Here is a 115,343-nt window from a genome sequence, read left to right as displayed (position 1 = left end):
TAGAGCGCGACGCCTTGACGCGTGGCAAAGCTGTGACGCGCAAGCGCGGCCCAGCGCACGCGGAATCGCTCGCGGATTTGCGCGAGCACGTTGCACCAGGCGTCGTCGGAATCGCCTGCCGCATGAACACGATAAACAAGGTCGTCGCTGGCGACAGGTGCCACGGCGCTCGCAAAAAGCGGCGTCATGTCTGCTCCAAGGCGAAAGATGAGGCGTCGGGAAAAGATGCGCAACGAAGTCCGCTTGCCAGTGTTCGCAGATGCGCACGCACGGTCAATCGGCACAAACCCGCTGCGCGCCGTGCGCGAAGCACTCGCCACAATATTGCGGCAATGCAGCTTTGAGCGAATAATCGGATCGTCCAATCGAATGCTGGCAGACTCGCGGCCACCGTCATGCGAATCAAACGCGACTATCAATCCTGGGTGGCCAACGAAACACTCGAAGATTACGCGTTGCGTTACGCGGCCAGTTCTTATCGGCGCTGGTCGCCCGCGACGCTCGCCAACACCGCCATCGGCGGCATCTCGTTTCTTGCGCTCGAAGCCATCGGCGCGAGCATCACGTTGAGCTTCGGCTTTCATAACGCGTTTCCCGCGATTCTCGTCGTGTGCGCGCTGATCTTTCTCGTGAGCGTGCCGATCGCGTATTACTCGAGCGAGGCCAATGTCGATATCGATCTGCTCACGCGCGGCGCGGGCTTCGGCTATGTCGGCTCGACGATCACTTCGCTGATTTACGCATCGTTCACGTTCATCTTCTTCGCGCTCGAAGCCGCGATACTCGCGCAGGCTCTGGAGCTTGCGGCGGGCATCAATATCGTCATCGGTTATCTGCTGTCGTCGCTGCTGATCATTCCGCTCGTGTTCTTCGGCGTCACGCTCATCAACAAGCTGCAGCGCTGGACCCAGCCCTTGTGGGCCGTTTTGCTCGTCGCGCCGTTCTTCTTCATTCTTTGGCAGGATCCGGACGTGCTGCGGCGCTGGGCCGCGTTTCCCGGTCTCGGCGCAACCGCCGAAGCGCGCGGCGGCGGCATCGACGTCCTGCTGTTCGGCGCGGCGGCGGGCGTGCTGTTTTCGCTGATGGGGCAAATCGGCGAGCAGGTCGATTATCTGCGCTTCCTGCCGGACCGCACCGCGCGCAATCGCGTCTCATGGTGGACCGCGATGCTCGCGGCCGGCCCCGGATGGATCGTCGTGGGCGGCCTCAAGCTGCTCGCGGGGAGTTTGCTCGCCGTGCTCGCCTTGCAGGATGGCCTGCCCGCCGTCGATGCCGTCGTGCCCGTGCACATGTACGTCACCGCCTATCGCCATGTGTTCGAAAGCCCCGCGCTGGCGCTCGCGGTCGCGACCGTGTTCGTCGTCATCTCGCAGGTGAAGATCAACGTGACCAATGCCTATGCGGGCTCGCTCGCGTGGTCGAACGTGTTCGCGCGGCTCACGCACTATCATCCGGGGCGGGTCGTGTGGCTCGTGTTCAACGTGATGATCGCGCTTCTGCTCACGCTGCTCGGCATCTTCAAGACGCTCGAAACCGTGCTGTCGGTGTATTCGAATCTCGTCATCGCATGGCTCGGCGCGCTGGTCGCGGATCTCGTGGTGCTCAAGCCGCTCGGCGTCAGTCCGAAGCGCATCGAATTCAAGCGCGCGCATCTGTATCAGGTGAATCCGGTCGGTTGCGGCGCGATGCTGATCGCATCGGTCGTCTCGACGTGCGCGTTCGCGGGATTGTTCGGCGATGTCGCGCGCGCCTATTCCGCGTTCATCGCACTGTTTCTCGCGTTCGTGAGCGCGATCGCGATCGCTTACGCGACAGGCGGCCGCTACTACATCGCGCGCGCCGACGAGCATCATGCGACGGTGCCGCGCACGCAGCTCGTGCGCTGCTGCATCTGCGAACGCGACTACGAAGCCGCCGACATGGCGTGGTGCCCGTTCAATCAAGGTTCGATCTGCTCGCTATGCTGCGGTCTCGACAATCATTGCCGCGACCGCTGCAAGATGCCGGCCGCATCGCATGCGGACGAGTTCGCGCAGCCGCCCGGGCCCAGCACGCTCGCGCCGCATTTCGGGCGGCGCATCGGGCGTTTCTTCGGCTTGTTCGTCATCGCATCGACGGCGACGGGCGCGGTGTTTCTGCTGTCGTACCGCCTGATCGAAATCGCGGACGTGATGGCGCGCGCCCAGATCGGCGACGTGCTGCTGCACACGTACGCGGCCACCCTGCCCTTGCTCGCGTTCGGCGCATGGTGGATCGTGCTCTCGCAGGAAAGCCGCGAACTGACGCAAGCGGACCTGCTCCAGTCGCTGCACAACCTCGAAGCGACGCGCAAGGAACTCGTCGAATCGGAGCGCATGGCCTCGCTCGGCGGACTTGTCGCGGGCGTCGCGCACGAGATCAACACGCCGGTGGGCATTGTCGTGAGCGCGGCGTCGTATCTGCGCGACCGGACCGAATCCATCAGCGAGAGTCTGAAACGCCAGGATCTCACCGAAGACGCGCTCGGCAGCTATCTGCGCGATGCGGGTCAATCGACGCGGCTCATGCTGTCCAACGCCGATCGCGCCGCGCGTCTCGTGCAGAGTTTCAAGCAGGTCGCCGTCGATCAGGTCAGCGAGGCGCGGCGTCAGTTCGATCTCGGCGAATATATCCGCGAGACGGTGCTGAGCGTCGAGCCCAGGCTGCGCGGCACGCGTGTCGCGCTGCGCATCGACTGTCCGCCCGGCATTCTGATGGACTCCTTCCCCGGACCGCTCGCGCAAGTGCTGACCAATCTGATCCTCAACTCGCTCGTGCACGCGTTCGCGCCGGGCGAGGTCGGGCATATCGTGATATCGGCGCGGCGCTCGGGCGAGGCGCATGTCGTGCTCGAACACGAAGACGACGGCTGCGGCATTCCCGATGCACTGCACGAGCGCATTTTCGAGCCTTTCTTCACGACGCGGCGCGGCTCGGGCGGCAGCGGCCTCGGTCTGCATCTCGCCTATGCGCTCGCCACGCGCGCGCTTGACGGCACACTGGCGGTACGCAACGGCGCACGGGCCGGCAGCGTGTTCGTGCTCACGCTGCCGCGCGTCGCGCGCGCCCGCGACGGCGCGATCCCTGGCGTGCCGCGCGTTCAGGGAGAACGACCATGACCGCGCCTTCCTGGCTGCGCGCCGAACCGCCGCGCACGCTCACGGGGCCGCAGGCGCCGCCGTGGCACGTGCTGCTCGTCGACGACGCGCCCGAGATCCACGAAGTCACACGGCTCGTGCTCGCCGACGCCGCGTTCGCCGGCAGGCCGATCGAGCTTTCGAGCGCGCTGTCCGCCGCCGAAGCGCGCGCGTATCTGGCGGCGCATCCGGGCACCGCGCTGATCCTGCTCGATGTGGTGATGGAAGCCGACGATGCCGGTCTCGAACTCGTGCGCCATATCCGCGACACGCTAGGCGACCACGACGTGCAGATCATCCTGCGCACCGGTCAGCCCGGCATGGCGCCCGAGCGCGAGGTCATCACGCGCTACGAGATCAACGGCTACTTCCTGAAGACCGAACTGACCGCGCAGAAACTCACGTCGATCGTCGTGACCGGCTTGCGCACGTACGAGACGATCATGGCGTTGCGCCGCGCCCGCACGCTCGCGACCCTGCCCGCGATCAACGACACGGACGGGCCGATCGACCGCGAGCGCGAACGCAACCTGCGCGCCGATCTCGAAGCGGCGCTTCGCGCGGATACGTGGATCGTGCACGCGCTGCCGCAGATCGATCTCGCATCGAGTGCGCTGAAAGGCGTCGAGATGAAGCCCGTGTGGCCGACGAAAGAAGGCGCGTTGCCGCCCGAACGCATCGCCGCGCTCACCGACGATCCCGCCTTGCTGCTCTCGCTCGACGAAGCGATGCTGCGCCGCGCCTGCACGATTGCGCGCGCGTGCCGCGACAGCGGCGAAACGCCCGCGCCGCGCGTGTCGATGCCGCTTCTGTCGAAGCATTCCAGCGATGCGCAGTTGATCGCGATGGTGACGGCAGCGCTCGCCGAAGCGAAGCTGCACGGCGACGCGCTCGACCTGCAGTTCAGCGGCGTGCTGCTCGACGCGCGCCGCGAGGCCGCGCGCGCGCTGCAGGCGCTCGGCGTATCGATCACGCTCGTGGACTTCGGCCTCGAACGCATCTCGCTGCTCGATCTTCAGGCGCTGCGGCCGAATCGCATCAAGATCCATTCGAAGTTCGTGAGCGACGTCACGCATCAGCACGAGCGCGCGGTCGTCGCGCGCGCGATCGTCGCGCTTGCGCATACGCTCGGCGTCAGCGCGATCGCCGATGGCGTCTCGGATAGCGAAGACCTGCAGTTCTTCCGCTGGGAAGGCTGCGATCTCGGTCAGGGTGACGCGCTCGCGGCCGCGCGGCGCGTGTGATCTATTGATGCACGCTCTGCGCCAGCGCGCGCAAGAGGCCCGCGCCGTCGCCGCTCCACGCGCTGCCGTGCATGCAGGCGAGCGTCACCGGTTCGAGCCGGGCGAGGCGCTCGAACATCGCGTCGGCGTTGCGCGTGTGCGAGAAGTAATCCATGCTGCGCCGGAACGATTCGCTCGGCCCCAGAATGTCGGATGTCGTGAGCGGCGGCAGGCTCGCGCCGCCCTGCGTGAAGAGATCGCCGCAGAGCAGCGTGCCGGTGCGCTCTTCCATCAGAAAGCCGCATTCCCACGCGTGCGGAAGATGCGGCGTATCGAACCAGCGCACGGTATGACGGCCCAGGCTTACGGCTTGTTCGTCGGCAAGCGCGACGGGCGCGCGATCCGCGAGGTCCGTGATCGACACCATCGCCGCGATCGTGCCGCACAGCGGCGCGGCTTCGGGCGCGATGGCGAGCCACTCGTTGAGCGAGCCGCATTCGTCCGCCTCGACATGCGAAAAAGCGATATAGCGTAGCGTCGCCGGGTCCATGATGCTCGCGACCGCTTCACGCACGAGCGGAAACATCTTGCGCGGCCCGGTGTGAAATAAAAGCGGCGCGTCGTCGACGATCAGGTATTGATTGAAGGAAAAGCCGCCCGCGTCGCCGGGCAGCACGACGGGCGTACTGATGCGATACACGCTATCGGCGATTTCGGCGACGTTCGTGCCGGATTGCGAGTTCGTGGTGATCATGTGCGTGCTCCGATGGCATCAAGCCTTTGCGCGAACGCCGGATCTTCAAAACATAGTCGGAACCCCCGCGAAGAATCAAGCTTCGGGGTGCGCTCATCTCACGCTAATTCTTATCTTCGATCATGCAGGCAGCGGGACAGCCAAGCTATAAGCATCGCGTCCCGATTGGTATGAAAAAACAACCCTGGAGACATCCCGATGAGCGCTGCCGCTGAAACCCCTGTCCTCGCCCAGACGAAAGCCCGGCGTTTTGGACTCTTCGTGTGCTTCATGGCAGCGCTCGCCGGGCTGCTCTTCGGTCTCGACATCGGCGTGATTTCGGGCGCGCTGCCCTTCATCGCGAAGCACTTCGTGCTGAACGACCGCGCGCAGGAATGGATCGTCAGTTCGATGATGGTCGGCGCGGCCATCGGCGCGCTCGGCGCGGGCGCGCTCTCGTGGCGGCTCGGACGCCGCTATGCCCTCGCGCTGGCGGCGGTGCTGTTCATCGTCGGGTCGCTGTGGTCGGGATTCGCAGGCAGCCCGGAACAGTTGATCGGCGCGCGCCTGCTGCTCGGTCTCGCAGTCGGCATGGCGTCGTTCACCGCGCCGCTCTACCTTTCGGAAGTCGCGCCGCGGCAGGTGCGCGGGGCCATGATCTCCACGTATCAACTGATGATTACCGTCGGCATTCTGGCTGCCTTCTTGTCGAACATCGGGCTTTCGTATATCGCCGACTGGCGGTGGATGCTCGGCGTCATCGCCATTCCCGCCGCGTTCTTTCTCGCTGGCGTCCTCGCGCTTCCCGACAGTCCGCGCTGGTTGCTGCAACGCAACCGCGCCGCCGAAGCGCGCGCCGTGCTGCAGCGTCTCTATGGCAATCCCGCCGACGTTCAGGCCGAGCTCGATCAGGTCAATGAAGACAGCACGCGTCCCCAGCGCGGCTGGAGCCTGCTGCGCGCGAATTCGAACTTCCGCCGCTCGGTGCTGCTCGGCGTCGTGCTGCAAGTGTTTCAGCAACTGACCGGCATCAACGTCGTCATGTATTACGCGCCGCGCATCTTCGAAATGGCCGGCTTTGGCACGCATGAACAGCAGCTCTGGGCGACGGTCATCGTCGGCCTCGTCAACGTGATCGCCACCTTCGGCGCGATCGCTTTCGTCGATCGCTGGGGCCGCAAGCCGATTCTCTATGCGGGATGCGCCGTCATGGCGTTCGGCATGTGCGCCCTCGGCTTTCTCATGCATGCCGGCGTGGTGGGTCTCACGGCGCAGGTTCTGGCTGTTGCATCGCTGCTGCTCTTCATCGCGGGCTTTGCGATGTCCGCCGGGCCGCTCGTCTGGATTCTCTGCTCGGAGATTCAGCCTCAGCAGGGCCGCGACTTCGGCATCGCCGTCTCGACGCTGGTGAACTGGGTGGCGAACATGGCGGTCGCGGCCACGTTCCTGAGCCTGCTCTCGACGGTCGGCGAAGCCAATACGTTCGTGCTCTATGCGGTCCTCAACGTGGTCTTCGCCGTGGTCGTGTTCTTCTACGTGCCCGAAACGCGCGGTGTCTCGCTCGAAAAGCTCGGGCGCAATCTGATGGCCGGCAAGCGCCTGCGCGATCTCGGCAAGGACGATCTGGCGCTTTCCGCGCGCGGTCAGGCGGTCGTGAAAACGAACGAAGCGCTGTAATCAGAAACCCAATCAAGCCGCGGAAATTGTCGCGGCTTTTACGCTGTCTGCACTATGCTCAATGATGGCCGCGCAGGCGATCGAAGGGAGACGACAGGTGCACACGCTATCGGATTTCATGACCTTGCTCGGGCTGTCCAAAGCGACGCCGCGCAAGGGTCCGATGCCCGGAGGCAGCCGGCACGTCATGGTGCACGTGACCATCGACGCACAGCATGCGACACCGCTGCGCAGATCGCTCGTGCGCGACTGCGCCGGCGAGCCCTGGACGATGCGCGTGACGCCGCTGCGCGACGCGCACCGCGTCCGGCTCACGCTGATCGTGCCGAAGGCGGCCATCGGCGGGGCCATTGCGCGTCTGGCGGACCTCGTGCCTTCCGCTCAGGTCAGCAGTCCGCTCGACGTGCCCGACGCGCCTTCCGATGCGTGGCGCAATCTGATGGACCGCAGCGTTCATCGCGGCGGCGAGACGCACGAACACCCGCACGAACACCCGCATGACATCGCAACGCCGCAAGGCACGCTCGCCACGCTGTTGAGCGCGGATCACGTCCTGCTCGGCGCGGACGCCGCCAGTCGCGACGCGCTCTTCGATCTGATCGGCGGTTTTCTCGAACGGCGGCACGGTCTGTCCGCGCAGGCGGTTTCAGCGTGTCTCGCCGCGCGCGAGGCGCTCGGTTCGACGGCGTTGGGCGAAGGCGTGGCCGTGCCGCACGGACAACTCGACGAGGCCCACGAGCCGTTGGCGCTGTACGTTCGGCCGCGCACGCCGATCGCATTCTCCGCGCCCGATGGCAAGCCCGTCAGCGATGTGATCGCGCTCTTCGTGCCCGAGCGCGTAACGATGACGCATCTGCATCTGCTCGGGGAAATCGCCGAGCATTTCTGCGACCAGCGCTTTCGCGGCCTGCTTCGCGAATGCAGCGACGCCGATGCGGTATGCCGTCTCTTCGCCGCGTCTTCCGCGCATCACCTCGCGCACTGATCGACGCGCCATTCAAAACGGACTGATGCCCGACATGCCGCCGTCCACCGCGAGATCGGCGCCGGTCATGTAGCGGGACGCATCCGAGGCGAGAAAGAGAATGGCCCAGGCGATTTCCGCGGGCTCGGCCGGACGCTTCATCGGAATCACATTCGACCATTGCAGCAGTTCCGCTTCGGACATGCCGAGGCCGTCGAAGATCGGCGTTTTCGCCACGCCCGGCGAGATGCTGTTGACGCGTATGCCGGACTCGACGAACTCCGCCGCGAAGCTCTTCGCGAGCGACACCACGGCCGCTTTCGACGCGCAATACGCGGAAAAATGCTTCGTGCCCTGATTGGCCGCCAGCGACGCAACCAGAATGACCGATGCAGGCCGGGCGAGAAACGCCAGCGCCTCGCGCACGGTCACGTACACGCCGCCGACGTTGATGTCGAACACCTGAGCGAACTGCGCGAGCGATGTGTCGCGCACCGGCGTCTGCCGCGAAACGCCCGCATTGGCGACGATCACATCGACCGCGCGGCCGAAATGCGCGACCGCGGTTTCGTAGAGCCGCCGCATGTCGGCTGCGTTCGCGGCGTCCGCGACGATGGGCAGCGCGTTCGCGCCGAGCGTGTCCGCGGCGCGTTGCAGTTTCTCCGCGTCGCGCCCGCTGATGACCACACGCGCGCCCTCGGACACGAATCGTTCGGCGGTGGCGAAGCCTATGCCGCTGCCGCCGCCCGTCACGACCGCCAATGCATCCTGCAATAGCATCGCTTCACCCCCGCAAGTTGACGACCAATGCGCGGCCCGCGCGAATCGCCCGCGTCGTGTGGCCCGAGCCCTGAAGATCGCCGGCCAGGAAAACCGCGCCCGCCGCGAAACGCCGCGCGGCATCGCCGCCCTGCACGGCGACTTCGAGTTCGCCTTCGAGCATCACGACATATTGTCTCGATGGCGGGTTATGCCAGCCGAGGAAATAGTCCGCGTCGAACTCGTGCACGAGGACGCTCTCGCATGGCTGCGGCGACGACAACGACACGGCGATGCCGTTGAACGTCACGGGCGCGACGTCGAACGCCTGAATGGCCCGGAACGCCGAATGTCCGTCGCGAGTGGTGTAAGTCTCGATGCATTCCATCGTCTCTCCTTCGATGTCGGGGCGAGCGGGAAACCGGCGCGATTCAGCGTTCGTGATAGATCGCGAGCCAGACGGACGGCTCGTCGGCCTGCGTGCGCGCGACGCGATGCCGGCAGTGCGGCTCGATCAGCACGTAATCGCCGGGGCGCATCTCGTGCAGCGCCGGGCCGTCTTCGAATTCGAGCGCGGCCGCGCCCGACAGCAGCACGACCCATTCGGCGCGCGAGTCGTCGTACCAGAAGCCTTCGGGGCTCGCGTGTCCCATCGACACGATGCGCTCCACGTTCAGCCGTTGCCCCGTGACGAGCACGTCGATCCGCTCCTGCGCCTCGCGCTTCGCCTCGACGCTGAAGAGATTACCTGTCTGAAGTTGCATGATCGACAACCCTCCAGGGCCGCAAAGGCGCGCGGAACGAACCCGCCTGTTTCACTTTAGTTCATATTCGACGCCACGAAGCCACGTCCTGCATCCCTCACTCCGCCTTCGCGCCCGCCACGGACAAGCGCAGCGCATGCCGCGCGCTCGCCGCCAGCAGGGCGCACGACAGCGCGTTGAACAGGAACAGCCCGCTCGGGCCGATCAGCGTCATCAGCCCCGAAGCCAAGGTCGGGCCGGTCATGCCGCCAAGCGAAAAGAGCACCAGCAACATGGTCGATACCGCGACGCGCAAATGCGACTCCGTGCGATCCTGCACGTGCGACACGATGAGCCCGTATTGCGTGAACGTGACCGCGACATACGCCAGCGTCGCGCACCACGTGACGATGCGAAAGTCGAAGCACAACAGCACGAGGCTCAGCACCGCCGAGACCGAGGCCGTCCAGAAAACGAGACGCCGCCGGTCGATGCGGTCCGAGAGACGCCCCATCGGATACTGCGGCAAGAGTGCGCCGATGAGCGCGACGCCCATGAAGGTCGCGATGTCATGTGTCGAAAAGCCTGTGCGCTGAAGATACACCGGCATCAGCGCATAGAAGTTGCTATAGATGAAGCCGGCGAGAATGCAGCCCGGCACGCCGAGCGGGGCCAGCACCAGCATTTCCTTGAAGCTCGCGCTCCAGGATCGCGCGGGGACGCGGTCGAGGTTCGCGTCATCGACCTTGGCGGGCCAGCCTTCCATCAGCGTGACCGGAAGCACGGCCGCCGCAAAAAACGCCGCGGCGATCGAGAACTGCTGCGCCCCGGACCCCGCGCCCACATTCAGCAGAAACTGGCCGCCGCCCACCGCGAGGTAGTTGATGCCCGCGTACAGGCCAAAGACCTGGCCGCGCTTTTCGTTCTGGACCGTGCCGTTGAGCCAGCTTTCGACGGACGTGTACAACGCCATGAAAGCGACGCCCGTCAGCAGACGCACGAAGCCGAGCAGCCACGGAGACTGCACCGCGCCGAACGCGAGCGCCAGAATCGACGCGGCCGCCGAGAACGCCACGAACGTCCGGTGCTGGCCGATGCGGTCGATGAGCCGCCGGTTGACCACCGCGCCCAGAATAAAGCCCGCGTAGTAGCTCGACTGGATCAGGCCGGTGACGAAGGTCGAATAGCCCGATTCGATGATCCGGAGCGGGATCAGCGTCTGGAACAGGCCGTTGCCGGCGACAAGCAGCGCGAGGCCGAGCAGCAGCCCGGCGAGCGCGCGCATCGTGTCCGGCTCGCCCGCGCGCGCCCGATGGCCCGGATTGGCCGCCGCCGAATCCGGCCACGGCGGCGTCTTGCGCCCGAGCAGCGCCGCCTCGTTGAGCGGCCCGGTGCGCCCGACCGCCGACGGGTCGTGCTCCGCGTTCGTTCCCTCGCCTTCTTCCGCACGATGGTTCGCGCTCGTATTCGATTTCTCGTCTTCGAGATATGACATGGCACCTGTGCGTTGACTGAAGCCACCTCATGATGACAGATGCGCTGGGGGTCTGTCCGCCAGCGTGACAATCGTGGATGGTTCGGCGCGCAGAACAATGTTTCGCATGCCTTATCTTTTTGATGACGACATCGCACCGCCGATACGCCGAAAGCTGGAAAGCAAAGCATAAAAAACCGTTTGTCACCGCGATGCCCGGCAGCCTCTAATAGCTAGCTCGCCTTCGATACAGCCCATTCCTCTCATGACACATCCGGTAACGACATGGCCGACCTGACTTCTCCCGGCAAGCGCTACGTCGCTTCGAAGCGAACCGCCTCCGGCATCCCCAAGGCCGCGCTCTATCTCTGGCTTTCATGGATCGTGCCGGTTCTGATTCTGCTCGTCTGGGAAGGCGCCGCCCGTGCCGGGCTGATCGCGCCGCAAGTGCTTCCCGCGCCGAGCAAGGTCATCGGCACCGCGTTCGACATGGCGAAAGACGGCGAGCTTTTCATTCACCTCGGCGTATCGCTGCTGCGCGCGTCGGCGGGCTTTGTCATTGGCGGCGCGCTCGGGCTTGCCCTCGGCATTCTGGTCGGCTTTTCGCCGCTTGCGCAGGCGTTTCTCGACCGCTCGATTCAGATGGTGCGCGCCATTCCCTTCCTCGCGATGCTGCCGCTCGTGATCGTCTGGTTCGGCGTGGGCGAGGTCGCGAAGATTTTCCTCGTCTCGCTGGCCGTGCTCTTCCCGGTCTACATCAATACGATGCTCGGCATCCGGCTGATCGATCCCAAGCTGATGGAGCTCGCGAAGGTCGTCGGCCTCGACCGCACGGCGATCGTGCGCCGGATCGTTCTGCCGGGCGCGATGCCCTCGATCCTCACGGGCGTGCGCTATGCCCTGGCGCATGCGTGGCTCGCGCTCGTGATCGCGGAAACGCTCGCGACGACCCGCGGCATCGGCTTTCTCGCGATGGATGCGCGCGAGTTCCTCAACACGAACGTCATTCTGCTCACGATCATCATCTACGCGCTCATCGGCGTCGCGGCGGACGCGCTCGTGCGCCGGCTCGAAGCGCGCTTTCTTTCGTGGCACGCGAATTACGACAAGGGAGCGCAAAAGTGACGCAAGGCCTCGCCGTTTCTTCTGTTTCGCCACCGCAGCCGCACGCGCACGATGAAGCCGCGACGCGAGCGCCGCTTGCCGTGTCCGTGCGCGGGCTCGTGCGGCGTTACGGCAGCCGCGTCGTCATCGACGCGCTGGACCTCGATATCCGCAAGGGCGAATTCGTCGCGCTGCTGGGCGAAAGCGGCTGCGGCAAGACCACGCTGCTGCGCGCGCTCGCCGGACTCGATGTGCCCGACGCCGGCAAGATTCGCGCGCCGGAGCGGCCGTCCGTGGTGTTCCAGGAGCACCGGCTGCTGCCCTGGGCGACGCTGTGGGAGAACGTCGCGCTGGGACACGAGGCCACGATCGGCCGCGCGGGCGCGTCGCGCGCGCTGGCCGAGGTCGGACTCGCGGGCCGCGAAGCGGACTGGCCGCGCAATCTCTCGGGCGGACAGGCGCAACGCGTCGCGCTCGCGCGGGCCCTCGTGCGCGATCCCGCGCTGCTGCTGCTCGACGAACCGTTCGCGGCGCTCGACGCGCTCACGCGCATCAAGATGCACGGGCTCGTCAAAGAGCTGGTTGCCCTGCATCAGCCGGGCGTGCTGATCGTCACGCATGACGTCGATGAGGCGCTCACGCTCGCCGACAGGATTCTCGTCATGCGCGCCGGACGCATCGCCGCTTCCTTCGCGCCGAAAGACGAGGCGCATGACACGCTGCGCCCCACGCTGCTCGCGGCGCTCGGCGTGCACGCTCACTAATCACTTTTCCGCTTCACATCAAGGACTCGACAGGAATGAACGATTCATCGCTGAGCCGCCGCCAGCTTCTGCGCGCGGCGGGTGGACTGCTGGCCGGAGCAGCAGCCGGCAGTCTGTTCCCGGCGCGCGCCGCCGAACCGCGCAAGCTCACGCGCAATACCGACACGGTACGCATCGGCTGGGGCTACGGCAGCCTGCCGGATATCGCCCGGCAACGCGGCGTGTTCGAGAAGACGCTTGCCGCGAAGGGCATCAAGGTCGAATGGATCGGCCCGTTTCCCAATCACGCGCCATCGATTCAGGCAGTGGTCGGCGGCAGCGCGGACTTCGGCTTCTGGGGCTCCACCACGCCCGCGCTCGCCGCGATGCTCGCCGGTTCGCCCATCGTCTTCACCGCCTTCGATATCTACTCGCCGCGCTCGACGGCCATCATCGTGAAGAAATCGAGCGGCATCGATTCGATCGCGGGTCTCGCGGGCCGCAAGGTCGCGGTCAATCGCTCGGGGCTCGGCGAATTTTTGCTGATCGCGGCGCTGGAGAAGCATCGCATCGACCGGGACAAGGTTCAGTTCGTCTATCTGAATCCGCCGGATGCCGCGCCCGCGTTCGCGCAAGGCAAGGTCGACGCATGGTCGATGTGGTCGCCGGGCGTGGACATCGCGCGCTTCTCGAACGAGGCGAAAGACATTTTCAACGAAGGCCGCGACCTCGATTTTCTGATCGACTACAGCTCGCTCGTCTCGCGCCGCAAGTTCACCGAAGAGAACTCGGAACTCGTGCGCGCCGTGATCGATGCGTACTACGTCGAAGGCGCGTGGCAATCCACGCATTCCGCCGAAGCCGAACTGCTCGTGCAGCGCGAGGGGAAGTATCCGGATCAGGTGCGCGAGTACCTCACGAGCCTCAAGCGCGTGAACCAGTTCCACGAAGCCGATGACGCCGCCTTCCTCGCGCAATTCCAGCGCGCCGCGGACTGGCTCGCCGAACGCAAGATCATCAACTCGCGCATCAAGGTCGCGGATTACAGCGTCAGGGTTTGACGACGGGGCACTCGAATGACTGACAGAACAAACACGGCAGAACTCGCGTTCGGCGGACCGCGTCTGGTTTCGCCGCTCGCAGCGAAGCTCGGATTCGCGCAAAGCCTCGCGGATATCGCGGCGACGGCGGCGGCGCGCGAGCGTGAGCACCGGCTGCCGCACGAGGAGATCGCGCAACTCAAGGCGCTCGGCTTCGGCGCGCTGCGGCTGCCCGCCGACGCCGGCGGGCATGGCGTATCGCTACGCGAACTGCTCGTCGTCGCGCGCGATCTCGCGGCGGCGGATTCGAACATCGCGCATGCGTTTCGCAATCATCTGTGGCAGGTCGAAGCGGCGTTGCGGCAGCGCGATCATCCGTTCCATGCGCATGTGCTCGGGCTGACGGGGCGCAACAAGACCATCGGACTCAGCTTCGCCGAAACCGATGTGATCGCGGCGGGCGCGCGGCCGACACGCGTTCTGAGCCGGCTCGAATGGGACGAGATCCGTCAGGCGTATGTCGGCTCGGGCGACAAGATCTACGCGACGGGCAATCTGTACAACGACGCGTTCATCGGCATGGCGGTCGAAAGCCGCGCGGGACGCACGGTGCAGTATGTGCTCGAACGCGGCGAAGGCGTCGGGACCGGCGACGACTGGCAGGGCTTCGGACAACGCCTGACCGGCTCGGGCACGGCGACGTTCCGCGACGTGCTCGTGCAGCCCGCGCATGTGTATCCGCCCGACCCGCCGAAGTCCGGCGATGCCGCGCCGTGGGGCTACACCTTTCATCAGGTGTATCTGACTAACTGCATCGCGGGCATCGCGCGGCGCGTCGCGCTCGATGCGGTGGAGGTGCTTCGCGCGCGTGGCCGGAACTTCTATCACGGCGAAGCGGAGCATCCCGTCGACGAACCGGTGTTGCAGGCGCTCGTGGGGCGCATTCGCGGCTATGCGGCGGGCGTGGAAGCGAGCGCGGACCGCGCGGCCGATGCGCTGCAACGCGCATGGGACAGCCACGGCACACCCGGCGAGCACGACGCCACGCTCGCCGCGACGCTCGCGGCCATGGAAGCGAAGATCGTGATCGACGATCTCGCGCCGCAGATCGCGAGCTGGCTGATCGATCTCGGCTCGGGCTCGGTCGTGTCGCGCGTGGGCGCGCTCGACCGGCACTGGCGCAACATCAAGGTGATCGCGTCGCACAATCCGCGGCTCTACAAGGAGCGCCTGCTCGGACAGAACGCGCTCACCGGCCAGCTTCCGCCGACCGGCGCGTTTTTCTGAACGACTGGCAAGCGCGCCGCCGGCCTCACGCGCCGAGCAGGCGGCGCACGCGCGGCGCGACTTCTTCGGCGAAGACGCGCATGTCGGCTTCGAACGGCTGAAACTGCAGCATGAACAGTTCGATGCCCGCCCGATGAAACGCCGCGATGCGGCGCGCAACCGTGTCGTAATCGCCGACGAGTCCGGCCGCGGTGCCGCCGTTGGACCCGACTCGCGCCGAGCGCGCGAAAGTCTGATGCATCACCGCGTGCGGATCGGTATTGGCCTTTTGCCGCTCGCGCAGCGGCTTGTCCAGTTCGGCCAACTCGAAGAGATGCTGCAGATGTTCGTCGGCCTGCGCCTGCGTCTCGCGCGCGATGACGAAGGCCGAGAGCCCAAAGCGCAAGGGCTCATGGCCGGACGGGCGCACCCGCGCGGATACATCGGCGATCAGGCCCGCCACGTCGTCGTGCGGCTGGCCGTTGATGAACCACACGTCGCCGTGCGCGGCCACCAGCGAGCGCGCCGGTTCAGACTCGCCGCCGACATAGATGCGCGGCCGCGCGCGATACGGATCGGCGGGCAGCAGCCGATAACCGTCGATGCGAAAGTTGTCGCCGCGATGCGTCACCGTCTCGCCGCGCAAGAGCCTTTCGACGACCGAGATCCATTCGCGGCCATACGCGTAGCGTTCGTCATGCTCCGCGAAACCGATGCCGGCGCGTTCGAGCTCGGGACGATTCCATGCGTTCACGAGGTTGATCGCGAACCGCCCGCCGCTGATGTGCTCGATCTGCTGCGCCATCTTGGCCAGCACGACCGGATGATAGAGATACGGCTTGATCGCGGCGATGATCTCGATACGCGAGGTCAGCGCCGCCAATGCCGCGGATGCCGTCCACGCTTCGAGCTGATCGAGCGAAGGATCGTGCGGATTGGCCGTATGCTGCGCGACGAGCACCGAGTCGAAGCCGAGACGCTCGGCTTCGAGCACGAGCGCCTTGTTGCGGGCCCAGGACGCGTCGTAGGGTTCTGCGGGATCCTGCAGGGCGGCACGGCTGCCATGCACGAGCGCCCAGATGCCAAAGCGTGGAAGTTTCACTGACATACGTCGATACGGGGAAGATGGAGAAAGAAAGCCATCCTAACGCCGCGCGCGCGTGCAGCCTTCCAATATCTGACGCTTTGCTATTGCCGGAAAATGCTTTAAGAGAAGGCGCGCAAGCTCACAAGCTCTCACGCATTTCCCGGATGAACGCGCCGATCACGTCCTCGTTGCGCGACAAGACGACGAACTGACCCACGGGCGTCGCCACGAGCAAACCGGCCTTGATCATCGCGGCGACATGCGCGGACACGGTCGACTGCGACAGACCGCTGCGCGCCTGAATCGCATTGATCGGCAAGCCAGGGCTGTCCGTTCGCTTGAGCCATGCCAGAATGTCGCGCCGCAAGGGGTTGGCGAGCGCCTTGTGTATCAGGTCCGTATTCATGATGTCAGAACATGTCGCTCGCGGCGCCGTCGCTCGCTGTCTGCGGATCGGAACGCGACGCAATGAACGGACCCGTGATCATGTTCGCGTAGCTCTGTCCGGGACCGACCATCGGAAACACATCGGCATCCGGGTCGATCATCACTTCGAGGAACGCGGGGCCGTCGAAGGCCACGAATGCCCTGAGCTTATCGTCGAGTTCATCGTGCTGCTCGACGCGGCAGGCGAATTCGAAACCGTCCGCCTGCGCCGCCATCACGAAATCCTTGCGATGCAATGCCTTGTCGCTCACGACCATGCGTCCGTCGTAAAACAATCGTTGCCATTGACGGATCATGCCGTCGCCGCGATTGTTGAGCAGCAGGATCTTCACCGGCACGCCATAGGTGCTCGCCGTTTCCAGTTCGCCCATGTTCATGCGGATGCTGCCGTCGCCATCGATATCGATCACGAGCGCATCGGGCCGCGCAAACTGGGCGCCGATCGCGGCGGGCAGGCCGAAGCCCATCGTCCCCATGCTGCCCGAGGTGAGAAAGCTGCGCGGCGCGACGAAATCGAAGAACTGAGCCGCCCACATCTGATGCTGGCCGACGCCCGTGCTGACGATCGCGCGCCCGCCGGTGATCTCGCCGAGCATCTCGACGACACGCTGCGGCTGGATCGCCGCATTGTCCCGGTCGTAGTTCATGCCGTGATCGCGCTTGAGCGCGCTTACGTGCGCCGCCCAGCCGGACGCGGGACGCTCGATGGGGTCGTGCGCCATGAGCGCCAGCAGTGCGTCCTTCGCATCGCCCACGTGGCTCCATTCGACGCGCCTGACCTTGTTGATCTCCGCTTCGTCGATATCGATATGTGCGACCGCGCGCGCCTTCGACGCGAACGCTTCCGGACGGCCGCCCGCGACGCGATCGTCGAAGCGCGCGCCCACGGCGATGAGGAAGTCGCAGTCCTCGACCGCATAGTTCGCGCAGGCCGCGCCATGCATGCCGAGCATGCCGAGGTTCAGTTCGTGCCGCGCGGGCAGGCTCCCCAGGCCCATCAGCGTGGTGACGACGGGAATCCGGTAACGCTCGGCGAACGCGCGCAACTCCGCGCTCGCGCCCGACGCGATGACGCCGCCGCCCGCATACAGCAGCGGCCGCTCGCTGCGCGCGAGGAAATCGAAGAAAGCGGCGCGCTTCGCCTCGTCGAGCCGCGCGCCCTTCGCCACCAGACGAAGACGATCCGAATAGCCTCGAAACTGCAAGACGCCCTGTCCGCGATACACGCCCTTCCAGTTCTGAATGTCCTTCGGCACATCGACGACGACCGGTCCGGGCCGCCCCGTGCGCGCAATCTCGAAGGCCGTGCGCAACGTCTCTTCGAGCTTCGCCGGATCGGTCACGAGAAAGACCTGCTTCGCGCACGCCGACATGATATTGAACACCGGCGCTTCCTGAAACGCGTCGGTGCCGATGGCGGCGCGCGGCACCTGTCCGCAGATCAGCACGACGGGCACGGAGTCGCCGTTGCAGTCGGCGATCGGCGTCACGGCGTTCGTCGCGCCCGGCCCCGACGTCACCATGAATACGCCGACCTTGCCGCTCGCCCGCGCGTAGCCCGCGGCCATGAAACCGGCCGCCTGCTCGTTGGCGGGCACGACGAGCCTGATCTGCCGTTCGGGCTGTTCCGCGTGCATTTCGTTGAAGCGAAACACGGCGTCGTAGGTCGGGAGGATCGCGCCGCCGCTGTAGCCGAACAAGGTATCGACGCCCTGCTCCGCAAGCACGCGCAGGATGATGTCGGCGCCTGAAACGGCTTCGTCGTCGCCATGAAGATTCGCGGTCAGGCGCTGTGCAGTCATATCTGGATTACGGGTCATGTCGGGCTCACTTCGCGAATGCGCGGGTCAGAACATCGGTTTGCCGGGTCACGTGCTCGGCGTGATGACCCGGCGCGGTCGAAGCGGATGCAGCCGGCCCCGCATACGACAGACTGGCTCCCGCAGGCAGAAGCTCGCGCAGATGCGGCTCGGCGAAGCGCCACGCGCCCTGATTGAGCGCTTCTTCATGACACCAGATCACGCGCTTCGCATTCGGATAACGCGCGAGCTCCGCAGCGATATGCGCCGCCGGAAACGGATACAACTGCTCGACGCGAATCACGCGTGCATCGTCGATGCCGTGCTTGCGGCGATAGTCGATCAGCTCGTAATAGAACTTGCCCGACGTGACGATGACCCGCTCGACCGTTTCGTCATGCGACGCATCGGCGTGAGCGTCGGGCAGCACCGCTTGAAATGCGCCTTGCGTCAGTTCGTCCAATGTATTGACGGCTTCCGCGTGCCTGAGCAGCGACTTGGGCGTCATCACGATCAGCGGGCGGCCGTCGAAAGCCAGCACCTGCATGCGCAGCAGATGGAACAGTTGCGCGGGCGTCGTCGGCTGAACCACGCGCATGTTGTCTTGCGCGCCCAGTTGCAGGTAGCGTTCGAGCCGCGCCGATGCATGCTCCGGACCCGCGCCTTCCTGGCCATGCGGCAGGAACAGCGTCAGGCCGCTGCGTTGCCCCCACTTCGCCGCGCCCGCCGCGATGAACTGATCGATCACGACCTGCGCGCCATTCGCGAAATCGCCGAACTGGGCTTCCCAGATGACGAGGGCATGGCGATTCACCGTCGAGTAGCCGTATTCGAAGGCGAGCACGGCCGCTTCCGAGAGGATGCTGTTCGTCACCGTGAAACGGCCCTGCACGTCGTGCACGTGATCGAGCGGAATGAACACGCCATCGGCGCGCTGCGTGCGCGTCTGGTTATGCAGCACGGCGTGCCGATGATTGAACGTGCCGCGCGCGCTGTCCTGCCCGCTCAGGCGCACATCGATACCTGCGCCGAGCAGCGACGCGAACGCGAGATGTTCCGCCATGCCCCAGTCGATGCGCTTCTTGCCGCTCGCCATGTCGCGCCGCGCCGCCATCATCTTGCCGACGAGCGGATGAAGCGCGTAGCCTTCGGGCACGCTCGATATGCGCCGCGCCCACGCGCTCAACTGCTCGGGCGCGGGCGCTTCGTAGCGATCGATCTCGCTCGTGTGCGCTTCGGCCGCAAGAGGAAGAGAAGGAGGAACAGCGTCGCCGCCGTGCGCGTCATCGAACGACGCGCGTTGGGCGTCGGCAGACGCCGCGACCTGTTCGGGCGTCGCGATGCCTTGCCGGATCAGCGCCTGCGCATAGAGCGTCCTCACGCCCGGATGCGCGGCGATCGCGCGATACATCAACGGCTGGGTGATGGCGGGCGTGTCCTGCTCCTGATGACCGTGCTTGCGAAAGCACACGAGATCGATCACGACGCTGCGCCTGAACTCGGTGCGATAGTCGAGCGCGAGATGCACGGCCATCGCCACCGCTTCGGGATCGTCGCCGTTGACGTGAAGCACGGGCGCCTCGATCATCTTGACCACATCCGTCGCATAGAACGACGAACGCGTGTCGCGCGGGTCCGACGTCGTGAAGCCGATCTGATTGTTCACGACGACATGCACCGTCCCGCCCGTGCCGTGTCCGCGCGTGTAGGAGAGGCTCAAGGTTTCCATCACCACGCCCTGCCCCGACATCGCCGCATCGCCGTGGATTTCCACCGGCAGCACGCTACCCGAATCGTTCGGGTCCAGTGCGTCGGCCTTCGCGCGCGCCATGCCCTGCACGACCGGATTGACGATCTCCAGATGCGACGGATTGAACGCGAGCGCGACTTCGACCGGACCGTGCGCCGTCTGCGCGATCGTGCTGAAGCCCTTGTGATACTTGACGTCGCCTTCGGGAAGCGGGTCCGCGTGCTTGCCGTCGAACTCGTCGAACAACGCATGCAAGGGCTTGCCCACGATGTTCACCAGCACGTTCAGACGTCCGCGATGCGCCATGCCCATGACCACCGAGCGCACGTCTTTCGCCGCGCCGTAACGCACGAGTTCGTCGAGCAACACGATGAGCGATTCGCCGCCTTCGAGCGAGAAGCGCTTTTGCCCGACGAAGCGCGTGTGCAGATACTTTTCGAGCCCTTCCGCGGCGGTCAGGCGGTCGAGAAAGCGGCGCTTCTCGTCGTTGGAAAACGACGGCGCGGCGCGCGACGATTCGAGCCGCATCTGCCACCAGCGCCGCTCGTTCGCATCGGAGAGATGCATGAATTCCGCGCCCGGCGTGCCCGTATAGGTGTGTTCGAGCGCCGCGACGATCTCCGCGAGCGTCGCGTCTTCGTCGAAGAAATAGGTGTCGGCGGTGCTGAAGCGCGTGGCCATGTCGGACGCCGTAAGGCCGTAGTAGGCGGGCGTGAGTTCCGGCAGCGCGCGCTGCGGCGCCCATTGCAGCGGGTCCAGACGCGCGCGGCGCGTACCGACGGTCCGGAACGCGGCGACGAGCGACTGCACGGCCACCTGCTTTCTTGCGAGTGCGAGCGCGCCGTCGCGTTGAGCAGAGACGGGATGCGGCTGTCTGGCGAGTTCGACGAAGCCGGAGACAACGGGCGCATGCGGCTCGTCATCGCGGTCGCTGCCGTCGAGGGCGGGCGTTTCGCGCAACGCGTCGAAATAACCGCGCCATTCGTCCGTCACCGATGCGGGCTCGGCAAGATAGCGTTCGTATTGTTCCTCCACATAAGGCGCGTTGGCGCCGAACAGGAACGAGTTCTGGCGTTTCTCGATCAACATGATGAATGTCCTTCGTGTCGCATGCGGCTTCTGATGCTTCCGCCGCTCCATGCCGTGGTTCATTGGAGACAGACTTGTCTACCTTCATGAAACGAAGTCTAGTCAGCCGCATCGCGGATGGGGCGTGCATCTGGGGCGCTGGCGGGCCATTCGGCATCGAATTCGGGCCACGCGCGAGCGAGCGTGTCGCGCAAGGCGAGGAGGCGCGTTTGTTACACGGACGCAAAAGTCATTTACCGGCCAGGGTGACACTCGCGCGCGAGGCCTGGGATAGACTGGCTCATCGGTCCTAGTCGATCTTTTCCCCCCACGAAGGTCACGGCATGAAAGTCGCCATAATTCTGTTCGACGGTGTGCAGGCGCTCGACGTTGCGGGCCCGCTCGACGTATTCGCGGAAGCCAACACGCATCTGCCCGCGGATCAGCGCTATGAAGTCTCGCTGGTCGGGCGCGAGGCGGGCCTCGTCACCTGTTCCAACGGAATGCAACTGGTCGTGCCGGTCGGCTATCTCGACTCCGATATCCAGTACGACCTGCTGCTCGTGGCCGGCGGCCCGCAGTTGCCCGACTGGGATCCGCCGGTCGAATTCCTCGCGTGGCTGCGCAAGCAGGCGCTTGGCGCGGCGCGCTTCGGCGCGGTGTGTAACGGCGCTTTCGTGCTCGGCCATGCCGGTCTGCTCGATGGCAAGCAGGTCACGACGCACTGGGCCGACGCCGGACGCCTCGCGAAGACGTTTCCGCGTGCGCGCGTGCAGCCGGACAAGATCTTCATGCGCGATGACAACCTCTTCACCTCGGCGGGCGTTTCGGCGGGCATCGATCTGTGTCTGTCGCTGGTGGCCGAAGACTGGGGTCATGAACACGCCATGCGCGTGGCCCGGCGCCTCATCGTCTACATTCAGCGCGAAGGCGGGCAGTCGCAGTACAGCCCCTATCTCGCCGAGGTCACGGAAGAAGCGCCGATCATCTCCAGGGTGCATCGCTATGTGACCGAGCATATCGGCGATGCGCTCTCCATCGAGCAACTCGCGAACGCGGTGTCGGTGAGCCGCCGGACCTTTTCCCGCGTGTTCGCGAAGTATGCGCAGGTCACGCCATCGGCGTTCGTCGAGCAGGTTCGCGTCGATACCGCGAGAAAGCGGCTCGAATCCAGCGACGCGCCGCTCAAGACCATCGCCTTCGAATGCGGCTTTCACAGCGCGACGCATATGCGCACCACCTTTTCGCGGCGTCTGAATGTCACGCCGAAGCAGTACCGCGCGCGCTTCCGTGGCGCGGCGCAGACTCGGCCCGTGCATCATGTCGAGACGATCGAGACGATCGAAACTGTCGCGCCGATGGAACTGGAAGCGCTGGCCGAGGCCGCATAATCGTGTCTGTGCAAGCGCTTCCCGACATTCTCGAACCCGGCTTGCGTGTCGTGTTTTGCGGCATCAATCCGGGCATGCTCGCCGCATCGACGGGACAACACTTCGCGGGCCGAGGCAATCGTTTCTGGCGCACGGTTCATCTCGCGGGCTTCACGCCCGGGTTGCTGCGCCCCGAAGACGGCCACGCATTCCTTCGATACGGATGCGGACTCACCACGGCCGTCGCGCGCCCCACGGCGCGGGCGGATCATCTTTCGCGCATCGAGATCGAAGCGGCGGCCGCGTCGTTCGAATCAAAGATGCGCAGTTTCGCGCCGCACTACATCGCGTTTCTCGGCAAGATGGCGCTCTCCGCGATGACCGGCCAACGCGATATCGCATGGGGACTGCAGGAAGACACATTCGGCGGCGCGCGCGCCTGGGTCCTGCCGAATCCGAGCGGCCTGAACCGCTCCTTCAGCCTCGATGCGCTCGTGCTTGCCTATCGCGAGTTGCATGTTGCCGCTTTCTCGACCGAAGCGGCTTCAGCGTCGCGAGACCTTGCCTGAAGGCGCGAGCATCGAGCTCGCCGCGCATTGCAGATGCACGTTGTTGCGCAAGGCCTCGGTCACGAATTCGAGGAATGCGCGAATCTTTCCGCTCGCGCCACGGCGCTCCACATGCAGCAGATTCACCGGCACCGCCTCGGGCTCGAACGCGGTGAGCACCGGCCGAAGCCTGCGGTCCAGCACTTCCGGCGTCGCCTGATAAGAAAACAGTTGCGTGATGCCCACGCCATCGCTGGCGGCGGCGATGGCGGCGGGCGCGAGATCCACGATCATGCGTGGCTGAATCCGCACCGGCAAACGCGCGCCGCGCTCCGCGAACACCCATTCCATCGGCTGCGTCAGGCCCGTGTACGACACGCAAGCGTGCCGTGTCAGCTCGCGCGGATGCATCGGTTCTCCGTGCGCCGCCAGATAGGCCGGCGACGCGTAAGTCTTGCGCCGCACGAAACCCAGCGGCACCGCGAACGTCGTCGAATCGCCGAGATGGCCGATGCGAATCGCGACATCGACGCCTTCTTCCAGCAAGCGCGGGGTGCGGTCGATATACACCGCGTTGATGTTGACATCCGGATAGCGCATGGCGAAGGCGTTGACGAGCGGCGCGACGAAGCGCTGGCCGAATAGAACGGGCGCCGACAGCGTCAGCGTTCCCACGGGTTTGACGTGCCACGCGCCGAGATTCGCTTCGGCGTCCGCGACGGCATCGAGCACCTGCCTGCACGCGTCGAGATAGGCGATGCCCGCATCGGTGGGGCGCACGGAGCGTGTCGTGCGCGCGAGCAATTGCGCGCCGGTGCGCGCTTCGAGCGAATTGAGCGCCCGCGATACCGCCGCTGTCGACAATCCAAGCCGCTCCGATGCGCTCGTGAAGCCACCGCTATCCACGATGGCGACGAAGACTTCCATTTCACGCAATCTGTCCATTCCCAATCCCGAGCCGCGAACATCCGTATCGGCATTCTAGGCAGCCACGCGCAAGGCGCGGCGATGCACGCGTCGAATTGGCCCGATGCCGAAACGAATTGGCCCATGACGAATGCGCGCTGCGCGCGAGCGCTTCATGCCGCCTGCCGTGGCCCAAGCAGAACACTCATTGTCCCGATTCCGGCGTGACTCGAACTTCAACAAGCACGCCGCGTCGCCGACAATTCATCCAACGCGACGAACGACATAAAACGTCTTCATGTCGCATCGCATAACGAACCAGTCTGGAGGCTGCACATGTTCTCTGCAATGCTCGAAGTCAACCCCATGCCCGAACAGTTCGACGCGTATCTCGGCATGGCGAAGGTGCTGCGTCCCGAACTGGACAAGATCGACGGCTTCGTCGACAACACGCGATACGGCAGCCTCACGCGCGAGGGCTGGCTGCTGTCGCTGTCGAGCTGGCGCGATGAGAAGTCGCTGGTGCGCTGGCGCACGACGAGCAAGCATCACACGATCCAGCAGGCGGCGCGCGACCGCGTGTTCGCCGATTATCGGCTGCGCATCGGACAGATCGTCGCGGATACGCACATTCCGGAAGGACAGGTCTTGCAGGAACAACGTCTGGATGTCACCGAGACCGGCGCGGGCAAGGCGGTCACGTTGCACGAAGCCACGCGCAAGCCGGCGTGGCTCGGAGAGGTCGATCCGCAGACGGTCGCAAAGTCGCTGGGTCTCGATATCGCCGCGCCCGGTCTCGTCGCGTGGGACGTGTTCGATGCGCTGCTCTCGCCGGGCGACGTCATCGCGGTGGCGACATGGCGCGATCAAGCCGCCGCCGATTCCTATGTGCGCGAAGCGGCGCAACCCGGCGACGTGCGCTTGCGCCACATCCGCGTGATCCGCGAATACGGCATGTTCGACCGCCGCGAAGCGCCGCAATACTTCGAAGAAGCGCGGCGAACAAAATGAGCACCATCGACCGCCCAATCGACGCGGTGCACGCGCCGGCGCCCGTGAAGCACAGCGCCGCGCCGCAAGCCGCGTTTTCGCCTCGTCTCGCCACGGGGCTGATCGGCATGCTGCTCGCTTCGCTGCTGGCGATCCTGAACGAGCAGGTCACGGCGATCGCGATGACCGACGTTCAGGGCGCGCTGTCGATCGGCCATGATGAAGGCACCTGGCTCACCACGCTTTTCGAAGCGGCCAACGTCTCCACGATGGTCTTCGCGCCGTGGTTCGGCATCACCTTCACGCTCAAGCGGTTTACGATCGGCGCGACGCTCGCCACCATGGGCCTCGGCTTGCTGTGCCCGTTCGCGCCGAACCTCGCGTCGCTCTATGGATTGCGCGTGTTGCAGGGCATCGCGGGCGGTTGTCTTCCGCCGATGCTGATCATCGTCGCGCTGCGTTATCTGCCGCCGAAGATCAAGCTGTACGGCCTCGCCGGCTACGCGCTGACGGCGACCTTCGGACCGGCGCTCGGCACGCCGCTCGCCGCGCTGTGGACGGAATACGTGAGCTGGAAGATGGCGTTCTGGCAGATCGTGCCGCTGGGCGCGCTCGCTTGCGTGGCGATTCAGCAAGGCCTGCCCGCCGATGCGCCGAAACTCGAACGCCTGCGCGCCTTCAACTGGACCGGCTTCCTCACGGGCGGCCCCGCCATCGCGATGCTCGTAACGGGTCTCCTGCAAGGCGAGCGCCTGGACTGGTTCGAATCGGATTTCATTCGCGCGATGTTCCTCGGCGGCGGCGCGCTCATCGCCGTGTTTCTGGCGAACGAATGGTTTCATCCGATGCCGTTTTTCAAGCTTCAGCTTCTGTCGCGCCGCAACTTCGCGCACGGTCTCACGACGCTCGCCGGCGCGGTGATCCTGCTGGTGGGCGTCGCCGCGATACCCGGACAGCACCTCGCGCGCATCCATGCGTACCGGCCGCTGCAAAGCGCGCCGCTGTCGCTGCTGGTCGCCGTGCCGCTGCTCGTCGCGCTGCCGCTGACAGCCGCACTCCTGAACACGAAGCGCATCGATTCCCGCTGGGTGATGGCGACGGGACTCTCGCTGATGATCGCGACCTGCCTGATGGGCAGTTACATGACGTCCGAGTGGATCCGCGACAACTTCTACTGGCTGCAGTCCTTGCAGATCGCCGCGCAGCCGATGGTGATTCTCGCGATCCTGATGGGCGTCACCACCGGCCTGCCGCCGACGGAAGGCCCGTTCGCATCGGCGATGTTCAACTCGCTCAAGACGTTCTCGGCCGCCGTGGCCACCGCGCTCATCGAAGGGCTCGGCACGGCGCGCGAGCGCTTTCATTCGAACGTGCTGGTGGATCAGCTCGGCAATCGCGCGCTCATCGCCGATCAGCGCCTCGATACGGCCGGCGCGCTGGCCGGGCTCGCGCATCGCGTGCACGAACAGGCGCTGGTGCTGATGTCCGCCGATCTTTATCGCGTGATGGGCTGTATCGCCATTGCGCTGCTGTTACTCGTTCCGGTGTTGCCCGTGCGTATCTATCCGCCGTGGAGCACGACACCGCCCTCTTCTCATTAAGGGACGCCTGTCATGTCATCCTCCACACCTTCCCGCTCCGGTTCCCGCATCGTTCGTATCGCCGTGCCGGCGGTCGCGCTCGCCATCGCGGCCGCGCTCGCCTTCAGATTCTCGTCCGATCCGAACACCGAATCCACCAACGACGCCTATGTGCAGGCCGATTTCACGCTCGTCGCGCCGCGCGTCGCCGGCCAGATCGCCGATGTCATGGCCGAGGACAATCAGTCGGTCAAGGCGGGGCAACTGCTCGTGCGCATCGACGACCGCGACTTTCGCGCCGCGTTGATGAGCGCGCAGGCGGACGTGGTCGCGGCGACCGCCGCCGTCGCCAACTTCGAGGCGGAGATCGCGCGGCATCCGTCGCTGGTCGATCAGGCGCGCGCCACGCTGCGCGCCGACGACGCCGCGATCGAGTTCGCGCGCGCGAATGCCTCGCGCTATCAGAATCTCTCGGAGGCGGGCGCGGGCACCGCGCAGGAGCAGCAGCGCGCGTCGAGCACGCTCGCGCAACAGCTCGCGCAGCAGGCCCGCGACCGCGCCGCGCTCACCACGACCGAGCAGAATCTCGACGTGCTGCGCTCGCAGCGCGACAAGGCGGCCGGCGCGCTCGCGCGTGCCGAGGCGGCGCTGGAGCAGGCGAAGCTGAATCTGTCGTACACGGAGATTCGTGCGCCCGTCGATGGCAAGGTCGGGCGGCGCTCGGCGCGCGTCGGCGCGTTCGTCACGCCCGGCGCGCCGGTGCTCGCCATCGTGCCGCTGCGCGATGCTTACGTCGTCGCCAATTTCCAGGAGAACCAGATCGCGCGGATGCGGCCCGGCGAAAGCGTGCGCATCAAGGTGGACAGCTTTCCGGGCGTGGTCATCGCGGGACATGTGGACAGTCTCGAGCCCGCGACCGGCGTGAGCTTCGCACCCATCGCGCCCGACAACGCGACCGGCAACTTCACCAAGGTCGTGCAGCGCGTGCCGGTCAGGATCACGATCGATCGCCCGCAGGAAGCCGCCGCTGCGTTGAGCGTGGGGCTGTCGGTGGAAGCGGAAGTGGCTGTCGGCGGCCAGCGCGACACGCTCGCCCAGGGAGGTCACGCAAAATGAACCCGAACGACATGCCGCTGCGCACCCTGGCGCTCACCCTCCTCGCGTGCTTCGTGATCGCCGGATGCACGGTCGGCCCCGACTTCGTCCCGCCGAAGAGCGCCACGCCCGACGTGCTCGAACGGACGCACAACGCGCAGGCGGAAAGCAAGCCCGTGCAGGCCGAATTCGATCCCGACTGGTGGACGCTTTTCGACGACCCCGTGCTGAACGCGCTGCAAAAGCGCCTCGCCGATGCCAACCTCGACGTGGCCGCGGCGTCCGCGCGCTTGCGGCAAAGCCGGGCCGAACAGCGCGTCGCGGGTGCGGCCGGGCTGCCGACGCTCGGTGCCGCGGCGTCCTACAACCGCGAGCGCGGCAGCGAGAACGGCGTGCTGTCGCTGCTCGGCGTCACCCCGGCGTCGAGCCAGCCGCAATCGGCCTCGGGCAACGCGCCGCTCGGGGTATCGGGCATGCCGGGGTCCAAGGGGTCGCCCGCTTACGACCTGTATCAGGCGGGCTTCGACGCATCGTGGGAACTCGACATCTGGGGCCGCGTGCGGCGCGGCGTCGAGGCCGCGGGCGCGTTATCGGACGCTTCGTACGAGGACCGCAACGCCATTCTGCTGTCGGCCCGCGCGGAACTGGCGCGCGACTACATCGACTTGCGCGATACGCAATCGCTGCTCGATATCGCGCGGCAGAACCTCGATATCGCCCGCGATGCGGTGAGGCTCACGAAGATTCGCGTGCACGAAGGCGTCACGACGGACCTCGACGTCGCCAATGCATCGGCGCAAATGGAGACCATCGAGAGCCTGATTCCGACGCTCGAATCGCGGCGCGATACCACCATGAACGCGATCGGCGTGTTGCTCGGCGAGCAGCCGGGCGCGCTGCGCGACATGCTCGCCGACGCGCGCGACGTACCGGCGCTGCCGAAACAGGTGCCGGTGGGCTTTCCGTCGGAACTTGCGCGGCGGCGTCCGGATATCAGAAAGGCCGAGGCGCAACTGCATGCGGCGACCGCGTCGATCGGCATGGCGAAGGCGGACTTCTATCCGCGCATTTCGCTGAACGGCAGCGCGGGTTTTCAGAGTCTGCAATTGTCCAGTCTCGCTGACTGGGCGTCGGGACAGTTCGTCGTCGGGCCGTCGATCACGTTTCCGATCTTCGAGGGCGGACGGCTCAAGGGCACCTTGCAACTGCGCGAGGCGCAACAGGAGGAAGCTGCGATCGTCTTCAAACGCACCGTGCTCGAAGCCTGGCGCGAAGTGGACGATGCACTGCTCGTCTACGATGCCGAGCAGCGGCGACGCGAACGGCTTGCGTCCGTGGTGAGCCTGAATCAGCGCGCGCTCGCCGTCGCGGAGCAGCGTTACAAGGCCGGGGCGCTCGACTATCTCGACGTGCTCAACGTGCAGAAGCAATTGCTCGAAGCACAGAGCAATCTGGAACGGAGCAAGGCGACGGCTGCGGAGAATCTGATCACGTTGTGCAAGTCGCTGGGCGGGGGATGGGAGACGACGTATGACGGGCGTTATGCGGGGCGGTGAGGGTTTGCTGCTCGCGCCAACGCTCATACAGCGCTTCGATATCCGTCGCGCACAGCAGTTTCATCGACTGGCCGATCTCCTCGATAGACCAGTCCCACCAGCGCATCTCGAGCAGCATGCCGACCTCCCTGTCCGGGAATCGCTTTCGAATGGGCCTCGCCGGGCTGCCGGCAACGACCGTGTACGGCTCGACATGCTTCGTCACGAGCGCGCGACTCCCGATCACCGCGCCATCACCGATGCGCACGCCCGGCATGATCATCGCCTCGGTGCCGATCCAGACATCGCTGCCGACGATCGTATCGCCGGCGCGTTCGAATCCATCGAGCGCATCGGCAAAAGCCTGTTCTTCCTGCATGTAGAAGAACGGAAACGTGCTGATCCAGTCGCTGCGGTGCCCTTGATTGCCCGCCATGATGAACGTCGCCCCGCTTCCGATCGAACAAAAACTGCCGATGAACAGCCGGTCCCCGCCCGTGTCATCCGGACCCAGGTAGCGAGCACAGTGATCGAAGGAGTGCCCGTGATAGTAACCGGCGTAATAGCTGTAACGTCCCACGATGATATTTGGATTGGTCACCTGTTCCGAGAGCGGTTTAATGTCGAAAGGACCGTCGAAGTAATTTTCCATGGCGTGCCGAGTCGAAAGGGCGAGATCAGGGACCTCGTTCACTCACGACTCTAGGCGGTCTGAATTAGACAAGCATGAGGGCCTTGCCGGCTCTTTCCTCCCGTCAGTCTCAGCCCGCGGTCTCACGCAACCGCGCGGGAGGAACGACGGTCTCGACGAGGCCCGTTTTGACGTCGTACACCAGTCCCGACACGATCAAGTTATCGGGAAGGTCCTTGTTCGCCCGGAGTGCTGCGACGTCGAGGGCCACCGCCTCGTACGGTTCGGTGATAGCGAGTTCATCGAGCGCGTCCGCCTCGACACCGAGATGCTTCGCGAGCAACGCGGGCGCATGCCTGTGGCAGCCGATGATCCCGCAATCCGTGTGCTGAAGCAGGACGAGATTGCGCGCACCATCGGGGCGTCCCGCTGCTTTCGCCACGACGCTCAACACCGCCAGCGTTTCCAGCAACGGCTTGTTGATCCGGCCACCGACATTGCGAATGACCGCCGCCTCACCCTGCTTCAAGCCGAGCACGTTAGCGGGATCGACGCGAGGATCGACACATCCGACGACGACCGTTCCCGTCGACGGCATCATCTTCAGTTCAGGGGCGAACGCGTTGTTTGCGAAGTCGGCGTTGCGATCCAGCATGACATTGTTGAAGTCCATTTTGCTTACTCCCTCAAGCGAGTTCTTCCAGATCGTTCGCCGGTTCTTCACTCGGCGCGCGCACCGATCGCTCGATGACATGCAACCTCGGCGTGCGGTCGATGACAAGCCCGAGCACATCGGGGCGGCTGTAATGGCCACGCGAGTCCATCATGCGTTTGCGCTTGTCGATCTGCCAGAAGTCCAGATCGGCGATGATCTCGCCCTCCCCCTCACGCAGCGGCGCGCCACCCATGTACTCGCCCTCCGGCGAAACGATCGCGGTGAAACAGCCACTGGAAATCGGGCCGATCTGGGTCGTGTTGGTATCCTGCAGAATCTGCTGTTGCTGCTCTGGGGTCAGCCAGGCGGTCGCGTTGACCACGAAGGCGCCCGCCTCCAGCGCGTGCTGGCGGATGTTCACGGAAATCTGCTCGGAGAAGCGATCCCCGGCGAACGAACCTGGATACATGGCCGAATGGATTTCCTCGCCATCGGCCATCAGCGCGTAACGCGCGAGCGGGTTGTAGTGCTCCCAGCAGGCCAGTTGGCCGACCCGTCCCACGGCGGTATCGATCGCACGCAGGCCGGAGCCGTCGCCCATTCCCCAGACCATTCGCTCGTGATAAGTCGGCGAGAGCTTCCGGCGCCGCTGCACGAGCGTGCCATCGGCATCGAATAGCAGTTGCGTGTTGTACAGCGTTCCGCCGTCGCGTTCATCGACGCCGATCGACACCACCATCGAAGCCTGGCGCGCCGCGTCGCCGATTGCACGCGTCGTGTCCGACGGCACGACCACCGCCTGCTCGAGCAGCTTGTAATGCTCGGCGCCCATCGCAAATGGCGATTCGATAAACGAGAAGTACGGATAATAGGGAACGACAGTCTCGGGGAACGTCGCGAACTGGACGCCCTGCTTGCCGAGCTCCAGAATTTTTCTGACGACTTTATCTACAGTGCCTTCCCGGCTATAGAGAACCGGCGCGATCTGAACGGCTGCGGCCCGGATGATTTTCGACATGATGGTGTTCCTTTCGTTGCTGCGAAGCGGTGAGAGAAGTGCTTGTACCTTAACGTCGCAGGCCATTACGATCCATGTCGTTGTTGCCACTTTTCATGACATCCATCGCTCGACGGCAGGATCAGATATGCACCGGATTGGCTTCATAGTGCCGAGAAGATTTCAGATGATGAGCCTCGCGGCCCTGACGGTGTTCGAGCTTGCCAAGATGCCTCGTGGAGGCCAGGGCTACGACGTCCATCTGTTGTCCGAACACGGTGGTCCTGTCGAGTCTTCGAGCGGCATGAAGCTGGAGACAGAGGCATTCGGTGACACCGCATTCGACACGGTCATCGTCGGCTCGATCACGGAAATGAAGATCCCGGCTCCCGACTCCGCGGTGCTGGCTTTCGTGAAAGAGGCAGCCAGGACATCGAGACGCATGACGTCGATATGCAGCGGCGCATTCGTGCTGGCCGAGGCCGGGCTGCTGGAGGGCAGGCGTGCGACGATGCATTGGGCGCATGCGGCGGAATTCAGGGCGCGGTTCCCGAACGTCATCACGCAGGAAGACCGGATCTTCGTCAACGACGGTCCGATCTGGACGTCGGCTGGAATGACGGCCGGTATCGACCTTGCGTTGGCATTGCTCGACAACGACCTCGGCGCCGACGTCGCGAAGATGGTCGCGCGGCTGCTTGTCATGAATCAGCGTCGTCTCGGTGGGCAGATGCAACACTCCGCGCTGCTCGATATGACGCCCAAGTCCGACCGCATCGAACTGGTCCTCACGCACATTCGCCGCAACCTGCGCAATCCCCTCACCATCGAGGAGCTTGCCGATGTGGCCAGCCTCAGTCCTCGTCAGTTCAGCCGTGCCTTCGTTGCCGAGACCGGCCAGTCGCCCGCCAAAGCGGTGGAACAGCTTCGTCTGGAAGCAGCCCGGTTCATGATCGAGCAAGGCCGCCACACCATTAACGTGGTGGCGCAGGAAACGGGTTTTGCGGACCGGGAACGGATGCGCCGCGCGTTCGTCCGAACGTTTGGTGTGCCCGCCGATGTCCTGCGCAGGAGCGCCCGCCGGGAACCTGTCACTGATAACTGAAGCCGCGCTGTGCAGCGAACGTGGCTCACGCAAAGATGACCCAAAAAGCGCCGCCGAGCCACGAAACGCGATGCTATATTGCGCGACATACCCAGTCCAAAGCGCACGCCGGCTCATGCCTTCCATGAAGGACGATTCCTCAGGCAGTATCGGACACTTTGACGACGCCGATCGTCTGCGACGCGAGCGCGCGAATCAGATGCTCGCGAACGTCGCGAACGGCGACGAGCACGCATTCGCCGAACTGTATCGCGCGACATCGCCGCGCGTTTTCGGCGTCATCGTACGCATGATCCACGATCGCGGCGAAGCCGAAGACCTGCTGCAGGAAGTCTTCGTCACCACATGGCGTCGCGCGGACACGTTCGATCCGGCCCGCGGCAGCGCCATCACGTGGCTCACCACACTCGCGCGCAATCGCACGATCGACCGCATGCGGCAGCACCGCGACGAACTGCTCGGCGAGAAAGCCGCGCCCGACATAACCGACGAATCGCCCACGCCCGCCGTCGCCGCCGAATCGAATGAGGAAAGGCGGCGGCTCGAACAGTGTCTCGACCGGCTCGAGCCGCAACACAAGCGCGTGGTGCGCGAGGCGTTCTTCACCGGCGCGACATACGGCGAACTGGCTCAACGGCTTGCCGTGCCGCTCGGCACGATGAAAAGCTGGATTCGCCGCAGCCTGATGCAACTCAAGACCTGCCTGGAAGAATGAACACGCCCGCCGCCGACGACGACGATCTGCGCTGCGCCGAATATGCGCTCGGCGTGCTGGATGCCGAGGCGCGCGCGACGCTCGAAGCGGACCTGTCGCGCGATCCCGGCTTGCAGCGCACGCTCGATGCATGGCAAAACCGGCTTGCGCCGCTCGCGGAAGACATTCGCGCAATGGAACCGCCCGAGCGCGTGTGGACGCGCATCCGCGCGGATCTCGGCTTCGCGACGCCGCCCGTGCGCACGCCCGCACGCACGCGCTGGCAGGACAGCCTGCGTCTCTGGCGCTGGCTCGCGGTCGGCGCAAGCGTCGCCGCACTCGTGCTGCTCGGCGTGAATCTCGTCCGGATGCAGCCCACACCGCCGGCGCCGACGACAGCGGCTGTTCCAGGCGACTACATCGTCGCATCGATTGCGCGCAAGGACGGCCTGGTGCACTGGACCGCAACCGTCGATGTGCGGCGTGGGCACATCGTCGTCACGCCTACGGCGCGCGTCGCTCTGCCGGCGAACCGTGTGACGGAGCTATGGCTCATCCCGCCGAACGCCAAGCCGATCGCGCTCGGCGTGTTCCCGTCCGATCAACCCGTGACCATCACGCTGCCGCCCGAACTCATCGCGCAGATGAATACGCAGGGCGTGCTCGCGGTATCGGATGAGCCGCCGGGCGGATCGCCGACCGGCGCGCCGACCGGGGCCGTTCTCGCAACGGGTCAGTTGCATTCCACCTGACGATTCCTCGAAGCCGCTCTTTTTATGAGGCCGCGCGCATCCGCGTGTGCGTCGCGCTCGTATATATCGAAAAAATGGTCACGTGCCGCGAGGAGACCTGGGCGCGAGGAGGCCATCCATCGAAAAACGAAGCGAAGAACAGCGTATCGCGATGATCGGCGCGGGGTCGCCGGTCTCGCGAGCGCGTGTTGCCAATGACTCGAGCTTCGTGCGTGTTGTCATAAGAAACGCATCCGTGACGTGCATCAGCGGGTCCGCAGCGGCAACGAATTCGATACGCTGCGCGCCCGCTCTTTTCTTTTCTCCCGGACTTCTATCGATGCGCAATTTTCTGTTCAAAGAGGCCGCGCTAATGAACACCCGGCGCAGCTATCGCAAGCAACGCGCGCCTGCGTTCAGGTTTTCCGATCGGCCTATCGTGGCCGGTCTCGGTGCCGCCGTGTCGATCTTCGTCGCCTGTCTGTGGATCGGACACAGCGCGTACCTCGATGGCGAACGGATCTGGCCGTCGCGACAACGCGGGGCAGTGTCGCTGGGAACGGTACGCGAGCAGGCGGTGCAAGCGGAACGCGCAGCGCCCGCCGAGCCGATCGATACGCCATCCGACACGCCAATCGATATCCCTGCTCCGCAATCGACGGCGCCTGTGGTCATGCGTCCGCGCAGCACAATCGCGCATCCTCCCGCGAAAAAGCCCCCGCGGCTCGTCGACGCGACAAGGACAGCCCCGAAGCAGGCGGCATCCACGCTTCCCGCTGCAACGCCCGAGATACCGCAAAGCGAGCCGCATTCGATCGAGATGATTGCGCCCGAGGTTCCGAGCGCACGCACATCGGCCGTGAACATCGATGCGGACAGCGTTCCACCCGTCGTGGATATCACGCCACGCCCCAAGACCCGCAAGGAAGTTCAGGACGAACTGCGCAAGGCGAGAGCCAATGGTTCCCTGCCGCGTTTCGGCAATCCCGATCCGTATGGTCCCGGCGGCTCGCCGAGCTTGTCGAACGACTGATGCGACCTAACATTTCGCAGGCGTCGTCTTCTCCGTCGCGTGCTTGTGCAACGTTGGCGGCGTAGCCGTTCCGCCGTGCGCATCGAGATAGTCGCAAGCCCCGACGATATCGCGCGCCAGATTCATCGCGACGTTGTGGTTGATGTGCGGGCGCACCACCACGCGCAGGCTGCGCACTTCCTCGGCGTCGGGCGGCATCGAATAGGCCGAGAGCACCCAGCCTTTCTCGCGCACCTTGTTCGACACGTCGAACTCGTTGAACTTCTTCACTTTCGGATCGAGTGTCACGGCCACCACCGGAATGCGCTGTGTCTCGTTCATGATGGTGAAGTAACCGCTCTTGACCAGTTCGTCGCGCAGCCTGACGGCGTTGGCGAGCGTGTGCGTCATGATCCGCTTATAGCCGTCGAAGCCGAGACGCAGGAACTGGTAATACTGCACGGCGATAGGCGCAGCGTTGCGGCTGAAGTTGAGCGTCGCGGTGGGCATCTCGCCGCCCAGATAGTTCACATAGAAGATCAGATCTTCGTTGAAGATCCTGCGCTCGCGAAACACCACCCAGCCGAGACCCGGCGGCGTCAGACCGAACTTGTGCCCCGACGCGTTGATCGACTGCACGCGCGGCAGACGGAAATCCCACTTGTAGTCGGGATAGAGAAAGGGATTGACGAAGCCGCCGGACGCACCATCGATATGCATCGGAATCGAGATGCCCGTCCTCTTCTCGTATGCATCGAGCCAGTCGTGAATCTCCTGAATGTCGTCGTCCTCGCCGGTGAAGGTCTGGCCTGCAATCGCCACCACCGCGATGGTGTTCTCGTCGACATACTGGTCCAGTTGCTCCGCCGTCAGCCGACAGTTGCCCGGCTTGAGCGGCACGATGCGCGGCTCGACGTCGAAGTAGCGCAGAAATTTCTTCCAGACGATCTGCACGTTGCCGCCCGTGACCATGTTCGGCCGCGACGTGTCACGGCCGGCCTTCTCGCGCGCCTGCCGCCAGTTCCACTTGTGCGCGAGCCCCGCGAGCATGCACGCCTCCGATGAGCCGATGGTCGCGGCGCCATAAGGCTCGGCCTCCTTCGGCCCGTTCCACAGCTCGTGCAGCCAGCGGATCATGCGCATTTCCATCGCGAAGAGCTGCGGGTACATGTCGTGGTCGATGTAGTTCTTGTACATGTTGCGCCGCGCCGTCTCGACCGCCTCGGGCTCGGCGAAGGTCGTGACGAACGACGACATGTTCAGCATCGGATTGGTGTCGGTCCACTCGTCGCTCCAGACGAGTGCGCTCGCCGCGCGCCCCGAGATGCCGTGACGCGGGAACGCATCCTCCGGCACTTCGAGATTGAACTCGTCGTACATGGTGACTTTCTCGGGCGGCGTGCTGTCCGGACTGGCTGGTGCGTTCATGTCGATACCTCTCGGGTGACGGATGCAAATACCGGATTACTTCGCTTTCTTGCCGGTCGCCTCGTGGTAGCGCTTCACATAGCGGTCCATCAGCTTGCGGATCGCGCGGCCGATCTGCATGTAATCGCTCTCGTTGAGATTCGCGAGCGACACGCGTCCTGACGGATGCGGCGTGCCGAAGCCGCGCCCCGGCAAGAGCACGACGCGCGCTTCCTTCGCGAGCTCGAATAGCAGTTCCGACGGCTGCGTGTTGTTGATGATCCAGTCGACGAATTCGCGGCCATGCTCGCGCCCGCCCAGATACTCCATGTCGAGAATCGTGTAGTAGTCCACCTGATTCTCGTCTTCCTTCTCGGGCGCGATGCCCATCTCGCGATACAGCGCCGCCTTGCGATTGCGGATCAGGCGCTTGAGCGCGTTCTTGTAAGCGTCGGGCGTATCCATCAGCGAGAACAGCGAGAAGAGCACCATCTGCACCTGCTGCGGCGTGGACAGCCCCGCCGTGTGATTGAGCGCGACGGTGCGGCTGTCCGCCACCAGACGGTCGATGAACTTCAGCTTGTCGGGCTCCGTCGTGATCGACTCGTAACGCTTGTGCAGGATCGCGCGCTTGTCCTTCGACAGCGCGGCGATCTGCGCATCGAACACGTTGTCGCGGTGCGTCGCGATGGTGCCGAGACGCCAGCCCGTCGCGCCGAAATACTTCGAATACGAATAGACGAGGATCGTGTTCTTCGGGCACAGCGCGAACAGCGACACGAAGTCGTCGGCAAAGGTGCCGTAGACATCGTCGGTCAACAGGATGAGATCCGGGCGCTCCTTCACGATCTCCGCGATGTACTGCAGGCTCTCGTCGTCCATCTTCACCGATGGCGGATTGCTCGGATTGACGAGGAAGAACGCCTTCACCTTCTTGTCGCGCAGCTTGTCGAGTTCCTTCTTCGAGTACTGCCAGCGGTTCGCGACATCCGCGTCGAGATTCACGACTTCGAGCTGGTAGTCGTTGAGTTGCGGAATTTCGATGTACGGCGTGAAGATCGGCCTGCCGAGGGCAATCGTGTCGCCGGGGCTGATCAGGAAGTTCTCCCGCATCGTGTTGAAGATGTAGGTCATCGCGGCCGTTCCGCCTTCGACCGCGAAGATGTCGAACTCGCCGACGAACGGATGCTTGCCGATCATCTCGCGCCGCAGATATTGCCCGACGATGACTTCGGAGAGCTTCAGCATCCGGTCCGGCACCGGATAGTTGCACGCGAGAATCCCCTCGCACATTTCGTAGAGGAAATCGCCGGCGTTCAGACCGAGCTGGTCGCGAACGTACGACACCGCGCCCGCCAGAAAGCCGGTCCCGGGCGTGTCCTTGAACTCGCGCGCGAAGATCTCGAAGCGCTCCTCGATGCCCTCGCGCTTCGGAAAGCCGCCCACGCCCTCGGGCATGTAGGCGAACGCGCGCTCGGACTCGCGCATCGCGAACAGTCCCAGTTGCCAGAAGCCGTGACGCGGAATCGTCGCGAGGAAGTTCGGGTTGCCGCGTCCCGCGTTGAGCATCGCGAGATTGGCCGGGCGCTCCACCGCGCCGCCGCCCGCCGCCTTGATGAGTTCATCCTTCAGTTCGAACGGACTGAGCGACGCCATGGCGGCGCGAGCGTCGGGAACGGACTTCGATGACTTGGCCATTCAACACCCCCAGAAATTGACAATGAGCTTCGGGAACGATTCGAGGCGCGCTACGAAAGCATCATGACGATCACCATCCCCCAGATCGTCAGGAGCGTGTTGCCGACTGCATAGGTGACCGTGTAGCCGAGACCGGGCACCTGACTCTTCGCCGCGTCGCAGATCATGCCGAGCGCGGCGGTCGTGGTGCGCGCGCCCGCGCAGATGCCGAGCAGGATCGCCGGATGAAACTTGAAGACGTACTTCGCGATGTACATGCCGATGATGAGCGGCACCGAGGATGCGAAGATGCCCCACAGGAACAGGCTCACGCCGAGCTTCTGCAGACCGGCGACGAAGCCGGGGCCTGCCGTGATCCCGACTACCGCGATGAATACGTTCAGGCCGACGGAATTCATGAACCACAGCGTGGGCGAAGGGATGCGCCCGAAGGTCGGATGGATCGCGCGCAGCCAGCCGAACACGATGCCCGCGATCAGCGCGCCGCCGGCGGTCGAGAGCGTGATGGGAATGCCGCCCGCGCGGATCACGATCGCGCCGACCAGCGCCCCGAGCGTGATGGCGAGGCCCGTGAAAGCCATGTCGGCGACGTCGCTTGGCCGGTCGATCACGCCGACTTTCTTCGCGACCGCCGTGGTGTCCTGCGTGCGGCCGACGACCGTGACGGTATCGCCCCGATGCAGCGTGGTGTTCGGCAGGATCGGAATCGGCGTTTCGGTGACGCCGCGCTTGATCCGGCGAATGAACACGCCGCGCGCTCCAGGCATGTGCGCGAGTTCGGCGAGCGTCTTGCCCTCCACGTCCTTGTTCGTGATGTAGATGTCCACACCCTCGACCGGCACCGAGAGCAGTTCCGCGTCGTCGACCTCGATCGCCCCGCCGCCGCCGAGAATCTCGACGAGCTGCTCACGCTTGCCCGCGATCGCGACCACGTCGCCGGGTTGCAGCACGTCGTCGATCTTCGCATCGTGAATCTGGCCGCCGCGCCGGATGCGCTCGATGAAGAGCCGCGCGCCGGCGGGCTCCAGCGCCTCGGCCTGCGCCACGGTCAGGCCGGCCGCCCGGCCGCCCTCGCGCACGCGATACGCGCGCAGCGAGAACTGATGCCAGCCCGAGCCATCCCCGCCGCCTTCCGCCGAGCCGCCGAGTTGTGCCTCGTAGTCCTTGCACGCCGCGACCAGGTCGATATTCAGCAGTTTGGGGCCGAGCATCGCGAGAATCAGCGCCGAACCGATCGTGCCGTAGATGTAGGTGACCGCGTAGGCGGTGGGCATCGCGTCGAGCAGCGCCTTGGCCTGGTCGGGCGGCAGGCCGATGCGGTTGATCGCGTCGGTCGCAAGCCCCATCGACGCCGAAATGGTCTGCGAGCCGGCCAATAGCCCGGCCGCCGAGCCGATGTCATAGCCGGCAATCTTCGCGGCCAGCCACGGCGCGACCAGGCAAAGCAGACACTGTATGACTGAAAAGAGCGCCTGCGGCAGTCCGTCCTTGGCAATGCCCCGCACGAACTGCGGACCCACGCCGTATCCGACGGCAAACAGGAACATCAGGAAGAAGACCGATTTGACGTTGGCCGAAATGGTGATGCCGAGCTGCCCGACCGCGATGGCCGCGAGCAGGGTCGCCGTCACCGCGCCAAGGCTGAAGCCCTTGAAGCTTTTGCCGCCGACCCAATAGCCGATGCCAAGCGACAGAAAGACGGCAATCTCCGGATAACTGCGTAGCGTTGCTGCAAGCCATGCCATACGCCCTCCTGACCTGGTTGGATTCAGATTGCCTTGCACCCGCGAAGCCCGCCGCTTGTGTCATGCGCACCGACGCCTGCCCGCGAGGCCGCTACACGAGCCCGACGATGAGTGGCCCCAGCAACGTCAGCAGCACGTTCGCGAGCGCATAGGTGACGGCGAAGGCCGCCGTCGGCACCGCGCTCTCGGCCTTGTCCAGCACGCCGCCAAACGCGGGATTCGCGCTGCGCGATCCCGACAGCGCTCCCGCGAAAATCGCCGCGTTGCGGTAGCCCAGCACGTAGCGGCCGAAGATCATCGTGAGAAGCAGCGGAAACAGCGTGACGAACACGCCGAGCAGAAAGATCGTGACGCCGCTCTGCTTGACGGTCACGACCGCCTGCAAACCCGAATTCAGCCCGACGACCGCGACGAACGCCGCGAGTCCGAAGTCCTTGAGCAACTGCGACGCGGCGGGCGGCATGACGCCGTACATCGGATGCTTGCCCCGCATCCAGCCGAACACGAGCCCCGCGAGCAGGCAGCCGCCACCCGAGCCGAGCGTGATCGGAATGCCGCCGATGCGCACGACGATCAGCCCGATCAGCAGGCCGATCACGATGCCCGTGCCCATGTAGATGAAGTCCGTCTTGTTGGAGTACGGCAGTTCGTAGCCGGCGGCATCGACCGCGCGCTTCGTGTCCTGCGGCGAGCCATAGAACGTGATGACGTCGCCGTGCTCCAGTTGCGTGTCGGGCAGCACGGGCAGCGGCATGCCGACGCGCGTGATCGCCTTCAGATAGACACCGTGCCGCATGGCCCGGTCTACCGTCGCCCGCACCGTGGCGATCGTCGCGTGATTCATGCCTCGCCGCGTGAACACGCCCTCGCGCGTCTGCATGACGAGGGCCGAGTCGCCGGTGTCCGCGACCTCCTCGCCGAGCATCGCCGCCGCGCCAAGCATCACCTCGCGCCGTCCGACGACCAGCACGATGTCCCCCGCCTCGAGCTTCAGGTCGGGTTGGGGATCGAGCGTCCTGTCGCCGCGCCGGATGCGCTCGATCGTGACCATGTCCGCTTCGGCGATCTCGATGTCCGATACGGTGCGCCCGAGCGCGCCCGCTCCGACGCGGTAGGCCCGTCCGACCAGCTCCGGCAGCGCGGAAATCTGTCCCGGCTGCGGTCCCGCCGCGCCGCTCGCGAGCGCCTGCTCCGCCTCGATCGATGCCTCGCGCAAGCCCTGCCCCATGAACTTCGGCAGAATGTTCACGCACACGATGATCGCGCCGAGCGAGCCGAACACATAGGTGACCGCGTAGGCGATCGCCACATCCGCCTGCAGCGCTTTGGTTTCTTCCGGAGCGAGGCCGAGCCGCGCGATCGCATCGCCTGCCGTGCCGATGATCGCCGACTGCGTCAGCGCACCGCCCGCGAGACCGGCGGCGAGCCCTTTGTTCAGGCCAAAGAGCTTCGCGCAGACGATCACGGTGACGAGCGCCGTCACCGCGAGAAAGAGCGCCATCGCGATCTCGCGCAAGGTCTTTCGGTTGAGCGAGTTGAAGAACTGCGGCCCGGAGTCGTAGCCGACCGCATAGATGAAAACGGCGAACATCACCGACTTCACGCCATTGTCGATCTGCACGCCGACCTGGCTCACGACGACCGCCGCGAGCAGCGAGCCGCCCACGCCGCCCAACTGGAATTTGCCGAAGTTGATCTGGCCGATCAGGTAGCCGGCCGCGAGCGACAGAAAGAGCGCCGCCTCGGGTATTTTCTGGAAGATCGCGTGGAGCCAGTCCATTGCGTCAGCCCATCTTGCTGGCGAGCCCGACCACCAGCGGCCCGAGCAACGGCAGCAACACGTTGGACAACGCATACGTGATCGTGTAGCCGATCACCGGCGTCGCATTGCCCGTCACCCCGACGAGCGCGCTGATGGCGGGCGTGCTGCATTGCTGACCGGCGATCGCGCCAAGCAGCATCGGTACGTCGAGCTTCAGGAGCCAGCGCCCGATGACCAGCGAGGCGAGCGCCGGTCCGAGCGTGATGACGATGCCCGCGAGCGGCAGCGCAATGCCGAACTCGCGAATCAGCCGCAGCGCGTCCGCGCCCGCCGACAGGCCGACCGCCGCGATGAAGGTGCACAGTCCGAAGTCCTTCAGGATCTGCGCCGCCGCCGACGGCAGCGAGCCGATTAGCGGATAGCGCGAGCGGATCCAGCCGAACAGCAGCCCGGCAAGCAGGCAGCCGCCCCCCGTGCCGAGCGTGAGATCGATGCCGCCCGCGCGCACGGACAGGCGTCCCACCGCAATGCCCAGCAGCACGCCGAGGCCGAGAAAGACGAAATCGGTCTTCTGCGTCGCGCGAATGATGTAGCCGAGCTTCGACGCCCCGCGCGCGACGTCCTCCTTGTTGCCGACGAGCGTCAGCACATCGCCGCGATGCACCTGCGTGCCGGGCAGCGCGGGGATCGTGCTGTCGAGCCGCGTCACCGCCGCGACGAACACGCCGCGTCCCTCTTGCGGCGCGACGCGGGCGCGCGCCTGCGCGAGCGTCAGGCCATGCAGCTCGGGACGCGTGAGCATGACGTCGACGCGTTCGACGTAGACATCCGGCAGGCCGCCGCCCCCGACCTCCTCGCCGATGACCGGAATCGCCGCCACCAGCGCCTCGCGCCGTCCACCGACCAGGACGCGGTCCCCCGCTTTCAGCACCAGCGACGGCTGCGCCTTGATCACCGACCGGTCGCGCAGCACGCGTTGCACGCTGATGTTCTGCCCGAACTGTTTCTCCAGCTCGCCGAGACTGCGCCCCGCAGCGGCCGTCACCTTCAGCTCGCGGCTGACGAGCGGCGGCATGGCGAGCGTCTGCCCTTCGGCGAGTGCGCCGTCGCCGCCGAGCTTGCGCCAGACGCGCTCGGACTCCTCGCGCAGGTTCACGCGCAGGATGAGCGGCGCGAACTGGCTGGCAAACAGCACGATCGTGACCAGCCCGAACAGATAGCTCACGCTGTACGCCGTGACGATGTTCGCCTGCAGGCGCGCGGTCTCGGCGGCGTCCAGACCGAGCCGGCCGATGGCCTCGGAGGCCGTGCCGATCACGGCGGATTCGGTCGCGCCGCCGGCGAGCAGCCCCGCCGCCGTCCCCGCATCGAGTCTGAGCAGCTTCACGGCGCACAGCACGAGCGTGACGACCACGACGACCTCGACGACCGACAAGGCGCCATAGCGCCAGCCCTTGCCGATATTGGCGAAGAATTGCGGCCCGCCGGTGAAGCCCAGCGCGAAAATAAAAAGCGCAAATGCGATGTTCTTCAGATCGGGCGAAATGCGCGCGCCGCTTTGTCCGAGAATCAACGCGACGATGAGCGTGCCGCACACGCCGCCGAGTTGAATCGGCCCGAGTTTGAAGGAACCGATAAGAAAACCGATCGCCAGACTCGCGAACAGGGCGATTTCGGGTTGCGCCGCAAGCAGATGCCACAGCATGGTCCGGGACCATCCTTTTCAGGTGAATCACATATTGGGCAATATCGGTAAAAAGCTCGCAAACGCCGGCGGCCAACAACCTATTTACTCGCCGTAATCGATTTCCATTTCATTGCGTCGAGCGGTTCCAACTCTGATATTGCAGTGAATCGAGGCTGTCAACACCTTTGACGCAAGCATGATTCTTCTTACACCGTTCGAACCCATTGCAGCGCGAATTGAAAGGCTCGATCCCGCCGCGCGTGTGCGTGCGATAGGCTCATTTCACGAACAGTAAGGCGCGAGTGATGAATCTCGACCAGGAAGAGAACGCGCTGCGCGTCGCGAATCAGGACGTCAACGACGCAGAAGCGCGCATTCGCTTACTCGACGCAACATCGGGTTAAGTCAACTCAAACCAAAGTTTAATCCGCGCATTCACGACGCGATTCGTGCAAGCCCTCGTGCGATTTCGCAAAGAAGCATCGCGCTTGCATGCAACACTGCGCCCGACCTTCTCGATTGCGTGCACGGTTTCATCCACACGCTCCCCACTCTTTCACAGACAAGCGCCATGTGGATCGTCAACCTGGCCCTGCGACGGCCCTATACGTTCGTCGTGCTCGCCGTTCTCCTCTTCATTCTCGGACCGATCGCGATCCTGCGCACACCCACCGATATTTTTCCGAACATCGACATTCCGGTCGTCAGCATCGTCTGGACGTACAACGGTTTTTCCGCGGAAGACATGGCGCATCGCATCACGTCGAACTACGAGCGCGCGCTCACGACGGATGTGGACGACATCGAGCACATCGAGTCGCAGTCGCTCAACGGCGTCTCGGTCGTGAAGATTTTTTTTCATCCGGGCGCGGATATCAACCGGGCAATCGCGCAGGCAGCGTCGAACTCCGCCTCGATTCTTCGCGTGCTGCCGCCGGGCACGCTTCCGCCGAACATCATCACCTACAACGCTTCGACCGTTCCGGTGCTGCAACTCGGGCTCTCCAGCAAGACGCTGCCCGAACAGACGCTCTACGATCTCGGCAACAGCTTCATCCGGACCCAGCTCGCAACGGTCCAGGGCGCAGCCGTGCCTTTGCCTTATGGCGGCAAGATCCGTCAGATCATGGTCGAGCTGGATCCGGCACGGCTGCAGGCGAAAGGGCTCGCGCCCGTCGACGTGGTCAATGCCGTCAACGCACAGAATCTCATCCTGCCGGGCGGGACGGCCAAGATCGGCACGCGCGAATACAACGTCGAGATGAACGGAAGCACGCAGACCGTCGCCGCCTTGAACGGCCTGCCGATCAAGACCGCGAACGGCGACGTCATCTACGTGCGCGACGTCGCGCACGTGATCGACGGATTCGCGCCGCAGACCAACATCGTGCGGTCCGACGGCAAGCGCGCGGCGCTGCTTCAGGTCGAGAAGACCGGCAGCGCATCGACGCTGACGATCATCGGTCAGGTCAAGGCCATGCTCCCCAAAATCGAAGCCGGCTTGCCGAAGGCGCTCAAGATCACGCCGCTCTCCGACCAGTCGGTTTTCGTGAAGTCCGCCATCTCGGGCGTCGTGCGCGAAGCGCTGATCGCGGCCTGTCTCACCGCCGTGATGATCCTGCTCTTTCTCGGAAGCTGGCGCGCGACGCTCATCATCGCGGTGTCGATTCCGCTCGCGGTGCTCACGTCGCTGATCGCGCTGAGTGCGCTCGGCCAGACGCTGAACATCATGACGCTCGGCGGTCTTGCGCTCGCGGTCGGCATTCTCGTCGACGATGCGACCGTGGCCATCGAGAACATCACGCATCATCTGGAGAACGGCGAACCGCTGCACGATGCGATCCTCAACGGCTCCGGCGAAATCGCCGCGCCGACCTTCGTCTCGACGCTGTCCATCTGCATCGTGTTCGTGCCGATGTTTCTGCTCTCGGGCGTCGCACGCTACCTCTTCGTGCCGCTCGCCGAGGCCGTGATCTTCGCGATGTGCGCGTCGTACTTCTTCTCGCGCACGCTCATTCCGACGCTGGCGATGTATCTGATGCGTGCGCCATCGAAAGCGAACAAGGCCACGCGTGGCATCGCCGGCGCACTGACGCGCTTTCAGTCGGCGTTCGAGCAACGCTTCGAAGCCTTGCGCGCGTGCTATCGAAACGTGCTGCACCGAGCCATCGACAACCGGCGCCGCTTCGTGCCGATGTGGCTCGCGCTGTGCCTCGCATCGCTCGTGCTGGTCCCGTTCGAGGGCCGCGACTTTTTCCCGTCAGTCGATACCGGCGAGATTCGCCTCCATCTGCGCGCGCCAACCGGAACGCGTATCGAAGAGACGGCGCGCATCACCGACGAGGTCGAAGCGAAGATCCGCAGCGTGATTCCCGCCAACGAACAGGCTGCGGTGCTCGACAACATCGGCGTGCCGGTAAGCGGCATCAACCTGACCTACGATTCATCGGACCCGATCGGTCCCGAAGACGCGGACATCCTCATCACGCTCGCACCGAAGCACCGGCCGACCGCGCAGTACGTCGCCAAACTGCGCAACGTGCTGAACGCCGCGTTTCCCGGCGTGAGCTTCGCGTTCCTGCCCGCGGACATCGTCAGCCAGATTCTCAACTTCGGCCTGCCCGCGCCGATCGACGTGCAGATCGTCGGCAACAAGCTCGAACAGAATCGCGCGGTCGCGAATCGTTTGCTCGATGCAATGCGCGGCGTGCGCGGTCTCGTCGACGCACGCATCCAGCAGCCCGGCGACGAACCGACCATCGACGTGAACGTCGATCGGACGAAGGCCATGCAGGCGGGACTCACACAGCGCGACGTCGCGCAGAACCTGCTGATCGCGTTGAGCGGCAGCTCGCAGACCACGCCGAATTTCTGGCTCGATCCGAAGAACGGCGTGAGCTATCCCTTGATGGCGGAAGTGCCGCAATGGGACATTCATTCGTTGCAGACGCTCGCGAACATACCGGTTACGACGAAGAACGTGCCGCTCGATCCGCAGAACCAGCTCGGCACGCTCGGCACCACCTCGCGCAGCGAGCAACAGGCCGTGGTCTCGCATTACAACGTGCAGCCCGTGCTGGATATCTTCGCGTCGACGCAGTATCGCGATCTCGGCGGCGTCGCCTCGGACGTGACGAAGCTCGTCGATGCCGAACGCGCGCACCTGCCGCCCGGCTCGTCGATCGTGATTCGCGGTCAGGTGCAGTCGATGAGCGAGTCGTTCACCGGCCTGGGCCTCGGGCTCGTGTTCGCGATCGCCCTCGTCTATCTGCTGATGGTCGTGAATTTCCAGTCGTGGATCGATCCGCTCATCATCATCAGCGGCCTGCCGGGCTCGATGGCGGGCATCGCGTGGATGCTCTTCGTCACACAGACGACGCTCTCCGTGCCCGCGCTCACGGGCGCGATCCTGTGTATCGGCATCGCGACGGCGAACAGCATTCTCGTCATCAATACCGCGCGCGATGCGTTGCTGGGCGGCGCACCCCCGCTCGCCGCCGCGCTCGATGCCGGTTTCAACCGCTTCCGCCCCGTGCTGATGACCGCGCTCGCCATGCTGATCGGCATGATGCCAATGGCCCTCGGCCTCGGCGACGGCGGCGAGCAGAACGCGCCGCTCGGCCGCGCGGTGATCGGCGGCCTCGCCATCGGCACGCTGTCCACGCTCGTGTTCGTGCCGGTCGTGTTCGGCATGGTGCATGGCTGGCTGGCGAAGCGCCGCGCGAACCGGCTCGAATCTGTCGAACCCGCCGCAAGCATTTAATTAGGATTTCAAATGAAATCGACAACTCCCATGCGCATGCGCCTGATCCCTGTTGCGGTCTCCGGACTCGTCGCGGTCATGCTCGTCGCCGGTATCGTGCCGCGGCTGCATGCGCGCGCCGCGCAGACACATCAGGTGGACGAACAGCGCGAGCCGCTCGTCTCGACGATCTCGCCGAAGCAGGCGCCCGCCACGCAGGAACTGCTTCTGCCCGCCTCCGTGATGCCGTGGGCCGATGCTTCGATCTATGCGCGCACGAGCGGCTATGTGCAGCAGTGGTATGCGGACATCGGCACGCACGTGAAAGCCGGACAGCTCCTTGCGAGCATCGAGACGCCCGAGCTCGACGCGCAGCTTCGGCAAGCCCGCGCCGATGCCGCGATGGCGCAAGCCGATTATCGCTTCGCGAACAGCACGGCCTCGCGCTGGCAGACGATGCTGCAGACGCAGTCCGTCTCGCAGCAGGACGCCGACGCAAAGACCAGCGACAGCGATGCGAAGCGCGCCGCGCTGCAATCGAAGCAGGCGGATGTCACGCGGCTTCAGGAGATGGCGTCGTATCAGAAGGTGACTGCGCCATTCGATGGCGTGATCACCGTGCGCAACGTGGACATCGGCTCGCTCGTCACGGCGGGCGGCGCGCCGGGGCTGGCAGGCATGCCCGGAGAGTTGATGCATATCGAGCAGACGGACCGCCTGCGCGTCTTCGCCGACGTGCCTCAGGACGATGCGGCGAGCGTGAAACCGGGTTCTGCGGTCTATCTCACGTCGCAGCAGTATCCGGGACGCCGTTTCCCCGCGACGCTCGCACGCAGCGCCGGCGCGATCGATCCGGTGAGCCGCACGCTGCACGTCGAGGCCGATATCGACAACCGGGATGGCGCATTGATGCCGGGCGCGTATGCCGAGCTTCATCTGGCGCTTGTCAGTCCCGCGCCCGAACTCCAGTTGCCCGCGAGCGCATTGCTGTTTCGACCCGACGGCGTGACCGTCGCCGTGCTGGGCCGCGATGGCAAGGCGAAGCTGAAGAAGGTCACCATCGGCCGCGACTTCGGCATCTATGTCGAGATCGCGACGGGACTGGACGCGACCGATCGGGTGATCGACAACCCGAGCGATTCGATCCACGACGGCGAAGCCCTTCGCACCAGCACGCATGCGTAAATGGACTCACATCATGTTCGAACCTTCTGCGGTCCACGCCCGCGCGCTGCTTGCCGCGTGCCTCGCCGGCGCCCTCTCCGCCTGCTCGACGCTGCCGCATTACAGCAGGCCCGGCGTCGACGTTCCCGCGCACTATGCGGCCGCGCAGCCTTCGGGCTGGACCGTCGCCACGCCCGCCGATGACGCTCCCCGCGGCGCATGGTGGACCGTGTTCGGCGATAGCGGGCTCGACCAGCTCGAAGCGCGTGTGAACGTCTCGAACCAGACCGTGAAGAAGGCGGTCGCGCAGTTGCAGGCGGCGCGCGCGCTCGTGGACTATCAGCGCGCGGGCTATGCGCCCGTGGTGCGCGCGGGCGCCGCGCAGGAACGCTTTCGCACGTCGCAGAATCTCCAGCATCGTTCGCTGGCGGGCAAGACCGTGCCGGACTATTCGGCGGGCCTCGCGGCAAGCTGGGAGCCGGATCTGTTCGGGCGCGTGAAGGACGCCACCGTGCAGGCAAGCGACAGCGCGCAAGCGAGCCAGGCCGATCTCGAAGCCGTGCGTCTTTCCGTGACGAGCGAACTCGCTGCCGATTACTTCGATCTGCGTTCGCTCGATCGTCAGAAGAAGCTTCTCGACGATACGGTGAGCGCGTATTCGTCCGCGCTGCGCATCCTCCAGCAGCAACTCGCCGATGGCGCGATCGATGCATCGGCCGTCGCGCAGGCTCGGACGCAGCTCGAAAGCGCGCGCACGCAGGACAGCGACATCGACGTCAGGCGCACGCAATTGCAGGACGCGATTGCAACGCTGTGCGGCGTGCCGGCATCTTCGTTCACGCTGCCGCGCAAGAGCGATCCGGTCACGTTGCCCGACATTCCGGCAGGCGTTCCCTCCGAACTGCTCGAACGCCGCCCCGACATCGCGGCGGCGGAGCGGCGCGTCGCCGCCGCCAATGCGCAGATCGGCGTCGCGCATGCGGCCTTCTATCCGGATCTCACGCTCTCGGCATCGGCGGGACTGGAGAGCACGTTCTTCGCGCCCTGGCTCACGGCATCGAGTCTCTTCTGGTCGCTCGGCACGCAGTTGACGGGCACGCTCTTCGACGGCGGACGCCGCGACGCCGCGCTCGCCAGCGCCAAGGCGCAGTATCGGGGCGCGGTCGCCGATTACCGGCAGACGGTGCTCACGGCCTTTCAGGAAGTGGAGGACAACCTCGGCGCCTTGAACACGCTCGCACAGGAAGCACAGAGCCAGCAGCGCGCGACGGCCGCCGCCGAACTCTCGCTCAGGCTCGCAACGAATCGATATCAGGCGGGCGCGGTCGACTATCTCGACGTCGCCAGTGCGCAAACCATCGCGCTCGACAACGAACGCAACGGCGAGACCCTCGACGCCCGCCGTCTCGACGCCAGCGTTCAGTTGCTCAAAGCGCTTGGCGGAGGCTGGAATCGCGCAGCATTGGGTGGGGTGCTTCGGTAAGCGCCGGCCATTGATGCGCAACGAATGGACCGTCCAAAGTGGTCGCTGGTAGCCGGTAAAACCTCTATGAATCCGGGGCTGGCAGCCGTCGCCTTGACGAGCCTGACGGGGACGGCGCAGTCGCCTTTGTTCTGCTCGCTTCATCGGTGCAGGCAATCACTGTCACGCCGCACTGGCTTGTACAAAAGCACGGTCCCCGCGTGTCGCCTCCCCAGCGACACAGGCCGCGATATGTTGGTCCTGACCCATCACTTGGCACCCTGACGGTCCACCTCGCGATTTCCCCTCATCGGCCCGCATGCCGCGCGCCCCTTGCTCTCCGGCTTCCCGCGCCTCCGCGCTCGCGACTGGCATGTCATGTGCACTGTTCGGCGCAACGTCCGGCGCTGGCCACAGTTGGCAGCCCGGGCAACCTTGAAGTCCGAAGCGTGGGGATCGTATGTCCGGGCGATTGCATCATCGATTACTGTGCAGCATCGTTGCGATCGCGTTGATCGACAGCGTCGGCGTCTCGCGCGGCGAGCCGTCTCCGCTGACGGTCCAAAGCGGCGCGATCGCTCGCCCCGTCGCAGTGGCCGTCGAGTCCGCGCCATCCGCGGCAGCCGCGATTCCCATTGCCGCACAACCCGAACCCGACCCGGACAACGCCGGCGACGCGGCGCAGGACGCATTCGACCTCGGCATCGAACGGCTGCGCGGCGCGACGTGGTGGGAAGCGAACCGAAAGCTGCGGCCACAACTCGCGCAGGTCGGCAATCTGATGTTCGCCGCCCGACTGCTCGACGACGACATGGGCCCGTCCGCAGAAGGCGCGTCGCGCGTGCAACGTCTGCGCGAGGCGATGCGCGCGCATCGGCAATCCAGGCCCGCGGGCTGGAACCGGCTCGTGACACAGGTACGCGACGCGCGCGCGAAGGCGGGCGATGACGCCGCACTGACATTGGCCAACGCGTTGATCAATGATGTCCGTTATCGCGACGGCACCGACGGCAGCTACTATCCGCCCGCGCGCCTCTTCGCCGAGAGCGGCGTCTGCAAGGACTTCGCGGTGGCCAAGTACCTGCTGCTGCGCGAAGCGGGCTTCGACGCGTCGCAACTGCGCTTCGTCTTGCTCGCGCCGCGCTACAACAACACGCCCGACGACTGGCACGTGATGCTCGTCGTGCAGGCCGACGGCATGGCCGAACCGGCCGCGCTCGACTCGCCCGCGCCGCGCGTGCGCAAACGCCTCGGCGATGCGCCCGGCGAACCCGATGCGCAAGCCGATACACAAGCCGACCCCGTCGGCCCGTCCGCGCGGCTATCGGCGATCCTCAACGGCCGCAAGCCCGCCGACGTGGTGCTGCGCGCGCCCTCGGGGCCGGCGGTCGTCACGCTCGGCGCATCCGGGCAGGCGGAGCGGCCGCTTGCCGTCGTGTTCAATGAGCAAGGCAGCCTGTCGTTCGAGCGCGATGCACCCGTCGGCACGCGCAAGCCGTCCGCCTTCAAACGGCGCGGCGCCCGCGCGATCGTCGCGGACGGCGCAGGTCAGTCGTGGAGCGTGGATTCATCGGGCGTATTCCGGAAATGGCAACTGACCCATGCGGATGGCGCCGCGCCGCTGCAGGACGCGCTCAAGCCGGACCTGCGCCAGATCGACGTGCGCGGCAGTACCGCCGGTTGAGCGGCGGCATCCGATCTTCGTCCGGAATGGGTCCAGTTGTTGCTGCGCAGTTCGTGCACCGGAGAACGATCATGTTCCGACTTTTTCGCCTCATCGCGCTGGCGCTCGCAGTCTCGGGATGCGTTGCCGCGCCACCCTATGGATATAGCGACCCGGCGTACGGCCCGGGCTATTACCCGCCCGGGCCCAGCATCGGCGTGGGTGTTGGCGGGGGCGGCGGCTTCGGCGGTGGAGTGGGTGTGGGGGTCGGTGTCGGGTTCTGAACGCGGCGAGAATGCGATCGTCGTCGATGGCAATCCGCCGATAAACGCGAGGCAGTGAGGACCGGCGCGCGTTCAACGCCCTAGAAAGTCCAGCGCATTGCCGCCGCGCCAGTCCTCGCGGACCGCATCGGGCATCGGCAGCGCATCGAATTCCGCGAGCGCCTTGTCGACGGGCATCATCGGAAAGGCGGAACCGAAGATCATGCGTTTCTTCAGCACCGTGCGGCCGTATTGCAGCAAGGACTCGTAGCCGGAGTGCGCGGTCGCGAGCAGCTTTGGCCGCACGGCGAGCGTGCCGATCCAAACATTCGGATGCCGCCACGCCACCGCGAGCAGTTCCTGCACCCACGGCCAGCCCGGCGGCGACGCGCACACGCGCAGATCGGGCAGCGCCATCATCACGCGGTCGAGCGCGGCGGGATGGCCGTAGCTCATCGCGGTGTGCGTCGAGAAGTTGGTGCCGCAATGGATATTCACCGGCACATCCAGCTCCACGCATTTCGCATACAGCGGAAAGAGCAAGGGATCGTCGATGCACAGCTTGTGCTCGAAGCCCTGCACGTTCAGCCCGCGCATACCCAGTTCGCGCACGGCGGTTTCGAATTCGGCGACGGCCGCATCGCCCTTATGCGGATCGACGCCCGCGAAGCCGATATATCGTTCGCCATGCGCGCGGCAGAACGCGGCGACATCCTCGTTGGCGATCTTCACGCCGAACGTGCTCGTCAGATCGCGCGCCTTCAGCACGACATGACGCGCGTCCAGGCGCGCGTAGGTCGCGAGATAATCCGCGAGCGGATCGACGTCCTTCGATACGGCGGCCTCGCGTTCGGTACCTTCGTACACGCGGCGATAGTTCGCCAGATGCGTCGCGGGCCCGTCGAACTGAAGCGAGGGCGGACGGCTCGAAAAATCCACGAACATGTTCGACTCCGTAAAGCGTCAGCGCCAGCGCGATTCCTGACGATCGTAGGTATGCGCGAACGGATCGGCGGTCTCGGCGATCAGCCGCTTCTTCGCGATCTTGCGCGACGGCGTGCGCGGGAAATCGCCGTCCACGTATTGCAGAAAGCGCGGCACCTTGAACGCCGCGAGATGCTGCGCGCAATGCTCGAACACGGCGGCGGGCGGCACATCGGCATGAGAGAGACCGTCGCGCAGCTTGAGATACGCCTTCACCTCTTCGCGCCGCAACGGATCGGGCACGGGCACGACGGCGGCTTCGTCGATCGCATCCATGCTGCGCAGCACGGTCTCGACTTCCGTCGCCGAGACGTTCTCGCCCGAGCGCTTGATCATCTCCTTGATGCGGCCAACGATCGAATAGAAGCCGTCCGCATCGCGCCGGAACAGGTCGCCCGTGCGGAACCATTCGCCGTCGAAGCTCTCGGCGTTCGCTTCGGGCCGCTTGTAGTACCCCCACAGAATGCCGCGTCCGCGTATCCACAGTTCGCCGGTTTCATCGGCATCGGCTACGCTGCCGTCCTCGCGGCGAATCTGCAGTTCGCGAAACGGCGCGGGCAGGCCGCAGGTGCGTTCGAGCGCCTTGTCGTGCGCCCACGCGGGCACGAGCGCGCCGGTGCCCACTTCCGTCATGCCGAAACCCTCGCGCGCGATCACGTTGAAGCGCGCCTGCACTTCCTCGCGCGCGGGGCGCGTCCAGCCGTAGATGCTGATGTACTTGAGGCACACGTCGGCATCGCGCGCGCTTGCCGGATGCTGGCTTAGCGCGGGCTCGGGAAAGATGCAGTAGTGAATGCGATAGTCGATGAGCCACGACATGAAGCGCGTCAGACTCATGCGTTCCGCGATATACGCGGTGCCGCCGAGCTTGAGCGTCATGAGGAACTGCCACATCGGGTCCATGTAGAAGAACGGCGCCCAGATCAGCACGTTCTCGATGCCCGCGTCCGGTCCGCGCCGATGCCGCGCCGCGCCGTGGCAATGGATCATCCAGTAGTCGTGGCTCAGCATGCAGCCTTTCGGAAAGCCCGTCGTGCCCGACGTGTATTGCAGATTCAGCAGATCGTTGCGCGAAACCGCGGAGGGCGCGACGAACGCGGCATCGCCCGCATCGACGAGCGTCTGCCATTGCAGCGGATGCTCGCCGCCGCCCGCGACGATCACGCGCTCCCACGCGAGTAGTCCGGGCAGCGCGGACGCATCCGCGAGACGCGGCAGAAACTCCGCGTCGATCACGAGATATTGCGCGTCGGCATCGGTGAGCACGAAGTTCATTTCATCGTGCGTATAGGCCGTGTTGACCGGCACCATCACCGCGCCGATGCGGCCGAGCGCGATCCACGTCAACGGAAATTCGGGCGTGTTTTTCAGCATCAGCGCGACGTGACAGCCCTTGCGCACGCCGAGGCGCACGAGCGAATCCGCGAGCTTCGAGGCCGCCTGGTCGATCTCCGCATACGTCATGCCGATGCCGCGCTCGAACCACACGGCGGCGGTCTTGTCGCCGTGAAGCGCGGCCTGTTCGCGCACGAACTCGCCGAGCGATTCGGGCAGCGCGAGCCGCTCCTGACGCTTTCGACGGACGAGTTCGTCCTCCACGGTCGACGACAGTGTCTTCATCTTGTTCTCCGGAAACTTTGAGCGCGCATCGTCGCGACGCGCGCGCGATGCGTTCAGTCCTGCAGGATCATCTGGCAATCCTCCGGCGCCCAGTCGATGACTACGGGCGCGCCGCGCGCATGCGTCGCGGGCCGCCGGCTGCCCTGCTGCTGCACGACGATCTGCATGTCGCCGGGCAGGCGCACGTGATGACGCACGACGCTGCCGAGCGTGATCGAATCGACGAGCGTGCCCGCATGCCGCCGCCCGTCCGCGATGGCCGTATCGAACGTGAGATCGGAGTTGGCGGGCGTAGGCATCATGCGCACGCTTTCGGGCCGCACCAGCAGCTTGACCGCCGCGCCGCGCGCGACCTGCGAAGGCATCGCGGCGCGCAGCATGCCGAGCGGCGTCGAGACGAGCGCGTGCTCGCCGGTGTTGTCGTGCACCGTGCCCGCAATCAGATTCGCCGTGCCGATGAAGCTCGCCGCGAAGGCCGTGCGCGGCGCGCGATACAACTCGTCGGGCGTCGCGATCTGTTCGACGCGGCCATCGTTCATCAGCACGATGCGGTCGGACATCGACAGCGCTTCGTCCTGATCGTGCGTGACGTTGAGCATGGTGATGCCGAGTTCCGCGTGCAGCCGGCGAATCTCGAACTGCATCTGTTCGCGCAGCTTTTTATCGAGCGCGCCGAGCGGTTCGTCGAGCAGAATCAGCGCCGGGTTATAGACGATGCAGCGCGCGAGCGACACGCGCTGCTGCTGTCCGCCCGACAGTTCCTTCGGCTTGCGTTGCGCGATATCCGGCAGGCGCACGAGATCGAGCACGTCCTTCACCTTGCGCCGAATCTCGTCTTTCGGCAGCTTGCGCACGCGCAACGGAAACGCGATGTTGTCGAACACGGTCATGTGCGGCATCAGCGCGTAGTTCTGGAACACCATGCCGAGGCCGCGCGAATTCGGCGGCGCATCGGTGATGTCCGTGCCGCGCACGAAGATGCGTCCCGACGAAGGCCGCACCATGCCCGCGATCAGATTCAGCAGCGTAGTCTTGCCCGAACCGCTCGGCCCGAGCAGCGTGACGAATTCGCCCTGCTTCACGCTGAAATCGAGCGGCGCAAGCGCCTGGACCGCGCCGTAACGCCGCGAGACCTGTTTCAGTTCGATCATGTTCATCGTCAGGCTCCGCTCAATGTTTCTCCGCGCGCATCACTACCTGCGCCGCGTTGTGTCCCGGCACGCCCGTCACGCCGCCGCCCGGATGCACCGACGCGCCGCACTGATACAGGCCCTTCACCGGCGTCCGGTAATCCGCCGCGCCCTGCACCGGACGCCGGAAGAAAATCTGGTCCGCGCTCAGTTCGCCGTGATGCACGTGCCCGCCCGGCAGCGCGAAAATGCGTTCGAGATCGAACGGCGAGAGCACCTGCGCGTCGTCGATGCATTCGCGGATATCCGGCGCATACGCGGCGAGCGTATCGATCACGATGTCGTAAAGATGCGCGCGCTGCGTCTCCCACGTTCCCTCGCGCAGCGCATACGGCGCGTGCTGTCCGAAGATGCTGATGAGATGCTTGCCCGCCGGCGCGACGCTCGGATCGACCGCGCTCGGCGTCATCACGACGAGCGCCGGATGCGGCGAGATTTCGCCGTACTTCGCGGCATCCCAGGCGCGTTCGAGATACTCGACCGACGGCCCGATGCGCACTTGCGCCGGATACGCGAAGCCCGCCGCCGCGGCGTCGAAATCGGTGAAGGTCGGCAGGCGGTTGAGCGCGAGATGCACCTTGAACGCCGTCGAGCGATCCCTAATCTGGCCGACGCGCGTAAGAAATTGCGGCGCGACGTGCCGCGCGTTGACGAGCCGCTGAAACAGCACCTTCGTCGCAACGTTCGAGATCACGCAACCCGCCGCGATGTGTTCGCCCGATTCGAGCCGCACGCCCACCGCGCGCGCGCCTTCGATCAGCACTTCGGCCACCGGCGCATCGCAGCGCACCTCCATGCCGTGCGCCTTGCCCGATGCCGCGATCGCATCGGAGATCGTGCCCATGCCGCCGCGCACGAAACCCGCCGGGCCTGCGCTCGTCGTGTGGTCGCGAATGAAGCCGCGCAGCAGCACATACGCCGATCCGGGCGAGCAGATGCTGGTCGCCGCGCCGCCGCACGACGCGTAGAAACCGAGCGCCGCGATCATCTCGTCGGAGCGGAACCAGCGCGCGAGGAAATCGCGCGCGGACAGCGTGAGCACGTCGTAAAGCTCGTAGAACTGCTCGCCCATGTCGCGAAAGCGCCATGCGAAACCGAGCAGCTTGCCGCGCGCGGACAACGCGTGATCGGCAGGATCGGGTGGGATCTCCCACAGCATGTCGGAGACTACTTTGCCGAGCTTCGTCATATGCGCACGATAAGCGCCGTAGGCATCGGCGTCCTCGCGGCTGAAGCGCGCGATGTCCGCACGCAACTGCTCGCCATCCGCGCGGAACACGAGACTGCGCCCGTTACCGTAGAGATGCAGCATCGGCGGCGGCGCAACGATCTCGTAGCCGTACTTCGCAAGCTCCAGTTCCTCGATGATGCGCGGCTGCAGGAGCGCCTGCGTGTAGGAGGCCGTCGAGACGCGATAGCCCGGCCACACGGCCTCGCTCACCGCCGCGCCGCCCGCGATTTCGCGCCGCTCCAGCAGGCACACGGCAAAGCCCTTGCGCGCGAGATACGCGCCGCACACGAGCCCGTTGTGCCCCGCACCGATGATCACCGCGTCGTATCGTTTGGCCATGTTGTCGGGTCCGGATTATTGTTCGGCGGACGCGTCGCGCCGCTGCAAGGCCATGATGCCGAGACACACGAAAAGCGAGATCAGCGTGAGCAGCGTGGATACCGCGGCGAGCACCGGCGACACCTCCCAGCGGATCGCGCTGTACATCTTGACCGGCAGCGTGGTCGTTTGCGGGCCGGAGATGAAGTACGCGACCACGACTTCATCGAACGAAAGCAGGAACGCGAACAGCATGCTCACGGCCACCGACGCGCGAATCTGCGGCAGCACGACCTGAAAGAAAATGCGCACGCGGCTCGCGCCCATCACCAGCGCGACCGCTTCGAGCGATGCATCCGCGTGACGCAGGCCCGAGCCCACCGCGATCACGACGAACGGCACCACCAGCACCGCATGCGCGAGCGCGAGGCCCCACACGGTATTGACGAGCGCGAACATCGAAAACTGCTTGTAGATGCCGAGGCCGAGCACGACGACCGGCACGAGCATCGGCGTGATGGCGAAGGTTTCGAGCACGCGCTTGCCGGGAAAGCGGCCGCGCGCCAGTGCATACGCGCCAGGCACGCCCACGCCGATCGATATCGCCGACGCGATGAGCGCGACCGATACGCTCGTCACGCATGCGCCCCACCACGCGGGATCGGCGAAGAACTGCTTGAAGAGCGCGAGCGAAAACGTCTTCGGCGGGAACGTGAGTTCGGTGCCGCCGCCGAACGAGATCGGCACGATGACGAGGCTCGGCAGCAACAGGAACAGATAGCCGCACCATCCGCCGAGCGCGCCGAGCACGCGCAACGTCCTGCGCCAGTCGCGGCGCGCGGGTTCGGGGCGGGCAACCATGTCTCGACCGTCGGAGCCATCGGTCACGCGGGTTGCGGTATCCATCATGCGAGCGCCTCCCTGCCCTGCTGCACGCGGCCGAGCATGCCGATCAAGATGCCGGAGAGCACGAGCAGCATCATCGCGATGGATGCGGCGAGCGTCCAGTCGAGCGTCGTGCGCGTATAGAAGTCGATCAGGTTCGCGAGCATCATGTCGCGCGGCCCGCCGAGCAATGCGGGCGTGATGTACATGCCCATCGACAGCGTGAGGCACATCAGCACGCCCGCGATCACGCCGGGCATCGAGAGCGGCAGCGTGATGCGCGCGAAGATCATCCATGCACCCGCGCCCATCATCTCGGCGGCGAACTTGAGATTGCGATTCTGCGTGGTGAGGCTCGTGAGAATCGGCAGCACCATGAATGGCAGAAGATAGTTAGTCATGCCGATGACTACACCGGCGCGATTGAACATCAGTTCCGGATGCCACGCGTCGCCGGACAGCCAGCCCGCGAGTCTCGCGACGATGCCCGCGCTGCCGAGCACCACGGTGAACGCATAGCTCTTCACGAGAATGCTGGTCCAGAACGGCAGCATCACCATGACGAGATACGGCGCGCGTTTCGATGCGGGCAAGCGCGCGAGATGCAGCGCGACGATATAGCCGAGCACGAGGCTCGCGAGCGTGGCGAGCGCGCTGATCGTGAGCGTATTGACGAGCACGCGATGAATCAGCGGATTGGTCAGCACCTGCTCGTAGCCGCGCAGCGTGAAGCGCTGGTCCCAGATGCTCGACCATCCGACCACGCCCAGCGGCCACAGAAAGAACACCGCGAGCAGCGCATAGAGCGGCAGCAGCATCACGACGACGGTCTTCACGTTCAGCGTGTAGTTCATCGCGCGTCTCTATCGGATTACGTGAGCATCCAGGTCGTGAAGCGGTTCTGCAGCGCGTCGTAGTGATCGCCCCACCAGGCATCGTTGACGATGACGCTGTTCCTGTCGTGCATGTCCGGCATGCGCGCCTTCGCGGCGGCGGACATCAGCGGCATCGCGGCGGCGACGTTCGGCGCGAACTCGACCATCTCGCAGAACGCAGCCTGACGGTCCGGGCGCAGACAGAACGCGACGTACTGCATGGCGGCCTGCGTGTTCTTGCCGTACTTCGGCACCGCGAGATATTCGAGGCTGTTGAGCGTCTGCTTCATCGACATCTGGATGGAGGTGCCCGCGCGCTGCGCCGGCAAGACGCGGCTCAGATACGTGTACGTGTAGTCGAGCTCGTTGCTCGCGATGAGCGTGACCGTTTCCGGCGTCGTTTCGATCCACTTGCGCACGGCGGGCTTGATGCGGTCCATCGCCTTGAAGGCGCGTTCGACATCGAGCGGATAGAGCTTGTCGGGCGCGACGCCGTCCGCGAGCAAGGCCATCTCCAGATTCTCGCTCACGCGCGGACGCAAGCCGCGCCGCCCCGGAAACGCCTTCACGTCCCAGAACTCGGCGTAGGTCGTCGGCGGCTTCGCGGTGCGCTTCGGATCGAAGCCGATGCCGCCCGCGAACGAATACGTGCCGACGAAATCCGCGGCGGTCTTCGTGACGAGCCCGTCCGTCTTGACGATGGCCGGATCGAGCTTCTCCCACATGCCCGCGCGCGAACCCGCGACGATCTGCGGCCCGACGCTGTCGAACACGTCCCACGACACGTTCTTCGATTCGACCTGCACCTTCATGCGCGCAAGGTCCGCGCTGTTGACAAGCGTCACCGCGATGCCCGTCTCCTTCGTGAACGGCTCGGCGAACGCGCCGCGAATCGCCGCTTCGTACGCGCCGCCCCAACATGTCACGCTGATGTTCTTCGACTGCGCGCGCACGATGGCCGGCGCGCCGAGCAGCGCCGCGCCGGCGAGCGCGCCCGCCTGTTGCAGGAACGCGCGTCTCGTTCGGGACGCGCGCGGTGAAGCATCGGAAATCGTATCGGGCTTGACGGCGGGCGTTTTCATGATGGTCTCCACGCTTGCGCGAAAGGGAAAAAATGACGCGTCGTTGCAGGCTTATCCGGCGATCCAGATGGCTTTCCAGTCCATATATTTATCGAAGGCGTGCATCGACTTGTCGCGGCCGAAGCCCGACTGTTTGAATCCGCCGAACGGCGACGACATCGTGCCGCGATCGAAACAGTTGACCCACACGACGCCCGCCTTCAGTTGCCGCGAGACCTGCTGCGCGCGTGCGACGTTCGACGTCCAGACGGCGGCGGCAAGGCCGTAGATCGTGTCGTTGGCGACGCGCACCGCTTCTTCCGGCGACTCCACCGTGATCGCCGACAGCACCGGCCCGAAGATTTCCTCGCGCGCAATGCGCATGTCGTTGCTCACGCGATCGAACACGGTCGGCTCGATGAAGTAGCCGCCCGTGTCCGCCCGTGCCGCACGCCCGCCCGCGATCACGCGCGCGCCGTCCGCGCGGCCCGCGTCGATGTACGACATGACCGTTTCGTGCTGCGACTGGCTGACGATCGCGCCCATCTTCGTCGCGGGATCGAGCGGATCGCCGGGCACGAGTTCGCGGGCGATCCGCGCGACCTTGTCGAGCAGTTCGTCGCGCACGGCGGCCTGCACGATGAGACGCGAGCCCGCATTGCAGACCTGCCCGCTGTTGGCGAAGATGCCGGACGCGACGGCGCGCGCGGCGGCGTCGAGATCGGGGCAATCGTCGAGCACGATATGCGGGCTCTTGCCGCCGCATTCGAGACCCACGCGCTTGATGTTCGACTGGCCCGAGTACTGCATGAAAAGCTTGCCGACGGCGGTCGAACCGGTGAAGCCGACCGCATCCACGTCCATGTGCAGGCCGAGCGCGCGGCCCGCCGTTTCGCCGTAGCCGGGCAACACGTTGAGCACGCCCGGCGGCAGGCCCGCTTCCATCGCCAGCGCGGCGATGCGGATCGCGGTGAGCGGCGACTGTTCCGCGGGCTTGAGCACGACCGAGTTGCCCGCCGCGAGCGCGGGGCCGAGCTTCCAGCTCGCCATCGACAGCGGATAGTTCCACGGCACGACCGCCGCGACCACACCGAGCGGTTCGCGCACGATCATCGTCGTCATGTCGGGGGCGGCGGGCGCGGTTTCGCCGTACAGCTTGTCGATAGCCTCGCCGTACCACTGGATGCAGGTCGCCGAGCTGACGATGTCGCCGTTGTAGGCGTTGGCGATGGGCTTGCCGACATCGAGCGATTCGAGCAGCGCCAGTTCTTCGCGGTGTTCCATGATGAGCTGCGCGAACTTCAGCATGACGGCCTTGCGTTCGGCGGGCGCGCGGCGCGACCACACGCCGGATTCGAATGCGCGGCGCGCACTCGCCACCGCGGCATCGACGTCTTCCGCGCCGCATTCCGCGATCTCGGCGATGACGCGGCCCGTCGCCGGATTCAGCGTCTCGAAGGTCTTGCCCGAGAGCGCGGCAACGTATTGTCCGTCGATGAACGCGCGGCCTTCGGGCCGGATTTCCTGGGCGCGAGCGCGCCACGCCGATGCGTCGGGAATGCTCACAGCAAAGCTCCTTTTTGACGAGTGTTGTTGCGTGTTCCACCTGCGATGACAATCAGTGTACGGTGTCAAAACCATGAAAACCAATACATTCTGCTAAGCTTGTTCCTGCCAGAAAGTTATACCCTCACGACAGGCCTCGTCATGCTCAAAGTGCGTCATCTGGAGATTTTTCGCGCCGTCGTGAAGGCGGGCAGCGTGTCGGCGGCGGCGCGTCTTTTGTATGTGTCGCAGCCCGCCGTCACCAAGACGCTGCGCATGCTCGAAGAGGAAATCGGCCTGACGCTGTTCTTGCGCGTGAAGGGGCGGCTCGTCTGCACGCCCGAAGCCGAAGCCATCCTGCCGGATATCGAACGCCTTTTCGGCAGCGTGCAATCGATCGCCGAAACCGCGCGCGAAATTCAGCAAGGGCAGCGCGGGTCGATCCGCGTATCGACCGTATCGATGCTCGCGACGACCATCGTTGCGCGCGCGGTCGGCGAGTTCCGCAAGACGCATCCGTATGTCGAGTTCGATATCCGCGCGCTGCCCACGCGCCATGTGGTCGAGTACGTGAACAACAATCAGGCGGACTTCGGCATTCTGGACGTGGCCGCGCCTTCGGGCACGCTGGAAGTCGAGGAATTCTGCAGCGCCGAATTGCACTGCGTGATGCGCGCCGAACATCCGCTCGCCGCGCGCAAAAGCGTCACGCCGAAGATGCTCGATAAGGAGACCATCGCGACATTCGGCGAAGACACGCTGACCGGCTGGCGTCTGCGCGAGGCGTTCCGTTCGCAAGGAAGAGTGTTCACGAGCGCGTTCGTGTCCAACAGCACGCCGGTGCTGTGCGCGCTGGTGCGCGAAGCGAATGCGGTGGCGCTCGTCGATCCGTTTGCGCTGATGGGCCGCTCGTTCCCCGATCTCGCCGCGCGGCGCTTTTCGCCCGCCGTGCCGGTCGAACCGCGCTTTCTGTTCGCGCCGGGGCGGCCGCGTTCGGTGATCGTCGATCAGTTCGTCGCGCAGCTCAAGCGGACGGCGGAACAACTGACGGTTTGATCGACGCGCGGCGGCGTGCTTCGTCAGTAAGTCGGCGGGGAAATGACCCAGACGACGACCGCGTCCGTCTCGCCGCGATTCGCCCATCGGAACGGCTCGCGCACGATGCGAAAACTGTCGCCGGGCGAGAGATGGAACAGGTGATCGCCGATCCACATATCGAGTTCGCCCGACACCAGATAGCCTTCTTCCTCCGTGTCGCGCAGCGTCGCTTCGGCGAGCGCCGCGCCGGGCGCGAACGTGCTGAGAAAGGTCTCGAAGGCCCCGCCGATATCCGGCGACAGCAATTCCTCGACAAGCCCGTCCGTCGCGGAACCGAGCCGCCGCCGCGCGCCCGCGCGCACCACGCGCCCGACTTCCGCCGCCGGCTTTTTCTCCGACATGAAGAACCAGCCGAGCGGCACGCCGAGCGTATGCGCGACGCGTCGCAGATCGGAAATCGAAATCTCCGCGCGGCCGCGTTCGAGCTGGCTGATGAAGCTGACCGAACGCCCCGTTGCGAGCGCGATTTCCGCGAGCGTCTTCGATCGCGCCTTGCGCAGCTTGCGAATCTCCTGCCCGAGCGCGACCTGATCCATGCCCGGATCGTCGATGAAATCCGCCTCGTTCCTGTGTACCGCACCGCGCGCCATTGACGCCTCCACGCCTGCCGATGTTTGCATCGCCGAAAAATTTCCGGCCTGAATTTCTTCTGCAAGAAAATGCATTGTACCGTCGCTCGTTCACGGCGCGCTCCGCGGTGTCGTCAGCTTTTGATCCGCGCGTTCTCCGGATCGTAGAAAGGCGCGAGGCTCGCCTGCGCCGGCACGCGCTCCCATGCGACTTCGATCTCGAACGCGTTGTCCGCAAGCCACTGCGCGGTGACGCCCGCGTCGTGCGTCACGTAGCCCATGCCCAGCGATGCGCCCAGCCGATGCCCGAACATGCCCGACGTGATCGACCCGACGATCTCGCCGCCGCACCAGATCGGCTCCTCGTGATACAGCAGCTTCGACGGATCGCTGAGCCTGAACTGGACCATGCGCCGCGTTTGCGGCGTGCGCGTGCGCGCCTCGCGCAGGGCATCGAGGCCGATGAAGCCGCCCGCCTTCTCCCACGCGACGCAGAAGCCGAGCCCCGCGTCGAGCGGGTTGTCCGCGATGCCGATATCGTGCCCCCAATGGCGATAGCCCTTCTCGGTGCGGCAACTGTTCATCGCGTGATAACCGGCGAGGCGCAGGCCGAACGGCGCGCCTTCGTCCATCAGCCGGTCGTAGACATGGACGGCGAACTCCATCGGCACATAGAGTTCCCAGCCCAGTTCGCCGACGAAGGTAATCCGGCTCGCCCGAACGCGCGCGTAGCCGATCTCGATCTCGCGCGATGTCGCGAACGGAAAGCGCGCATCGGACAGATCTTCGCCGGACAGCTTTTCCAGCAACGCGCGCGATTGCGGACCCATGACGCCTAGCACGGCATAGCTCGATGTCACATCGGTGGCAATGCAGCGCGCATCGGCGGGCAGATTGCGTTCGAGCCACGAGAAATCGCGCGTCTGCGTGGCGCCCGCCGTGACCACCATGTACGCCTGCGGACCGGTGCGCGTGATCGTGAGATCGGCCTCGATGCCGCCGCGCGCGTTCAGCCATTGCGTGTAGACCATCTTGCCGACGGGCACATCCACATTCGATGTCGACAGCCAGTTCAGCGCGCGCGTCGCGTCCGGGCCCTGCACCATGAACTTCGCGAACGAGGTCTGATCGAACAGCGCGACCGCATCGCGCACGGCGCGGCATTCGTCGGCGCAGCGGTCGAACCAGTTCTGCGGGCCCCAGCTATAGACGTATTTCGCGTCGCTGCCCGGCGGCGCGTACCAGTTCGCGCGCTCCCATCCGGCGACCTCGCCCATCACCGCGCCCGCCGCGACGAGCCGGTCGTGCAGCGGCGAACGGCGTGCGCCACGCGCGGTCTCGACCTGACGGAACGGCCAGTGCATCGCATAGAGCAGGCCGAGCGTTTCCGTGGTCCGGTCGCGCAGATACGCCTTCGTGCCCTGAAACGGATGCATGCGCCGCACATCCACGTCCGAGAGATCCGCGGGCGGATGACGATCGCGAATCCATTGCGCGAGCGCCTTGCCCGCGCCGCCCGAACTCTGGATGCCGATGGAATTGAAGCCGCACGCGACGAACAGATCGCGCACTTCCGCCGTCTCGCCGAGCAGATAGCGATCGTCCGGCGTGAAGCTTTCCGGCCCGTTGAAGAACGTCTTGATGCCGGTGCGTTCGAGCACGGGCACGCGCCGCGCGGCATCGAGCAGAATCGGCTCGAAGTGATCGAAGTCGTCGGGCAAGGCGTCGAAACAGAAGTCTTCGGGGATGCCGCTCATGCCCCACGGTTTCGCCACCGGCTCGAACGCGCCGACGAGCAGCTTGCCCGCGTCCTCCTTGTAATACGCGCATTCGTCCGGCACGCGCAGCACGGGCAGATTGTTCGGCAGCCCGTCGACGGCTTCGGTGACGATATAAAAATGCTCGGCCGCGTGCAGCGGAATCGACACGCCGGCCGCCGCGGCCAGTTCGCGCGACCACATGCCCGCGGCCAGCACGACGGTGCGGGCCTTGAGCACGCCTTCTTCCGTCTGCACGCCGACCGCGCGCCCGTTCTCGACCAGCAGCTTCTCCACCTTCAGGTTTTCGACGATCTTCGCGCCGCGCATGCGCGCGCCCTTCGCGAAGGCCTGCGTGATATCGGTCGGATTCGCCTGGCCGTCCTTCGGCAGAAACACGCCGCCGACGACGCCGTCGAGATCGAGCAGCGGCCAGAGACGCGTGATGTCGTCGCGGCCGATCACCTGCACGTCGAGCCCGAAATTCTTCGCCATCGACGCGCCGCGCTTCAGTTCCTGGAAGCGCTCGTGGTTCAGCGCAACGCTCACCGAACCGTTCTGCTTGAACCCGGTCGCCTGACCAGTTTCGCGCTCCAGTTCGTAGAGCAACTCGGACGTGTATTTCGCGAGTTCGGTCAGTTGCCGGCTGCTGCGCAACTGGCCGATCAGGCCCGCCGCGTGCCAGGTCGTGCCGCAAGTCAGCTGCCGCCGCTCCAGCAACACGACGTCGGTGATGCCGAGCTTCGTCAGATGATAGGCGATCGAACATCCGACGATACCGCCGCCCACGATCACCACCTCCGCCTGCGCGGGAAGTCTGTCTGCCATGTTCGAACGTTCCTCTGCCGTAAGTTGTCCGCGTTACTTTGATAAAAAAATAATCGCTAAAAATTTTTTCAGCAAACATTTTTTGATTTCGCGTTATTCTTCGATCACGTTCCGCACCTTGGCGAGAGGAAGATGAACGCAAGCCCCCGCGACGCCCACGCATCGATGCGCGCCCTGCTGCTGCCTCGATCCATCGCCGTGATCGGCGTGTCCGAGCGCGAGGGCGCATTCGGCAGCAAGGTGCTGCGTTCGATCGCGGGCAGCGGATTCGCCGGCCACGTCCATGCGGTGAACCCGAAAGCGCCGCTGATCGACGGCGTGCAGGCGTATGCGGATATCGCGTCCATTCCCGAACCGGTCGATTGCGTGGCGCTCGCCATCAACGAAGCGCGTATCGAAGCGGCGCTCGCCGACGCGATCCGTTCCGGCGTGCGCGCGGCGGTGATTTTCGGCAAACTCTCCGGCGACGCCGCCGCGCCCGATTCGCCGTTCGCGCGCGTGCAGGCGCTCGCGGCGTCGGCGGGCATGGCGATCTGCGGCAGCAATTGCATGGGCTTCGTCAGCGACGCGGTCCGCCTGCAAATGACGTCGATGCCGTTCCGCAACCTCGTCGCGGGTGGCGAAGTCGCGCTGGTCTCGCACAGCGGCTCGACATGGAGCGGGCTGCTCGGCAACCGGCGCGACATCGACTTCAACTTCGCGGTCTCGGCGGGACAGGAGATCGCGACGACGGCCGCCGATTACATCGACTTCTTCGCGGCGCAGCCTTCGACCCGCGTGATCGCCTGCGTTCTCGAAACCGTGCGCGATCCGGACGCGTTTCTCGCCGCCGTGGACGCTTGCGCGGCGCGCGGCATCGCCGTGATCGCGCTGAAGCTCGGGCGCAGCGTCGCGGGACGCGCGTTCGCGCAGTCGCATTCCGGCGCGCTGGCCGGCAGCGCGGACGTGTACGACGCGGTATTCGAGCGGCATCGCGTGATCGCCGTGCGTTCGCTCGACGAAATGCTGAACACGGTCGAGCTCTTTCGGCATGCGCGCCGGCCGCGTTCGGCGGGCATCGGCATCGTGACGGATTCGGGCGGCGAGCGGCAGTTGATCGCCGACTGGGCCGAATCACTCGATATCGCGTTTCCGGCGCTTTCGGCGCGCACATCGCAACGCATCCAGCCCTTTCTCGACGCGGATACCGCCGTCGCCAATCCGCTCGATTACTGGGGCGATCAGGGCGCGCCCGCGCTGGAACCGTGTCTGCAAGCGATGGCCGATGCCGACGAAATCGGCACGGCGGTGCTCGCGAGCAACATGCCCGACGGCCGCGACTTCCTGCTCGACTGCTCGAAGGCCGCGCTCGCCGTGCATCGGATGACGGACAAGCCGCTCGTCGTGATGAGCCATGTCAGCGCGACGCTTTCGCCGGGCGAAGCGCTGCGGTTGAGGAAGGCGGGCATTCCGGTGTTGGCCGGCACCGAGAACGCATTGCGCGCGCTGAAACACTTTTCGCGGAGCGCGCTGCATGCCGCGCCGCGCACGGTGCGAAGCGAACCGTCCGCCGATGCGATCGCGCTGCTGAACGCCGAGCCGCGCGCACTCAGCGCAGACGCAGGCTTCACGCTGCTGTCGCGCAGCGGCATCGGGGTCGCGCCGTGGCGTGTCGTGCAGGATGCGGATAGCGCGATACAGTTCGCGCGCGAGGCCGGCTATCCGCTCGTCGCGAAGATCGACGATCCGGCCGTGCTGCATAAATCCGATCTGGGCGGCGTGCTGCTCAATCTCCACGACGACGCCGCGCTGCGCGATGCGTTCGCGCGTCTCACCGAAGGCCGCGCCGGCAAGCAAGTGCTCGTGCAGAAGCAGTTGCGCGGCGTCGAACTGATCGTCGGCATGAGCACGGACGAGCAATTCGGCCCGGTGTTCACCATCGGCGGCGGCGGCATCTTCGTCGAAATTTTCAAGGACAGCTTCATCAGCCTGCCCGGCGAATCCGCAGCCGTGCTGCGCGGCAAGCTCGAAACGCTGCGCGTGTTTCGCCTGCTGCAAGGCGCGCGCGGACAGCCACGCGCCGATATCGAGCACGTGATCGACACGATCCTGCGTTTCATCGATACCTTCAACGCGCTCGCGGACACGATCCGCGAAGTCGAGGTGAATCCGTTCATCGTGACCGGCGACGCGATGCAGGCCGCCGACATACTCATCATTCGCCAGGGGACGTAAGCCATGCCCAACAGCTTTTCGACGATACAACTCGATATCGACGATCGCGTCGCGAGCATCACGCTGAACCGCCCCGAGCGGCTGAACGCGATCGACTCGACGATGATCGCCGAGATGCGCGACGTGTTGCGCGCGCTCGAAGACGATGACGGCGTGCGGGCGATCGTGCTCGCGGGCGCGGGGCGCGCGTTCTCGGCGGGCTTCGATCTGAAGGAGTCCGCCGAGAAGAACTACACGACGGCGGCCGAATGGAAAGCGGTGCTGCGCAAGGACTTTGATTTCATCATGTCGTTCTGGCACTGCCGCAAGCCGATCGTCGCGGCGGTGCACGGACACTGCCTCGCCGGCGCGCTCGAAATGGCGGCTGCGTGCGATATCACCATCGCCGACGACACCGCGATCTTCGCCGAGCCGGAAGTGAAATTCGGCTCCGCGATCGTGTCGCTGATCCTGCCGTGGATCATCGGGCCGAAACTGGCGAAAGGCCTGTTGCTGACCGGCGACGACATCACCGCGCAGCGCGCCTATGACTACGGCCTCGTCAACGAAGTCGTGGCGACGGGCGAGCATCTCGCGCGCGCGATGAAAGTGGCGCGCGCGATTGCATCGGCCGCGCCCGCTTCGGTTCAGCTTACGAAGTCGTACGTGAACCGGAGCGTGGACTACAGCGGCTTCAGCGCCGCGCTCGAAGCGGCGCTGGACTGCGCGATCATCGCCGAATCGGCGCAGGGGCCGGAACGCGCGGAGTTCAACCGGATCAGGAAGGAGGAAGGGTTGAAGGCGGCTATCGAGTGGAGGAATGGACGGCGGTAGGGGCTACCTTTCCACCGCACACCCTCAAATCTTGAAACTCTCCAGCGTAGCCGGATGAAACAGTTCCTCCGGCTGCAGCAACCTGCTCGACAAACCCTCCTCATGATGCCGCTTCAAAAAGCGCGACAACACATGCCGGTTCGGCTCGAAGCCATACGACCAGAAGTCGTCGCCCATCAGACGGCGCGCATTGCGCAACTGCTCTTCGACGAACGGCAGCGTCACCTTGGTCGCCGACGTATCGCTCAGCTTCGCGAGCGCGACCGCCTTGCTCTTCTCGAAGGCCTTCGCGACCGCGCCCGGCAGCCACGGATGCTGCTCCGCAAGCGAGCGACGCACGCCCAGCAGATGCATGATCGGGAACAGCTTCGTGCGCGCGTACCAGTCGGCGGCGGCCTTCTGCGGATCGTCGTAGAGATACTTCACGTTCGGATGGCCGTTCGTGAAACATGACGGCGCGCGCGGACCGATGAGCGCATCGATCTCGCCCGAAGCGAGCATGCCGGAAATCGTCTGGTTCTCGGGCGCGTTTTCGAGCCGAACGTCTTCGGGCAGCTTGAGACTGATCTTCTCCAGACGCCCGGCTTCTTCGTAACCGCCGCGTATCCACGTCACGTCCGATGCCTTCACCCCGTGATCTTCTTCGAGGAATAACCGCGCCCACACGTTGGCCGTCAGCTGATACTCCGGCACGCCGATGCGCTTGCCCTTCAGATCGGCGGGCGATTCGATGCCGCGATCGTTGCGCACGTAGATCGACGTATGGCGAAACGCACGCGACGGGAAAATCGGCACGGCGATATACGGGCTCGTGCCCGCCGCCGTCTTCACGCTATAGCTCGACAGCGACAGTTCGCAGATGTCGTAATCCGCGTGACGGAATGCACGAAAGAAAATCTCCTCCGGGTCCTGCAGCATGAAGACCGGATCGACGCCGTCGATCTGCACTTCGCCGTCGACGAGCGGCCGCATGCGATCGTAATTCCCCACCGCCACGGACAGGTTCAGCTTACTCATATTCAATATTCCTTATTAATTCGAAAATTCACTCGCCGATAAGCACGTCGCGCTGTTCCGCACTCGAACGCAGCATCGCGAGACATATCTCCAGTGTGCCGCGCGCCCATGCGCCGTCGTGCAGCGGCGCGATGCCGCCATGCACGGCCGCCACGAGTTCGTCGATGACTTCGGCGCGCGGCACCACGGGCGCATCGAGCGCGATCCGTTCGCGCCGTTCGTCGCCGTAGATGACGATGCCGTCCGACATCGGTCGCAAATCGCCGCGCTCGCATGACACGATCAGCGGCCCGAAGTGCTGATGTCCGCGCGCATCGGGCACTTTCGATGCAGGCGTGTAAGCGTTGCCGCCGTATGTGCCCGCCGCCTTGAGCCGCGCCTCTTCTTCGCCCGACGCAACCCGCGATAGCTTTCGACGCGCGGCGCCATACTCGTCCGCATTGCGCGCCTGACCCATTTCACCGATCCAGCCGGTCCATTCATCCGAGTCGAAATGCGCGTAGCCGTTGTACGAAAGCGTCGCGAACGCGCCGTTCTCGAACCATAGCGTCGCGGTGTACGCGCCTTCGGTCGCACGCTTCGCATCCCAGTTGCCGACTGCCGCGCGGATGCGCGTCGCGCGGCTGCCCGCGAGCATGCGCACGATATCCACCTGATGCGCCGCCTGACTGAACACCGCGCCGCCGCCCTCTTCGGTCTTCAGTTCCTCGGGGCGACGCGGCCGATACAGATAATCCGTGTAGTTGAGCGCGTGAATCATCTTCACGCTGCCGAACGCACCCGACGCGATCAGCTCGCGCGTGCGCAGATAAGGCGTATCGAAGCTATGACAATGACCGACGATCAGATGCACGTTCGCTTCACGGCACGCGTCGATCATGTCGTCGCATTCGGCGAGCGACAGCGCCATCGGCTTTTCGACGAGCACATGCTTGCCGTGCGATGCCGCGATCCGCGTATGCGCCGCATGAAACTGATGCGGGCTCGCGATGTAGATCGCATCGATGTCCGGGCGCTTCGCGAGCACGTCGATACTGTCGAAGGCGGGCGCGTCGAAGTCGGCTTCGAACTGCGCGCGCGCCGTCTCGCGCGGATCGCAAGCCGCGACGAGCTGCACGCGCGTATCGGCGAGAAACGTCGGCAGCATCAGCGAGAAGGCGCGGCCCAGTCCCGCTATACCGAGTCGAATCTTCTCCATCAGACCTGAACCTGATAGTTCGATTCGAGTTCCGGCGCGGCCTCTCCGGCAGGTTCGACCCACACCGGATGCGCGGCGTACTGCTTCCAGTCGGTGTCCTTCGGCACCATCGCCTGGAAAGAGCACACGCTGCGCGGAATCGCCTTGCCGCCGGTGCCGATGGCCGCTTCGCCCGACTGAAACTCCTTCAGCGCGTCGAGCATGCGGCGGCGAAATTCGACCACCGCGACATCGCTCGCGCCGAGCCGCTCTTCTGTGCGATCCGCGACCGCGCCCATCGTCACCCACATCGCGATGTCCTGATTCGGAAAGCCCTTGATGCCCGTGAAGTTGCCCGCCTTCATCGCTTCGCGATCCTGCCAGAAGCGGTTGTCGTGATTGCGCAGCGGCCGGTAGTACGCGTCGAGATCGATGCCGACCTGCTGTCCGAGAAACTTGCGCCACGTTTCGGTTTCCGGCGTCTTGTCGGCATGTCCCCACGCCATGAAATAGAACGCGGTGCTGGTGTCGTCGCACGGCACGTTGATGTTGGCGACGTTGTACAGGTTGTTCGGCGGAATCAGCGCGGTGGCCGGCGCGACGAACACGGTCGAGCGCACGTAGTCGTGCGTGGCGGCGTTCTGAATCGGGCGGCGCAGCGCGGCATAGCGGAAGCCGTAGCTCGTGCGATGCACCTGCATGCGCGGCGCCTTGTCCGTCGACGGACGCAGCCAGTTCTTCGAGGTCGCCTCCGCGCCGCCGACGCGCGCCGGCACGAAGTCCGACGAATGCAGGCTCGAACTGTGCGCCGAATCGATCGCGCCTTCGAGAATCTGCGCCCAGTTGCACGGCAGAATCGCTTTCGCGATGCTCACGCGCGTCTCTTCGGTCGGCGCCCACGCAGGCGGGACGAACTCGGGAATCGCGTCCTGCGGTCCCATGTACGCCCAGACGAAACCGCCCCATTCCTTCGTTTCATAGGCCTTGTGCTTCGTCTTCTTCGTCATGTCGCTGCACGAAGGCTCGGAGACCATTTCGACGACATTGCCCTTCACGTCCATCTTCCAGCCGTGATAGAGGCAGCGCAGGCCGCCATCCTCGTTGCGCCCATACACGAGCGACACGCGCCGATGCGGGCAGTATTCGTTCATCACGCCGACGTTGCCGTCGGTGTCGCGGAATACGACAAGATCTTCCCCGAACACGCGCGCCTTGACGGGCGCGCCGTCCGGCTCGCTGACTTCCTCGATGAGGCACACGGGCGTCCAGTGACGGCGCATCAGCTGACCCATCGGCGCATCGCCTTCGACACGGCACAGCAATTCGTTTTCTTCATGCGTGAGCATTGACGCTTCTCCAGATATTTCAAAGATCGAGTACAAGTTCTTCGCTCTTCGCACGCGACACGCAGATCATGATCTGATCGCGCTTCTCGTCGTCGCCGAGCACCATGTCGCGATGGTCCGCCTCGCCCGCGCACAGCGTCGTGCGGCACGATCCGCACGTGCCGCTCTCGCAGGAGCTCGGCGCGCGAATGCCGTTGTCGCGCAGGATTTCGAGGATCGAGCGGTCTTTCGGAATCTCGAAGGAGCGGCCCGAGCGTTCGAGCTTCACGCTGAACGGCGTGTTGTCCGCCGCGCGCGACTGATCCACGCCGAAGCTCTCGAAATGCACGCTGCCCGTCGGCCAGTGGCCGGTCATGTCGCGCACGCCGTCCATCAGCGCGCGGGGGCCGCAGCAGTAGACATGCGCGCCGCTGCCGGGCTTTTCGAAGACCGGCCAGAAATCGAACGCGTTGGCGAGATCGCCGTGATCGTGATGAATCACCACATGCGGCTTCCATTCCGCGCTCGTCAGTTCATCGAGGAAAGCGGTCGTCTCCGGGCTGCGCGAGACGTAATACAGCTTGAAACGCGAGCCGGCGGTGGCCTTGAGGTGACGCATCATCGACAGCACCGGCGTGATGCCGATGCCGCCCGCGACGAACACGAAGCTGCGCGCGCGTTCGCTCAGTTCGAATTCGTTGCGCGGCTCGGAGACATCGATACGGTCGCCTTGTGCGACGTCGTCCGTCATGCTCATCGAGCCGCCGCGGCCCGCCGCGTCGCGCTTCACGGCGATCACGTAGCGGTCGGTTTCGTCCGGATCGTTGCACAGCGAATAGTTGCGGTTCGCGCCGCTCGGCACGCGCACCGTCAGATGCGCGCCGGCCGTGAACGGCGGCAGCTCGCGCCCGGCTTCATCGCGCAATTCGAAACGGAAGATGCCTTCCGCCACCGCGTCCTTCTTCGTCACCACGAGGGTCCTGAATGACAGTTCGTCGTTCATTGCACCTGCTCCCTGCTTGTCGCCTCAATCGATCGGGCCAGCCTCGGCGTCGATCACCATGTCGTTTATATTAGATATCTAATCATTTTGAAGCAAGCGGGTTTTCCCTGAAATCGTCTGCAAATGAAAAACGGCGCCTTCATGACGAAGGCGCCGCCCATGCTGCGAGAATCGATGCTCAAGGATGTTTTTCAGCGTGCTCGCGCAGCGTATTGGCCGGCACGCCGATCAGCACGGCGAGGCCGCCGAGCATCACGATCGCGGCGATCGCGGACAGACCGATCGCGAGACTGCCGGTCATCGTCTTGATCCAGCCGAGCGCAATCGGCCCGCAGAACGCGCCCACCTGCCCCAGACTGCTGATCGCGCCGATGCCTGCGGCCGCGGCATCATCGGAGAGATAGGCAGGTGGAATCGACCAGATGATCGCGGCCGCCCCAAAGTACGAGATGGAGATCATGCCGAGGCAGATGATGGCCGCCGCCGTGTTGCCCGACAGCACGGGCAGCAGAAAGCCGCCCAGCGCGCCCACGGCCGTGCACAGGAAGAAGTGCCAGCGCCGCTCCAGCGTCACGTCGGAACTGCGCGCCACCGCGAACATGCCGAGCGCGCCGATGATGTACGGCAACGCGGACAGCAAGCCGACGTTGAGCACATCCGACACACCCGCCTGACGGATGATGGTGGGCGTCCAGTAGTTGAGGATCGTGCCGCACAGCGGCACCGTGCCCCAGCCCGCCGCAAGGATATACACGCGGGGATCTTTCAGCGCCACCAGCAACTGATGACGCGTGTGCTTCGCGGGCTTCTTTTCGGCGCGGTCGGCGGCGAGCGCATCGAGGATGATTTTCTTCTGCTCGTCATCGAGCCAGCGCGCATCTTGCGGACGATCGACGAGATAGAAGAACGCGACGATGCCCATCAGCAGTGCGGGCAGGCCTTCGAGGAAAAACAGCCATTGCCAGTTTTTGTAGCCGAGCACATCGACGAAGTTATGCAGGATCCAGCCCGACAAGGGCCCGCCGATGATGCCCGCCGCGGCGATCGCCAGCAAAAAGCGCGACGTGATGCGCGCGCGCCGCGCGCCGGGGTACCAGTACGTCAGATACAGGATGATGCCCGGCCAGAAACCCGCCTCGGCCGCGCCGAGCAGAATCCGCGCGACGTAGAACTGCATCGGCGTGGTCATGAACGCCATCGCGGTGGAAATGCCGCCCCACAGAATCATGATGCGCGAGACGGTCAGGCGCGCGCCGATCTTCTTGAGCCACAGCGTGCTCGGCACTTCCAGCGAGATATAGCCGATAAAGAACAGGCTCACGCCGAGACCGTACGCCGCATCGGACAAGCCGAGGTCCTGCTTCAGATGCAACTGCGCGAAGCTGACGTTCACGCGGTCCAGATAGTTCAGCACCCAGCAGACGAAGATGAACGACATCAATCGCCAGGTGACCTTGTGATAGGTGGCCTCGACGCGCGCGTCCGCCGCGTCCGATTCCGACATGAATTGCGTGACTGTGGATTTGGCCACCAAACGTCTCCGATTCCCGTGCTCATGAGGACGATGCGCCGGCGCGTGCGGCGTTCACCGCCTCGTCCGGGCATCTGCGATTTTTATTCGATATCTAATCATAATGGTAAGGAGACGGCTGGACGCGAACAAGTTCGGGTTTGCACGGAGAGACCTGTCCGATCTCCGGACAGCAGGACGATTGACCCACCGGCTATCATGTCGGGGGAAAGAACCGCTCTACGAAAAGACACTGTCATGACACGAAAGAAGACTGTAGAAGGCGCGCCGCCGGAAACCGCCGAGATGCTGCGCCACTGGCACGAATCCGTGCCGAACGACCGCCTCGCGCACCTCGTCAAGGACGCCACGCGCTCGATGGTGCGCGCATTGCAGATGCGGCTGGCGGAGCACTCGGTGTCGTTCGGGCACTGGACTTTCCTGCGTATCCTGTGGGAAACCGACGGCCTCACGCAGCGCGAACTCAGCGAGCAGGCGGGCGTTATGGCGCCAACGACCTTCGCCGCCGTGACCGCGATGGAAAAGCTCGGGCTGGTCGAGCGTCAGCAGCGTCCCGAGAACAAGAAGAACACGCATGTGTTTCTGACGGCCGAGGGCCGCGCGCTGAAGGACAAGCTCGTGCCGCTGGCTGAGGAAGTCAACGAGATCAGCGTGACGGGCCTGAGCGAGCGCGATATCAAGGTCGCGCGCAAAGTTCTCCTGACGATCATCGAAAATCTGGCGGACGACGAGTCCGGATCGACGAACCCGATGCGACGCGTCTTGTCGACGCGCGAACTGGGCAAGCTGATCGCCGAGCGCGGCGAGAGTCTGGAGGATGTCTGAGGGGCTGCCATCGGGGACGTCGAGCCTTCGAGCCGTCGCAGTGACGGCTTCCCGGTTTGCTCGCCCGCCGACGGCAGCGGAATGAACGGCAGCGATCCCGCTCGCCGGTCAAAGCTTCTCAAAAAGTCGCCGCTTACCTGACATAAGGAACGGGCAAGCCGTTTCGAATGACATACACGGTTGTCGGCGCGCCCTTCAGATTCCCTTCGGCATCGAAGGAATACGTGCCGGCTATCCCCTTGTACTCTTCCTTCGCCAGTTGCGCGATCAACTTGCTCTTATCCGTCGTCGTCGCCGCTTTCGACATGGCATCGGCCAACATCTTCACGCCATCGTAGTAGTTGACTGCATAGACTTGCATGTCGATGTGATAGGTGTCTTTGTACTTCTTGATGAATGCTCTGCCTTCCTCGGTGCGGTCCAGAGCGGTTCCACCCTGGGAACAGTAGACAATCGAGGCCGCATCGCCTGCCACTCTTCCCATGTCGGCTGTACAGATGGCGTCCCCTCCCAGCAGCTTCGCTTTCAGACCGCGCTGCCGCATCTGTTTGACCATCGGCGCAGCTTGAGATGCGTAGCCGCCGAAGAAAATGACATCGGGATTCTTCGCTTTCAGCGCCGTGAGCACGCCAAGAAAATCCGTTGCCTGGCCGTTGGTGAACTGCTTGTCGATGATTTCCAGGCCGTTCGCCTTGGCCGATTCCTCGAACTGTTCCGCGATGCCCTGTCCATAGGCAGAACGGTCGTCGATGATTGCAACCGTTTTGGCCTTCAACTCTTTCGCCGCAAAGTCCCCCATCGTTCCGCCGAGCTGGGCGTCGCTCGCGCCGATCCGGAAAATGTTTTTGAAGCCTTGCTTGGTAATCGCGGGGTTCGAAGCGACGGGCAGGAGCGGAACCCCTGCATTGTTATAAACGCGCGACGCAGGAATCGCCACGCCCGAGTTGTACGGCCCCAAGACAGCGACGACATTGCGATCAACGAGAATCTGTGCAATCTGAACGCCGGTTTTGGGGTCGGCCTGGTCATCTTGCGACTCCAGTTTGAAAGTGACCTTCTTGCCCGCTACCAGCACGCCTTGCTTATTGAGTTCGTCGACAGCCATTCGCGCGCCGTTTTCATTGTCCTTGCCGTTCGCCGCTTGCGGTCCCGTTAGCGGGGCCGAGTGTCCGATCACGACGACTTCCTGTGCCATTGCCGGCAGCGTCAGCGTGACCGCTGCGCAGGCTGTCACGCCAAGCGAGATCAATTTATTCATGCTTCGTCTCCAGACAACAGGTCGGTGTTATAGATGCTATGCCGTCCGTGCCGACGGCGTGCATCGCGTTAATAAATAGCGTAGATCTTGCGAACGGGCTCGAGTACATCCCAGCGCCCCGTCCATCCGGGCGGCAAGACGACGAGGTCCCCGCCGGTGATCTCGGTCACTTCGCCCGTCGAGTCGTCGGTGAGCCGGGCACGCCCGGAAATGATGTACGTGAATTCGGTGTCCGGTCGATTGATCACCGGCCAGCCGCCTGGCTGACATTCCCAGATACCCAGATTGCCAATCGCCTCGGGCGCAACAGACTGGACGGCAATCTGGGGATCGCCGCTATCGGCCCCGGCTCGCTGGCCGGCTGAGGCGAGTCGAGCCGAAGCAATATCGGCGGCTTTGACGATGGTGAATTTCGCCATGTATCACTCCTTTTTCAATGGGCACCCGTCAGCTTTTCGAGAACCCGTGCTGTACGAGAAGGTTGGTTGGTTACACGTTCTTCGAAATCACTGAAGCCCGCCGCCGTGAGACCGCCATTGATGCCGATCCAGCGAAAAGGCTCCGGCTCCCAGGCCGGCGAGCGATGATTCACGACAGGCAACTGGTTGATCCCTTCTTCGCGATCGAGAATCAGATTGCGCAGGATGCGGCCCGCCAGGTTACTCGTGGCGACGCCATCGCCGACGTAGTTTCCCGCCCAGGCAATGCGCGCGTCTTTGTCCATGCTCACGGTCGGGCACCAGTCCCGTGACACCCCCAACGCGCCGCCCCAGCGATGCGTGATGCGGGCATCGGCCAGATCGGGAAAGAACTCGAGCATCGCGGCGTGGATGTTGGCATGCACCTTGTCGACCCGTTCATCCTCGGGTGCGATTCGGGAGCCGAAGCGGTAAGGCGCACCGCGACCGCCGAACACCAGCCGGCCTTCCGCCGTCACCTGTCCGTACACCCTAAGATGGCGCATGTCATTGAAGGCCAGGCGATGATCGAGTCCCAGCCGCTGACGAAGCTCTCGCGGCAGAGGCTCTGTCGCCAGCACCAGGGAATAAAGCGGAATGACGGAACGGCTGCTCGAGGGCACCTGGCAGGAAAATGCCTCGGTGGCACGCACCACCGTCCTTGCCGTGACGCCGCCGTGTGCCGTGCTCACCCGTCCGGGCGCGATGTGCAGAGCGGCCGTCTTCTCGAAGATTCGCGCGCCCATCGCTTCCACGGTGGCGGCCAGTCCCCGCACCAGCTTGCCGGGATGAATCAGCGCACAGTGCTCGGTGTAAAGCCCGCCTAGTACACGCTCGGCGCCGATCCGCATGGAAGCTTCCTTCGCATCGAGCGCGCGCCACTGATCCGGCAATCCAAAGCGAACCGACGCGTCCACCGAGGCTCGTATTCGATCGAACTGCGGCTGGCTGCGGGCAAGGGAAAGAAAACCCTGCTTTGCATAATCGGCATCGATGCATTCGAGATCGAGCACGCGCCCGATTTCGTCCACGGTCTCGTTCATCGCTGCCTGCAGATGCAATGCCGCGGCGTGCGAATACATATGCGCCACGCGTTCGAGCGAGATCGGAAATATTGCCGACGCCCAGCCGCCGTTGCGGCCCGACGCGCCGAAGCCAACCGTTTCCCGTTCCAGCAGAACGACGTTTAGCGATGGTTGAGCCTTCAGTAGATAGTATGCAGTCCATAACCCCGTATAACCCGCGCCGACGATGACGACATCGGCCTGCTCTTCCCGGGCCAGCGTTTCGCGCGCGGGCGCATCTTCATGCCACAGCGGGCGGTTCGGAAGTTGCGTCAGTTGCTTCAGCCGCGGATCGAGCTCCGTCCGGACAGGCATAGGGTTGTCTCCTGGAAACGAATCTGTCTTTTGTGACCTCCATTAAAAGCAATACGAGCCGGCAAAACCATGCGCAAAATTTCGGCTCGAAGACCGGCGTTTGTACAAATGTATGACTATCGGTCCGGCGTGCTCGATAGATCGTCGGAGAAGAGATTCGCAGCCTTTCCAGCCTGAATGGCGAGCCACAACCGCGTGATGCCGTCGGTGGTAGTCGGTTTGACGCCGCTCAACTGCTCGATTTGTCTCAGCCGATAGACAAGGGTTTGACGATGAATCGCCAGGTCGAAGGCGGTGGATTTCCAGTTGCCATCGTTTCCGAGAAAGGTCGTGAGCGTCGTGAGCAGCGCGGTACCGTGGACGCGGTCGTACTCGATTACGGGACCGAGATAGCGGCCCACCAATGCGCTCGCCTCGGCGAGTGATCGCGGCATCGTGACATAGCCGGTTTCGTTTTCTCCGTAGCGTACGACGCCCGCTCCGACTTCACGTGCCTGTGCCAGGGCGAGGCGTGCCTGTCGCACGCTTTCGCGAAAGCCGGCTGTCTCCGTGACGGGCCCGCTTATGCCGATCACGGTGCCCTTGCCCAGATCGGACCGCAGGCTTTCGATCGTGTCGGCGTCGTCCGGAGCCAGCACGAGCAGCACGTCGTCTTCCAGCAGCAACGGCGGGCGGGCCTGCAACGCCGGCGCATGGTGGATTTCCGCGACGCTCCACCGCCCTTGTTTTCCCGGAGAGACCGCGAGCACCACGAGCGTGCCCGTCAACCCGCGCCGCTCAAGGATTGGACGAAACGAAAACTCGGCCTCGCCCCGCAACAGGCTGCGCAAGAGCGCGGCGCCTTCCACGCGGAGGTTGTCGCGATCGATCATCATGCGTTCCAGTTCGATCTCGAGCAGGCCGAGCAGAGAGCGCACTAGCAGCGGATCTTGCAAAGCGTCCGCGTCTCGGCGAGAGATGACCAGATTCGCCCTCGCTCGCCCGCCGATAGCGACGCGTTCCTCGAAGACAGGGCTGAGCTCATCAGACGAAAGCGACGCGCACGACGAAACGATGATCGAGCCGCTGCCCGCATCTTCGATCGCGAGACCGAGTCTCAACCGATCCGAAAGAACGGTCAGTCGTCCGGCCATGTCCGGCATGTCGCGCAGAGCGGTCGCATAAGTCTCGAACAGTTGTTCGCTGGCTCTGAAACGGTCGCGCTGGGCCTGAAGCACGCTTTCGATCACATGTCTCGACAACTGAACGAATTCGAGTTCGAAGCTCGCCGCGAGTACCGGGAACATGAGACGGTCGGCCGCCTCCAGCATCTCGCGCGACACTTCCGGCGCATCGACCTGACGTGCAACGACCAACGCGCTGGCATTGCTCTGCGCCAGCTTCTCGAGCCAGGCAACCTGGTCCGACGCGTTGCGCGGCAAGCCCACGCCCGTCGTCATGACCAGATTGCCGGCGGCGATCCATCTCCAGGGGTCGGGAAGATCAACGGTATGCGCCCAGTTGATCGTCCGCATCAGTCCGGACGAGCCGCCAAGCACCGCCAGTTTCAGAGATTCGGTATCGAGCAACGCCTGCACGGTGATCATCGGTCGCGCCGGGTAGGGAGATAGCGTGGATGGATGTGAACGCCTTCATGGCCTTGCGGCGACTAAGTCAAAGACACTTCAGCGCGTCACCCGGCCGAACGAACCGATAGGACTCGGTAATCAGGCCATCTACTTTCAGCTGTGCCCTTCGTTCCTCGGCCTGCTGTCTGATGTCGTCCGTGACGTTAACATTCAGCTCGGCTTGCCGCGGCGAAAAATCAGGATCGCCCTCTTTGACCGGAACCGCGGATTTGCTCATTTGAGCGACGCTCTGATCCGACAACTGAGTCGGTCTGATGACGCGTTGCACATCGCGCTCGCTGCGACGATTGTTGCTCCTGATCGTGAAGTCGGGATTTTCGATCCTGCCTGTAGGGCTGTACATCACTGAAGTGACCAAACGGTCCAACGCGCAGTCCTCTTCTTTTCTGCGATGTGTGATGTCGCGCCTGGGACGCTCGGGGATAGCCAAGCGCGTGATGCCGCGATCGTTGATCGCACCCAAAACATCACGATGATCCTCCAACACACAGACCTCGCGGCGTGGCGGCCAAAAATCGAAATTGCCATGCCCGCCCCACCAATCGCCGACGTGGATCGCAAAAATCTCCGGATAGATTCTGCGTTCGGTTCGCCGGACCGGCTTGGCGTCATAAAAACACATACAGGCCATTTGGATTAAATGGGTTGCACCCAGCAAGGCCAGCGGCTCGTACACCACAATTCCAAAACGGTCGTGCGGATTCCAGTCGGGAAAGACATCCCGCGCGGTTGCCGCCTTTCCGGCAACCTCGACTTCATAGAAGTCGGAACTCAATGCGTCGATCACATGCATGGCTGTTCCTCGGCTCAACTCAGATTTTGCGTTTGACACTGGACCTCGTCGCGCAGCACCCGAACCGGGTACGTCTGCAGCCCACACTCGGCGGGGCCTTCGAGCAGCGCTCCCGTTTCGATATCGAACCGCGCGCCATGGAGCGGACATTCGATTTCCTTGCCTTCCAGCCATCCATCGGACAGCAAGGCATACGCATGGGGACACACGTTATCGGTCGCAAAGTAGCGGTCTTCGACCAAATAGATGGCAACCGCCTTGTCGCCTACCTCGGTGGCAAATGCGGTATCGGGTTTGAGATCGCTAACCCTGCATACGGTAGTCCAGTCTTCGTTCATCGGATTGCATGCTCCTTCAGGTATGTCACGAGTTCGATATTCGCCTGCGACGCCGTTATAGCGCAGCGACAGGCATTGCAGATGTGTACTGCGGCGGAAGCGGTGTGCCTCGCTTGATGGCACGTTTGATCGCCGATATGTCTCGCCCGCTATTGGCTGCGATAGCGTTGACCAGTCGGTCTTTTTCGTCCCAGCCTAAAAGCACCCACTGGTTCGAAGCAGAGTCGCCGATCAACGTGCGCTTCGAAGCGATCTCCGGGAAACCCAGACACTGGATATTGCTGCCGAACTGATCGGACCAGAGCCACGGCATCTCCGCGTACGCCGCTGACGCGTCGCCCGCCGCGGCTCGCCCGGCCACCGTGCCTTGTTCGCTTGCAGCCATCCAAGACTCCGATCGCGTGTGAATGCCCAAATGCGCCACCGGGTAGCGGGTCACTTCACCCGCCGCGAAGATGTTGGGATCCTGCGTTGCGCAACGTGGATCAACCACAATCCCGTTCTCGACGTCCAGTCCGCAGCGGCGCGCAAGCTCATCGTTCGGCACCACGCCAATGCCGACGATGACGATATCGGCGGTCATCTTGCCTTCGGATGTATCGAGCACAACCCTCCCGGACGCTATGCGCGAAATCCGCTCAACCTGAGTGCCCGGCAGGATAGCGACGCCTCGAGAGACGTGAAGGTTAAAGATCCACTCGCTTAGCGTGGGGCATCCCGTCCGCGCCAACACATTCGGCTGCGCCTCCAGAACAGTCACCTTGCAGTTTCGCTGTCTCGCGGCCGCCGCGACCTCGAGGCCGATAAAGCCGCCTCCAATGACGACGACATCCGAACCATCGACGAGCCGGCTTCGAAGCGAGATTGCATCCTCGAGTGTTCGCAGATAGTGCACGGGTTCTTGCGCAATGCTTTCCGGCAGTCTGCGCACGCGCGAGCCCGTCGCGATGATGAGCTTGTCGTAAGGAACAGTGCCCCCGCTTTCGAGCGAAGCGCGCGCGTTATGCCGGTCGATATCGACGACATTCGCTCCGTCGATGGTCGTCACTCGCGGATCGCCATACATGTCAGCGCCCGAGAGGTACATGGGTTCGACGCCTTCCGTCAGAAACGCTTTCGACAGATGGGGTCGGCTGTACGGTGTCTGGCACTCGGGCCGCACGATCGACACCCGAGCGTCAACGCGCATTTCGACGATGCTTCTTGCAGCCTGGTGCGCGGCGGTTCCGCCGCCAACAATCACGAAGTGCTCCATATGCCTCGCTCCCTGTAGTGCTCGACCTCACTTTAGTAAATTGCACTCTGTACTACAATGCACACATTTTCGCGATTTCGTGTAGTACAGATTGGAGAGTCTATGGAGCGCTTCAGGCAGGTCGCGGAACTCGTCAAGAAGCGCCTCGATTCAGGACTGATTCGACCCGGCGATAAGCTTCCATCCTTGCGCCGGCTTGCGGAAGAAACGGGTTTTAGCGTCGTCACTGTTTATAAAGCCTATGAGTTGCTCGAATCTCAGGGCATCTGTGCGTCACGCGACCGGTCCGGCTTCTACGCGCTGAAGGCACCGCAAAGGGATGCACAGCGACGAGCTCATGCCTTGCCCGTCATGTCTCCCGATAACGTCCGTTCGCTCGACGAGGCGTTCGCTTCCCGGGTTCCATTCCACGCGAAAGCATCCGCCATGATGCTCCAGGCGGGTGAGAGCCTTGCGGACCCGATTCTGCGCAAGACCTTCCGGCGCGCCCTGCTCGAGACTCCTTCGCGAAGCGCCGACATGATGGGCGGCGATGCAGAGCTCAGAACCGCAATCGCTCGCCGCGCGGCGCAAAGAGGTATTCACGCGTCACGCGATCAGGTCGTCGTCACGCGGTCCGCGATGGAAGCCTTCAATCTTTGCCTCGACAGCTTTTCCACGAACAATCGTCCGGTTCTCGTCGAGAGCCCTTCGTTCTATCCGATCCTCGAGAGCCTGCGCCATCGCCAGATTCAGGCGATCGAGATCTATTCGCATCCCGAGTTCGGCATCGACCCCGGGCAATTCGAACATATCCTCGAGACGACGGGCGTGAAGCTCAGCGTGCTGACGGGGGCGAATCGCATTCCAACGGGTATGACATACGACCGGGAAACCTCGAGACGCCTCGTTCAAGCGGCTGAGCGGCACGGGGCAGTCATCATCGAAAACGCCATCAGCAGCGAGCTGACCTATGGTGCGCTTAACGCCTCTACGCTGAAAGAGTTCGATCGTTTCGACACGGTTATCCAGTTCGGAGGAACTGCGTCGACGCTGTCCTCCAACTATGAAATCGGCTGGATACTTGGGAACGAACAACGCGCGGCGAGGATTCTGGCGAGTCAGCAGCTGAGTGGTTTGAACATGCCTCATCGCGCCTTGCAAGCAGCGTTGGCCAGCTATCTCAACAGCCGGCTGGCCGAACGTCATACGCGTTCGAATTGCCAGTTCCTGGCGGAACGCATGAAGCAGGGGCTTGAACTGATGCGCGCAAGCTTTCCGGAACAAACCGCGTTTTGCGAGCCCAGCGGCGGCTTCATGTGCTGGGTAAGAGGCCCCCGGCACTTCGATTCGATGAAGCTGGCAATGAGCGCGGCAAAGGACGTTTTCGATTTCATCCCTGGCCCGTTCTTTTCGCCGGCGGGTGCCTTTCGGAACTTCCTGGCGCTCAATTTTTCGGGGGACTGGACGCAGTCTCGGAGAAGGAAGCTCATTCGACTCGGTGAATGCCTTCGAGGTGACCGTCAATGAACTCCTTCAGCGCGTGCTCCCGTGCCTCGATTCAAGCTTGGTCGAGCAAGAACTGCAGGAAGTAATCCAGTTGGGCAGGAACCATGTGTTCGCCTCGATGCGTCAGCGCTCCACGCCGCGCAGCCTCGTGCAAAAAGCGGGTCACAGGCGGCTGCATGATGACATCGGCGACGACTGCTCCATCCTTCAGGTTTGACAGGTCGCATGGGAGCGGGTCGCTTTCCTGCATCCCAAGCGAAGTGGCGTTGATGATCACATCATGCCCCGACGAAGCCGGTATTCCCATGTTGAACTCCGGCCCCGGCGCCGCCTTCGAGACCTGTTCGAGCAGAGCAAGGCTCTTGTCCTGGCTACGATTCGTAACCGTGAGCGCTGCGATGCCCTGACGTGCCAGAGCAAGTGCGATGGCCGATGCCGCCCCACCCGCGCCGATCAGCAGAACGCGCTTACCGGCCAGAACAACGCCTTGCCGCACCATCCCCTCGACAAAAGCCAGGCCGTCGTACAGTCGGCCGGTGAAACTTCCGTTCTCGTTCCGACGCACGGCGTTCACGACGTTTAGCGCCATCGCATCTCCCTCGAGGGTGTCACACAGCAGTGCGGCGCGCGCTTTGTGCGGAATGGCTACAACGATTCCCGCAAGGTTTTCCACGCGGCGCAAGCCGTCGAGCACATCCTTTAGATCGCTGCCCTGCACCGCCCATGGAACCATGAGCGCATCGATGTCACGCGACGCACACAAGGCATTGAAGAATGTAGGCGTACGCAGGTGATGGGTAGGCCAACCAACGGCCGCAATGATCCTGCTTGATCCCGTTACGGTAGCTGCCTTTTGAGCGACTTCCACAGGGTGACTCCCTGGAATGAAGGTACCGCGCTGAATCATTCGCGCGCGGCGCAGTTCGACTGAGATGTTGATGACGGGCCACGCTGTGCGGCCCGCTTAATCTCCGTACTTAAATTTACTGCGGGAGAATAGCTTTCTCACCATCGGCTCAAAGAACTCCAATGGCAAGGTGTCGTAGTCGGGATCGAACGACACTTGGTCCCATTTTTCACACCAGTCAACAGCCCTCTGATAGAGCGGATGATCCCGGTATCGGTCGCGCAGGTTCCGGTCCCGCCCGATGTGGTGGTAGTAGTAGTACCCTTGAAATATAGCGTGATGCTTCAGTATCCAGAGGTTTTCATCAGAAATGTACGGCCTCAAGATGGCAACGGCCAACTCACAATGGTTTTCGGGCGCCAAGGTGTCACCGATATCATGCAAGAGCGTCATCACAATGGTGTCTTCATCGGCGCCATCCCGATACGCTCGCGTGGCCGACTGAAGCGAGTGTTCATACCGGTCGATCTTGTAGCCGACTCGGTCGCCCTTCAGCTTGGCGAGTAAGCCCAGAACGCTGTCCGCGAGGTCGAGGAAAAGCGGCTCGAACTTTCTTTCTAAGAACTGATATTCCTCTTGCGTACCTTGATCCATTCGGGTGAATGAGACCGTGTCGTTGATGATCGCCATGATTTCTTTAGCTTCCCGAAAAGTAATGCGTTACGCCGCGATAGCGTTCGCTAGTACGGACAGAAATAACCATCCGTACAGCGAGTATGTGAGGTTCACGGTCGACATAATCACTAAGCTGCTCAGTTCCAGCGATGCGCCCTCAGCAATTCCCTTAGAACTTGTGTCGAATTCCGACCGTCGCCATAACTTGCGAGGGCTTACCCGCATCGATATCCTCAGAGCCGATGACTGCTTGCGCGACACCTTTCCCGTCGGTGCCAGTTGCGTGCGCGTAGGCCACAACGCCGTACACGTCGGTCCGCTTGCTCAGGTTGTAGTCGGCTCCCAGCGCAACCTGGTGTCGCTTTGCTGACGAGTCTCCCAGCGACCGCATATAGTTATAGCCTATCTCGGTCAGCAACGCCGGGGTGATATTCCATACGGCGTACACGGAGCCATTGTGATACTTCTCTGACCGCGTGAAGGTCGACGAAGCGTCCGGGTTGTACTCGGAATAGCTGTAGTATCCACCGACAATCACCGGGCCAAATGCATAGTTGCCACCTGCGCGGCCGATATTGATCGAGCGCGCAGTTGCATATGCCGCGTTGACACTGCTGTTGAAGAACGAATCCGCCGTAGTCGTGCCGCGCGTAGAGAGTGTTGCGTTGCCATTGTCGACGTGCATGTAGCCGGCGGCGACATTCACGGGACCACCTGACCAGCCGGCGGCCGCGCTGTACGTTTGACCCGATCCCGTCGCACCTGCGATTCCGCCCAACGAGTACATGGCTTCGACCTGCAAGCCGCCCCAGACCGGACTGACCCACTTTACGGCATTGTTGAAACGGACGCTGTTATCGGAGTTGTCCACGTCGCCGGGTGCGATGAAGAAGCCGGCAAGCCAGTTATCCCCTTGCACCGGCTGAACCTTGTCGACTAGCGGATCATACTGCCGTCCGAATGTCACGGTGCCCCATGTGTCTTTACCGGAGAGACCAACGTATGCTTGCCGTCCAAACATCCGGCCACCTTGGAAGAACTGCCCGGTGCCGGAGTTGAAGCCATTTTCCAGTTGGAACACCGCCGCGAGTCCCCCTCCGAGATCCTCGCTGCCCTTCACGCCCCAGCGCGACCCTGACAAGATGCCGGTCGACATTAAGTACTGATTCGTCTGTCCCTGGCTATGATGCACGTACATCAAACCAGTATCTATGACGCCATAGAGCGTGACAGCGGACTGCGCCTGTGCTCCACCGAAAAACAGAACCCCAGCAAGAAAACCGATTGCCTTATTAGTATTCCTCATTGCCTTCTCCGAAGTTTAGCTAGCTCTTATGCAGCTGGTTTTAGGTTTTTATCTCAGGACGATGCGAACGTCGTGACTCGACGTTCGCATGCGCTATCAATGCTCATCGCCGCTAGCTCGCATTGGTTGAATAGGACTATGGCGCGATTCAGTCAAATTCCGTGTGCTGCCATTCTCCGTGTGTACCAGAGTGCAAATTTCTCCAGATACACCTCGGTGTATGTCGAGTACGGGCCCGGCTGGTACCCCGGATCCTGCGTTCCGGCATGATTCACCTGCACGAATCTCGCATCGGCGGCGTTTGTCGCTTTCCAGACTTCGGTGAGTTCATCCAAGTCATAATCGACACCTTCTACAGCCTCCGCTTGAACCAGCCACTTCGTCCGAACAAGTGTCGTGTCCGGGCTTAACGGAATGCAGAAAGTGATAACCGCGTGATCGCTCATCACGTGACTCCACGAACTGTGAGTCCACAAGTGGGTGCTTCCCAGATCTCTGCGCGCGGACTCGCCTAGCAGTTTTCTGGAAGCAACGCGTGTCGTCATGGTCTGGGACTCGCCGGCTCCGATGATCACCTGTCTCTGCGCGCGGAACATGGTGGGTTTGTCGCCATCCATCTCGTCGTGAACGCTATGAATGAGGCCGTCTTCTTCCCAACTGGCTACCTGGCGTCGAGTCCGCGCTTCGAAATCTTCGAATTCCAGCCGCTCTTGCTCGGTGAGGTCATCAACGGAGAAGCCTAGATCCGCAGATGACAAGCTCACGAGAAGTTCGGGGTGCCCACCCTTGCAGTGGTAGCACTCGCGGTTATTTTCGATAACGAGCTTCCAGTTTCCTTGTTCGATGACGTCAGTCTCAAAGGCCACTTTCGCGACATCGAGATGAAAAGGCGCCAGCCGCGGAGTCATGACTTCTTGCAATCTGTCAATGTCCCCGGGCGGGGTATCCGCCAGACAGACGAACAACAAACCACCAATGTTTCGAACGTGGACAGATTTCAGGCTTCGGCATTGGTGGTCGAAGTCCTTACCCATATGCGATGCGTGCTTGCGGAAAGCACGAATTTCGCCATCGTCGTCACGAACGACGAACACTGACGCCTTACCCACATCAATCGCGGAAACATCTCCCGGTTCCGGAACATCGGCTGCTACTCCAACCATGATCCAGTGCTGATGGAAGATGACATCGATGTCGTTCTGAAAAATGTCTTCCCGACCATAAAGCTCGCTGGGCATGCTATGGCCCAACTGACGTGAATCGAGCAACTCCCGATGTGACTTTGCGAACCCAACGCTCATGTCTGACCCCAAAGAACTGGCGGAAAGTCTTTTAAAGCGACGATACTAACTAACCATCGTACGAGCCTATTTCAGGTACCAGCCCCACGGCTCGCCGGAGACGTATGCAGTAACCTGCTTCGTCTCGAGGTAGTTATCAAAGCCCCACCTGCCAAGTTCGCGGCCAATTCCGGACTGCTTGTAGCCGCCCCACGGTGCCTCGGTGAATGAAGGCTGCGAACAATTGACCCAAACCGTGCCGGTGCGTAGCGCAGCGGCGACCCGCTCAGCGCGCTTCGTGTCTTCCGTCATCACAGCCGAGGCAAGTCCGAATCGGGTGTCGTTTGCAAGCGAAATGGCCTCCTTCTCGGATGCGAACGCGCGCACGCAAACGACAGGACCGAAGATCTCGTCAAGCCAGGCAGAACTGGTCAACGGCACATCCGTCAGGATGGTCGGTTCAAAGAAGTAGCCAGCTTCGAGCCCCTCCGGACGCCCACCGCCCGTCAGGATCGTCGCACCGTCCGCGACAGCCTTTTCGACCGCAGCCGTGACACGCTGATGCTGAAGCTCCGACACGAGAGGGCCGAGAAGCGTGCCCGCTTGCAGACCATCTCCAATCGAGATCTTTTTGGCCTCAACGACCAGGCGATCGATAAAGCTCTGATACATCCGCTCGTGCACCAGGACACGTGACGTCGCCGAGCACACTTGACCTTGGTTCCAGAAAATGCCGAACATCACCCACTCCACAGCTTTGTCCAGATCGCTGTCCTCGAATACGAGGAATGGGGACTTTCCGCCGAGCTCCAGGCTGACACGCTTAATGTCTTTCGCCGCCGCTGCCATGATTTTGGAGCCTACTGCTCCAGAGCCTGTGAATGCCAATTTGTCGACCAACGGATGATCAACCAGTGATTGACCGGCATCGGCTCCGAATCCGGTCACGACATTTAGCACGCCGGGCGGCAAATCCACCTCCTCGGCAATGCCCGCGAGTTCGAGTGCGGTAAGCGATGTTTGCTCTGCCGGCTTGAGCACCACCGTGCATCCCGCCGCAAGTGCGGGTGCGACTTTCCATGCAGCCATCAGCAGCGGGTAATTCCAAGGGATGATTGCGCCAACCACGCCCACCGGCTCACGCATTACCTTCGTTTCGAATCGGTCATCGGGCAGCGTGATCGATTCACTCCGATTGCCGTCAAACTCCTCGGCCATCCTGGCGTAATACTCGAAGCAATAGGCAGCGTCGCCAATATCCCACTCGGCTTCCGGCCGTGGCTTGCCATTGTCCCGTACTTCAGTTTCGGCGATAGCGGACAAGCGGCCGCGTATCACCTCGGCGATACGACGCAGATATCGCGCACGCTCTTTACCGGAAAGACGTGGCCAGGAGCCCTCATCGAACGCAAGACGCGCTGCGCGAACTGCGTGGTCGACGTCTTGAGAAGAGGCCGCCGAAATCGTATGGAAAGCCTTGCCATCGGCCGGGTTGAACACCTCCATCTTGCCGCCTAGAACCGGCTGAACCCATCGTCCGTTGATGAAAAGAGCATCTCGTAAGTTCATAATTTATTACTCTGAAAGTGAATCAGTTAATATCGTTCGTATACCTAATCAGATGTTCGAGAAGCAGCACACATCCGATATGCTGCTAAAGCTTCTCTGGTTACGACAACGCGAGGAAACGCTTTGGGATCGAGCTCCTGAATACACGATCCAGCACGAGAGCCAGAATCACGATAGCGAGGCTCGCCCGCATTCCCAGACCGAACTCCATCCGTGAAAGGCCACGCGTGACTTCCGCACCAAGTCCACCGGCCCCAACCAACCCTGCGAGCACCACCATTGCGAGAGAGAAGAGAACGCATTGGTTGATGCCGACCAGCAAAGTGGGCATTGCCGATGGCAATTGAATCTTCCAAAAGATGGTCTTCTTCGTCGCGCCTATCGATGTACCAAGCTCAATCCGACTCTCCGGGATCTGACTCATCGCCAGAATCGTCAATCGGATCATTGGCGGAATCCCATATACGATTGTCGAAAGCAATGCAGGCACGACACCTAACCCGAACAAGATGACGGCCGGAACCAGATATACCCAGGGAGGCATCGTTTGCATCATGTCCAGGATCGGACGGGCGATGATTTTGAGTCGCTCGCTTCTGGACATGAGAACGCCTAGCGGCACGCCTACCAGAACCGAGAAAATCACCGACAGGAGAATCACGACAATCGTCTGCAGCGTGGCGTCCCACATGCCGATTAGGAGACACAAAGCCAATCCACCGGCGCACAGCAGTGCTCCCCGCCATCCGGCGATACACAGAACAAGCACGGACAATGCGCCGATCGTGACCAGCGGCGGTGCGAATGACAGCACATATACGACCGCTGAAATCAGCGCGCCAAAGACATCGGAAACTGAAGCGAAGAAGCTGTGATGGTTTATGTTGAGCCACGACACGACTGGGGCGACGGCCGCTCCCGGAGACACATGTATCAAGTCAATCACCGCACACCTCCTTGTCGACGCTGCCCCATCCGTTGCGTCAATCGGTCCAGTACGATCGTGACAACCACGATCGCGATGCCGGCATTGACGGCCTTATCCATCTTCAGCAATCTGACCGCATCATAGATTGCCTGTCCCAGCCCACCCGAGCCGGCAATGCCCGCGATGACAACCATCCCGAAACTCAACATGAGGCTTTGGTTCACACCCGTAAGAATCGAGGAAAGCGCGAATGGCAGACGAATCTTGAACAACAGTTGGGTCGATGTCATGCCGACAGCGAGCCCCAACTCGTTGAACTGAGGCGGCGTCATTCGCACGCCATGAGCAGTCAGACGCAAAGCAGGCGGAATAGCGACAATCCATGTCGCCCACATTGCAGTCGGCGGTCCGTATCCAAGCAGAGCGATGCCGGGTAGCAGATAGATATAAGGAGGCATGGTCTGTATGAAGTCGAGTACGACGTCGAAGCTTCGTACGAAGCGGGTCGTCAATCCGAGCGCAACGCCCAGCGGAATTGCCACGATTAACGCCAGAAACGTGGAGCTGAAGACCAATGTCAACGTGCTGATCGTCTCGGGCCAGAGCCCCATCGCTTCACAAAGCCAAAGCCCGAAGAGCGCGGCCAGAGCGAAGACGCGACCGATAAATAGCCACCCCGTCACTGCTACCACCAAGACCAGAACCCACCATGGAATGGCGATCAATAGTGCATTGAGACCTTTGAAGGTTCCGTTAAGCACGAAACTGAGGCTGTTGAACGCCGTGGTCGCGTGGTCCGTTAGCCATCCCAGACTATTGTCGACAACACTGTCGAAGCCTTCGGTAAAGTCAATCATTGCGTGGACCTCTCAGTCGCTGTTTGGACGCACGTCACTGGCTTACTCCGCAGCGCGCGTGGCGCACAACAGGTTCTCACGGCTTACCATTCCGACGATCTGGCCGTTTCGTTCTACCGCCAACCTTTCCGCACACTTGGCGATCGACAAATCGATCATCTCCTCGAGATTTGCGTTGATGTTCACCGTGGGGTATTCCGTGACCGTCACGCTGGATCCGCCGTGCGACACCTCGGCCAACACAGGCTGCATGATGGAATGAGCCTTGACGAGTTTGAGACGCGAGACGCCTTCCATGAAATCTGCGACGTAAGAGTCGACAGGGTGCAGTGCGATTTCTTCCGGCGTGCCGATCTGAATAATCCGCCCCTCGCGCATGATCGCGATGCGGTCCCCGATGCGAATCGCTTCCTCGATATCGTGCGTGATGAAGATGGTTGTTTTTCTAAGCTTCGTGGACAGTTGCTTGAATTCGATCTGCAACTGCTTGCGAATAAGCGGGTCAAGCGCGCTAAACGGTTCATCCATGAGGAGCACGTCAGGCTCAGCGGCAAGCGCCCTTGCAATACCGACACGTTGCTGCATCCCGCCCGACAACTCACGCGGGAAGCGATTCGCCCAATTTCCGAGACCGACCGTGTCCAGGGCAGCCTGACTACGACTTCGCGCACTCACGGAGGATTCGCCTTGGACCTCGAGCGGCAGCATGACGTTCTGCAAGACAGTGCGATAAGGGAGCAACGCAACCTGCTGAAACACCATGCCGATGCATCGGGAGCGAAGCGCACGAAGCTCCGCGTTCTTCAGCTTGCAGATATCCTTACCGCGGACAACGACCTCGCCGCTCGTCGGTTCGATCAAGCGATTGAAGTGTCGAATCAGCGTGGATTTTCCGCTTCCTGACAAACCGATAATGCAGAAAGTTTCGCCTTCGCCGACCGAGAACGAAGCATTGGCCACGGCCGCCACGCAGCCGAATTTCGCCAGGAGCTCGTCCTTGTTATAACGGCCGCTCTTGGCCGCTTCAATGGCAGCTGAAGTCTGGCTACCGAAGATCTTCCATACTCCGCGGCATTCCACGGCGGTTGCCTGCTTCACGTGGGGAAGTTCGTTCATCATATTCATACGTCCATCCGAAGTCGGAGAAAACTCGTCGGAATGACCGCCGGCGATGACGCCATGCCGGCGTCATCGCGGCCCGCGCGTTAGTTGTTCGACAGCACCGACCACCTGTTGATGAGGTCAGTGTGGTCCTTCCACCACCCATCGATAGCCTGATCCATAGTCTTGCCGTCATTCACCGCGGTATTCATACGGGTGATGTCGTCAATCGGCACGAACATGCTTGCCATCGCTTCGCGCGCGCGAGGATTCGCCGCGGACCAACCTTTCTTGGCAATCCAATAGTAGGTCTGCGGAGGCGGATAAACATGCTTCGGGTCTTCGAGGTATTTGACCTTGAACTTCTGGTCCATCCACGACGGCTGCCACAGCATGGTCACGATGGGTTGTTTTCGCTCCATCGCCGACTGGAGTTGAGCAATCATCGCTGCCGTACTCCCTTCCACGAGTTGATACTGCAGACCGTACTGTTTCACGGCGTCCGCCGTTTCTTGCATCACCCCTGTCCCGGCTTCGATCCCGATGATTTTCCCGCCAACCTGGTCCTTGATTGAGTTCAGCTGTTCGATCGAGTTAATCGACATGTAAGCCGGCACGACAAGACCTTGCCGGAGACCGTGGGACGCAGTGGAAACCTTCTCCATCCGGTCCTTGTTTCGCTTCCAGTAGTCCGCGGTGACATAGTTGATATGTGAAACCATGAGATCAACATCACCCCGGGACAACGCGCTGAAGGCGATGCCCCAATCCGCGAATGTCGTGACCTGCACCGTAAAACCCTGCTTTTCCAAGAACCGCTTGGCGATGCCTGTCAGCGGTACGGTGTCCTCCCACGGTAGCGTGCCAATCTTGACGACTTTATTGTCGGCCGCACTGACGCTAAGAGCGAAGCTCAACATAAGCGCGCCTGCGAGCATCTTCCAAAACTTACGCATGACGGTTGTCCTTCCCGGAAGCGGGTGAGTAGTCTAGTTAATCCGGAGCCGCGACCGCGCGGTCACTTGATCAACGGGGCAATCGCTTTTTGGATGGCGGCGTCTTGCTCGGCCGTGATACCTCGGAGGGGCTTGCGCACGTTCCCGGTGCCGAAGCCGCGAAGCTGAGCCGCGCGCAGAACCGATTGAACATAGTAGCCTTGCCAGAAAAGCAGGATAGACGGCAGCATGCGTTGCCACAGCGAGAGCGCTTCCGAGAACTTCTTTTCCTGAATGAGGTTGTACAGTTCTACTGCTTCGTACGGCATGTAGTTCGCGGTTCCCTGAATCGCACCGACTGCTCCCGCCATGAACGCATAGGCGGCAATGGTGTCCGCACCGTTCAGGACGTTGACCGACGTCTGAAGATATTCCTGATGAATTGCGAAGTCGCCGCCGCTGTCCTTGATGTATGCGAAATGCGGGAGTTCTGCAAGTCGATTGAGCAACGCGATCGAAACGGAGATACCCGTGGATTGCGGAATGTTGTAGCCGACGATATCGACCTTCACTGCAGCATCGACATCTTCATAAAACGAAAAGAGACTGTCTTCGTCGGAAGGACCTTCAAAGTACGGCGGCAGAACCATGATTGCATCGGCGCCGATCGACTCGGCATGGCGTGAACGTCGGATCACTTCGTCCACGTTCAGCGCAGAGGTCTGGCAGATTACGTTACAACGCCCCGCCACACGCTTAACACCGAGTTCGTACAAGTTGTTGCACTCCGCTTCCGTAAGGTACGGATGCTGTCCCGTACCCGCACCGAGCACAAGGCCGTGAACGCCGGCGTCGATATACTTGTCGATCAGTTCCTCGTACACCTTGAGATTGATCGACCCGTCCTCATTAAACGGGGTTTGCATTGCGAGGTTGATACCAGCCAGTTTTGCCTTTTCCATTTGTTCCTCTCCAAAGAAAAAATTCAAACTTCAACGCCGGCCTTTTTGAACCGGCTGCCCGTGACGAACTTGACCCCGAGCGAAGTAATCAGAGTCGGATAAGCTCGGCTGGGCGGCGTCTTTGTCTTCAAGATATCGATCGAGCGCGAACGCATGCCGGCGGCCAGCTCCGCGACGGCCTTACCGAACGCGGTGCCACGGGCAATGCCTGTCCCATTGCAGAACGCTGCGCCGTATACATTCGGTGCGAGCTCGCCCCACGCCATGCCGCCGTTTTGCGACAGAGTCAGCAATCCGCCCCAGCTAGCTTCAAAACCCATCTTGGACAGTTCAGGCCACCGGCGATCGAAAGACACCTGTTGATGTTTTCTCGCACTCATCACATCGTCGATGGTCGTCTTGAAGTGCGTGGCATACGAGTACACGTTGCGCAGGTAGAGCCGGTTGTCGAATGTCCGTCGTACGGTTGTGCCGAAACTGTTCGCAGGAATCAGGCCGTAAGTCTGGTGGCTACCCACCGACGCAAGCTCCTTGTCAGTCAACGGACGCGTCATGCTCGCGAACGTATAGACCGGAATCGCGGAGTTCGGGAAGAAGCCAAAATTCTGCAGATAGCCTGCTGTGCAGATAATCACTTTGTTGGCTTTGATGGTCCCGGCAGCGGTCTCGAACAGATGATGCGAATTGCCAAACAGCGCAGACCGCACCGCAGTGTTTTCGTAGATCGTCACGTTCGAGGGCAGCTTGCGCGCGGCATTCTTTAAATACTTGGCCGGTTGAATCAATACCGTACCCGGATGATGCAATGCCTTGATGTAGTGCTTGCTGCCCGTGATATCTTGCATTTCCTCACGCTCGACCCAACTGTATTTCTGCCCTAGACGATCGAGCGCTTTTGAGAATTCCACCAGGTCTTGGACGCCGGACGGCGAAGCCGCGCTGTGATACTTTCCTTGCGGATCCCAGTCACAGTCGACGCCCAACTCGTCGACTGCGCTCTTGATATAGGCAATGCCTTCGGTATTCACGTGCAGTTCGTCGCGATTCCCCTGGTCATCTTCGACAAAGTCGCGCTTGCGGGGGTTGTGAGCGAGGTCAATCGCAAATCCCATGCACCGGCCTGACGCGTTGTTGCCGATGCGACCAGCATCCACAAGAATCACTTTCGCCTGCGGGCGGAGCTCCGCATATCGGCGTGCCGCGTGCAATCCCATCCAACCCGCACCAATGACCAGACACTCGCACGACACGTCGCCTTCTTGAGCCTTCAACGGTAAAGCGGGACCGGATGTCAGATACCATCCCGAATCCGTCGGCTCAGTCCGCGGCGGTTCCACCGTGATGCGTTTATGCAAATTAGGTACTGCAGCCAAGATAGATCTCCTCGAAACAAAAGCGCGTCGAAGTACGTACAACTAAGTTGTTTAAATTCAATACGATCGCCGATCCAAGATCGCTAATTCACTCGCTCAGCAGCAACCGACGAGTTTCGTCGTGCTTATCCCAACCCCTGCTTGTGTGGTTGTGTACTGCCGCCGATCGATCGGCTAGCAGAGTCTCCCGTTGCATCCGTCGTTTTGTTGATTTGAAGATTAGGCTCGTTGTACATCTTTGTCAACCGTACAAACACTAGTGTACACACACCAGACGGTCTCTTTTTTGACTGCTCGACGCGGCGGTTTTGATGAGGTATTTGAGCGGAATACAGAGTGCGCTATGTCTACAGCGGCTTCTTAAAACGACATAGAGCGCGACGCTTGCGTTTCATGCCGGAATGACACGAAACGCGTTAGCGCCATGTCCATCAAGGTCCGCGGAGAAGTGAGGAATCGTTGCGGGTCGAAGACGAGGGAAGCAAGGAAGCCTGCTAACGCTGGCCCCATCTCCGCGGAGGCCAGCCTCACTCACGATTCGTCGGATTAATATCCCACTCGATAGACCTGTCCGGTATCGCCGCCCTCGATGCTTCTGACGTAAGCGAGGCCGACTCGCGAGGAGCTGACCGGGTCGAAACCAGGAAAGTATGGTCCGAAGGACGGCACCGATTCTTCGAGCATGGTTGGACTCACGACGTTGATGCGAAGACCGCGTTTTAGATCGATCGAAGCGCCGAGCGCAAAGCCTTCTAAAGCTTTATTCACCGTCGCCGCGTTGGTCCCGTCGCGGACGGGTTGATCCGCCGTTATGCCGCTTGTCAGGGTAAAAGAGCCTCCGTCATTCACCCACGACTGACCGATGAGCACCACGTTGACCTGTCCCATAAGTTTGTCGGTCAACCCGGTCCAAAACTGCTCCACGGTGGTCTCCGCGAGTGATCCAAAGTGCACGTTGCCCGCCGCGGTCACGACGTGGTCCACTCGTCCAATCGATTCGAAGAGGCGTGTCACGTCGGAGGGATCTTTGAAGTTCACCCGATGCGAGCCCCTAGTCGCGCCAACCTCGACGACATCATGACGGCCGGCCAACGCACCCACAGCGGCCCTCCCGATCGTGCCGGTAGCGCCAATAATCAAAACTTTGCTCATTACGTTTCTCCGTGACCATAGTGGCGTGACTGTCTCGTTGATTAGTGCACGTTCTGTACAGCATTGTCAACCGTAGAAACACTCGTGTATGCGTTCTGTGCAATCGGCCGATTTCCGGTTACTCTTTGAATGTGTAATGCGCTCAAAAATCGAGCGCTTCCGATTCGTATGAGGATTTTCAGATGGACCAGATTGTGGACACAAACCGCAGCTCTCCCGAAACTTGGCTCGACGCTGCTTACGATAACCTCCTCGAGGGAGGCATCGACTCGGTTCGCATTCTTCCGCTCGCTAAGAAACTGAATCTTTCGCGCACGAGCTTCTACTGGTTTTTCAAAGATCGCGAAGAACTCTTGGCGGCGCTACTCAACCGGTGGAAGGCGAAAAACACAGGGAACTGGATCGAGAGAACCCAGGCGTACGCCGAGACGATCAATGAGGCTGTCCTGAACGTAACCGACTGCTGGTTTGACGACTCAATCTTCGATTCTCGCTACGAAGCCGCCATGCGCAGTTGGGCTCAGCAATCTCCGGAGGTGGCTCGAGAAACCGCGGACGATGACGAAAGACGAATCGCGGCGCTTGTCGCCATGTTCGAGCGGTTCGAGTACGAGCATGCCGATGCGGACGTGCGAGCTCGCGCGATGTATTACACGCAATTAGGGTATCTCGCATCACAACCGAATGATCCGATGACGCTGCGCATGTCCAGGATTTCCGCATACGCTCAGCTATTCACGTCCGTAAAGCCGACAGAACGCGAGCTCGAACGATTCTTTGCACGCCGAAAAATGTGGCCGACTATGCCGGAAGCATCAAAGAAGAAGGCATAAGTTCGCAAAGGGACAACCCGCGAGGCGACGGGATCGTCCATGAAGTCACCTGTCGCCTCGCATTTCGGCCCGATGCGTTAAAGGTCCTTAGTCAGTCGCAGCGCGTCGTAGATAGCCGCGTGTGTGTTGCGCGCAGACACTGCGTCGCCAATGCGAAACAGTTGATACCTGCCCTCCGGATTCTTGCACTCAACTTGGGGCTTGCCGTCGATGAGGTCGTCGTAGTTCACGGCCCCGAGGTTTGTAGAAAGCGGTTTGAGCTCGAAGTAGAGTTCATCCATCGGAATAGTCCCGTGATTCACCACGATCTGATCGTAACGCTCTTCCTTCCGGATGCCGCCGTAGTCACTTCCAATCGTCGCTATCAAATCCGCTCCTTCACGACGCACCGATTCGAGTCGATAGGTCACGGTGAACTTCGTCGCAAGCTTCTGTAACGAGCGCATGTACGGTACGAGGTTCATGCTCATCACTTCAGGCGAAAAAGTGCGATCCGGCGTCATGATCTCGACCTTGCCGCCGGCCTGAGCAATGGTCTCGGCAGCCTGCAACGCAGCGTGGTCGCCGGCATCGTCGAAAATGAGGACATTTGCGCCTGGCTTGACGTCGCCCGAGATGATGTCCCAGGAGGAAATCACGTGCTCGTTCCCTTCGATGCAGACCTCCGTGTGAGGCATGCCGCCAGTCGCAACGATGACGACATCTGGATTTTCCGAGTTCACGGTTTCAGCGTCCGCGAACGTGTTGAAAACAAAGCGCACGCCACGCTTTTCGCACTGCGCCATGCGCCAATCGATTATCCCGATCATTTCTTTTCGACGGACGTTCTGCGCTGTCAACCGAATCTGTCCGCCGGGATCGTTCATGGCTTCAAAAACTACAACGTCGTGCCCACGCTCGGCGGCAACTCGCGCAGCCTCTAGCCCTGCCGGTCCCGCCCCGACGATCACCACTTTGCGCCGTTTTGCGGCGGGCTGGATGGTTTGAGGCATCTCGAGCTCACGACCGGTCGCCGCGTTGTGAATGCACAGCGCCATGCCGCCCTGATAGATACGATCCAGGCAATAATTCGCACCGACGCAAGGACGAATGTCGTCCTCACGCTTCTCGATGATTTTTCGCACGATATGCGGGTCCGTCATGTGCGCGCGCGTCATGCCGATCATATCGACCTTTCCGGCCTCGATCGCATAGCGCGCCGTTGCGACATCTTGAATCCGGGCCGCGTGGAACGTCGGGAATTCCGTTTCCTTGCGAATCTCCCCGGCGAAATCGAGGTGAACCGCGCTCTTCATTCCCATGATCGGAATGATGTCGGTCAATCCCGCATCAGTCTCAAGGTGACCACGGATGACATTGAGAAAATCGACAAGGCCACTGCTCTTGAGTCGCTTTGAAATCTCGATGCCCTCCTCCTTCGTAATGCCACCCGCAATGGTTTCATCTGCCGTGTAGCGAATCCCGAGGAGAAACTTCTCTCCAACGCGTTCCCGAATCGCTCGAAAGACGTCGAAGGTAAAACGCAGGCGATTCTCGAGTGAGCCACCGTAAGGTGCGTCGAGGGTGTTCGTCAGCGGAGACCAAAACTGATCCATCAAGTGGCCGTAGGACTCGATCTCGAGGCCGTCGAGCCCTGCCGCCTTCATCCGGTCAGCCGCATCGGCGAAGTCCTTGACGATTCGGTCAATGTCCCATTCTTCTACTTTCTTCGGGAACGCTCGGTGTGCGGGCTCCCGGTTGTGCGATGGGGACAATGCCGGTAACCAGTCACCCTTGTCCCAACGGGTACGCCGTCCCAAGTGAGTCAACTGAATCATCACCTTCGCCCCGTGCTCGTGGCACTCGTCCACCAGATCCTTCATCCACGGCACCACTTCGTCCTTATAAGCCAGGATGTTGTTGAACACGGGCGGGCTGTCTTTGGAGACCGCGGCCGAGCCCGCCGTCATCGTCAGCGCGATTCCGGCTCGCGCTCGCTCAACGTGATATGCACGGTACCGCTCTTTCGGCATCCCGTCTTCGGCATACGCTGGCTCGTGCGAAGTCGTCATGATGCGATTGCGGAACGTGACGTGTTTCAGCGTGTAGGGCTGGAGGAGCGGATCCGTGGACATGCGTGCCTCTTGGATAAGTTGGGGGACCATCAGCGTTCTATGTGCAGAGACTAGAACTACTGTACCAACCAGTCAAGTAGATATACTGAGTGGTACACTAAAGTTGTCTGCGCATCATTCGGGGCAACCGCTCTGCATCGAAAGTCGTCGCACGAACAACCGCAAAAGGACTTGATGGAAGACGCAATCGATCGAACTGACAAAACGTCCGACGCGACGCGTGGCTCCGCCGACGCGTGGCTGGCCGCTGCTTACGAAGCTTTACTCGAGGGCGGCGTTGAAGCGGTTAGTCTTCATTCATTGGGGAAGAGGCTCAATCTTTCACGAACGAGTTTTTATTGGTTCTTCAAGGACAAGAACGAACTACTTTCACGTTTGCTGGCCAAGTGGAAAGAAAAGAACTCCGGAAACTGGATAAGTCGTACCGAGGCCTACGCTGATAGCATCGCTGAAGCGATGCTGAACGTCTTTGACTGCTGGTTCGATGATGCAATCTTCGATTCGAAGTTTGAAGCCGCTATCAGAAGCTGGGCTCAGCAATCTCCGGAGATTGCGGGCGAATTAGCCAAAGACGATGTCGCGCGGATCTCCGCGCTGACTTCCATGTTCATCCGATTCAATTACGAGCCGAAGCAAGCTGACGTGCGTGCCAGAGCGGCCTACTTCGTCCAGATTGGATACGTCTCCGCGCGGCAAAACGAAGAACTGTCGGTCCGCATGATGCGGATTCCCGAATACGTGGAGGTTTTCACAGGACGTCGCCCGAAGAAAAACGAACTCGATCGCTTCTACTCGAGGCGAGGATTCAAGTGAATCGTGCTTTCGGAGCCAGCATCGCGTTTCGCCCACGAGGCGTCGTTCGGCAGGTTCGAAAGAATCGCCAATTAAAAATGGAAGCGACATTCTCTCGCAGGCTGCGGCCTGGCCAGCATCACGCTCAGCCTGCGCGCACCAGTTGACGATGGTCTGCGCCGTCGGTTCGAACTCGCGCGCGAGTTCCCGTGGCCGTTTAGCCATCTGCTAGATGCCAGCCGCGTGACATTTCCATGCTGCGCGCGATGTCGACTTCAAGGCCGCGCCTCTTCGGCCCATACTAACTATCGCGAGTCGTTGTGTGGAGCTCAAGTCGATCCGCCTGATTCGGCGCTATGATCGTTATATTCGTCGCCGACATGTATGCACTAGACTGTAACCTACCGCTGCTACTTCGGCTGCGAGTGCGCCAGTTCATTCATCATTCAGGAGGGCCTTGTAATGAGTCAGGACGACGGCCTAAGTGCGGACTTCATCGCGAAGCAACGATCACGGCTCGAGCAGTTGCAGCAGGAAGTCCTTGGCAATGAGGAGAATACCGTTGCAACCGAACGGCAGTATCAGGAAGAACATGGCTTCGAAGCCGAGGAATCCGAAGACGAGGCGCAACGTCGAGAGCAATATGTCTCCAATCAAGCCTTGCGCGATGCCAACGACCAACGAATCAAGGATATACAGCGAGCGCTGCAGAAAATCGACGAAGGCACTTATGGGTTTTCGGACGCTAGCGGAGTGCCCATTCCAAAGGCTCGCCTCGAAGTGATGCCTGAGGCCATCTTCACGGTTGCGGAACAGGAGAAGCGGGAAGCTCAGCGATAAGCGATCAACTCGGCGGCACAGCGCTAAAAATCTGCAGGCGCGCTCGACCGCCGGCGCCGCACGCTTCACAAGCCTAGTGAGCGAGATAGGCGACGATTTTACCCACCGTCATCAACGCATCTTCCATTCGCGAAGACCACGGACTACTACAGTTAATCCGGATAAAGTTCCGATATGTTTTCTCGAAGATGGAAAACATGTGACCCGGTCCTACGGTGATGCCCCGCTCGAGCGCCTGTCGATAGACCTCCATCGCGTCCACGCTGGCAGGCATCTCCACCCACAAGACGTATCCCCCGCGAGGCTCGGAGATCCGTGTCCCCGACGGAAAAAATCGATGGATCAACGCTCGTGTCAATTTGGTCTGATGCGCGTAGGTCTTCCGCAGGCGCCGGAGATGACGTTCATACCCTCCCGACTTCAAAAATTCCGCGATCGCCATTTGCGGAATGGGTGGAGAAGTCAGCGTATTTAGAAACTTCAGATTTTCAATCTTATCCCGATACACGCCTGGGACCACCCAACCAATACGGTACGCCGCCGTCAGACTCTTTGAAAAGGAGGCGCATGTCACGACCAACCCCTTTTTATCAAACGCTTTTAGCGTGGACGGCGTGGTCTTTCCGAAATACAGCTCGTTGTAGACCGCATTTTCCACGACGGGTATTTCATGCTTTCCGAGCAAAGCCATCAACTCCTCTTTTTTCTCGTCCGGCATTTCAAACCCGAGTGGATTCTGGAAGTTCGGCATGAGCATGCACGCCTTCACATTCTCTCGTTCGATCAGGCCAGACAGTGCATCTGTGTCGATTCCCAGCGTCGGATGCGTTGGAACTTCGATGGCCCGCATCCCCAACCGCTCGATCGCATGCAGCATGGCGTAAAAAGTGGGCGATTCAACGGCAACTGTATCGCCAGGATTCGCAATTGCCTGCAAAGCAAGATTGATCGCTTCGGTTGCGCCCACTGTGATGATGATCTGATTGGGATCCACGAGGAGCCCGCCTTCCAGATGACGCTTCGCAATCTGCCGGATCAGTTCGTAATTCCCTGGTGGCAGCGCATCACCGACACCCCACATCTTTTGTGAACGGCCAATCTTTGCCGCTATTCGGTTGAGTTTGTCGAACGGAAACAGCGTGGCATCCGGATAGGGCGACCCCAAGGGCACCGCGTGGTCTACTTGAATCCTGCGTAGCGTCGACAGCACCAGTCTACTCACGTCCACACGGCTGGATACCGAGACCGGCGTCGAGGTAAGGAGCGGCAAAAGCGGCCGGTCGTCGCCGCTCGCTGAACTGTCACGCACGTAGAAGCCGGATTGAGGTCGTGAGGAAATCAAGCCTTTGCTTTCCAGGCGCAGGTATGCCCGTATCACCGTGGATATGGACCGGCCGTGTTGCTTGCTCAACTCCCTAACGGATGGCAGGCGCTCACCCGGTTTATACACTCCGCCGCGGATGAGCCCTTCCACGTCGTCTGCAAGCTTTTCATACAGCGCCATACAAACCTCAGACAATAGATGGTCAGCCGTTCACCTTGGTCGCCCGCGAAAGGAACAGCGAGCGATTTCTACCGCATTTGACAACTGTACTCTATTCAAACTGCCCAATCTGTGATGCATGCGCTAGCAGCAACGCGCCTATCGTGGAAGCAATCCAAATAGCTGATAGGTAATGAACATGCACAACAGATACGCCGCTGTCCGGCTGCAAGAAGACAACCGTGCCGCGCTTCCAGGCAATCAGGCGGACTCTCGCCGCGCTCCCGCACAAGGAGATACGGGAGGGCCTTGTAGATGAATCTCATCGAGAGCATGCGTATTTATGTGCGGGTGGTTGAACGCGCGAGCATCTCCGATGCAGCGCGGGATCTCGAGATCGGCCAGTCGACGGTGAGCGAGCGAATCGAGAAGCTTGAGAAGTTCGTCGGGTGCCGCTTGCTTCTCCGGAGCGCGAGAGCCTTCAGTTGCACGCCCGAGGGCCAGACATTCTATGAACGGAGCAAGACGATCCTTCAGGCCGCTTCCGAGGCGATAAGCGAGATTTCCGGAGATCAACAACTCGCAAACGGCGTTACGCGCATCGCAGCACCACATTGCTTCGGAGAGACGATACTGCCCCACCTCATCGAATACTTCCGAAGCAATTTCCCGCCGACGCCATTGAGCCTGACGCTGAATGACCGGGTCGTTGACCTGGTCACCGAGGGGGTGGACATATCATTTCGCATCGGGCACCTTGGAGAAGGCGCGTTCATCGCTTATCCGCTCGGACAGGTGAGCCGGATTCTCGTGGCTTCGCGCGCATACGCTGACAGGAACGCTCCCATCGAATCGCCGAGTGATCTCGCCTCTCATACTCTGATCGGCTTCAACAACCCAGCGGATCAGATTGCGATGATCAGCGGCTCGGGCGTCGTCGAGAACATACCTTTTCCAAGCGACATCAAGACAAGCCACTGGCGCCCGGCGTTTGAAATGGTCCGTCGCGGCATGGGTATTGGCGTGTTCGAAGAATATGCCTGTATAGAAGCACTAGAAAACGGCGATCTGGTGAAACTGCTCCCCGGCTTCCAGATCGTCCCGCTGGATTTGAATCTGCTGATCCAGGCCCAACGTCCCGTACCGCAGCGAGTGCGCACGATCGTCTCGATTCTGAGGAATGTCGTTCCGAATTTTCTGCCACAAACCTCGTAGCAGCGTTCAGAATAGGGAGTGCTCATCAGTGGTATTCATGGCAACAAGCGTGACCCTAGGCGTTAAACAAGCCCCGCCTCACGCCCTTACTGCCTGACCTCCTTATTCGTTGTATTCAATAAAACATTACGACCAAGTTGTTGACGATACTTAGCATCGTTTAGCACATCGCACCAGGCATAGTGACACCACCTACAATGACTCATCTCTTGTCACGCTGAATTCGATTCGAATAACTCCGTCATAAGCGCACACAGGAAACCTGAACGCGTTCTTGAATGCGCGGCGCCGGATCGCTTTGGCAGCAACGACCGCAATTCTTATCCGCATCCCTTCGGAGGCCGGCATGGCAAAAAGAGAGGTACCAGGTGTTCGTCCGTACGATTCGCCCGCGGGTGGCTGGGGGGCGCTGAAGGCCACGGCACAAGCTGTGAGAACTCAGATGGAGACGGTCGAGGCACCTATCACGCTGATGCGCACCAATCAGCCTGATGGGTTCGATTGCCCGGGATGCGCATGGCCTGACAAGGAGCACCGGTCTACGTTTCAGTTTTGCGAGAACGGAGCGAAGGCCGTCACCTGGGAGGCGACCACCAAGCGCGTCGGCCCCGAGTTCTTTGCCGCGAATACTGTCACCTCCTTACGCGGCTTGACCGATTTCGAACTGGAAGGAATGGGAAGACTGACGCACCCGCTCGTGTACGATCGGGCAAGCGACAAATTTCTCCCGGTTGCCTGGGACGATGCGTTCCACCGCATCGGAGAAGTTCTTCGCAATCTGTCTCCCGATGAAGCCGAGTTCTACACGTCGGGCCGAGCGTCAAACGAAGCGGCCTACCTGTTTCAATTGTTTGCGCGCGAGCATGGCACAAACAATTTCCCCGACTGCTCGAACATGTGTCACGAGCCGACAAGCGTCGGACTCCCGCAATCCATCGGCATTGGTAAGGGGACAGTCTCGCTGGAAGATTTCGACGTAGCAGAGCTCATCATATCCATTGGGCACAATCCCGGTACGAACCATCCTCGCATGATGGGCACGCTTCACGAGGCCTCCCGGCGCAACGTGCCGATCATCGTCTTCAATCCGTTGCGGGAACGCGCGCTCGAACGCTTCGCCGATCCCCAGGATGCCATCGAAATGGCAACCTTCAGTTCGACGAGAATCGCTTCGACCTACTATCAGGTAGACGCCGGCGGCGACGCGGCCGCGATCAAGGGCGTCATCAAGGCATTGCTGGCGATGGATGCGGAAGAAGGAAACGTGCTCGATCACGATTTCATCGCCCAACACACCAACAACTTCGAGGCGTTCAAGCAGGATATCGAAGCGACGGAATGGGCCGATATCGAGAAAGCGAGCGGACTCAATCGGCCGGGGCTGGAGCAGGTCGCGCTCGCCTATGCAAAGTCGAAGGCGACGATCGTTACCTACGGCATGGGAATCACCCAGCATAACCGGGGAACAGCAAGCGTCAGGCTGATCGCTGACCTGCTGTTGCTGAAGGGAAACTTCGGCAAGCCCGGGGCCGGAATTTGCCCACTCAGAGGGCACTCCAATGTGCAGGGAAATCGAACCGTCGGGATCACGGAAAAGCCGTCTACCGCGTTTCTCAGCAGCATAGAATCCCTTTTTGGCTTTTCGCCACCGCAGGCGCACGGTCACGATGCCGTGCAGGCGATGCAGGCCATGATCGAGCGAAAATCCAAAGCGCTCGTCTGCCTGGGCGGCAACTTCGCTGTCGCCCTGCCGGACTCCGACGTGGCCTTTCCCGCCATGAGAGAGCTCGATCTCAGCGTTCACATCGGCACCAAGCTTAATCGAACCCATCTCCTGGTCGGAAAAGAAACCTACGTGCTGCCGTGCCTGGGCCGGACAGAGCTCGATATGCAGGCCAGCGGCCGCCAGTCGATCACCGTCGAGGACTCGATGTCGATGGTCCATGCGTCCTCGGGCAAGTTGACGCCTGCATCCGAATTCCTGCGCTCCGAGCCCGCGATTGTTGCCGGCATGGCGAAAGCGACCCTGCCAGCGAGCAAGGTCAAGTGGGACGAACTCATCGCGGATTACGACAAGATCCGCGATGCCATCGAACGAACCATTCCCGGATTCGAAGCGTTCAATGCACGGATACGCGTCCCCGGTGGCTTCAGGCTCCCCCTCCCGCCTACCGAACGTGTTTGGCCCACGCCCTCAGGCAAAGCCGAGTTTTCGATCTACCAGGGCGTCAAGGAGGATGCCGACGTTCTCGGCGCCGAAGGCGTGCTGCGCCTGATTACCATCCGTAGCCACGATCAATACAACACCACGATCTACGCAATGGATGATCGCTATCGCGGCGTGTTCGGGAGACGCGACATACTCTTCATGAACGAAGCCGATTTAGCTGCACTTGGCCTCGAACATGGCGATGTCGTCGACGTCGAGACGATCTGCACCGACCGGACACTAACGCTAAAAGGGATAACAGCGATTGAATACAAGATCGCTCCAGGCTCGGTCGCCGCTTACTACCCGGAGGCGAATGTCCTCGTTCCGCTGGATTACATCGATAAGGAAAGCGGAACGCCCTCATACAAGTCCGTGCCGGTGCGCGTGCGGCGTTCGGAGGCGACCGCGCCCTGACATGCTGAAGCAGCAGCGTCTAAAGACAATTGCTTAGACAACGAATCAGATTCGCCGCGTCTCGGCACGAGACGACGTCCCTGGAGTTCATCGCCTGAGTTGTGACCTCGCATCATGCCAATGGAGCCGCGCCCAATGGATATTTTCGACGCCTTTCATCTTGCGAGATTGCAATTCGCATTCACCGTATCGTTCCATATCGTTTTTCCTGCGATCAGCATCGGTATGGCCAGCTTCCTCGCGGTACTGGAGTGGAGATGGCTTGCAACCGGCGACGTCGCTTACAGGGAGATGTTCCACTTCTGGTCCCGCATTTTCGCAGTCGGCTTTGGCATGGGCGTGGTGTCGGGCGTCGTGATGGCCTACGAATTCGGGACCAACTGGAGCGGTTTCTCCGATGTCGCGGGAAACATCACCGGACCGCTTCTCACTTACGAGGTCCTGACCGCGTTCTTTCTCGAAGCCGGATTTCTGGGTGTCATGCTTTTTGGATGGAACCGTGTCGGGCCGCGCGCGCATTTCTTTGCGACGCTCATGGTGGCCGTTGGAACGCTGATTTCGACGTTCTGGATCCTCGCCTCCAACAGCTTCATGCACACCCCTCAAGGGTTTGCCATCGTCAACGGCCGCATCGTGCCCACCGACTGGCTCAAAGTCATTTTCAATCCTTCGTTTCCGTATCGACTCGCGCACATGACGATCGCGGCCTTCATCGTTGCCGCGTTCATCATTGCCGCGTGCGGCGCCTGGCATCTAAGAAACGGCCGTGCCGACGAGCCCGTCAAGCGCAGCTTTTCGATGGCCCTCTGGATCTTGCTGCTCCTCGCGCCCCTCCAGATCGTGGTCGGTGACGCACACGGGCTGAACACGCGTGAGCATCAGCCAGCGAAGATCGCAGCTATCGAAGGCCTGTGGGAAACGGAAAAAGGCGGCACTGCCCTGAACCTCGTGGGGCTTCCCGATATGGACGCCGAGGTCACGCGTTACGCAATCTCGATACCGCATCTGGGCAGTCTTATTCTCACCCATAGCTGGACCGGCGAGATCCGCGGACTGAAGGAATTCAAGAAGGAAGATCGACCTTATTCGCCCATCATATTCTGGACCTTTCGGTTGATGGCGGGCCTTGGCATGCTCATGCTGCTAACCGCGCTAATCGCCTTGTTTCTCCGGTTCCAGGGACGGCTGTATGAGGCTCGCTGGTTTCACGGCTTTGTATTCTGCATGGGGCCTTCAGGCATCGTAGCGTTATTGGCAGGGTGGATTACCACCGAGGTTGGGAGACAGCCGTGGACGGTTTATGGCGTCCTTCGAACGATCGATTCGGTATCTCCGATCGGCGCTCAGCAGGCAGGCGTATCCCTTCTGATGTTCGTGATGGTCTACTTTCTGGTGTTCGGTGTTGGCATCTACTACATGCTCAAGATGATGAAGCGTGGACCGAATGCCGTGGTCGATCAGTGGGCGCATCTGCGGCACCCTGTGCTTCGAAACCGTCCGCTCGACGCACTCGAGGGAGAACAATAAATGCAACTCGATCTTCCGATTGTCTGGGCGCTCATCATCGGCCTCGCCGTCTTTATTTATGTCATCCTCGACGGATTCGATCTCGGCATCGGTCTGCTATTCCCGTTCTTCGAAAGCAAGGGCGAACGGGAAGTCATGCTCAATACCGTCGCTCCAGTCTGGGACGGCAACGAGACCTTCCTCGTGTTAGGCGGAGCCGGTCTGTACGGCGCCTTCCCGATCGTATATTCGACGCTGCTTCCCGCGAACTACATGCCGCTCATCCTGATGGTGATCGGTTTGATCTTCAGAGGCGCGGCGTTCGAGCTCCGGGCAAAAGCTCGGCGAACCCAGCATGCCTGGGATCTCGCCTTCATTGGCGGATCGGCTCTTGCATCGTTATGTCAGGGCATCGTTTTGGGTTCGCTCTTGCAAGGTATCAAGATCGTCGACGGTCGCTTCGCAGGCGCACCTTTCGACTGGCTCTCGCCGTTCAGCCTGTTCTGCGGTTTCGGCCTGATGACCACCTACGCGACGTTGGGATGCGGCTGGCTCATCATGAAGACCGACGGCGAAATGCAAAGCAAGATGCGCGCAGTGATGAAACCGTTGGTTGCCGTCTTGTTTGGCACGATAGTCGTTGTCAGCATCTGGACGGTGCTGGGACTTCCAAGGGTGGAGGCACGCTGGTTCGGGAGCGGCAACACGAAATATTTCGCACCGGTGCCGATCCTGGTTGTTGCCTGTACCTGGGGCATTTACTACGCCCTCAAACAACGTCACGAGGCCACGCCCTTCCTTCTGACCCTCGCGATATGCTTCCTCGGCTTCAGTGGTTTGATCATCAGCATCTGGCCGTACATCGTTCCGCCCTCCCTCACCATCTGGGAGGCGTCGGCTACCCGATCGAGCCAGATGTTTACCCTGGTCGGAACAGCTATCGTCCTGCCGGTCATTCTGGTCTACAACGCGATGCAATACCGGGTGTTTCGTGGAAAAGTCCGTGAGGGCGACGCCGGATATCACTAAGCCGTTCTCCTGGAACCAAGCGTGGCGTTGGGCCGGACGAACGCGATCAGTCCGGCCAAAGCGATCAACTCCCGACCTATTCGCCTGTTGAGAGCATTCATGATTGTCCGACCGAATCAAAACTGGTTCACCTTGCTTTTCGTATGGAACGGCTCAGTGCTGCAGTCGATTATCCCTCAGCTTGTTTTCATGCTGATCATCAGTAGCCTTGCAGTTCTGACCCAGGGGAAAATCTTTGGCGAAAAAATCCCGCTGAACACGACCCCGTTCACGCTGTTAGGCATTGCGCTGGCGATATTTCTGGCGTTTCGGAACAATGAAAGCTACGCGAGATTCAACGAGGCTCGCCACCTGTGGGGCAACATCCTCATCGCTAGTCGCAATCTTGCCTCGCAAACGCTGTCCTACTTTCCGACGCAGATGGATCATGTCCGTTTCTGCAACTTGATCGTCGCTGTTCCCTATGCGCTCAAGCATCAGTTACGTCGAACGGACTCGGTGCACGACCTTCACCGATTACTCGACGACTGTGAGAAGACTACGTTGCAACTGAAAACCTACGTACCGGCCGCCCTATTGAGCGCAATGCGTGAACGCCTCGCTCAACTCGAAGACCGGGACGGGAGCACGATGACCAGGCTCATTATTCTGGACAATCAGATTTCCGAGCTTGAAAAGTCAGTTGGCGGATGCGAGCGCATTGCATCAACGCCGATTCCGTTCGCCTATAGCGTGTTGCTGCATCGTACCGTCTACGCGTATTGTGTCTTGCTTCCTTTTGGACTGGTGGACTCCACGGAGTTCTTCACCCCGCTGCTCTGTGTTTTCATTTCATACACCTTGATCGCATTGGAGGCAATCGCGAGTGAGGTGGCCAATCCATTCAGTGAGGCACCCAATGCGCTCGCCCTCGATTCCATGTCACGGAACATTGAGCGGTCGGTCTTCGAGATCTATGGCCGCCCGATACCCGATGAATTGCGGCCGCGGCGCCCCTATCAATTCACGTGACGTCAATCGAGGAGGTCGGAATGTCGAGTCATCTGATAATCGCCACGTTTTCGAGCGTGGCAAACGCCGAACAGGCTAGCCGGGAAATTCAGCGCTTCGCATCCGAAGATGAAGGCCTGACGATCCACAGCGGCGTACTGGCGCATAAAGGACCCGACGGCAAAACAAACGTCCTCGCCACGCAGTCGCGAGCGATCTGGGGCCCGGTCATCGGAGCCATTACCGGCACGCTTCTGGGCTTACTCGGCGGCCCCGCGGGGGCGTTATTAGGCTTCACCGTGGGTACATCTGCGGGTATTGCCGAGCAACTCATATCTGATGTTCTGGACGATGAATCAGTGAAGTCGATCCTTACGCGCCTTCCGGCCGGTCAGGTGGTTCTGATTCTGGAAGCCGACGAGGACTCACCCGCGCATGTCGATGCATTGATCGCTGCCTCCAGGGGCAGCGTCTTCCGTCGCGATCTCTAATGAGACAGGGCGCGCGTGAGAAGCAGTTTGAGCGGATAAACCGCAATCACGGTGGCTACCACGCCGAATACCCAAAGCGCGATAAACCAGCACGTTTGGGTGATCAGTGCTTTGCGCTTGCTCCGGGAGTCTGCTTTCATCATTTCGACCTCGCAAGATTGCCCTTCTCGCCACGCTGCTAACTGCACTCGCCATCATCGAACGATTCGTGAATGTTGTCCGCGCAGCGAGCGCGAGAAACTCAGTCAAACGCCGTCATGATCAACCGTAGAAGGTTGTTCCATCCCGACGCCGATCGACTTCTGACTGCACCCAAGCCGACGCACGCTCGCGGGTAGCGACCCAGGAATGTGACGCCTGGCCATACTGTTGCATCAAGACCCGGCGCGCCCATTCGATCCCATCGCGTGTCGCCTCCTCGACAGTCAGCCATTCGGGCTGAGTCGTCCGGGGCCATACATCGACGAGCGGCTGGCCGTCCTTGCTGAAGTCGATTTCGGCAACCCACGCCCCTCTTTCATTTTGACGGACTTCGACCGCGATGCTGAAGCCTTTAAACGCATCAAGTGCAGGACTCATAGTCCCCTCCGTTCGAAACGCACCCACTAATGTAGTCGTTTGGCAGGCGTCATGTGTCCGCGTGCTCCGATAATTATGATCGGTCGGAATGCGGATAAATTTTCCGCATGGATGTCAATCCGGTCATGGCTGTATAAATAAGCATCCCAAATCGTCCGAGAGGTTCTCCGTTCCTTCGAGCATATACAAGCGTCGCTAAAAAAGCGCCTCTTTGCCGTCGCGTGGCCTATGCTGAGTGAAACGCCCTTTTCAAGCTATCCGGAGGTGCACCATGCAACAGCAACAGTCAGAGTTCGACTTCTACATCAACCTCACCAAACCGACGCTCGGACTGTACGTCCGCAAGGGGGCAGGCCTGCCGGATTTTGCAGCGGCCGAGGCGAAACAGTGGCAATTTTCCGGGCATGTCTGGCAAAGCGAGCTATCGCCCGAGATCCTCAAGGAACTGGAGACGAACGGCCATGCGTTTCAGGAGCTGGGCGGCTGACATCGCCGCCCGGTTCCGAACAGAACGCGATCAGGTTTCGCTCCTCGCCGACTCCTTCCTGCCTTCCGTCTTCGGCGCGCTTTTTTTCGCGGCTGACTTGGCCTTCTTCGGCTTCGCTTCCGTTTCGACCTTGGTGAACACCATCTTGTCTGTGTCCTTGTCGTAGCTCACGTCTACCGTGTCGCCGGATTTGAGCTTGTCGCCGAGGATTTCCTTCGCGAGCCGCGTTTCCAGTGCCTGACGAATCTGGCGCTTCAATTCGCGCGCGCCGAACTCCGGCCGGTATCCCACATCGGCGAGATGATCGATGACCGAGTCCTGCACCTTGAGCGTGATGTCCTGCGCGGCGGCCGTGCGCGTGACGCGCTCGATCTGAATCTGCACGATCGAGCGGATGTTCTCGCGCGAAAGCCCATGAAACACGATGATCTCATCGATGCGATTCAGGAACTCGGGGCGGAAGTGGCCTTTCAGCACGTCCATGAGCTTCGCGCGCATGTCCTTTTCCGAATCGCGATCCTTCTCGTTCTTTTCAAGGTTATCCATAATGATGGACGCGCCGAGATTGCTCGTCGAGATGATGATCGTGTTGCTGAAGTCGACGACGCGACCCTTGCCGTCGGTGAGGCGGCCATCGTCGAACACCTGCAGCAGCACGTTGTTCACGTCGGGATGCGCTTTCTCGATTTCGTCGAGCAGGATCACGCAGTACGGACGCCGGCGCACGCGCTCGGTGAGCTGACCACCTTCGTCATAGCCGACATATCCCGGTGGCGCGCCGATCAGCCGCGCCACCGCATGCCGCTCCATGTATTCCGACATGTCGATGCGAATCACCGCCTGCTCGTCGCCGAACACGGTTTCCGCGAGCGCCTTCGCAAGCTCGGTCTTGCCGACGCCCGTCGGTCCGAGGAACAGGAAGGTCGCGATCGGCCGGTTCGCCTGGCCCATGCCCGCGCGCGACAGCCGCACCGCGTCGCTCACGGCGACCACCGCCTCGTCCTGACCGACCACACGCTCGCGCAGCGTGTTCTCCATGTCGAGCAGCTTCTGGCGCTCTTCCTGCGTAAGCTCGGTGACGGGAATGCCCGTGAGACGCGACACCACTTCCGCCACCGACGCCACCGTCACTTCGAGCGTCTCCGATCCGGTCTTGCGCTGCCAAGCCTCGGTGAGTTCCTCCAGCTTTTTCTGTTTCTCCTTGATGCGCTCCTCGAAGTTCTTCGCTTCATCGAAACGCTTGCGTGACGACGCATAGTCCTGCTCGCGCTTCGACTGCGCGATCTCCGCTTCCAGCTCCTGAATCTCGGGCGGCCGCGAGGTCGAACCGATGCGCACGCGCGCCGCGGCCTGATCGATGAGATCGATGGCCTTGTCCGGCAGATAACGCGACGTGATATAGCGATCCGACAACTCGGCGGCGGCGATGAACGCATCGTCCGCGAAGGTGACCTGATGATGCGCTTCGAGCTTGTCGCGCAGCCCGCGCAGGATGACGATGGTCTGCTCGACCGTCGGCTCGGGAACGAGCACGGGCTGAAAGCGGCGTTCGAGCGCCGCATCCTTTTCGATGTATTTCTGATACTCGTTGAGCGTTGTTGCGCCGATGAGGCTCAGTTCGCCGCGCGCGAGCGCCGGCTTCAGCACGTTGGCAATATCGAGGCCGCCCTCACCGCCGCCCTGGCCCGCTCCGACAATCGTATGAAGCTCGTCGATGAAGACGATCAACTCGTCCTGCTTCGCCGTGACCTCGTCGATGAGCTGCTTGGCGCGCTCCTCGAACTCGCCGCGATACTTCGCGCCCGCGACCATCGAATTGATGTTGATCTCGACGAGCCGCTTGTTGCGCAGATCTTCGGGCACGTCGTCATTGACGATTCGCTGCGCGAGACCTTCGACGATCGCGGTCTTGCCGACGCCTGGCTCGCCGATCAGCACGGGATTGTTCTTCTTGCGTCGTGCGAGCACCTCGATCGTATTTTCGATTTCCAGCGCGCGTCCGAGCACCGGATCGAGCTTGCCCTGACGCGCCATGGCGGTGAGATCGCGGCCGAACTTGTCGAGCGTGGGCGTGCCTGTGGGCGTGTCCACCCGGCCGTCCTCCGCGCCCTTGCCGACCACCTTTACCACCTTCTGCCGCAGCGCTTCCGGCGTCACGCCATACTTCTTGAGCAGCGTACCGGCAATCGAGTCAGGCACGGCCGCGAGCCCGATCAGCACGTGCTCCGGACCGACATACGAATGCCCCAGTTCGCGCGACGCCTGGAACGCGTATTGAAAGGCTTTCTTGAGGCGCGGCGAGATCGTCATCTTCTCGACGGGCGCGTCCGGATCGGCCTTCCCTTTCTGAGCGTGCTCGTCGATATAGCGCTTGATGTCGTCGGGGGCGAGCTTCAGCTCCTTGAAGAGCGCCTGCACGATGTCGGTATCGGCGAGAACGTAAAGCACTTGCTCCGTGTCGAGCTCCGTTTTCTGCAGCTCGTGCGCTTTTTCGGCGGCACGTTGCAGTAACTCCATCGTCTGTTCGCTAAAGGCGTCCGTGACGTCGACGGATTCGCGCGGCACGGAGGCAATCATGTCCTCCTCGTCTTCATCGCCGGCGTCCTGCATGCCGCCCATCAGACGAGACAATCCGCCGCCGCCCAAAAGCGAATCGAAGGGATTCAGCATGCTTTGATGCCGCATCAACTGCCGGTAGTCGTACTCGCAAATCGACATCGACTTGCGCTGGCCATTCTGCGCGACGGTCACTTGCGCGACAGCCGGACGGGCATGACAAATTTCACAAAGGGCAGCCATGATCAATCGTCTCCATGTTCGGGGCGGTTCACCATCGAGCCCACCGATATGCGACTGTCGATCGGGCTCGACCCAAACCACCGCGTGGTAATCAGGTCTCACTCCCCAAGGTCTTTTATGGCGTCGTATTGTCCGGTGCGGCCGGGGGTCACTCCCCCACCGCGATGGATACCGAAGCCTCGCTCGTCAACATCAGGAACGTCAGCGTCTCGCGCAGATACAACTGCACGGTCGTATCGGTATGACTCGTATAGCCGATGGACAGGTCCTGTCCGATATGCAATTCGTAATCGCCTCCGCGCGTGGACAGCACACAGCCGCCCTGCAACGCGGGCGCCCAAATGACCTCCCCGCTTACGATACGTTTGATGTGCTGAATCACCGGATAACCTTGATCGCTCGCCTCGGCAAGCGCCGTGTAGGCATCCGCCCCGAGCAGCACCGAGTACGGGCCTTCGACGCCCGCGAGCCGCAGCTTTTCCAGCGCCTGACTGACCGCCGCGGGGTAGTCGGCCACGGCCGCCGGCAAAACCGTGGGCGGGTTCGAACTGCCCTCGCGTATCCCGACGATGCCCGCGGCCACGAAGCCATCGAAAATCGCGCTGTCCTCGGCGAGTGCCAGTTCGCTCGCGGCGGT

General features: G+C 62.5%; 96 protein-coding genes (2 of these 96 cut by a window edge). 37 read left to right on the top strand and 59 right to left on the bottom strand.

The window, feature by feature from the left end; all coding sequences use genetic code 11:
- Positions 1-188, bottom strand: the beginning of a protein-coding gene (locus tag LY284_RS16835; protein WP_233387359.1) for a helix-turn-helix transcriptional regulator. 961 nt of this gene lie to the left of the window's left edge; the window shows 188 of its 1,149 coding nt (coding positions 1-188); its start codon is at positions 186-188; the stop codon falls past the left edge of the window.
- A 207-nt stretch (positions 189-395) separates the two neighbouring features.
- Between LY284_RS16835 and LY284_RS16830 the strand changes: the two genes are divergently transcribed.
- On the top strand, positions 396-3,137 hold the full coding sequence (locus LY284_RS16830) for an ATP-binding protein (RefSeq protein ID WP_233387358.1): 2,742 nt from the start codon (positions 396-398) through the stop codon (positions 3,135-3,137).
- Positions 3,134-4,399 carry an EAL domain-containing protein gene (locus LY284_RS16825; protein ID WP_233387357.1) on the top strand — a complete coding sequence of 422 codons (1,266 nt, stop codon included), beginning with the start codon at positions 3,134-3,136 and terminating at the stop codon, positions 4,397-4,399. Before LY284_RS16830 ends, LY284_RS16825 begins: the two co-directional genes overlap by 4 nt.
- A gap of 1 nt (position 4,400) precedes the next feature.
- Here LY284_RS16825 and LY284_RS16820 read toward each other — a convergent pair whose 3' ends face one another.
- On the bottom strand, positions 4,401-5,132 hold the full coding sequence (locus tag LY284_RS16820; protein ID WP_014250463.1) for an MBL fold metallo-hydrolase: 732 nt from the start codon (positions 5,130-5,132) through the stop codon (positions 4,401-4,403).
- A 198-nt stretch (positions 5,133-5,330) separates the two neighbouring features.
- On the opposite strand from LY284_RS16820, the gene LY284_RS16815 reads away from it, so the two are divergent.
- Positions 5,331-6,788: a sugar porter family MFS transporter gene (locus LY284_RS16815; RefSeq protein ID WP_233387356.1), complete on the top strand. Its 1,458-nt coding sequence runs from the start codon at positions 5,331-5,333 to the stop codon at positions 6,786-6,788.
- Between the two features lie 97 nt (positions 6,789-6,885).
- On the top strand, positions 6,886-7,773 hold the full coding sequence (locus LY284_RS16810) for a PTS sugar transporter subunit IIA (RefSeq protein ID WP_233387355.1): 888 nt from the start codon (positions 6,886-6,888) through the stop codon (positions 7,771-7,773).
- 12 nt (positions 7,774-7,785) lie between these two features.
- Here LY284_RS16810 and LY284_RS16805 read toward each other — a convergent pair whose 3' ends face one another.
- The 4 genes from LY284_RS16805 to LY284_RS16790 form a co-directional block, all read right to left on the bottom strand.
- The gene (locus tag LY284_RS16805; RefSeq protein WP_233387354.1) at positions 7,786-8,532 is read right to left on the bottom strand and encodes an SDR family NAD(P)-dependent oxidoreductase; all 747 of its coding nucleotides are present in this window, start codon (positions 8,530-8,532) and stop codon (positions 7,786-7,788) included.
- A 4-nt stretch (positions 8,533-8,536) separates the two neighbouring features.
- Complete coding sequence (locus LY284_RS16800; protein ID WP_233387353.1) at positions 8,537-8,899, bottom strand: hypothetical protein; 363 nt, start codon at positions 8,897-8,899, stop codon at positions 8,537-8,539.
- 43 nt (positions 8,900-8,942) lie between these two features.
- Positions 8,943-9,275: a cupin domain-containing protein gene (locus tag LY284_RS16795; RefSeq protein ID WP_014250458.1), complete on the bottom strand. Its 333-nt coding sequence runs from the start codon at positions 9,273-9,275 to the stop codon at positions 8,943-8,945.
- 97 nt (positions 9,276-9,372) lie between these two features.
- The gene (locus LY284_RS16790) at positions 9,373-10,749 is read right to left on the bottom strand and encodes an MFS transporter (protein ID WP_233387352.1); all 1,377 of its coding nucleotides are present in this window, start codon (positions 10,747-10,749) and stop codon (positions 9,373-9,375) included.
- Positions 10,750-11,013: 264 nt separating this feature from the next.
- Here LY284_RS16790 and LY284_RS16785 point away from each other — a divergent pair, with 264 nt between their 5' ends.
- From LY284_RS16785 to LY284_RS16770, 4 genes are read left to right on the top strand one after another with little or no spacing between them, the layout of a single operon-like run.
- Positions 11,014-11,853 carry an ABC transporter permease subunit gene (locus LY284_RS16785; protein WP_233387351.1) on the top strand — a complete coding sequence of 280 codons (840 nt, stop codon included), beginning with the start codon at positions 11,014-11,016 and terminating at the stop codon, positions 11,851-11,853.
- Positions 11,850-12,596 carry an ABC transporter ATP-binding protein gene (locus LY284_RS16780; RefSeq protein WP_233387350.1) on the top strand — a complete coding sequence of 249 codons (747 nt, stop codon included), beginning with the start codon at positions 11,850-11,852 and terminating at the stop codon, positions 12,594-12,596. Before LY284_RS16785 ends, LY284_RS16780 begins: the two co-directional genes overlap by 4 nt.
- A gap of 35 nt (positions 12,597-12,631) precedes the next feature.
- On the top strand, positions 12,632-13,636 hold the full coding sequence (locus tag LY284_RS16775) for an NrtA/SsuA/CpmA family ABC transporter substrate-binding protein (RefSeq protein WP_077158256.1): 1,005 nt from the start codon (positions 12,632-12,634) through the stop codon (positions 13,634-13,636).
- A 15-nt stretch (positions 13,637-13,651) separates the two neighbouring features.
- Positions 13,652-14,902 carry an acyl-CoA dehydrogenase family protein gene (locus tag LY284_RS16770; RefSeq protein ID WP_233387349.1) on the top strand — a complete coding sequence of 417 codons (1,251 nt, stop codon included), beginning with the start codon at positions 13,652-13,654 and terminating at the stop codon, positions 14,900-14,902.
- Between the two features lie 25 nt (positions 14,903-14,927).
- On the opposite strand, the gene LY284_RS16765 is transcribed toward LY284_RS16770, so the two are convergent.
- From LY284_RS16765 to LY284_RS16750, 4 genes are all read right to left on the bottom strand, one after another.
- A complete protein-coding gene (locus tag LY284_RS16765) occupies positions 14,928-15,989 on the bottom strand; it encodes an LLM class flavin-dependent oxidoreductase (RefSeq protein WP_233387348.1) in 1,062 nt (353 codons plus the stop codon).
- A gap of 118 nt (positions 15,990-16,107) precedes the next feature.
- The gene (locus tag LY284_RS16760; RefSeq protein ID WP_233388342.1) at positions 16,108-16,377 is read right to left on the bottom strand and encodes a helix-turn-helix transcriptional regulator; all 270 of its coding nucleotides are present in this window, start codon (positions 16,375-16,377) and stop codon (positions 16,108-16,110) included.
- 1 nt (position 16,378) lies between these two features.
- Entirely contained in the window at positions 16,379-18,235 is a 1,857-nt protein-coding gene (ilvB, locus tag LY284_RS16755) for a biosynthetic-type acetolactate synthase large subunit (RefSeq protein ID WP_233387347.1), read from the bottom strand.
- Between the two features lie 7 nt (positions 18,236-18,242).
- Positions 18,243-21,053, bottom strand: coding sequence for a 2-oxoglutarate dehydrogenase E1 component (locus LY284_RS16750; protein WP_233387346.1), 2,811 nt, complete (start codon positions 21,051-21,053; stop codon positions 18,243-18,245).
- A 323-nt stretch (positions 21,054-21,376) separates the two neighbouring features.
- Between LY284_RS16750 and LY284_RS16745 the strand changes: the two genes are divergently transcribed.
- Both LY284_RS16745 and mug read left to right on the top strand, forming a co-directional pair.
- On the top strand, positions 21,377-22,423 hold the full coding sequence (locus LY284_RS16745) for a GlxA family transcriptional regulator (RefSeq protein ID WP_233387345.1): 1,047 nt from the start codon (positions 21,377-21,379) through the stop codon (positions 22,421-22,423).
- A gap of 8 nt (positions 22,424-22,431) precedes the next feature.
- Positions 22,432-22,971 (top strand): G/U mismatch-specific DNA glycosylase, encoded by a 540-nt coding sequence (mug, locus tag LY284_RS16740; RefSeq protein WP_375294286.1) that lies wholly within the window; start codon positions 22,432-22,434, stop codon positions 22,969-22,971.
- On the opposite strand, the gene LY284_RS16735 is transcribed toward mug, so the two are convergent.
- The gene (locus LY284_RS16735) at positions 22,948-23,895 is read right to left on the bottom strand and encodes a LysR family transcriptional regulator (RefSeq protein WP_233387344.1); all 948 of its coding nucleotides are present in this window, start codon (positions 23,893-23,895) and stop codon (positions 22,948-22,950) included. The genes mug and LY284_RS16735 overlap by 24 nt on opposite strands.
- A 297-nt stretch (positions 23,896-24,192) precedes the next feature.
- Between LY284_RS16735 and LY284_RS16730 the strand changes: the two genes are divergently transcribed.
- The 4 genes from LY284_RS16730 to LY284_RS16715 are packed head-to-tail and all read left to right on the top strand — an operon-like array spanning position 24,193 to position 29,077.
- Positions 24,193-24,867 (top strand): antibiotic biosynthesis monooxygenase, encoded by a 675-nt coding sequence (locus LY284_RS16730; protein ID WP_233387343.1) that lies wholly within the window; start codon positions 24,193-24,195, stop codon positions 24,865-24,867.
- Complete coding sequence (locus LY284_RS16725; protein WP_233387342.1) at positions 24,864-26,447, top strand: MFS transporter; 1,584 nt, start codon at positions 24,864-24,866, stop codon at positions 26,445-26,447. Before LY284_RS16730 ends, LY284_RS16725 begins: the two co-directional genes overlap by 4 nt.
- A 12-nt stretch (positions 26,448-26,459) precedes the next feature.
- The gene (locus LY284_RS16720; RefSeq protein WP_233387341.1) at positions 26,460-27,542 is read left to right on the top strand and encodes an HlyD family secretion protein; all 1,083 of its coding nucleotides are present in this window, start codon (positions 26,460-26,462) and stop codon (positions 27,540-27,542) included.
- A complete protein-coding gene (locus LY284_RS16715) occupies positions 27,539-29,077 on the top strand; it encodes an efflux transporter outer membrane subunit (protein ID WP_233387340.1) in 1,539 nt (512 codons plus the stop codon). Before LY284_RS16720 ends, LY284_RS16715 begins: the two co-directional genes overlap by 4 nt.
- Here the strand turns inward: LY284_RS16715 and catB are convergent.
- The 3 genes from catB to LY284_RS16700 form a co-directional block, all read right to left on the bottom strand.
- On the bottom strand, positions 29,010-29,708 hold the full coding sequence (gene catB / locus LY284_RS16710; protein ID WP_233388338.1) for a type B chloramphenicol O-acetyltransferase: 699 nt from the start codon (positions 29,706-29,708) through the stop codon (positions 29,010-29,012). The genes LY284_RS16715 and catB overlap by 68 nt on opposite strands.
- Before the next feature lie 109 nt (positions 29,709-29,817).
- Positions 29,818-30,360, bottom strand: coding sequence for a carbonic anhydrase (locus tag LY284_RS16705; protein ID WP_233387339.1), 543 nt, complete (start codon positions 30,358-30,360; stop codon positions 29,818-29,820).
- Between the two features lie 13 nt (positions 30,361-30,373).
- A complete protein-coding gene (locus tag LY284_RS16700; RefSeq protein WP_233387338.1) occupies positions 30,374-31,360 on the bottom strand; it encodes a nitrilase-related carbon-nitrogen hydrolase in 987 nt (328 codons plus the stop codon).
- Between the two features lie 127 nt (positions 31,361-31,487).
- Between LY284_RS16700 and LY284_RS16695 the strand changes: the two genes are divergently transcribed.
- The 4 genes from LY284_RS16695 (at position 31,488) to LY284_RS16680 (ending at position 34,902) form a co-directional block, all read left to right on the top strand.
- On the top strand, positions 31,488-32,444 hold the full coding sequence (locus LY284_RS16695; protein ID WP_233388336.1) for a GlxA family transcriptional regulator: 957 nt from the start codon (positions 31,488-31,490) through the stop codon (positions 32,442-32,444).
- A gap of 124 nt (positions 32,445-32,568) precedes the next feature.
- Positions 32,569-33,159: a sigma-70 family RNA polymerase sigma factor gene (locus LY284_RS16690; RefSeq protein ID WP_077159053.1), complete on the top strand. Its 591-nt coding sequence runs from the start codon at positions 32,569-32,571 to the stop codon at positions 33,157-33,159.
- On the top strand, positions 33,156-33,890 hold the full coding sequence (locus LY284_RS16685; RefSeq protein WP_233387337.1) for an anti-sigma factor domain-containing protein: 735 nt from the start codon (positions 33,156-33,158) through the stop codon (positions 33,888-33,890). The genes LY284_RS16690 and LY284_RS16685 overlap by 4 nt, the downstream gene beginning before the upstream one ends.
- Positions 33,891-34,242: 352 nt before the next feature.
- Positions 34,243-34,902: a hypothetical protein gene (locus LY284_RS16680; protein ID WP_233387336.1), complete on the top strand. Its 660-nt coding sequence runs from the start codon at positions 34,243-34,245 to the stop codon at positions 34,900-34,902.
- Between the two features lie 6 nt (positions 34,903-34,908).
- Here LY284_RS16680 and LY284_RS16675 read toward each other — a convergent pair whose 3' ends face one another.
- The 5 genes from LY284_RS16675 to aspT (LY284_RS16655) all read right to left on the bottom strand — a co-directional run bounded on the left by LY284_RS16675 (position 34,909) and on the right by aspT (LY284_RS16655) (position 43,198).
- Positions 34,909-36,309, bottom strand: a complete 1,401-nt coding sequence (locus LY284_RS16675) for a glutamate decarboxylase (protein ID WP_233387335.1) — start codon at positions 36,307-36,309, stop codon at positions 34,909-34,911.
- Positions 36,310-36,345: 36 nt separating this feature from the next.
- Positions 36,346-37,986, bottom strand: coding sequence for a bifunctional aspartate transaminase/aspartate 4-decarboxylase (locus LY284_RS16670; protein ID WP_233387334.1), 1,641 nt, complete (start codon positions 37,984-37,986; stop codon positions 36,346-36,348).
- Between the two features lie 50 nt (positions 37,987-38,036).
- Complete coding sequence (gene aspT / locus LY284_RS16665) at positions 38,037-39,731, bottom strand: aspartate-alanine antiporter (protein WP_233387333.1); 1,695 nt, start codon at positions 39,729-39,731, stop codon at positions 38,037-38,039.
- Positions 39,732-39,822: 91 nt separating this feature from the next.
- Positions 39,823-41,511 carry an aspartate-alanine antiporter gene (gene aspT, locus LY284_RS16660; RefSeq protein ID WP_233387332.1) on the bottom strand — a complete coding sequence of 563 codons (1,689 nt, stop codon included), beginning with the start codon at positions 41,509-41,511 and terminating at the stop codon, positions 39,823-39,825.
- 4 nt (positions 41,512-41,515) lie between these two features.
- Positions 41,516-43,198, bottom strand: a complete 1,683-nt coding sequence (gene aspT, locus LY284_RS16655) for an aspartate-alanine antiporter (protein WP_233387331.1) — start codon at positions 43,196-43,198, stop codon at positions 41,516-41,518.
- 553 nt (positions 43,199-43,751) lie between these two features.
- On the opposite strand from aspT (LY284_RS16655), the gene LY284_RS16650 reads away from it, so the two are divergent.
- The 4 genes from LY284_RS16650 (at position 43,752) to LY284_RS16635 (ending at position 51,232) form a co-directional block, all read left to right on the top strand.
- A complete protein-coding gene (locus LY284_RS16650; protein ID WP_233387330.1) occupies positions 43,752-46,943 on the top strand; it encodes an efflux RND transporter permease subunit in 3,192 nt (1,063 codons plus the stop codon).
- A 12-nt stretch (positions 46,944-46,955) separates the two neighbouring features.
- Positions 46,956-48,107, top strand: a complete 1,152-nt coding sequence (locus tag LY284_RS16645) for an efflux RND transporter periplasmic adaptor subunit (RefSeq protein ID WP_053568993.1) — start codon at positions 46,956-46,958, stop codon at positions 48,105-48,107.
- A 13-nt stretch (positions 48,108-48,120) separates the two neighbouring features.
- Positions 48,121-49,569: an efflux transporter outer membrane subunit gene (locus LY284_RS16640; RefSeq protein WP_233387329.1), complete on the top strand. Its 1,449-nt coding sequence runs from the start codon at positions 48,121-48,123 to the stop codon at positions 49,567-49,569.
- 439 nt (positions 49,570-50,008) lie between these two features.
- A complete protein-coding gene (locus LY284_RS16635; RefSeq protein WP_309243200.1) occupies positions 50,009-51,232 on the top strand; it encodes a transglutaminase-like domain-containing protein in 1,224 nt (407 codons plus the stop codon).
- Between the two features lie 335 nt (positions 51,233-51,567).
- On the opposite strand, the gene LY284_RS16625 is transcribed toward LY284_RS16635, so the two are convergent.
- Genes LY284_RS16625 through LY284_RS16590 form a run of 8 tightly spaced genes read right to left on the bottom strand, consistent with a single transcriptional unit; the run spans position 51,568 to position 61,204 of the window.
- On the bottom strand, positions 51,568-52,419 hold the full coding sequence (locus tag LY284_RS16625; protein WP_233387328.1) for an amidohydrolase family protein: 852 nt from the start codon (positions 52,417-52,419) through the stop codon (positions 51,568-51,570).
- An 18-nt stretch (positions 52,420-52,437) separates the two neighbouring features.
- A complete protein-coding gene (locus LY284_RS16620) occupies positions 52,438-54,078 on the bottom strand; it encodes a class I adenylate-forming enzyme family protein (protein WP_233387327.1) in 1,641 nt (546 codons plus the stop codon).
- 53 nt (positions 54,079-54,131) lie between these two features.
- The gene (locus tag LY284_RS16615; RefSeq protein WP_233387326.1) at positions 54,132-55,235 is read right to left on the bottom strand and encodes an ABC transporter ATP-binding protein; all 1,104 of its coding nucleotides are present in this window, start codon (positions 55,233-55,235) and stop codon (positions 54,132-54,134) included.
- A gap of 13 nt (positions 55,236-55,248) precedes the next feature.
- A complete protein-coding gene (locus LY284_RS16610) occupies positions 55,249-56,838 on the bottom strand; it encodes an NAD(P)/FAD-dependent oxidoreductase (RefSeq protein ID WP_233387325.1) in 1,590 nt (529 codons plus the stop codon).
- A 15-nt stretch (positions 56,839-56,853) separates the two neighbouring features.
- The gene (locus tag LY284_RS16605) at positions 56,854-57,726 is read right to left on the bottom strand and encodes an ABC transporter permease (RefSeq protein WP_233387324.1); all 873 of its coding nucleotides are present in this window, start codon (positions 57,724-57,726) and stop codon (positions 56,854-56,856) included.
- The gene (locus LY284_RS16600; RefSeq protein WP_045453249.1) at positions 57,723-58,556 is read right to left on the bottom strand and encodes an ABC transporter permease; all 834 of its coding nucleotides are present in this window, start codon (positions 58,554-58,556) and stop codon (positions 57,723-57,725) included. The genes LY284_RS16605 and LY284_RS16600 overlap by 4 nt, the downstream gene beginning before the upstream one ends.
- 17 nt (positions 58,557-58,573) lie before the next feature.
- On the bottom strand, positions 58,574-59,659 hold the full coding sequence (locus LY284_RS16595; protein ID WP_053568985.1) for an ABC transporter substrate-binding protein: 1,086 nt from the start codon (positions 59,657-59,659) through the stop codon (positions 58,574-58,576).
- A gap of 51 nt (positions 59,660-59,710) precedes the next feature.
- Positions 59,711-61,204 (bottom strand): aldehyde dehydrogenase, encoded by a 1,494-nt coding sequence (locus LY284_RS16590; RefSeq protein ID WP_233387323.1) that lies wholly within the window; start codon positions 61,202-61,204, stop codon positions 59,711-59,713.
- A 141-nt stretch (positions 61,205-61,345) separates the two neighbouring features.
- Between LY284_RS16590 and LY284_RS16585 the strand changes: the two genes are divergently transcribed.
- Positions 61,346-62,239, top strand: coding sequence for a LysR family transcriptional regulator (locus tag LY284_RS16585; protein ID WP_233387322.1), 894 nt, complete (start codon positions 61,346-61,348; stop codon positions 62,237-62,239).
- Positions 62,240-62,262: 23 nt separating this feature from the next.
- Here LY284_RS16585 and LY284_RS16580 read toward each other — a convergent pair whose 3' ends face one another.
- Positions 62,263-62,901, bottom strand: coding sequence for a helix-turn-helix domain-containing protein (locus tag LY284_RS16580; RefSeq protein WP_233387321.1), 639 nt, complete (start codon positions 62,899-62,901; stop codon positions 62,263-62,265).
- An 83-nt stretch (positions 62,902-62,984) separates the two neighbouring features.
- On the bottom strand, positions 62,985-65,435 hold the full coding sequence (locus tag LY284_RS16575) for an FAD-dependent oxidoreductase (RefSeq protein WP_233387320.1): 2,451 nt from the start codon (positions 65,433-65,435) through the stop codon (positions 62,985-62,987).
- Between the two features lie 132 nt (positions 65,436-65,567).
- On the opposite strand from LY284_RS16575, the gene LY284_RS16570 reads away from it, so the two are divergent.
- Positions 65,568-67,649 (top strand): acetate--CoA ligase family protein, encoded by a 2,082-nt coding sequence (locus tag LY284_RS16570; RefSeq protein ID WP_233387319.1) that lies wholly within the window; start codon positions 65,568-65,570, stop codon positions 67,647-67,649.
- Positions 67,650-67,652: 3 nt separating this feature from the next.
- On the top strand, positions 67,653-68,462 hold the full coding sequence (locus tag LY284_RS16565) for an enoyl-CoA hydratase/isomerase family protein (RefSeq protein ID WP_233387318.1): 810 nt from the start codon (positions 67,653-67,655) through the stop codon (positions 68,460-68,462).
- Positions 68,463-68,486: 24 nt separating this feature from the next.
- Here the strand turns inward: LY284_RS16565 and LY284_RS16560 are convergent, their stop codons facing one another.
- The 5 genes from LY284_RS16560 to LY284_RS16540 form a co-directional block, all read right to left on the bottom strand.
- Positions 68,487-69,479 carry an ABC transporter substrate-binding protein gene (locus LY284_RS16560; protein ID WP_233387317.1) on the bottom strand — a complete coding sequence of 331 codons (993 nt, stop codon included), beginning with the start codon at positions 69,477-69,479 and terminating at the stop codon, positions 68,487-68,489.
- Between the two features lie 28 nt (positions 69,480-69,507).
- Positions 69,508-70,677: a Gfo/Idh/MocA family protein gene (locus LY284_RS16555; RefSeq protein ID WP_233387316.1), complete on the bottom strand. Its 1,170-nt coding sequence runs from the start codon at positions 70,675-70,677 to the stop codon at positions 69,508-69,510.
- Positions 70,677-72,002: a Rieske 2Fe-2S domain-containing protein gene (locus LY284_RS16550; protein ID WP_233387315.1), complete on the bottom strand. Its 1,326-nt coding sequence runs from the start codon at positions 72,000-72,002 to the stop codon at positions 70,677-70,679. Before LY284_RS16550 ends, LY284_RS16555 begins: the two co-directional genes overlap by 1 nt.
- 19 nt (positions 72,003-72,021) lie before the next feature.
- On the bottom strand, positions 72,022-72,984 hold the full coding sequence (locus LY284_RS16545; RefSeq protein ID WP_233387314.1) for a PDR/VanB family oxidoreductase: 963 nt from the start codon (positions 72,982-72,984) through the stop codon (positions 72,022-72,024).
- 178 nt (positions 72,985-73,162) lie between these two features.
- Positions 73,163-74,488 carry an MFS transporter gene (locus LY284_RS16540; protein ID WP_075644250.1) on the bottom strand — a complete coding sequence of 442 codons (1,326 nt, stop codon included), beginning with the start codon at positions 74,486-74,488 and terminating at the stop codon, positions 73,163-73,165.
- Between the two features lie 264 nt (positions 74,489-74,752).
- On the opposite strand from LY284_RS16540, the gene LY284_RS16535 reads away from it, so the two are divergent.
- Positions 74,753-75,340, top strand: a complete 588-nt coding sequence (locus LY284_RS16535) for a MarR family winged helix-turn-helix transcriptional regulator (RefSeq protein ID WP_014250408.1) — start codon at positions 74,753-74,755, stop codon at positions 75,338-75,340.
- 133 nt (positions 75,341-75,473) lie between these two features.
- On the opposite strand, the gene LY284_RS16530 is transcribed toward LY284_RS16535, so the two are convergent.
- From LY284_RS16530 to LY284_RS16500, 7 genes are all read right to left on the bottom strand, one after another.
- Positions 75,474-76,598, bottom strand: coding sequence for a branched-chain amino acid ABC transporter substrate-binding protein (locus tag LY284_RS16530; RefSeq protein WP_053568972.1), 1,125 nt, complete (start codon positions 76,596-76,598; stop codon positions 75,474-75,476).
- A gap of 68 nt (positions 76,599-76,666) precedes the next feature.
- The gene (locus LY284_RS16525) at positions 76,667-77,017 is read right to left on the bottom strand and encodes a cupin domain-containing protein (protein WP_233387313.1); all 351 of its coding nucleotides are present in this window, start codon (positions 77,015-77,017) and stop codon (positions 76,667-76,669) included.
- Between the two features lie 14 nt (positions 77,018-77,031).
- Positions 77,032-78,435 (bottom strand): FAD-binding oxidoreductase, encoded by a 1,404-nt coding sequence (locus LY284_RS16520; RefSeq protein WP_233387312.1) that lies wholly within the window; start codon positions 78,433-78,435, stop codon positions 77,032-77,034.
- A gap of 116 nt (positions 78,436-78,551) precedes the next feature.
- A complete protein-coding gene (locus tag LY284_RS16515) occupies positions 78,552-80,021 on the bottom strand; it encodes a PucR family transcriptional regulator ligand-binding domain-containing protein (RefSeq protein ID WP_233387311.1) in 1,470 nt (489 codons plus the stop codon).
- 67 nt (positions 80,022-80,088) lie between these two features.
- Entirely contained in the window at positions 80,089-80,856 is a 768-nt protein-coding gene (locus LY284_RS16510) for a hypothetical protein (RefSeq protein WP_233387310.1), read from the bottom strand.
- Positions 80,857-80,870: 14 nt separating this feature from the next.
- Positions 80,871-81,194, bottom strand: a complete 324-nt coding sequence (locus tag LY284_RS16505; RefSeq protein WP_045453208.1) for a non-heme iron oxygenase ferredoxin subunit — start codon at positions 81,192-81,194, stop codon at positions 80,871-80,873.
- 55 nt (positions 81,195-81,249) lie between these two features.
- The gene (locus tag LY284_RS16500) at positions 81,250-82,449 is read right to left on the bottom strand and encodes an NAD(P)/FAD-dependent oxidoreductase (protein ID WP_233387309.1); all 1,200 of its coding nucleotides are present in this window, start codon (positions 82,447-82,449) and stop codon (positions 81,250-81,252) included.
- A 102-nt stretch (positions 82,450-82,551) separates the two neighbouring features.
- Here LY284_RS16500 and LY284_RS16495 point away from each other — a divergent pair, with 102 nt between their 5' ends.
- Positions 82,552-83,958, top strand: a complete 1,407-nt coding sequence (locus tag LY284_RS16495; protein ID WP_233387308.1) for a PLP-dependent aminotransferase family protein — start codon at positions 82,552-82,554, stop codon at positions 83,956-83,958.
- Between the two features lie 31 nt (positions 83,959-83,989).
- Here the strand turns inward: LY284_RS16495 and LY284_RS16490 are convergent, their stop codons facing one another.
- The 12 genes from LY284_RS16490 to LY284_RS16435 all read right to left on the bottom strand — a co-directional run bounded on the left by LY284_RS16490 (position 83,990) and on the right by LY284_RS16435 (position 96,922).
- A complete protein-coding gene (locus tag LY284_RS16490; RefSeq protein WP_233387307.1) occupies positions 83,990-84,805 on the bottom strand; it encodes a shikimate dehydrogenase in 816 nt (271 codons plus the stop codon).
- Between the two features lie 96 nt (positions 84,806-84,901).
- Positions 84,902-85,474, bottom strand: a complete 573-nt coding sequence (locus LY284_RS16485) for an HD domain-containing protein (RefSeq protein ID WP_041731480.1) — start codon at positions 85,472-85,474, stop codon at positions 84,902-84,904.
- A 154-nt stretch (positions 85,475-85,628) separates the two neighbouring features.
- Complete coding sequence (locus LY284_RS16480) at positions 85,629-86,765, bottom strand: porin (protein ID WP_053568963.1); 1,137 nt, start codon at positions 86,763-86,765, stop codon at positions 85,629-85,631.
- Positions 86,766-86,917: 152 nt separating this feature from the next.
- Positions 86,918-88,066: an SRPBCC family protein gene (locus tag LY284_RS16475; RefSeq protein WP_233387306.1), complete on the bottom strand. Its 1,149-nt coding sequence runs from the start codon at positions 88,064-88,066 to the stop codon at positions 86,918-86,920.
- 66 nt (positions 88,067-88,132) lie between these two features.
- Complete coding sequence (locus tag LY284_RS16470) at positions 88,133-89,614, bottom strand: aldehyde dehydrogenase family protein (RefSeq protein WP_233387305.1); 1,482 nt, start codon at positions 89,612-89,614, stop codon at positions 88,133-88,135.
- 100 nt (positions 89,615-89,714) lie between these two features.
- Positions 89,715-90,560 carry a proline/glycine betaine ABC transporter permease gene (locus tag LY284_RS16465; protein WP_233387304.1) on the bottom strand — a complete coding sequence of 282 codons (846 nt, stop codon included), beginning with the start codon at positions 90,558-90,560 and terminating at the stop codon, positions 89,715-89,717.
- The gene (locus LY284_RS16460; RefSeq protein ID WP_233387303.1) at positions 90,557-91,399 is read right to left on the bottom strand and encodes a proline/glycine betaine ABC transporter permease; all 843 of its coding nucleotides are present in this window, start codon (positions 91,397-91,399) and stop codon (positions 90,557-90,559) included. Before LY284_RS16460 ends, LY284_RS16465 begins: the two co-directional genes overlap by 4 nt.
- Before the next feature lie 42 nt (positions 91,400-91,441).
- Positions 91,442-92,524, bottom strand: coding sequence for a glycine betaine/L-proline ABC transporter ATP-binding protein (locus tag LY284_RS16455; protein ID WP_233387302.1), 1,083 nt, complete (start codon positions 92,522-92,524; stop codon positions 91,442-91,444).
- Positions 92,525-92,604: 80 nt separating this feature from the next.
- A complete protein-coding gene (locus LY284_RS16450) occupies positions 92,605-93,456 on the bottom strand; it encodes a glycine betaine ABC transporter substrate-binding protein (RefSeq protein ID WP_014250392.1) in 852 nt (283 codons plus the stop codon).
- 62 nt (positions 93,457-93,518) lie between these two features.
- The gene (locus LY284_RS16445) at positions 93,519-94,397 is read right to left on the bottom strand and encodes a dihydrodipicolinate synthase family protein (protein ID WP_233387301.1); all 879 of its coding nucleotides are present in this window, start codon (positions 94,395-94,397) and stop codon (positions 93,519-93,521) included.
- 23 nt (positions 94,398-94,420) lie between these two features.
- Positions 94,421-95,770 carry an FAD-binding oxidoreductase gene (locus tag LY284_RS16440; RefSeq protein WP_233387300.1) on the bottom strand — a complete coding sequence of 450 codons (1,350 nt, stop codon included), beginning with the start codon at positions 95,768-95,770 and terminating at the stop codon, positions 94,421-94,423.
- Between the two features lie 546 nt (positions 95,771-96,316).
- Entirely contained in the window at positions 96,317-96,922 is a 606-nt protein-coding gene (locus LY284_RS16435; RefSeq protein ID WP_233387299.1) for a short chain dehydrogenase, read from the bottom strand.
- A 182-nt stretch (positions 96,923-97,104) separates the two neighbouring features.
- Here LY284_RS16435 and LY284_RS16430 point away from each other — a divergent pair, with 182 nt between their 5' ends.
- Positions 97,105-97,755, top strand: a complete 651-nt coding sequence (locus LY284_RS16430) for a TetR/AcrR family transcriptional regulator (RefSeq protein ID WP_233387298.1) — start codon at positions 97,105-97,107, stop codon at positions 97,753-97,755.
- Between the two features lie 77 nt (positions 97,756-97,832).
- Here LY284_RS16430 and LY284_RS16425 read toward each other — a convergent pair whose 3' ends face one another.
- Positions 97,833-99,869 carry an NADH:flavin oxidoreductase gene (locus tag LY284_RS16425; RefSeq protein ID WP_233387297.1) on the bottom strand — a complete coding sequence of 679 codons (2,037 nt, stop codon included), beginning with the start codon at positions 99,867-99,869 and terminating at the stop codon, positions 97,833-97,835.
- Positions 99,870-100,043: 174 nt separating this feature from the next.
- On the opposite strand from LY284_RS16425, the gene LY284_RS16420 reads away from it, so the two are divergent.
- Positions 100,044-100,682 (top strand): TetR/AcrR family transcriptional regulator, encoded by a 639-nt coding sequence (locus tag LY284_RS16420; RefSeq protein WP_233387296.1) that lies wholly within the window; start codon positions 100,044-100,046, stop codon positions 100,680-100,682.
- A gap of 441 nt (positions 100,683-101,123) precedes the next feature.
- Positions 101,124-101,501 (top strand): TraR/DksA family transcriptional regulator, encoded by a 378-nt coding sequence (locus LY284_RS16415; RefSeq protein ID WP_233387295.1) that lies wholly within the window; start codon positions 101,124-101,126, stop codon positions 101,499-101,501.
- 73 nt (positions 101,502-101,574) lie between these two features.
- Here the strand turns inward: LY284_RS16415 and LY284_RS16410 are convergent, their stop codons facing one another.
- Positions 101,575-103,005, bottom strand: a complete 1,431-nt coding sequence (locus LY284_RS16410; RefSeq protein WP_233387294.1) for a PLP-dependent aminotransferase family protein — start codon at positions 103,003-103,005, stop codon at positions 101,575-101,577.
- Between the two features lie 294 nt (positions 103,006-103,299).
- Between LY284_RS16410 and LY284_RS16405 the strand changes: the two genes are divergently transcribed.
- From LY284_RS16405 to LY284_RS16380, 6 genes are all read left to right on the top strand, one after another.
- The gene (locus LY284_RS16405) at positions 103,300-104,199 is read left to right on the top strand and encodes a LysR family transcriptional regulator (RefSeq protein WP_233387293.1); all 900 of its coding nucleotides are present in this window, start codon (positions 103,300-103,302) and stop codon (positions 104,197-104,199) included.
- Between the two features lie 346 nt (positions 104,200-104,545).
- Complete coding sequence (locus tag LY284_RS16400; RefSeq protein WP_233387292.1) at positions 104,546-106,825, top strand: FdhF/YdeP family oxidoreductase; 2,280 nt, start codon at positions 104,546-104,548, stop codon at positions 106,823-106,825.
- A gap of 135 nt (positions 106,826-106,960) precedes the next feature.
- Entirely contained in the window at positions 106,961-108,352 is a 1,392-nt protein-coding gene (locus LY284_RS16395; protein WP_045453175.1) for a cytochrome ubiquinol oxidase subunit I, read from the top strand.
- Positions 108,353-109,360: a cytochrome d ubiquinol oxidase subunit II gene (cydB, locus tag LY284_RS16390; RefSeq protein ID WP_233387291.1), complete on the top strand. Its 1,008-nt coding sequence runs from the start codon at positions 108,353-108,355 to the stop codon at positions 109,358-109,360.
- Positions 109,361-109,459: 99 nt separating this feature from the next.
- Positions 109,460-110,371, top strand: a complete 912-nt coding sequence (locus LY284_RS16385) for a bestrophin family protein (RefSeq protein ID WP_233388331.1) — start codon at positions 109,460-109,462, stop codon at positions 110,369-110,371.
- A gap of 20 nt (positions 110,372-110,391) precedes the next feature.
- Complete coding sequence (locus LY284_RS16380) at positions 110,392-110,841, top strand: DUF1269 domain-containing protein (protein WP_233387290.1); 450 nt, start codon at positions 110,392-110,394, stop codon at positions 110,839-110,841.
- Here LY284_RS16380 and LY284_RS16375 read toward each other — a convergent pair.
- Positions 110,838-110,984 carry a hypothetical protein gene (locus tag LY284_RS16375; protein ID WP_233387289.1) on the bottom strand — a complete coding sequence of 49 codons (147 nt, stop codon included), beginning with the start codon at positions 110,982-110,984 and terminating at the stop codon, positions 110,838-110,840. The two genes, LY284_RS16380 and LY284_RS16375, sit on opposite strands and share 4 nt — an antisense overlap.
- A 118-nt stretch (positions 110,985-111,102) precedes the next feature.
- Positions 111,103-111,420, bottom strand: coding sequence for a DUF6566 family protein (locus LY284_RS16370; RefSeq protein WP_233387288.1), 318 nt, complete (start codon positions 111,418-111,420; stop codon positions 111,103-111,105).
- Between the two features lie 271 nt (positions 111,421-111,691).
- Here LY284_RS16370 and LY284_RS16365 point away from each other — a divergent pair, with 271 nt between their 5' ends.
- Complete coding sequence (locus LY284_RS16365) at positions 111,692-111,907, top strand: hypothetical protein (RefSeq protein WP_233387287.1); 216 nt, start codon at positions 111,692-111,694, stop codon at positions 111,905-111,907.
- A gap of 30 nt (positions 111,908-111,937) precedes the next feature.
- Here the strand turns inward: LY284_RS16365 and LY284_RS16360 are convergent, their stop codons facing one another.
- Both LY284_RS16360 and LY284_RS16355 read right to left on the bottom strand, forming a co-directional pair.
- Positions 111,938-114,706, bottom strand: a complete 2,769-nt coding sequence (locus tag LY284_RS16360) for an ATP-dependent Clp protease ATP-binding subunit (RefSeq protein ID WP_233387286.1) — start codon at positions 114,704-114,706, stop codon at positions 111,938-111,940.
- 148 nt (positions 114,707-114,854) lie between these two features.
- Positions 114,855-115,343, bottom strand: partial view of a family 1 encapsulin nanocompartment shell protein gene (locus LY284_RS16355; RefSeq protein WP_233387285.1) — the 3' portion only. It continues 315 nt past the right edge of the window; 489 of the gene's 804 nt are visible here — the last part of the coding sequence; the start codon falls outside the window, past its right edge — the gene reads right to left on this strand; it ends in the stop codon at positions 114,855-114,857.

Source organism: Caballeronia sp. PC1 (assembly GCF_021353155.1).
Lineage (GTDB): Bacteria > Pseudomonadota > Gammaproteobacteria > Burkholderiales > Burkholderiaceae > Caballeronia > Caballeronia cordobensis.
Note: the sequence above shows the minus strand (reverse complement) of the source record. Positions and strands in the feature narration are given on the sequence as shown.

Bases quoted from the DNA above. Each gene is read 5' to 3' on its own strand.
- LY284_RS16625 (WP_233387328.1), bottom strand. From the start codon at position 52,419: ATGTTCGTGGATTTTTCGAGCCGTCCGCCCTCGCTTCAGTTCGACGGG.
- LY284_RS16445 (WP_233387301.1), bottom strand. From the start codon at position 94,397: ATGGAAAAGGCAAAACTGGCTGGTATCAACCTCGCAATGCAAACCCCG.
- LY284_RS16435 (WP_233387299.1), bottom strand. From the start codon at position 96,922: ATGAGCAAAGTTTTGATTATTGGCGCTACCGGCACGATCGGGAGGGCC.
- LY284_RS16795 (WP_014250458.1), bottom strand. From the start codon at position 9,275: ATGCAACTTCAGACAGGTAATCTCTTCAGCGTCGAGGCGAAGCGCGAG.
- LY284_RS16405 (WP_233387293.1), top strand. From the start codon at position 103,300: ATGAATCTCATCGAGAGCATGCGTATTTATGTGCGGGTGGTTGAACGC.
- LY284_RS16790 (WP_233387352.1), bottom strand. From the start codon at position 10,749: ATGTCATATCTCGAAGACGAGAAATCGAATACGAGCGCGAACCATCGT.
- LY284_RS16830 (WP_233387358.1), top strand. From the start codon at position 396: ATGCGAATCAAACGCGACTATCAATCCTGGGTGGCCAACGAAACACTC.
- LY284_RS16375 (WP_233387289.1), bottom strand. From the start codon at position 110,984: ATGATGAAAGCAGACTCCCGGAGCAAGCGCAAAGCACTGATCACCCAA.
- LY284_RS16615 (WP_233387326.1), bottom strand. From the start codon at position 55,235: ATGAACATGATCGAACTGAAACAGGTCTCGCGGCGTTACGGCGCGGTC.
- ilvB (WP_233387347.1), bottom strand. From the start codon at position 18,235: ATGACCCGTAATCCAGATATGACTGCACAGCGCCTGACCGCGAATCTT.
- LY284_RS16380 (WP_233387290.1), top strand. From the start codon at position 110,392: ATGTCGAGTCATCTGATAATCGCCACGTTTTCGAGCGTGGCAAACGCC.
- LY284_RS16750 (WP_233387346.1), bottom strand. From the start codon at position 21,053: ATGTTGATCGAGAAACGCCAGAACTCGTTCCTGTTCGGCGCCAACGCG.
- LY284_RS16565 (WP_233387318.1), top strand. From the start codon at position 67,653: ATGCCCAACAGCTTTTCGACGATACAACTCGATATCGACGATCGCGTC.
- LY284_RS16800 (WP_233387353.1), bottom strand. From the start codon at position 8,899: ATGGAATGCATCGAGACTTACACCACTCGCGACGGACATTCGGCGTTC.
- LY284_RS16805 (WP_233387354.1), bottom strand. From the start codon at position 8,532: ATGCTATTGCAGGATGCATTGGCGGTCGTGACGGGCGGCGGCAGCGGC.
- LY284_RS16730 (WP_233387343.1), top strand. From the start codon at position 24,193: ATGTTCTCTGCAATGCTCGAAGTCAACCCCATGCCCGAACAGTTCGAC.
- LY284_RS16450 (WP_014250392.1), bottom strand. From the start codon at position 93,456: ATGCGTAAGTTTTGGAAGATGCTCGCAGGCGCGCTTATGTTGAGCTTC.
- LY284_RS16720 (WP_233387341.1), top strand. From the start codon at position 26,460: ATGTCATCCTCCACACCTTCCCGCTCCGGTTCCCGCATCGTTCGTATC.
- LY284_RS16815 (WP_233387356.1), top strand. From the start codon at position 5,331: ATGAGCGCTGCCGCTGAAACCCCTGTCCTCGCCCAGACGAAAGCCCGG.
- LY284_RS16680 (WP_233387336.1), top strand. From the start codon at position 34,243: ATGAACACCCGGCGCAGCTATCGCAAGCAACGCGCGCCTGCGTTCAGG.
- LY284_RS16610 (WP_233387325.1), bottom strand. From the start codon at position 56,838: ATGGCCAAACGATACGACGCGGTGATCATCGGTGCGGGGCACAACGGG.
- LY284_RS16460 (WP_233387303.1), bottom strand. From the start codon at position 91,399: ATGATTGACTTTACCGAAGGCTTCGACAGTGTTGTCGACAATAGTCTG.
- LY284_RS16765 (WP_233387348.1), bottom strand. From the start codon at position 15,989: ATGTCAGTGAAACTTCCACGCTTTGGCATCTGGGCGCTCGTGCATGGC.
- LY284_RS16600 (WP_045453249.1), bottom strand. From the start codon at position 58,556: ATGAACTACACGCTGAACGTGAAGACCGTCGTCGTGATGCTGCTGCCG.
- LY284_RS16695 (WP_233388336.1), top strand. From the start codon at position 31,488: ATGCACCGGATTGGCTTCATAGTGCCGAGAAGATTTCAGATGATGAGC.
- LY284_RS16785 (WP_233387351.1), top strand. From the start codon at position 11,014: ATGGCCGACCTGACTTCTCCCGGCAAGCGCTACGTCGCTTCGAAGCGA.
- LY284_RS16470 (WP_233387305.1), bottom strand. From the start codon at position 89,614: ATGAACTTACGAGATGCTCTTTTCATCAACGGACGATGGGTTCAGCCG.
- LY284_RS16560 (WP_233387317.1), bottom strand. From the start codon at position 69,479: ATGAGTAAGCTGAACCTGTCCGTGGCGGTGGGGAATTACGATCGCATG.
- aspT (WP_233387331.1), bottom strand. From the start codon at position 43,198: ATGCTGTGGCATCTGCTTGCGGCGCAACCCGAAATCGCCCTGTTCGCG.
- LY284_RS16575 (WP_233387320.1), bottom strand. From the start codon at position 65,435: ATGGCAGACAGACTTCCCGCGCAGGCGGAGGTGGTGATCGTGGGCGGC.
- LY284_RS16515 (WP_233387311.1), bottom strand. From the start codon at position 80,021: ATGATCACCGTGCAGGCGTTGCTCGATACCGAATCTCTGAAACTGGCG.
- LY284_RS16535 (WP_014250408.1), top strand. From the start codon at position 74,753: ATGACACGAAAGAAGACTGTAGAAGGCGCGCCGCCGGAAACCGCCGAG.
- LY284_RS16495 (WP_233387308.1), top strand. From the start codon at position 82,552: ATGGAGCGCTTCAGGCAGGTCGCGGAACTCGTCAAGAAGCGCCTCGAT.
- LY284_RS16675 (WP_233387335.1), bottom strand. From the start codon at position 36,309: ATGAACGCACCAGCCAGTCCGGACAGCACGCCGCCCGAGAAAGTCACC.
- LY284_RS16410 (WP_233387294.1), bottom strand. From the start codon at position 103,005: ATGGCGCTGTATGAAAAGCTTGCAGACGACGTGGAAGGGCTCATCCGC.
- LY284_RS16485 (WP_041731480.1), bottom strand. From the start codon at position 85,474: ATGGCGATCATCAACGACACGGTCTCATTCACCCGAATGGATCAAGGT.
- LY284_RS16620 (WP_233387327.1), bottom strand. From the start codon at position 54,078: ATGAAGACACTGTCGTCGACCGTGGAGGACGAACTCGTCCGTCGAAAG.
- LY284_RS16820 (WP_014250463.1), bottom strand. From the start codon at position 5,132: ATGATCACCACGAACTCGCAATCCGGCACGAACGTCGCCGAAATCGCC.
- LY284_RS16455 (WP_233387302.1), bottom strand. From the start codon at position 92,524: ATGAATATGATGAACGAACTTCCCCACGTGAAGCAGGCAACCGCCGTG.
- catB (WP_233388338.1), bottom strand. From the start codon at position 29,708: ATGGAAAATTACTTCGACGGTCCTTTCGACATTAAACCGCTCTCGGAA.
- LY284_RS16540 (WP_075644250.1), bottom strand. From the start codon at position 74,488: ATGTCGGAATCGGACGCGGCGGACGCGCGCGTCGAGGCCACCTATCAC.
- LY284_RS16580 (WP_233387321.1), bottom strand. From the start codon at position 62,901: ATGCAAACATCGGCAGGCGTGGAGGCGTCAATGGCGCGCGGTGCGGTA.
- LY284_RS16585 (WP_233387322.1), top strand. From the start codon at position 61,346: ATGCTCAAAGTGCGTCATCTGGAGATTTTTCGCGCCGTCGTGAAGGCG.
- LY284_RS16605 (WP_233387324.1), bottom strand. From the start codon at position 57,726: ATGATGGATACCGCAACCCGCGTGACCGATGGCTCCGACGGTCGAGAC.
- LY284_RS16770 (WP_233387349.1), top strand. From the start codon at position 13,652: ATGACTGACAGAACAAACACGGCAGAACTCGCGTTCGGCGGACCGCGT.
- LY284_RS16510 (WP_233387310.1), bottom strand. From the start codon at position 80,856: ATGCATGTGATCGACGCATTGAGTTCCGACTTCTATGAAGTCGAGGTT.
- LY284_RS16775 (WP_077158256.1), top strand. From the start codon at position 12,632: ATGAACGATTCATCGCTGAGCCGCCGCCAGCTTCTGCGCGCGGCGGGT.
- LY284_RS16365 (WP_233387287.1), top strand. From the start codon at position 111,692: ATGCAACAGCAACAGTCAGAGTTCGACTTCTACATCAACCTCACCAAA.
- LY284_RS16420 (WP_233387296.1), top strand. From the start codon at position 100,044: ATGGAAGACGCAATCGATCGAACTGACAAAACGTCCGACGCGACGCGT.
- LY284_RS16385 (WP_233388331.1), top strand. From the start codon at position 109,460: ATGATTGTCCGACCGAATCAAAACTGGTTCACCTTGCTTTTCGTATGG.
- LY284_RS16370 (WP_233387288.1), bottom strand. From the start codon at position 111,420: ATGAGTCCTGCACTTGATGCGTTTAAAGGCTTCAGCATCGCGGTCGAA.
- LY284_RS16645 (WP_053568993.1), top strand. From the start codon at position 46,956: ATGAAATCGACAACTCCCATGCGCATGCGCCTGATCCCTGTTGCGGTC.
- LY284_RS16725 (WP_233387342.1), top strand. From the start codon at position 24,864: ATGAGCACCATCGACCGCCCAATCGACGCGGTGCACGCGCCGGCGCCC.
- LY284_RS16425 (WP_233387297.1), bottom strand. From the start codon at position 99,869: ATGTCCACGGATCCGCTCCTCCAGCCCTACACGCTGAAACACGTCACG.
- LY284_RS16635 (WP_309243200.1), top strand. From the start codon at position 50,009: ATGTCCGGGCGATTGCATCATCGATTACTGTGCAGCATCGTTGCGATC.
- LY284_RS16545 (WP_233387314.1), bottom strand. From the start codon at position 72,984: ATGAACGACGAACTGTCATTCAGGACCCTCGTGGTGACGAAGAAGGAC.
- LY284_RS16705 (WP_233387339.1), bottom strand. From the start codon at position 30,360: ATGGACTTCAACAATGTCATGCTGGATCGCAACGCCGACTTCGCAAAC.
- LY284_RS16480 (WP_053568963.1), bottom strand. From the start codon at position 86,765: ATGAGGAATACTAATAAGGCAATCGGTTTTCTTGCTGGGGTTCTGTTT.
- LY284_RS16715 (WP_233387340.1), top strand. From the start codon at position 27,539: ATGAACCCGAACGACATGCCGCTGCGCACCCTGGCGCTCACCCTCCTC.
- LY284_RS16745 (WP_233387345.1), top strand. From the start codon at position 21,377: ATGAAAGTCGCCATAATTCTGTTCGACGGTGTGCAGGCGCTCGACGTT.
- LY284_RS16670 (WP_233387334.1), bottom strand. From the start codon at position 37,986: ATGGCCAAGTCATCGAAGTCCGTTCCCGACGCTCGCGCCGCCATGGCG.
- LY284_RS16395 (WP_045453175.1), top strand. From the start codon at position 106,961: ATGGATATTTTCGACGCCTTTCATCTTGCGAGATTGCAATTCGCATTC.
- LY284_RS16505 (WP_045453208.1), bottom strand. From the start codon at position 81,194: ATGAACGAAGACTGGACTACCGTATGCAGGGTTAGCGATCTCAAACCC.
- LY284_RS16400 (WP_233387292.1), top strand. From the start codon at position 104,546: ATGGCAAAAAGAGAGGTACCAGGTGTTCGTCCGTACGATTCGCCCGCG.
- LY284_RS16595 (WP_053568985.1), bottom strand. From the start codon at position 59,659: ATGAAAACGCCCGCCGTCAAGCCCGATACGATTTCCGATGCTTCACCG.
- LY284_RS16475 (WP_233387306.1), bottom strand. From the start codon at position 88,066: ATGAGCGTTGGGTTCGCAAAGTCACATCGGGAGTTGCTCGATTCACGT.
- LY284_RS16650 (WP_233387330.1), top strand. From the start codon at position 43,752: ATGTGGATCGTCAACCTGGCCCTGCGACGGCCCTATACGTTCGTCGTG.
- LY284_RS16690 (WP_077159053.1), top strand. From the start codon at position 32,569: ATGAAGGACGATTCCTCAGGCAGTATCGGACACTTTGACGACGCCGAT.
- LY284_RS16640 (WP_233387329.1), top strand. From the start codon at position 48,121: ATGTTCGAACCTTCTGCGGTCCACGCCCGCGCGCTGCTTGCCGCGTGC.
- LY284_RS16520 (WP_233387312.1), bottom strand. From the start codon at position 78,435: ATGCCTGTCCGGACGGAGCTCGATCCGCGGCTGAAGCAACTGACGCAA.
- aspT (WP_233387332.1), bottom strand. From the start codon at position 41,511: ATGGACTGGCTCCACGCGATCTTCCAGAAAATACCCGAGGCGGCGCTC.
- cydB (WP_233387291.1), top strand. From the start codon at position 108,353: ATGCAACTCGATCTTCCGATTGTCTGGGCGCTCATCATCGGCCTCGCC.
- LY284_RS16700 (WP_233387338.1), bottom strand. From the start codon at position 31,360: ATGTCGAAAATCATCCGGGCCGCAGCCGTTCAGATCGCGCCGGTTCTC.
- LY284_RS16735 (WP_233387344.1), bottom strand. From the start codon at position 23,895: ATGGACAGATTGCGTGAAATGGAAGTCTTCGTCGCCATCGTGGATAGC.
- LY284_RS16825 (WP_233387357.1), top strand. From the start codon at position 3,134: ATGACCGCGCCTTCCTGGCTGCGCGCCGAACCGCCGCGCACGCTCACG.
- LY284_RS16550 (WP_233387315.1), bottom strand. From the start codon at position 72,002: ATGCTCACGCATGAAGAAAACGAATTGCTGTGCCGTGTCGAAGGCGAT.
- LY284_RS16415 (WP_233387295.1), top strand. From the start codon at position 101,124: ATGAGTCAGGACGACGGCCTAAGTGCGGACTTCATCGCGAAGCAACGA.
- LY284_RS16555 (WP_233387316.1), bottom strand. From the start codon at position 70,677: ATGGAGAAGATTCGACTCGGTATAGCGGGACTGGGCCGCGCCTTCTCG.
- LY284_RS16530 (WP_053568972.1), bottom strand. From the start codon at position 76,598: ATGAATAAATTGATCTCGCTTGGCGTGACAGCCTGCGCAGCGGTCACG.
- LY284_RS16500 (WP_233387309.1), bottom strand. From the start codon at position 82,449: ATGGAGCACTTCGTGATTGTTGGCGGCGGAACCGCCGCGCACCAGGCT.
- LY284_RS16570 (WP_233387319.1), top strand. From the start codon at position 65,568: ATGAACGCAAGCCCCCGCGACGCCCACGCATCGATGCGCGCCCTGCTG.
- LY284_RS16525 (WP_233387313.1), bottom strand. From the start codon at position 77,017: ATGGCGAAATTCACCATCGTCAAAGCCGCCGATATTGCTTCGGCTCGA.
- LY284_RS16360 (WP_233387286.1), bottom strand. From the start codon at position 114,706: ATGGCTGCCCTTTGTGAAATTTGTCATGCCCGTCCGGCTGTCGCGCAA.
- aspT (WP_233387333.1), bottom strand. From the start codon at position 39,731: ATGGCATGGCTTGCAGCAACGCTACGCAGTTATCCGGAGATTGCCGTC.
- LY284_RS16430 (WP_233387298.1), top strand. From the start codon at position 97,105: ATGGACCAGATTGTGGACACAAACCGCAGCTCTCCCGAAACTTGGCTC.
- LY284_RS16685 (WP_233387337.1), top strand. From the start codon at position 33,156: ATGAACACGCCCGCCGCCGACGACGACGATCTGCGCTGCGCCGAATAT.